Below are 115,343 nucleotides of genomic sequence, written 5' to 3'. Positions count from 1 at the left end.
GATCATTTTAGATAGGATTAACGCGCAAATTTAGCAAATACAATTTACCAAAATTATAGGCGGTAAAAGAAGTATTCAGAATTTTAGAAATAAAATAGGAAATATTACTTTTTTAAAAAGGGAAAATTACTAAATTTGGAGATGGAAATATTTGAAGAACCCATGCTAAATTATATCCCATCCAAAATTGACCCGGCTGTTACAATGGGCCTGATCCGAAACAACCAGGCTGATTACCGGCATTTTAAAGCGATAAAAGATATTACTTCTTTTACCGATGAAAAAATAGCAGACTGGCTGGATATCAGCGTAAAAACTTATCGCACTTATACAAAGCCCGATGCCCAGATTAAAGCCAGTATTAAGGAACATGCTTTGGTTGCATTGTCGCTTATCCGCCATGGAATTGAGGTTTTTGGCAAACCCGAAAGTTTTATCAAATGGCTGGAAACCGAGAACTTTTATTTTGATAAACAAGCACCGATTACTTTTTTACATACAAACAGTGGTATGAAATTTATTGACGATCAGCTTACAGGCATGGAATATGGCGATAATGTCTGAATAAATGGAGGTTTTTAGGATTGTAAAAGAAGCATTTGCCCAAGAATTAACCGCTTCGGGAGCAGCAAACCGATGGAACAAAGCTAATCAATTTGTTATTTATACCGGAAGTTCCCGTTCGCTTTCTACATTGGAATTGGTTGTACATCGAAATAATATTATGCCGGCTTTTGCTTATCGTATGCTGATTATTTCTATTGCTGATGAAGAAAGTTTGATTACCACTATTCGTCAAAATGATTTGCCTGAAACTTGGAGGAGCATTAGCGCTTATTCAAAATTGCAGCAAATTGGGAGTGATTGGTACAAAAGCAAGCGCTCGCTTATTCTAAAAGTTCCTTCAGCTATTATTTCTCAGGAATATAACTATTTGATCAACACTAAACATCCTGTTTTTGAAAGCAAAGTTAGTTTGGTTAGGACGGAGAATTACTTTTGGGACGAAAGGTTGGTTTGAAGGGTTTTTTCCAACTCAATCAATTCATAAACTTTAACAATCAATTTATTGCAACCAAAAACCCACTTTGGTATTATTGAATCTCAAGATCAATTAATCAAGTGTCGGAAAAGCAAATCTTAGATAAAATTAAAAGTAACCCTTTACATTTTTCAGGGATTTTTGATTTGTACTATAAACCTGTTTTTGGATATATTTTTCGGCGGATTGGAAGTTTTGATGATACTGCCGATATTGCTGCCGATACATTTCTTAAAGCGTTTATCCATATACATCAGTTTTCATATCGGGGCATTTCTATAAAAGTTTGGCTTTATCGCATTGCAACCAATGAAGTAAACTTGTACTACAGGAATCAGCAAAAGCATACTTCTCTTTTTGAACGAAATACATTTGAAAACCTATTGCAATTTAACAATTACTTTGAAGAAGATAAGAAGATATTAGATAATGAGTTGCTCCGCCACAACCAATTTTTGGCAATACTTGAACATTTAAAAAAGTTGCCAATAAAATATCAGGAAGTGATCGCCTTGCGCTATTTTGAAGGAAAAGACAATAAAGAAATAGCAGAAATCTTGGGGATAAAAGAAGGCACTTTAAAATCATTGTTATCAAGAGGTGTAGAAAAGTTACGAATAAAGTGCAACCAAATTTAACTTTTTGGATTATTAATTACAAGATGGACGATTTTGAGAAAACGCTAATGCAAATATCAAAGCCACAAATTACTGAACTTAAACATCAGGAATTATTGGCCGAAACAATCAGCAAGATAAAGCACAGAAATGTTTTAAATTTGTGGTGGCTAAGTATTCCTGTTTATATTGCTTGTATGTTGTTCATGAAAAGTTATTTCATGCCTCATTCAACTTTGAATTTTAATATTGAAGAATTTAAAACTGAAAATAAATACTTGTCTCCGCTTTTATTTATCGCAATACCGATTCTGCTATCGATAATTAATATATTAAGCATAAGAAAAATTTACTTAGTGTTTGGCAAATTAAGAACATTTCAATTTGCAAAAACGGTAATTGTAAATATTGTAACTCTTATTATATCCTTGATTATTTTAACAATTTATTTAATCTGAAAACTAATGTTGAATTTGAATTGGTTTAAACGAAAGGGGATTTTTTTCATTCCTACAACTTGGATCGGCTGGATGATCTTTGCAATTGCAATTGTTTATATGGTTTATGTTTTTATTCAGATTGATAGCATATCTCATTCGGTAAGTGATACAATGATCAATTTTGTATTTGCTGTTTTAGTTATTAGTGCGGTTTATACTTTGATTGCTTATCTTACTTCTTACAAAAATAAAACTTCAATTTAAAAACTTATTTAAGTTTTAGAACAAAACTTATAATGCTTCTTTTATGCCTATAAATTTTGCTTTTAATCTTTATCAATTTTTATCTGATAAAAGAAGTATGTAATAAAATTTGAACGGGTTTTTAAAATTAATGTTGAAAAAAAGTAAATCCTATTTTGTTATGAAGTCTTTAATTTTTCTTCTATCAATTTTGTCCTTACTGTTTTTACTAATTGCTTTAATTGTTAAAGCATTAAAAGGAAAACCAATCCGGCAAACGTTTAAAATACTTGTGTCTATTATTTTAGGTTATAGCTTGATATGGATCATTTTCTACTTTAAAAGTTCTTATACAACCATTCCATTTGGTACAGATGTTTGCTTTGACGATTGGTGTGCTACGGTTACAAGTATTGATAGAGAAAATGAACTTACAAAGAAAATAGCTGGAATGAGTGCTGATAGCGCACGGATAGTTTTACATATAAAAATGTCTAACCATGCAAGAGGTATAGCACAAAAGCCATCAGAACCTCGGGTTCATTTAATTGATGCCAAGGGAAATTTGTATCCTAATTCTGCCAAAGCACAACAAATACTTGAACAATTGCGGGGAACCCAAATTAAACTTGATCAAAGATTAGCATTGGGCGAATCATTGGAAACACAATTGGTTTATGTGGTCCCTAAAACTGCAAAAGGATTAAAAGCTTTAATAGAAGAAGGCCCGTTTATCACTAAGTTTTTATTCCCTGATGATCAGCCTGTATTTGTTGTAAAACAATAACACCAAAATATAACCGGTAAAAGAAGTATGCATTCTTGATGTTTTTCTGTTGGCTTTACATTTTATCGATTGTTTTTACCGAATCCACAGCCGGTCGATCAAAAAGAACACCGCAAAAACAACACTGGCAATGCCATTAGTCGTCATGAAAGCAAAGTTAACACGGCTTAGATCGTGTGGTTTTACTAAACTATGTTGATAAATCAACATCGAACAAAAAACAATTAAACCAACATAATAAGGCCAGCTTACATGCGTAAGAAACGCAGGGATAATTACAAAAACGGCTGATAAAACATGCAAAAAAGTAGAAAGGTTTAACGCATTTACTTTTCCTAAACGTGAAGGAATGGAATGTAATTTTTGTTCTCTATCAAAATCTTCATCCTGTAAAGCATAAATAATATCGAAACCGCTTACCCAGCATAGGACCGAAGCCGAAAATAAAATTGGCAGCGTAGCAAAAGCGCCGGTTACAACTAAATAAGCGCCAATAGGGGCGAGGCTCAGCCCTAAACCTAAAACCAAATGGCACAAAAAAGTAAAGCGTTTGGTAGCGCTGTAACCCAAAACTACAAGCAAAGCAACAGGCGATAAATAGAAACAAAGCGGATTGATAAACCAGGTTGTAATTATAAAAAGCAGGCAATTAATTAGGGTAAATGTTAAAGCTGCTTGTGCACTAATTCTTCCGGCTGGAATATCACGGACTTTGGTTCTTGGATTTTTAGCGTCAATATCTCGATCCAAATAACGGTTAAATGCCATAGCAGCGCTTCGGGCAAAAACCATACAGAACAGCATTAATATTAATTTAAAAGCTGAAAAAACATGATCTGTTGTAGTAACTGCCAGGAAAAAGCCGATAAAAGCAAACGGCATGGCAAAAATAGTATGCGAAAAAGTAACGAGGGAAAAATATTTTTTCATTTAAAATAGTAACTAATCCTGGTCCGGCTGATAAATTGAAACATCGTTCACATCAAACTTTTGGTTCACTTCATCAATAAAATTCAAAATCTCGTCCCGGCCTGTTTGTAATTCAGCGGAAGTGATAAAATGTTGCGGTACTTCTTCAAAAAAGGCTAACATCGCTTTACGAAATTTGGCAACGTTTTGATCTGTTTTTACTTTTCCTTGTTTATCAGCCTTGGTAAAAGTAATTACAAAAGGAATACCACGTTCGCCAAGTGAAGCACAAAACTCCAAATCGATTTTCTGCGGTTCCAACCGGCTGTCAATCAAAATAAAAACGCATTGCAGGTTTTCCCGTTTCTCTAAATAATTACGGATGTATTTGTTCCATTCTTCCTTTTTACTTTTAGAAATCCGCGCATAACCATAACCCGGCAAATCTACAATATACCAGCTTTCATTAATTAAAAAATGGTTAATTAACTGCGTTTTACCAGGCGTTTGTGATGTTTTGGCTAACCCTTTTTTACTGGTCAGCATATTAATTAAAGAAGATTTACCAACATTGGAACGGCCGATAAAAGCATATTCCGGCTTTGTAGCTGGCGGTAATTTGGAAATTTGTGTATTACTACAAACGAAATCAGCAGATTTGACAATCATTCTACAAAGTTAAAATTAGTTGCCTTTACTTTGTGCTATTCTAATGTCGAATTAAAATTACCCGAAATGGATTACAAAATTCCTGCTCAAACACGTATTGGACATGTGCATTTAAAAGTAAGCGATTTGCAGCGTTCGATGGATTTTTACTGCGGATTGCTGGGTTTTGAACTGATGCAAAAGTATGGCGACCAGGCAGCTTTTATTTCTGCCGGTGGTTATCATCATCATATTGGCTTAAATACCTGGGAAAGTAAAGGCTCGGCACCAGCATCGAAAAATGCACCTGGATTATATCATACAGCGATTTTATATCCGGAGAGAAAAGATCTTGCGATAATTTTAAAACGTTTGGTTGAAGCGAAATATCCGATTACAGGACTTGCTGATCACGGTGTTTCTGAAACAATTTATTTGGATGATCCTGATAAAAACGGCGTAGAATTGTATTGGGACAGGCCACGTAATTTGTGGCCGAAGGATGAAAACGGAAATATACAGATGTTTACCAATCAGTTGGATATTACTGATTTGTTCTCCACGCTTTCTGTTTGATGATGCTTCTTTTACCACCTATTTATTTGCATCTTTGAAACATCAGCATGAATAAAACGATCACGCCTTATCAAAACGAACAGGTTACCAAAAAAGAACAGGTGGCCGATATGTTCAACAATATTTCTAAAACTTATGATTTTCTTAACCATTTTTTGTCGGTTGGGATTGATATTATCTGGCGGAAAATAGCCATCAACGAACTGAAAAAAGACAAGCCGCAACTAATTTTAGACGTTGCAACCGGGACTGGGGATTTTGCTTTTGAGGCGATTAAAATTTTGCAACCAAAAAAAATAATCGGCGTAGATATTTCGCAGGGAATGTTAAACATCGCACAAAAAAAGATCGATAAAAGAAGCATGGGCAATCGTTTTGAAGTTCGTTTAGGCGATTCTGAAAAACTTCTTTTTGATGCCAACCGGTTTGATGCGGTTACGGTTGCTTACGGCGTTCGTAATTTTGAAAACCTGGAAGCAGGATTAGCCGATATGTGCCGCGTATTAAAACCAGGCGGAAAAGCGGTTATCCTGGAGTTTTCAAAACCTAAAGTGTTTCCAATCAAACATTTGTATAATTTTTACTTCAATTATATTACGCCATTTATCGGTAAATTATTTTCTAAAGATGCGCGTGCTTATTCTTATCTGCCAGAATCTGTAGCTGCTTTTCCTGACGGGGAACGTTTTACAGGATTAATGGCGAAAGTAGGATTCAAGAATACCAAAAACCGGCCATTGGCGTTTGGCATTTGTTCTGTTTATACCGGCGTTAAATGATTTGCAGATATATACTCTTTTTAGCACTGTTTTTTTTATCTCTAACAGTTTCTGCGCAACGGGTTGTCCAGGCTTGGGCTGGCGGCGCAGACCAAAATAATTTTTCTTTCGGATACACTTTTCAATATGTAAATTCATCTTACAAAATTTTAAAGAAACCCAACTGGCGTACACCTTATTACGATCAGGGAACAAACCATTATGTTACGGATTCTTTAAGTGGCATTAGTTCGCCGGGCACAGGCGGTTTTGCTTTGGGTTTTCTGGCGCGTTACAGTGTTACCGATAATCTGGAAATTCGTACTGTGCCAACTTTGGTTTTTGCCGACCGGGCAATTAACTATCAGTACCAGACACAAGACCTGGCTCCTGATAAACAAATGATCGTATCGACAACACAAGCAGAATTTCCGCTTGAACTTAAACTAAAATCTAATCGGATCGGAAATTTCAGAGCGTATATAATTGGTGGCGCCAAATATGCTTTTGGTATCGGCAACCAGGGCAAACAGAACGAAGCAGATTTAGCTCCTTTGGAAAGAAAACTTAAAAACGTCCGTAATTTTTCTTCTTATGTAGCTGGTTTTGGCTGCGATATTTATCTGGAATACTTTAAGCTTTCTCCCGAAATCAAGCTTTCCAATTCCTTCAGCAGTGTTTTATATCCTGAAAGCAACCCTTATGCCAGTCCGTTGGAAAAACTATATCTGCACAATATTGTGTTTAGTTTAATCTTTGAATAAATTTAGAAACACAATTTCGCATTAAAAGCATTTATTGTGCTTTGACCTAATACTTCTTTTATGAACAAAATTGCATTAATTACAGGGGCAAGTTCTGGCATTGGCGAAGCTTGTGCACATGTTTTTGCCCGGGAAGGTTATAGTTTGATTTTAACCGGCCGGCAGTCAGAAAAATTAGAAAAACTGGCAGAAGCATTAAACATTCAATACAATACCGAAATTGCGGTATCTGTTTTCGATATACGAGATAAAGCAGCAGTATCGCATAATTTAGAAGTTTTGCCCGAAGCCTGGAAAAAGGTAGATGTGCTGGTTAACAATGCTGGTTTAAGCAAAGGTTTAGAGCCAGTAAACCTTGGGAATTTTGATGATTGGGACCAGATGATTGATACCAATATTAAAGGCTTATTGTACGCAACTAAAATAGTTTCCAACTGGATGGTTGCTAACGGCCGCGGACATATTGTTAATTTAGGTTCTATTGCTGGGAAAGAAGTTTACCCAAACGGCAATGTTTATTGCGCAACCAAACATGCTGTTGATGCCTTAAACAAAGCCATGCGGATTGATTTGCTGCCTCATGGAATTAAAGTTACGGCAGTAAATCCGGGCGCTGTTGAAACCAATTTTTCTAACATCAGGTTTAAGGGCGATACCGAAAGGGCAAAAAAGGTTTATGAAGGTTTTGAACCGTTGGTTGCTGCCGATATTGCCGAAACGATTTGGTTTGTTGTTTCCCGCCCGGCCCATGTTAATATCAACGATTTAACAATTATGCCTGCGGCGCAGGCAAATGGTGTTACCTTTGTGCGCAAGTAATAAAGCGTATATTATTTGTAACACAAAAAAAACACCGATAAAAGAAGCATGTTAATCGAAACAATAGACCAGGATATAAAAAAAGCCATGCTGGCTAAAGATGATGCGCGTTTAAGAGGATTAAGGGCGATCAAATCTGCCTTGTTGCTGGCACGTACAGAAAAAGGCGCATCAGAAGTTATATCAGAAGAAACGGAACTGAAAGTTTTGCAAAAACTGGTAAAACAGCGAAAAGAATCGGCTGATATTTACAAGGCACAAAACCGCGAAGATTTGTACCAGATTGAAAAAGAAGAAATGGATGTGATCGAAACCTATTTGCCAAAACAAATGGGCAGAGATGAAATTACCGCTTATTTACAGGATTTGATTCAAAAAACAGGTGCATCATCCGTAAAAGATATGGGCAAAGTAATGGGGGCTGCAAATAAAGAACTGGCCGGCAAGGCCGACGGAAAAACAATTTCTGAAATTGTAAAGCGGCTATTGCAGTAATATATATTATTGCAATTAGTAGAAACCCATTCTAAAAAAGCTAATTTTATAGCCGTTGCAACATGATATATGGTGATAGCCTTTTGGGTTTTGATTATTCTTGCAGCAAAATTATTTTGAATATACGTTTATGAACTTTGTGGTTAAAGAAGAAAAAGGCTTTAGATATGTAGAAGAAGGGAAAGGTGAAGTATTATTATTGCTGCATGGTTTAATGGGTGCTTTAAGTAACTGGGAATATGTTATTGAAGAATTTAGTAAAGAATACCGGGTAATTATTCCGATGCTGCCGATTTATGAAATGCCTTTATTAACTATTGGTGTAAAAACGCTTTCTAAATTCATTAATAAGTTTGTAAAATATAAAGAGCTGGATAATTTTATTGTTCTGGGTAATTCTTTGGGAGGGCATGTAGCGCTCATATACGCCATGTCGTACCCGGAAAAGTTAAAAGCAATGGTGCTGGCAGGAAGTTCTGGTTTGTACGAAAATGCTTTTGGCGGTTCTTTTCCTAAAAGGGAAAGCTATGAATTTATTAAAGGAAAGGTAGAATACACTTTTTACGACCCAAAAACAGCAACCAAAGAATTGGTGGATGAGGTTTATGCAAGCGTTAACGACCGCCACAAAATTATCCGGCTTTTGGCAATGGCTAAATCTGCCATTCGCCATAATATGGCTAAAGATTTACATAAAATACATATACCTGTTGCCTTAATCTGGGGTAAAAATGATAAAATTACGCCACCGGAAGTTGCTGTAGAATTTAACCAGCTACTTCCTAACGCAGAACTAACCTGGTTGGATCATTGCGGCCATGCACCTATGATGGAACAACCCGAGGAGTTTAATCGTATATTAAAAGGTTTTCTGGAAAAATTTAAAGTTTAATATGGTTGCTGCCGAACTGATTTCTGATATCATCCCGACGGTTAAAATTACAGACACGGTCGAAAAAGTTTATCTGTTACTGGCCGAGTTTCGGGTAAACGAGCTTCCTGTAGTAGAAGAAGACCAGTTCCTGGGTTTGATTACCGAAGATGACCTGATCGAAATTACCGATGAGGGATTACGGGTAAGTTCATTATCAGTTTTAAAACCTCATATTTTTGTACGTGAAAATCAACACATTTATGATGTTATCCGTATGTTCCAGGGGCAGCACCTTAGCATTTTGCCTGTGCTGGATATGAAAAACAATTACCTTGGCCTAATCCATATCAATAACTTAACCGATGCTTTTGCAACTATAACTGCCGCAGTTGAACCGGGGGCCATTATTGTACTTGAAATTGATAACAGAGACAATTCTATGGCACAAATGGCACAAATTGTAGAATCAGACAAAGCACAGGTATTAAGTTCTTACATCCGCTCTTTCCCGGATTCTACCCGTTTAGAGGTAACACTAAAAATTAATAAAAAGGAAGTATCTGTTATATTGGCCAGTTTTAACCGTTACGATTATGTAGTAAAAGCTGTATATAACCAAGCCCAAGTTGATGATGACTCGATGAACCGATATGATTTACTGATGAATTACATCAACTTATAAACCTCCTTATGAAGATTGCAGTTTACGGCAAACCGTTCAACCAGTCGGTATTACCTTTTATCAGGCAGGTTTTTGATTGTTTGATACTGCATCAAACAGAAATTTTTGTTCATACAGAACTAAATTCTTTTATCTGCAATCAACCCGGTTTTTCTGATAACCATGTTCTTTTTAATAGTTACGAAGATATTAAAGGCCGTGTTGATGTAATGCTTACCCTGGGTGGCGATGGTACTATATTAGGCACAGTTGATATTATTCGTGATTCTGGCATACCGGTTATTGGTATTAATTTTGGCCGGTTAGGGTTTTTGGCAAGCGTTAACAAAAACGATATTACGGCCGCCATTCATGCCTTGATAAACAAACAATTCACGCTTGACAGCAGGATTTTACTGCAAATAGAATCAGCGCCTGTTGTGTTCAGGAACCAGAACATTGCTTTAAATGATATTACCATACATAAGCGCGATAATGCAGCCATGATTACTGTTCACGCTTTTTTAAATGATGAATTCCTGAATTCTTACTGGGGCGATGGCATCATCGTTTCAACACCAACCGGTTCTACTGCTTATTCTTTAAGTTGTGGCGGGCCAATTGTTTTTCCGCAGTCTGGCAATTTCGTTATCACACCTATTTCGCCACATAATTTAAATGTGCGGCCTATCATTGTTTCTGATGACCGAAAGCTCACTTTTAAAGTAGAAACCCGGAACACGAATTACCTTGTATCCTGCGATTCTAAAACCGAAACGATTGATTCTTCCAGCGTTTTTACCATTCAAAAAGCCGGATATCATTTAAATCTGATCAGGCTGAATAATGAAAGTTATTTATCCACGTTAAGGAACAAATTAATGTGGGGATTAGATGCGCGTAATTACTGATTTTTAATGCTGATGCGTAAACTTTTTGTCCTGCTTTTTTTACTGCTGGTTTCTTTCGGGTCTTTTGCCCAGAAGTGGGAACCGGGTTTATTTGCAGGCTCTTCCGGTTACATGGGCGATTTTAACCAGAACAATCCTTTAAAATTTACTGATTTTTCTGTCGGTGCTTTTGTTAAATACAACTTTAGCGGTTATTTTTCGGCTAAACTGGGATATACTTATGGTACAATCCGTGGTGCAGACAGCTTATCGTCTAACCAGCAGTTGCGTAACCGTAACCTTAGTTTTTTTTCTGCCTTAAACGAAGTATCGCTAACCGGCGAACTGAACTTTTTTAATTATCAACCAGGAATCAGTTTAAAAAGATGGTCGCCGTTTATGTTTGCGGGCGTAGCTGTTGTTAATTATAATCCTAAAACAGTATATCAGGGAGATACCTACGTACTGCGGCCTTTAAAAACGGAAGGGCAACAAAAAGAATATCCTTACACGGCTATAAGTATTCCTTATGGCGTTGGCGTTAAGGTTAATTTTTATAAAAGCTGGAACTTAGGTTTGGAACTTGGCTATCGCACGGCTTTTACAAATTACTTAGATGATGTAAGCGGATTTTATGCCAATAAAAACAGTATGGATAATTCCTATTCCAGGGCTTTATCAGACCGGTCTGGCGAAAAAACAGGTTATTACATCGGTTCGACAGGTTCACAGCGAGGGGATTTGCAAAAAAGGGACACTTATATGATTGCAGGTTTTACTATTTCTTACACATTCATCAGTCAGAAATGTCCGGTTGTGCAATATTAATTTTTTGCTGGTAAAAGAAGCATTAGCTGGGTGCTGTTTAACTCAGCATATTTTTCCACAATTAAATTGACACTCAGCAGGTACACGATAATTTGAAGATTAATTTTACCTTTGCTCCCTGAAATTTTTAGATTGAGAGAAGCGTAATGATAATATAAATTACATAATATCAATTTTAAAAACAGGGGCTTATCCTTAAAAAATGGCTATTAAAGGATAATCTTTTATGACAAACTGAGTTGAAAAACAATAAACAATCTGAAAGATAGCCATTACCTGCAAGGGTTAATGCACTAAACTGGTCAATGGATTTCAAAGCACAAATAGATAAAACAAAGCTGCCCAAACACGTAGCTATTATTATGGACGGGAATGGGCGCTGGGCAAAAGGAAAAGGAAAGCTCCGGGTGTTCGGGCACCATAACGGTGTTTTGGCAGTACGCGATGTAGTGGAAGGTGCCGGCGAGCTGGGTATAGCTTATTTAACTTTATATACTTTTTCTTCTGAAAACTGGAACCGGCCGAAATATGAAGTTACAGCAATAATGGAATTGCTGATCTCGACCATCAATAAAGAAATTAAAAAATTGATGGAAAACAATGTACGCCTGAATGCGATTGGCGACCTGGATATGCTTCCCGGAAAATGCTACCAGGAATTGCATGCTGCCATTAATAAAACATCGGCTAACACCGGCCTGGTGTTAACGCTGGCTTTGAGTTATAGTTCCAGGCGCGAAATTGTAAGCGCAGCAAAAAAACTGGCCGAAAAAGTAGAACGCGGCGAATTAAAAGCGGCTGATATTAATGAAGATTTATTTGTACAGCAACTGCATACTTCTGAAATGCCTGACCCTGAACTTTTAATCAGGACCAGTGGCGAATACCGGATCAGCAATTACCTACTTTGGCAAATTGCTTATGCCGAACTTTATTTTACAGCCAAATTATGGCCGGATTACCGCAAAGAAGATTTGTTTGAAGCCGTTTTAGATTACCAGCGAAGGGAACGACGTTTTGGGATGACGAGCGAGCAGGTGAACTAATTTTTAATGTTTAACACTTTTTAACAACTCTTTAAATTACTTTAGCCTCCAAATTCTACGAATGAACAGGTACTTTTTAGCACTAATTTTCTGTACAATATCTTCTGCTGTTCTGGCCCAGGTGGGCAGGCAGGCAACTGCAACACAGGTTTTGCCTGCAGATAGTTTAAGTTATCTTAATCCAAAAGAACTTACTATTGGGGCAGTTACCGTAACAGGTTCGCAATATCTGGATAAAGATGTTTTGATTAAAATATCACAATTAAACAAGGGCGATAAAATTACCGTTCCCAGCGATGCAACCTCAAATGTTATTAAAAACCTCTGGTTGCAGGGATTGTTTGACGATGTTAAATTATTATATACTTTACGCAATGACACAATTAACTTCGAAATTAATGTAAAAGAACGCCCGCGGCTTTCAAAAATGAACCTGAAAGGTATCCGTAAAGGCGAAGTTGAAGATGTGCAAAAAAAGCTAAAAGACAAAACAGGAAAAATTGTTAACGAAAACCTACTGAACACAACTACCGCTATTATTAAAAAGCATTTTGCAGAAAAAGGTTATCTAAACACAACAGTTGATATTAAACAACGCAAAGATGCGGGCGAAGCCAATAGCATGATCCTGGATGTTTATATTGATAAAAAAACCAAAGTAAAAGTAAACAGTATCGCTTTTACAGGCAATACTGCTTTTAAGGATGCAAAATTGAAGAAGTACCTGAAAAAAACAAGGGAAAAGAAATGGTATAATCTGTTTGGTTCTAAAAAGTTTTTGCGGGATAAATACGAGGAAGATAAGCAAACCCTGGTTTCTAAAATGCAGGGCAATGGTTACCGTGATGCAGAAGTTTTGAGTGATTCTGTATGGAAAAACAACGAAGAAACGGTTAACATTAAAATTAAAATTTACGAAGGGCCTAAATATTATTTCGGCAACATTACCTGGTCTGGCAATGCAAAATACCCGACTAAGATTTTAAATACACTTTTAAGGATTAAAAAAGGTGATGTTTTTAGTGAAGAAGAACTGAACAAACGTTTAAGCGGTTCTCCTAACGGTGATGATATTTCTTCTCTTTACCTCAATGATGGTTATTTAACTTATCAGACTGATCCGGTTCAAACCCGCATCCATAATGATACAATTGATGTGGACCTGCGGGTTTATGAAGGGCCGCAATACACCATTAATAATGTGATTATTAAAGGAAATGAGGTAACCAATGATAAAGTTATCCGCAGGGAAATCCGTACAAAACCAGGTCAGAAATTTTCTAAAGAAGCAATTGTAAGAAGTACACAGGCAATTACACAGCTTGGAAACTTTGACGAACAAAAAATTGATCCACGGCCAACCAATATTAACCCGAACGACGGAACGGTAGATATTCTGTACAATGTGGTTGAAAAACCATCTGACCAGATTGAGCTTTCCGGAGGTTTTGGAGGAGGAAGTATTGTTGGAACGTTAGGTTTAACTTTCAACAACTTCTCTTTAAGAAATATTTTTAACCTTAAAGCTTACAAGCCGCTTCCAAAAGGCGACGGAGAGAAGCTAAGTTTACGCGGACAGGCTAACGGAAAGAACTATCAAAACTTTTCTTTTACTTATTCCGAACCCTGGTTTGGTGGTAAAAAGCCTGTTAATTTTGGTATAACTGCTTATACACAATTGCAATCTAATGGTAACAACGGTTTAAATGGTTATGCTGCTGTTAGTAAAAACGACCCTGCTTATTATGGCGTTACCATCAATGGTGTTTCGGCAACTATTGGCAAGCAGTTAAAATGGCCGGATGATTACTTTAACTTAAGCCATACCTTAAGTTTTGACCATTACAATCTGGTTAATTATCCCGGTTATTTATTTTCTAATGGTAAGTCCATCAACATTAAATTAACTGAAACACTGAGCCGTTACTCACTTGATGCGCCCATATTTCCAACGTCTGGTTCTAACATCCGCATAACTGCACAATTTACACCTCCTTATTCTTTATTTAACAATGTAAATTATTCCATTGCAACCGCGCAGGAACGTTACCATTTTGTAGAATATTATAAAGCTAAGTTTGAAGGCCAATGGTTTCAGAAAATTTATGGCAAGCTTGTTTTAAAAGCACAATCGCAATTTGGCTTTTTAAGCTCTTATAATAGTGCAGTTGGGCAATCGCCGTTTGAACGTTTTAAGTTAGGTGGTGATGGTATGCAGAGTTACCAGTTTTTACAAGGTTCTGAAATTATCGGTTTAAGAGGTTACGAAAACTTTGATATTGTGCCTTTAGGGTCAAACATAAATACTGCCAGTACATCCGGTAGCCCGATTTTTGATAAGTTTCAGTTAGAGTTACGCCATCCGGTTATTGCAAGCCAGTCGGCAACTATCTTTTTATTGGCTTTTACCGAAGGTGGTAATACCTGGAATTCATTCAATGAATTTGCACCATTTAATATCAGGCGTTCTGCTGGTATCGGTGCACGTATATTCCTGCCGATATTTGGTTTGCTTGGTTTAGATTATGGTTATGGTTTTGATGCGATCCCTGGTTTGCCAACTGCTAACAAAGGCCATTTTCACTTCTCCATTGCACAAAGTTTAAGTGGCTCATTTAATTAATCCTGATTTGTTAACTGATTTAAATAGAAAATAAAGGCTTTCGTCAAATTTGTTTTTCTGAGATTTTCAAAAAAGTAATTTACGTAGGTTTGTAGTATGAAAAGATTATTTTTAACCCTGTTATTTCCGTTGCTGGCTGCAACAGCAACATTTGCACAGCGTTTTGCTTATGTTGATTCTGAATATATTTTAAAGCACGTACCGGAATATGCTTCTTCACAAAAGCAAATTGCAGCTATATCAGACCAGTGGCAAAAAGAAACTGATACACGTTTCCAGGAAATTGACCGCATGTACAAAGCCTACCAGGCAGATCAGGTTTTAATGACCGGCGACATGAAAAAGCGCCGTGAAAACGAAATCATTGAAAAGGAAAAAGCCGCAAAAGATTTTCAGCGTCAGAAGTTTGGGCCGGATGGCGAACTTGCACAACGCAGTACAACGTTGATTAAACCTATACAGGATAGAGTGGCCAAAGCTGTACAAGCCATTGCAGAAAGCGAAAACCTGGATATGATTTTTGATAAAAACAGCGAAGTGATAATGCTGTATGCAAATCCGCGTTACAATAAAAGCGATGCTGTTATTACCCGTTTGGGTTTAAAGCCAGGCGTATTTGCCAAATAAAATAAATTGTTTAAAATAGCACACATAAAAAATCACCATAATAAAAAAAATGAAAAAATTATTTAAAGTTGCTTTAGTTGCCGGATGTTTGTTCTTTGCAGGAAATATAGCTGAAGCACAATCTAAAATTGGCCATATTAATTTTAACCAGTTAATTGACCAGATGCCTGACACTAAAACTATTCAAAAACAAATTCAGGATTATTCGAAAACGTTTTCCGATCAGTTAACTGCCATGCAAACCGAGTTAACTACTAATGCACAAGCTTATGATGCTAAAAGAGCTTCTATGACTGATGCTGCCCGTACAGCTAAAGAAGCTGAACTGCAAGATCAAAACAAACGTTTGCAGGATTTTAACACCAAAGCGCAACAACAGGTTAACGATAAAACCAACCAGCTTTCAAAACCATTGTTGGATAAAGCCCGCAGTGCTGTACAGGCTGTAGCTAAAGAAAAAGGATATACTTATGTATTTGATACTGCCCAAACAGAATTATTGGTATCTCCTGAAGCAGATAACCTGATGGCTGCTGTTAAAGCTAAATTAGGTTTAAAATAAAATACTTCTTTTATCCACTAAAAAGCGATGTTCTTATACAAATGAACATCGCTTTTTTTATTTTAGCCCGATGCCTGCAAACCAGCCTATTGGTGTTTTTGATTCCGGCATTGGCGGATTAACAGTTGCCAGTGCGATAAATAAATTGATGCCAAAAGAAGCATTGGTTTATTTTGGTGATACCGCCCATTTGCCTTACGGTGATAAATCGGCGGAAGCCATTAAATATTACTCGCTCAAAATTGCCAAATTCTTAATTGACGAAGGTTGTAAAGCCATTGTAATTGCCTGTAATACAGCTTCTTCTTTAGCTTACCATGATTTAAAGCTGTTTCTGGGCAATCAAATTCCAATTTACAGTGTAATTGATCCCGTTGTTGAATACATGACCACTACCGATCATTATCAGAATATTGGTGTAATTGCAACCCGTGCAACTATCAAATCAGATATTTACGCTCAGAAAATTCGGCAGAAAAAAAGCGACATTCAAGTTCATTCTTTGGCAACACCTTTGTTAGTACCGATGATTGAAGAAGGTTTTTTTAACGATCAGATCAGCAGTACACTTATCCATACTTATCTTTCTGATCCTAAATTGCAGGATATTGATAGTTTAATTTTAGGTTGTACGCATTATCCGCTTATCCGGAATGAAATTGCTGCTTATTATCAACCTCAGATTGATATTATTGACAATACCGAAATTGTGGCCAGGCATCTGCAAAAAGAGTTAGAGCGAATGGATTTGTTAAATAAAGGTGAGGATACAACACATCGTTTTTATGTTTCCGATTATACCGATTCGTTTGAAAAAAGTACACAGTTGTTTTTTGGTCAGCAAATTCATTTGAACCTTCGTCAAATCTGGGATTAACCAATCGCTTTATTCCTTTTCTGCCTGTTAACAATCGTTCTTAATAAGTAAGTTTGCAGCTTAGTTAACTTATTTTGTTTTGAACCATTACGTCATTAGCATTTTTGTTGCCCTGGTACTTTTTGCTTTTGTAGCGCTGTTTACAACGTTTGGCGTTTATGCCGAACGTAAGGTTTCAGCGTTTATACAAGATCGTTTAGGGCCGATGGAAACCGGAAAATATGGTTCATTACAGGTTTTTGCAGATATGCTTAAAATGCTGCAAAAAGAACTGATTACACCGTTGGTAGCAGATAAAGCCTTATTTGCACTTGCTCCAATTATTATTTTTGTGGCTGTTTATTTAGGTTTTGCCGCTTTGCCCTGGGCGCCCGGTTTAATCCCGGCTAATATAAATGTAGGTATATTTTACATTCTGGCGGTTTTATCAATCGAAACGGTAGGCATTTTAATGGCTGGCTGGGGTTCTAACAATAAATATGCTTTGTTAGGCGCTGTGCGTTCTGTTGCGCAAATTGTATCTTATGAAATACCCGCTGGCTTTGCTATTATCGCCGTTGTAATGATTTCTCAAACGTTGGATTTGCAGGAGATTTCCAGGCAGCAGGGAATTTTATCAGCAGAAAATGTAAAGTTTTTAGGTTTTATGCCGGTAAAAGAAGTAGGCGGGATTTTGGCCTGGAACATCTTTCGTGCGCCACATCTGATTATTGCTTTTGTGATCTATTTTATCGCTTCGCTGGCAGAAAGTAACCGTGCACCATTCGATATCCCGGAAGCAGAATCAGAACTGGTTGCAGGTTTTCATACAGAATATAGTGGTATCCGCTTTGCACTGGTTTTTCTGGCAGAATATTCTATGATGTTTTTGGTATCGATGGTTGGCGTGATCTTGTTTTTAGGTTCATGGAATACACCTTTACCAAATATAGGTGCTGTAAAATTAGCGGACTGGACAACCGGAAATGTTTGGGGAATCGGCTGGATATTTTTTAAATCATTACTGTTAATTGCTTTGCAAATGTGGGTCCGATGGACTTTACCACGTTTTCGGGTAGATCAGTTAATGGATTTATGCTGGAAGGTTTTAACACCGCTGGCTTTTTTATGTATGCTTATTTCGGGGATTTGGCGGTTATGGTTAATGTAGAATTTAAGGCCGTGTTATTTAGACGGGTTTATGTCATTCCGACGATAGGGGGAATCTTCATCGAAGAAGAATCTTACTTTTCTAAGAAGATTTCTCCCGTTGGTCAAAATGACAAAAAAGAAAGAAGAAAGAAATGTTTAACGATATCATAAAAGGATTTGCAACAGCAGGAAAAGGTTTAGGCCTCACCCTGAAACATCTTTTTGCTGCTAAAAACAGCAGAGGACCTGTTTCTATACAATCAAACAATTATTTTAAGCAGCAGGAAGGAAATGTTACCATCCAATATCCGCATCAAACTTTACCGGTTCCGGAAGTTGGTCGTTACCAGTTGTTTGTGGAAATGGATGATTGTATTGTTTGCGATCTTTGTGCAAAAATTTGTCCGGTAAATTGTATTTCTATTGAATCAATCAAATCTACAGAAGCAATCGGACATACATCGGATGGTACGACCAAACGCCTATATGCAGCCAAGTTTGATATTGATATGGCCAAGTGTATGTACTGCGGTTTGTGTACAACGGTTTGTCCGACGGAATGCATCACGATGACGAACCAATATGATAAAAGTGTGGAAGAGTTAAGTTTGCTGAATTATAATTTTGCTACGATGACGGCAGCAGAAGCCGAAGAAAAACGCTTGGCATTAGAAAAACAGCAGGCAGAAAAACTGGCTGCAAAACAAGCTGCACTTAAGCAAAAAAAAGACTGATAAAAGAAGCATGGAACAAGGCATATTTATTTTTCTGGCATTGGTAACTATTGCATCTGCTTGTTTTGTAGCAGCAAGCAACAACTTAGTGCGTTCGGTTTTTATGTTCTTTGTTACCTTATTTGCTGTTGCCGGTTTGTATGTTTTTGCCCTGGCAGATTTTGTTGCGGTAACCCAAATTGTAATTTATGTTGGCGGCGTTTTAGTGCTGATGCTGTTTACCTTTATGTTATCGAGCAAAGAAACCCTGGAGAAATTAGAACGCAGCAAACAACCTTTTTTTACACTAAAACAATTTCCGGCATTGCTGGTGGCAGCAGGATTTTTAATAGTGCTGGTTAATGCCGTAACTAAATTGCATCCAAACCAGTTAACGTGGGTAATAAATGCGCAAAACAATACTTTTCATCCGCAGGATAATACGGTTACTAATATCGGCATCAATTTAATGACTGCTTATTTATTGCCTTTTGAAGCCATTTCTATTTTGCTGATGATGGCACTGATTGGCGCCGCACATTTAGCCAGAAAGGAGCAGGGCAATGATTAACCTGCAAACCTTTATGCTGATTAGTACGTGTTTATTTTGCATTGGTATTTATATGGTGCTTACTAAAAATAATGCCATTCAGGTTTTAATTGGGATTGAATTTATGATTAACGCTGCCGTTATCAATCTCGTTGCTTTTGGTAAATATGACCGTTACCATAACAGCGGACAAATATTTGCCTTGTTTGCCATTGTTTTGGCTGCTGCCGCAACCGCTGTTGCGTTAGCTATAATTTTAAATGTTTACCGGAGGTTTAAAACTATCGATCCGGCAAAAATTGATGCTTTAAAAGATTAGAATTATTTGGAACAGATCTATACTTTACAAACTCATTCTTCCGAAATACAACTGGCATTAGCTGCTGTATTGCTGCCTTTTGCTGCTTTTATCATCAATTTTTTGCTGCCAAAAACAGTATTGAATAAAGGGGAAGGCTTGTTTTCTACTGTTTGTATTTTATTTAGCTTGATCTGCTCTTGTTTATTATTTGCAAAAGTCTGGGCCCGGAAACCAATACACGAACAAGTATTATGGTTTCAAATAGGAACTATAAAAATTTACGCCGGTTTACTGCTTAATAATCTTTCGGTGCTGATGCTGCCTTTGGTTTCGGGCATTGCACTGGCAGTTCACATATATTCTGTTGCTTACATGCACGATGATCTGATGTTCCGCCGCTACTTTCGTTACCTCAGTTTCTTTTGCTTTGCCATGATGGCTTTGGTAGTTTCAGATAACCTGCTGCTAATGTACGCCTTTTGGGAACTGGTTGGTTTTGCTTCCTATTTACTGATTGGTTTTTGGTTTACCCGGGAAAAAGCAGTCCAAGCAAATAAAAAAGCTTTTATCATGAACAGGATAGGAGATATTGGTTTCCTGATTGGCATCATGATCCTGTTTGCACATTTCCATACGTTCGATCTAATTACTTTATTTAATTATCCAACTAATTTTTCTTCTTCCGGAAATCTATCCGGAACATGGCTCATCGTTGCCGGGATTTGTTTTTTCCTAGGCGCAACAGCCAAATCAGCACAGTTTCCTTTACATACCTGGTTGCCCGATGCCATGGAAGGCCCAACTTCTGTTTCCGCATTAATCCATGCCGCTACCATGGTTGCTGCCGGTGTTTTTTTGTTAGCGCGCGTTTATCCTGTTTTTAATCCGGATGTAAAGCTCATTATTACCATCGTTGGCACTTTTACCGCTTTTATGGCTGCTACTATTGCCCTCACCCAAAACGATCTGAAAAAAATATTGGCTTATTCTACCATTTCGCAATTAGGTTTTATGGTTGCTGCCATGGGCATCGGCGCTTACGCTTCTTCGTTGTTCCATCTGGCAACACATGCTTTTTTTAAGTGCCTTTTATTTCTTTCTGCAGGCGTAATTATTCACGAAATGCAGCACATCAAAGAAAAACTGCATTTGGATATTGATCCGCAGAATATTTTATATATGGGCGGCTTGCGTAAAGTATTGCCGATAACCTTTATCACTTGTATTATTGCTGCTTTGGCGTTAATCGGTTTTCCGCTTACTTCCGGTTATTTATCAAAAGACGGCATATTAATTCAGGCTTTTGAATGGGCTGAAGGCAGAAGTTTTCTATATCAGCTCATTCCAATCTTCATCTTAATTACCAGTTGGTTAACTGCTTTTTACATTTCCCGTTTGTTATTTAAAGTTTTTTGGGGAGAATCCAGGTTAAAAGAAATGATACCAACTTTTGAGTATCATCCTTCCAAAGAAAACAAGCTTTTTACCTGGCCGATGCTGTTTTTATCGGTGTTTTGTTTGTTCCCGTTTTTCTCACTTAATCCGCTCCTTTACGAGCATGCCTGGCTTTTCCGCGGTTTCCTGGCGGCTGATTATTTTGAACGGGAAAACATTTATCATACCATTATTCCCGCTGCCGTAAATCTGATTACTGTTCCGGTTGTTTACCTGGCTTATGCCCGGTACATCAATCAAAATATAAAGTGGTTTCCCGAAAGCGGTTTCCTGTTCCGCTTGTCGTACAACCATTGGTATATCGATCAGTTCTACCAGAATTATATTGCAAAAAGCGTGGTTTGGACCGGCAGAAAAATATATGCTTTTGATCTTTTTGTAATTGATGGTTTGGTTAATCTGATTGCAAAGGTTGGATTAATTATATCTCAAATAAGCAACTGGCTAGATAAATATATTATTGATGGTGCAGTTAATTTCATTGCCTTTCGTATCCGCGATATTGGTAGTTTTGCCCGTGGTTTCCAAACCGGAAAAGTGCAGCAATATTTGTTAACCATGCTGATTTTTATTTTAAGTATTTACATTTTCAAGATATTGATTTAGGTTGATGGACCATCTGCTTACACTGCTCATTTTTACGCCTTTACTGTTTGGTATAGTGCTTCTTTTACTGCCTGTTTCTTTGCGTAACAGCTTTAAATATTTAGCACTTGCTGCAACTATTGTCCAACTGGTTTTGAGTGGATGGCTGTATTTTCATTTTCAAACCGGTGCTTCTTTTAGCGGCATAAATCATGCAGAGCAATATCAGTTTGCCGAAAAATTAAGTTGGATCAGCCTTAGTCTTGGTTCGATGGGCAAAATGCAAATAGATTATTTTGTTGGTGTCGACGGGCTTTCTATTGGTTTGTTGTTCATGTCATCGCTGGTAATGGTTGTAGCCGTTCTGGCTTCCTGGGAAATCAAAACCAATTTAAAAGGCTTTTTCGCTTTGTTTTTACTGCTGGATATGGCCGTAATTGGTGTTTTTTGTGCGCTGGATTTCTTCCTGTTTTACATTTTTTACGAGCTGATGCTGCTGCCGCTTTACTTTTTAATTGGGATGTGGGGCGGCGTGCGACGGGAATATGCAGCTATCAAGTTTTTCCTTTATACATTATTTGGCTCTGTTTTTATGTTGCTGGTGATGATTGGTTTGTACTTCTCCGTAACTGATCCCGCAACCGGAAACCATACTTTTAACATTATCCACATGATGAATCCGGCTAATTATGTCCAGGGTTCTATATTTTCAACAGCTCATCAAACCTTGTTTGGTTTTCCGGCACGTTCTCTGGCTTTCGTGGTTTTGTTTATTGCTTTTGCCATTAAAGTTCCAGTTGTTCCTTTGCACACCTGGTTGCCGGATGCACATGTAGAAGCGCCAACAGCGGTTTCCATTATTCTGGCCGGTGTTTTATTAAAAGTTGGAGGATACGGAATTTTGCGTGTTTGTTTCAGCATTTTTCCGGAAGTGGCAACAGCAGGCGCTTTCTGGCTCGGTTTACTTGGTGTTATTTCTATTCTTTACGGCGCTTTAAATGCCCTTGCTCAAACTGATTTAAAGCGATTAATTGCTTATTCTTCCGTTTCGCACATGGGTTTTGTGTTGTTAGGAATTGCATCACAAACAACAGAAGGGATCAGCGGTGCGGTAATGCAAATGCTAAGTCACGGTTTTTTATCTGCCATGCTGTTCTTCCTTGTTGGTATAATTTATGTCCGCGTGCACGACCGTTACATTTACAACTTCCGTGGCCTGGCTAAACTGATGCCAGCGTTTACTGTTTTTGTAATGATTGCATTTTTTGCCTCACTTGGTTTACCCGGCTTTTCTGCTTTTATTGCCGAAGCTTTTTCTTTGATCGGCGCTTTTACATCTGCTTCTGTAAACGGATTGTTGCCGGCTTGGATGGCTGTTTGCGGTTCCATTGGAATTTTATTAAGTGCGGCTTATTTTTTGTGGACTTTACAACGAATGTTTTTTGGAGAAACCAGATTATCCGGCGGAGAAAACTGGCGGGCAGCATTAACAGACCTCAACTTTCGGGAAAAATCTGCCTTAATCCCGCTTGCCTTAATGGCTTTGATCATGGGTATTTTGCCTTCGTTGGTTTTCGATAAAATCAATGATTCTGTTCTCGCTTTAGTTCATTTATTCAGATAAAAAACAATGAACGAGCTGCCGCTTTCTATTACCGAACAATTAAACAACATCCTGCAAAGTATTCTATATGTTGTACCCGAAACGGCATTGGCCATACTGTTTTTACTGGTCATAATTACAGGATTACTGTTGAAAAAAGATGCCGACCGTTTCTGTCAGTTGCTCTCTTTGTTCGGTTTGGTTTTTGTTTTTCAGCGCGATGTGCAGCAGTTGTACCTCATATTATCCGGGCCGAAGTTTCTGTTTAACAACATGCTTCTTTTACACCATGTTTCTATTGTTTTTAAACTGATTTTTGAAGCGCTTGCTTTCCTGATTGTGGTTTATGTGCCATTGGACGAACAGTTAAAAGTGCATAAAAAAGGTTTAAGCGATTTGTACGCCATCATCATTGCCGTAGTTTTTGGTTTGCATTTGATGGCTATGTCCGTCAATTTATTGATGATCTATTTATCTGTCGAAATGGTTTCCATTGGTTCTTTTTTAATGGTTGCTTATCGTTCTGAAAACCGTTTTGCTGTCGAATCGGGCCTAAAATATGTATTGTTTGGTTTTGCTGCTTCGGCTACGATGTTGTATGGCATGTCGTTATTATATGCTTTTACAGGCCAACTGGATTTATTTAACGGACAATTTTTAGAGCAACTCATTCACCTCAATCCAGTTCCGGTTTCGTTGGCCATTCTGCTGGTTTTGACTGGCATCGGTTTTAAACTTTCTTTTGTGCCGATGCACTTTTGGGTGCCGGATGTTTACGAAGGCGCTGCTACGCCAATTGTGGCTTTTCTCTCAACCTTAACCAAAATTGTCGGCTTTGCTTTGCTGGCTAATTTTTTAACGCCATTTATTTTTTTCAGCCATTGGACTGCTTTTGATTTCAGGCTGTTCTTTTCCGCAGTAGCCATTCTCACCATGGTTACCGGAAACTTTGCAGCCATCCTTCAAAATAATCTTAAACGGATGCTGGCCTATTCTGCCATTGGCCATACTGGTTTTGGGTTGATGGCTTTAGTTACGTTTTCGCAGCAAGGTGTTTCTGCATTACTTTTTTACCTGCTTGTTTATGCTTTGGCAAACATTGGCGCCTTAATGCTTTGCAGTTTTTATGCCGGTAAAAACAGTATGCTTACCGTGCAGGATTTACGCGGATTAGGCAAAACTTATCCTTTCGCCGGTGTTTGTTTTGTTATCCTGCTAATTTCGCTTACCGGTTTGCCCGTTTCTGCCGGGTTTAACGGTAAAGTACTGGTTTTTTCTGCTGTGATTGAAGTTTACAGGCAAACGCACAACATCTGGCTGCTTGCTTTGCTGGTTACCGGAGCTGTAACTACTGTGGTTTCCCTTTTTTATTATTTTAAAATCCCCTTGTATCTTTTCCTCAAATCCGCAGAAAACGAAACAGAACTTCCGGCAGAAAAAAAGCAAACTTTCTTGCTCATAATCATTGGTTTGCTAAGCGCGCTGGTTTTGCTGATCGGAATTTATCCGGGTTTTTTATCAGATTTAGTTCGGTAAGCACTGTTGTTTTTATTCATCATTTAGAAGTCAGTATTGCTTATCCAAACCTAATCAAATTGAATTTGACAATACATTTTAGAATTTAAGTCCTACTTTTGCGGCTCAATAGGAATCATGAGCGATCAGATTAAACACGAATGCGGAGTAGCCTTTATCCGTTTGTTAAAGCCCCTTTCTTACTATCAGCAAAAATACGGAACATCACTTTATGGCTTAAACAAGCTGTATTTGCTGATGGAAAAACAGAACAACCGCGGTCAGGACGGGGCTGGCGTTGCAACGATTAAATTGGATGTTGCGCCCGGAAACCGCTATATCAGCCGTCATCGTTCTATGGCAAAAAATGCGGTTGCCGATATTTTTGAATACATCCAGAAAAAGTTTGCCGATGTGCAAAAAGAATATCCGGAAGAGTTTCATAATGCCGATTGGTTAAAAGAACACGTAAGTTTTACCGGAGAAGTTTTATTAGGCCATTTACGATATGGAACGCACGGTAAAAACAGTATTGAAAACTGTCATCCGTTTTTACGTCAGAATAACTGGATGACCAGGAATTTAATGATTGCCGGAAATTTTAATATGACGAATACGGATGAATTATTACAGCAATTATTTGAGCTTGGCCAGCATCCGAAAGAAAAATTAGATACTGTTACCGTTTTAGAAAAGATCGGGCATTTTTTAGACAGTGAAGTTCAGGGCTTATTCGATCAATATAAACGAGAAGGATTGGATGATAATGTTGAAATAACGAAGCTGATTGCAAACGATCTGGATGTAGCAAAGATCCTGAAAAAATCAGCTAAATCCTGGGATGGCGGTTATACCATTGCCGGAATTTTTGGTCATGGTGATGCTTTTGTAATGCGTGATCCGGCTGGAATTCGTCCGGCATTTTACTATGTAAATGATGAGATTGTAGTTGCTGCTTCCGAACGGCCTGCTATTCAAACAGCATTTAATATTCCAATTGGTGATATCAAAGAAATAAAACCCGGACATGCATTGATTATCAAGAAAGATGGTAATATCAGTCAAAAGCAGTTCAGGGAACCAACAGAAAAAAAATCATGTTCTTTTGAGCGGATTTATTTTTCGAGAGGAAGTGATGCTTCTATTTATCGCGAACGCAAGCAATTGGGCCGCTTACTGTGTAAACAGATTTTAGATACGGTAGATCATGACCTGGAAAACACGGTTTTTTCTTACATTCCGAATACGGCCGAAATAGCATTTTATGGAATGGTAGAAGGCGTGCACAAATACATCAAATGCTACCAGCGCGAACAGTTGCTGAACCGGGCAGACAAGATTACCGACGAAGAGCTAAACCGGGTATTGAACATTTATCCGCGGGTAGAAAAATTAGCGATAAAAGATGTAAAGTTGCGCACTTTTATTACACAGGATGCAGACCGGTCCGAAATGGTTGCACATGTTTATGATACTACTTACGGAATCATTAAAAATGATAAAGATACGCTCGTTGTTCTGGATGATTCTATTGTTCGGGGCACTACCTTAAAGCAAAGTATCCTTAAAATTATTGATCGTTTAGGACCGAAAAAAATCATTGTAGTTTCTTCTGCACCACAGATCCGCTACCCGGATTGTTATGGTATCGATATGTCCCGCATGGGAGAATTTGTTGCTTTTGAAGCAGCCATTAGCTTACTAAAAGATAAAGGGATGGAAAAAGTGGTCCATCAGGTTTACCAGCAATGCAAAGACAGCGCAGATATGCCAAAAGAGCAGGTCCAAAATTATGTAAAAGCTATTTATGAGCCTTTTACGGATGAGCAGATATCAAACAAGATCGCAGAAATTATTACCCCAACAAATATAAAAGCAGAAGTACAGGTAATTTACCAGACTTTGGATAACCTGCACAAAGCCTGCCCCGATCATTTAGGCGACTGGTATTTTTCTGGCAACTACCCAACACCCGGAGGAAATAAGGTGGTAAACAAAGCATTCCTGAATTGGATGGAAGGCAAGAACCAGCGGGCTTATATGTAGTTGTGTTTTGCTGATAAGGGTAATGCTGTTTTTATCAGGCAAAAAATCAACATATTTTTTTGAAATTTAATAGGCTGGAAATACAAAATGAGTTACCAGCCTGTCGAGAATAATAAAAGCTGCAATAATTAGGGCGATACCTGCAACATAATTAAGCCGGTGGACTAATTTTACTGAAATACGGTCACGCAGTTTATTGGCATAAAAAGCTTTTGTAGTATCCATCCCAAATTGCACAATCAGGATAGTTACAAACATAATAGAAATTTTAAGCTGCCGATGTGGAATACCTGCATGATATACGGTACTTGCTGTTCCGATAACAGTAATCCAATGAAACAACATGGTTGGATTAAAAATACACATGGCAAATCCTTTAAAAAAATAACCTGCACGGTTAACCCTTGCCGGTGTATGGGTATCATAATCTACATCTGCTTTTTTTAGCAGGTAATAAATACCAATACCAAGCAAAATAATACTGCCGGCAATACCCAGCCACACTTTAACACGCGGTGGTATTTCAAACAGTTGAGAGCCAAATATAATTGCCCCTACAAATACCACATCGCTTGAAACCACGCCCAGCGCTAAAGAAACGCCCGCATGAAAACCTTTTTCAATACTTGTTTTAATAAGCGCAAAAAAAACAGGCCCGGTAATAAAGGTTAATACAATACCTATTCCGATACCGGAAATGATAGCTTCAATCATTAATTCGGCTTAAATATTTATAATAGACAGATGCGAATATGCAATTTTATTGTTTTAACAGCCAATAAATACAGGTTGTAACAGCAATAAGTATAAATGGTGCTGATAAATTTATAAATTACTTTTATGTTCGCATGATAATATATTTTCTGCTAAATACAATCAATCAAACCAATGGCCCAATCAACAACAAAAAGCTATGCTTCTGCTTTATACTCCTTAATTACCGTTTTCTTTTTCTGGGGTTTTCTGGCTGCATCCAATGGTGTTTTTATCCCTTTTTGTAAAACTCATTTTCATCTCACACAATTTGAATCGCAATTGATTGATTTTACCTTTTACGGTGGTTATTTTATCGGTTCGCTTATTTTGTATTTCGTTTCGCAGCTAACAAAAGTCGATCTCCTTAATAAAATAGGTTATAAAAACGGCATTGTTTACGGTTTGCTCATTTCTACTGCGGGCGCGCTTGCTATGGTTCCCGCTGTTAATAATGGCCATTTTGCTTTTATTTTAAGTGCTTTTTTTATTGTTGCTGTTGGTTTTTCTTTACAGCAAACTGCCGCCAATCCGTTTGTGGTAGCTTTAGGTCCGCCGGAAAGTGGTTCGTCCCGTTTAAATTTTGCAGGAGGTGTTAATAACTTTGGTGGTTTATTAGGGCCAATTGTGGTGAGCATTGTGCTTTTTGGTTCTTCAAAAAGCAGCGATCAAAGTAATGTAAGCATTACATCCGTAAATAACCTGTATTTTATATTGGCAGCTTTGTTTTTGGCGGTAGCCCTTTTTTATAAATTTTCTAAGTTGCCCGAAATTAACAGCACAGAAAATGTAGAGGCCAGCACAAGTTCTAACCCACCGCTTGTATTTATTACTTTAGGTTTTCTGATGGTCCTGATTGCAAACCCCCTTGAAAAATTAACCGGTTTAAGCAATGCTTATTTTATTTATACAGCTTTGGCCATCATCCTTTTATCGCTGATTTATGTACTGATAACGCCTAAAAAAAATCCCGATAGCTGGGGCGCCATGCAATACCCACAATTGGTTTTAGGTATGCTTGCTATTTTTACTTATGTTGGGGTTGAAGTAACTACCCAAAGTAATATGGGCGCTTTGTTAAAACTACCTGCTTTTGGTGGTTATGCAGATTCCGGTATCAAACCTTACATTTCTTTATACTGGGGAAGCTTGATGATTGGGCGATGGACGGGCGCCATCAGTGCTTTTAGTTTGTCTAAATCAACAAAAAATATTCTAACTATTGTTGTTCCATTTATTGCTTTTGGGGTCATTTTGTTATTTAATCATTTTACAGGTACTGATGTTAGCAATCTTTACCTGTACTCAATTTGTGTAGTAGTGTTGATTGTTGCTTTTTTTATGGGTCAGGAAAAGCCAACCCGCATACTCATGATTTTTGGGTTATTAGGCATGTTTGCCATGATTGTTGGTTTATTGTCAACCGGACAAATAGCAATTTATGCTTTTTTAAGCGGAGGCTTATGCTGCTCCATTATGTGGCCAAGTATATTTTCGCTTGCGGTTGCTGGTTTAGGGAAATACACCAGTCAGGGTTCTGCATTTTTAATCATGATGATTTTAGGCGGATCGATTATTCCGCCGGTACAGGGAATACTGGCAGATACAGCAGGGATCCATATTTCTTATATCGTTCCGGTTATTTGTTTTGCTTACATCACTTTCTTTGCGGTGAGGGTAGGAACAGAACTGAAAAAACAGGGAATTGATATGAACCAGGTTGAAGCAGGAGGCGGATACTAATTTTTATGCCTAAAAAAAGCTTCGATACTATTTTTATGCACCTGGCTGCTGACCTCGCTTTTCGCTCGCATTGCGTAAAAGCACAGGTTGGAGCGGTACTTACAAAAGATACACGTATTATTTCAATTGGTTATAATGGGCCACCTGCCGGAACACATAATTGCGATGAAGAATGGCCGGAACAAGGCTGCGAACGCGATGCAAGGGGAAGCTGCTCCTTAGCTTTACATGCTGAGCAGAATGCTATTTTATATGCAGTAAAAAATGGTGCAAAATTGGAAGGCGCAACCTTGTATGTTACCCTTTCGCCTTGTTTGGCTTGTGCACGTTTGATATTTTCCGCAGGAATAACGGCAGTATTTTATTTAAAATCTTACGCAGCTTACAAAGGTTTAGCTGCAGATGAAGGCGTAAATTTTTTAAATAAATTTGGCGTGCCTACTTCACAATATAATCTGTTGGAATAGTTAGAAACTGTTTAAATTTCTATTTCCAAAAAACAGTCCTATTGTATCAGAATTGATTGATGCTTCTTTTATCACCCTAAAATTTTGACTGCTACAATTACTTTATTTTTAGATGATAAAAGAAGTATGCGCAATAGGTGATAGATCGTCTGAAGAAATTTAAAAAATTCTAAGCTTTTATGTTTATTAACGCATTTACTTTTTCCAAAGCAAAATTAAGCTGTTGTTCTGGCGATAAGTTCGTGTTATCTAAAATTACGGCATCCTCGGCACGCACTAACGGACTTTCTTCACGGGTAGTATCCTGGAAATCACGGTCTGCAATATTATCAAAAACCTCATGCAGTGTAATTTCTTCCCCTTTTTCTTTCAGTTCTTTGTAACGGCGTTCTGCACGAATTTTCGGATCGGCAGTCATAAATAATTTTAACTGGGCATTTTTAAAAACGGCTGTACCGATATCGCGGCCATCCATTACAATGTTTTTAGATTTTCCCATACGCTGCTGCTGTTTCACCATTTCATGCCTTACCTGGCGGATGGCCGAAACTGCACTCACATTTTTTGAAACCGGCATCTGCCTGATCTCGTCCGAAACTTCCTCATTATTTAAAATGATATGCGTTTCGTAATCGCGGGAATTAAAGTTAAGATGAATGTTTTTCAGTGCTTCTTCAACCTGCTTAGGATCATGAATATCAACATGGTTCCGAAGAAAATATAAAGTTACAGCGCGGTACATCGAACCACTGTCAACATAAATAAAATTAAGTTTCTTTGCTAAAGCCTTAGCTAATGTGCTTTTTCCGCATGAAGAATACCCATCAATGGCTATTACAAAGTTCTTGTTCATTTAGTCGGCAAAGATACAGGAATCGTTTAAAATGTAAACACCAAACTGTTCATGCTTCTTTTACAGCATGTTTTTTTAAAGTAGCAATGCCTTACTTTAGCTTGAAACTTGGGGCAATAAAATTTATGCCGGCAGGATAAGGACAAGTTTTCCTTTCAAACTAAATCAATAATTTCCAGTCCTAAAACAACAGCTTGGCATAGGTCTTGAACTATGAATATATTACACAGTTTTTTATTCAATAATTAATATTACTGCCAGTTTGGCGTTTAAATAAGGTTTTAAATGAGTTTTGACCCATTCGATTTTAATAATGCATTGCCGATCATAAATGAAGAATCAGAGTTTTTTCCTTTGATGTCATCAGAGGATGAGGAAGAAATGAATAATGAACTAATTCCAGAAGTGCTGCCAATATTACCGCTCCGTAATACCGTTTTGTTCCCCGGTGTAGTTATTCCGATTACTGTTGGCCGCGATAAATCTATTAAACTAATTAAAGACGCCAATAAAGGAAATAAAATTATTGGTGTAGTTGCGCAAAAAGATACTAGCATAGAAGACCCTAACTACGACCAGTTGAACCAGGTTGGTACGATGGCTTTAATTATTAAAGTGCTGCAAATGCCCGATGGTAACACTACGGTTATTATCCAGGGTAAAAAGCGTTTTACTTTAAAAGAACAGGTACAAACAGAACCGTACATTAAGGCTAGCATTGAGCCTTTTAAAGAGATAAAAGCAAAAGAGGATAAAGAGTTTAAAGCGATGGTTTCGTCTATCAAAGATATGGCGATGAACATTATCCATCTTTCTCCTAATATTCCTACAGAAGCCAGTATTGCTATCAAAAATATTGAAAGCACTTCTTTTTTAATCAATTTTATATCTTCTAACATGAATGCGCCGATGACGGCAAAGCAACACATGCTGGAGGTAGCAAATCTGAACGACCGGGCACGAATGGTGCTGGAACATTTAACAGTTGATTTGCAGATGCTGGAGTTGAAAAACCAGATCCAATCTAAAGTTCGCGTTGATTTGGATAAGCAACAGCGCGATTATTTTTTAAACCAGCAGTTAAAAACCATTCAGGAAGAATTGGGCGGCAACTCGCCAGACATGGAGGTAGATAACCTGCGTGCCAAAGGCAAGAATAAAAAGTGGTCAAAAGAAATAGCAGATCATTTCAATAAAGAATTAGAGAAATTAGTGCGCATTAACCCTGCAGCTGCCGATTATTCCGTTCAAATCAATTACCTGGAACTATTGACTGAGTTGCCATGGAACGAATTTACCAAAGATAACTTTGATTTAAAACGGGCACAAAAAGTGCTTGATAAAGACCATTTCGGGTTAGATAAAGTGAAGCAGCGTATTATCGAATATCTGGCTGTGCTTAAATTAAAGCACAACATGAAAGCGCCGATTTTATGTCTGGTTGGCCCTCCGGGAGTTGGTAAAACTTCACTTGGAAAATCTATTGCACGTGCTTTAGGCCGTAAGTATGTTCGGATGGCTTTAGGCGGGATTAGGGACGAAGCAGAAATTCGCGGCCACCGCAAAACTTATATTGGTGCCATGCCTGGCCGGATAATTCAATCGATAAAAAAAGCAGGTGCCTCTAATCCGGTTTTTATTTTAGATGAGATTGATAAGGTTGGAAATGATTTCCGCGGAGATCCTTCTTCAGCTTTACTGGAAGTGCTTGACCCGGAACAAAACAGTAACTTTTACGATCATTATGTTGAGATGGATTACGATCTTTCTAATGTGATGTTCATCGCTACCGCCAACTCTTTAAGTACCATTCAGCCAGCATTGTTAGACCGGATGGAAATTATCGAAGTAAATGGCTACACCATAGAAGAGAAAGTAGAAATTGCCCGTCAGCATTTACTACCTAAACAGCGCGAAGCCCATGGTTTAAAACCGAAAGATGTAAGCATCAAAAATAATGTGCTTGAAAAAGTAGTGGAAGATTATACGCGTGAATCCGGAGTCCGTAACCTCGAAAAGAAAATAGGTTCCCTGGTACGTGGCATAGCAAAAAGCATTGCGATGGAAGAAGAATATTCGGCAGCAATCAACAAAGAAGACGTTGAAAAAATTTTGGGAGCGCCATTGTTTGATAAAGACAGTTATGAAAATAATAATGTTGCAGGTGTTGTAACTGGTTTAGCTTGGACACAGGTTGGCGGCGATATATTATTTATAGAAGCCAGTTTAAGTCCGGGAAAAGGAAGGTTAACGTTAACCGGAAGTTTAGGCGATGTGATGAAAGAATCTGTTACCATTGCTTTGGCTTACTTGCGGGCACATGCTTCTTTATTTAATATTGATTACCGGTTGTTTGACCAATGGGATGTGCATGTCCACGTCCCGGCAGGTGCAACGCCAAAAGATGGGCCATCAGCAGGGATAACGATGCTGACCGCCTTAGTCTCAGCGTTTACACAACGTAAAGTGAAAGAGCATTTAGCGATGACAGGGGAAATTACGCTTCGTGGAAAAGTATTGCCGGTTGGCGGGATCAAAGAGAAAATATTAGCTGCAAAAAGGGCAAATATCAAGGAAATCATCCTTTCAAAGTCCAATCAAAAAGACATTCTGGAGATCAAGGAATCCTACATTACCGATATGAAATTTCATTATGTAGCAGAAATGAGGGAAGTTATCAACCTGGCTTTGACTCCTGAAAAGGTAGAAAACCCTTTAGATTTAACGGTTAAGGAAGAAGTAAAAGCTGTGTTGAATTAAAAAATGAATTAATCTTGTAACAGGGTGCTTATTTATTAAGCACCTTTTTTATTTGTAAAAATTCCGCTACTTTCACAATTAAAAACCTATGAAAAAAATTTACGTTGTTTTAATGCTACTGGCTGTACTTTTTATTTCTTCTCAGGTACGAGCCCAGCAAACTTTTGATTCTGGTACTGGCCGTGCCCAAAATGTTTTTGTTGAATTGTACGGACAAGGCCTTTTATTTAGCGCTAATTATGATACACGGTTTAGTAATAAAAGAGATGGGATTGGTGGCCGTGTAGGAATTGGGTACTTTGCAGTTGATGGAAATAACTTAACAACTATTCCTATAGGTTTAAATTACTTGTTAGGAAAAGGAAGGAATTTTTTTGAAGTTGGTTTAGGTGCAACTTATCTATCTGCAAAGCTTTCTGGTGATGATTTTTTCAAAAGCGATAATAGTGATGTCACTGGTAGTGAAATTATTGGTACAATGAGTTTTTCCTACCGCCTCCAACCTATCAATAGTGGTTTTGCTCTTCGTGCTGGTTTTTCACCAATTTTTGGTAATGGTTTTTTCATTCCTTATTTTCCTAATTTCAGTTTAGGTTATACATTCTCTGGAAAGCATAAATAATAATTTAAGAAGCCGGAGAAATTATCTCCGGCTTTTTTTAGTTTAGGGCTTTTTATATCTGATGAAACCTAAATTTCTAATTCTATTTTCAATACTTCTTTTATCGGTCTTTTTTTCGCAGGCGCAGCAAAAAAACTATCAGAATGAAGCTGGTTTTCAAACAGATAATGATTCTTACTTGGCGCAGGGTTCAGACCGTTATTATACAAATGGTTTGTTTCTATACTTTCGGCATGCATTGCAAACTGATACCGGCAAAGCCAAACTTTTTGGAAAAACGTTAGGTTTTGAGGCCGGACAAAAAATGTTTAATCCGCAGTCTGCTTTTATTCCTGCTGCCCGTTATGTCGATCGTCCTTTTGCCGGCTATTTGTATCTCGGTAGTTCCTTACAATATCTTTTTAAAAATGAGAGTGTACTAAAATTAGGTGTGCAAGTAGGTGTTACCGGACCGGCAGCGCTTGGAAGACAGGCACAGGAACTTGTACACAAATTATTAGGATTTTATGCACCGGAAGGCTGGCAGTACCAGATCAGGAATAATTTGGGGGTAAACCTTGCTGCTGATTATGGCCATTTGTTGTTTCGGTATAATTGGTTTGATCTTACCGGAAATACTTATGCAAACCTCGGCACAACTTTTACCGGTGCAGGGGCAGGGTTAATGCTACGTTTTGGAGAATTTAATCCGCTTTATCATTCCATAAGCACTTCTGGTTTAGTTGCAAAAAACAGGTTGGTAAAAGAAGTACATCGGCGAGAGCTTTTCTTCTACCTAAAACCAACTTTAAATTATGCAGCTTATGATGCAACGGTACAGGGAGGTTTGTTTGACACCCATTCAGACCCGGCAGAAATAACCGGAAAAGTGTTGCCTTTTGTTTTTAGCCAGGAAATTGGCGGTTCTTTAACTGCTGGCCGATGGGTATTTAATCTGGCCGCTATTTTTAGGACCAGGGAAGTAAAAACAATGGTACTGGTACATCAATGGGGAACGGCAACTTTTTTATACCGCTTTAATTAATGCTGTTTTTATCAGCATAAAATCATTTGTTAATAAATTTATTACAAACAGATACAATATTTTTAAAAAATAAGGGTTTGCTTATTATTAGATCTAATAGCGGTCGGTTAATGAAATACAGGTTCATTTTAGGTTTTCTGATTTTTTCTTCTTTTGAAACGATTCAGGCGCAAAATTCATACGTAAAGTTAGGCCAAAAAGCACTAATGGATGGGGATTTTAAAAATGCAGTTTCTATTTTAGAAAAAGCATGTATCATCGATTCTACCAATGCCAATGCTTTATGGATGCTGGGTTACTCTTACTATCATTGCGATAGCTACAAAAAATCGATAATTGCCTACACTAAAGTAATTACCGTAAAACCAGCCGATGCAACGGCTTATTATTATCGTGCCCGTGCAAAAGGGCATTTGGCCAATGATAATTTAGTTACTGCTGCCGATAAAGAAAAGTATTTTTTAGGGTCTATCCTTGACTTTACAAAAGCGGCATCTTTAAACCCTTCCGACTTAAAAAATTACCAGAACAGAGGCATTGCTTATAAAGATTACGGCATGTTTAAGCTGATAAAAAACACAGGCTTTTACGACAAAAACCGGGCAGCAAATGCTTTCCGTGCATCTATTGCTGATCTTCAGAAAGTGCTGGATTCTGATCCTTCGCGCCTTGATATAACTTCTTTGCTCGATCTTTCTAAAGAGCAGTTAGCGCATATGAACCGGAAATAGGAAATTTTTATTTTAATTTTCCTTTAATTAAATAATTGTTCGTTCCTAAAAAACGCACTTGTTGTTTTCGTTGAATAATATATAATGAATCAGGATAATAAGTAAGTTTTTCCCTGGTTTGAAACAACTTGTTTGTAACTACATTAAAAATCATCAGGTAAACTACTTTGTCGTTTTCCCTTTTCAGAATAATTTCACGTGTTTTTAAATCAGGTTCTAAAGCCGTATAAATAATGGTGTTGCCAGAAACAGTGGTTTTATAACTGTTTCTCCAAGAAGGTTTGTTGATGTCAGATTCGGCAAAAACAGAAAGTTCGCCTGCCCAATTCTCAATTTTGACTTTTTTTGTTTCTGCTTCCCCGTTCCTGGATACTGTTTTTAGCACACTTAAATTTGCATGGGCATATTTTTTTGCCTGCAGGGAAAAGTAAGGACTCAGGTTAAAATATGATGTTTTACTTTGCTGAATATCCGGTTTGCAGGAAGCCAGGCCAAACAGAAAAGCCAGGACTGCAAACCGGAAACGATAAAAAGCGGATTTATACCAATACATTTCCGGTCATTTCAGCAGGAATATCGACATCCAGAATTTTAAGGACAGTTGGTGCAATATCGCCCAGCTTACCGTTTTTTACCTGTTTATAATCCGGGTCAATTAAAATACACGGAACCAAGTTAGTAGTGTGCGCAGTATTGGGCGAACCATCGTTGTTGATCATGTAATCTGCATTGCCATGATCTGCAATGATGATGAAAGAATACCCATTACGGATACCGGTTTCTACAACTTCTTTTACGCAGGCATCAACGGTTTCTACCGCTTTTACAACTGCATTAAAAACACCTGTATGCCCAACCATATCCGGATTAGCAAAATTGAGGCAGACAAAATCTGGCCAGCCACTTTCCAGTTCTGGTATAATTTTATCTTTGATGCCTTCGGCACTCATTTCTGGTTGCAAATCGTAAGTAGCAACTTTTGGTGATGGGACTAATAAACGTTTCTCGTTGGCAAATTCTTTTTCCCTTCCTCCGGAGAAGAAGAAAGTAACGTGCGGATATTTTTCTGTTTCTGCAATCCGGATCTGGTTCTTGCCAGCGTATTGCAAAATCTCGCCCAAAGTATTAATCAAATCATCTTTGGTAAACACCACTTCTACGCCCTTAAAACTTTCATCATAAGAAGTCATGGTAATGTATTTCAGCTTTAACGGGTGCATATTCTGCTCCGGAAAAGCTTTTTGTGTTAATGCTGCTGTAATTTCCCGTCCTCGGTCTGTACGGAAATTAAAGCAAATTACCACATCATCTTGCTGGATTACAGCAATTGGTTTTCCTTGATTATCAACTTTTACAACCGGTTTTATAAATTCATCCGTAACGCCTTCAGCGTAAGAATCTTTAATTGCAGCAGCAATATCTTTTACCGGTGTCCCAACGCCATTCACCAATAAATCATAAGCTAATTTTACACGTTCCCAACGGTTATCGCGGTCCATTGCATAATAGCGGCCAATGGCTGATGCTGTTTTTACCGGTGTATTTTTGATATAATCTTCCAGCTTTTCAATGTACTCGATTCCAGAATTTGGATCAGTATCCCGGCCATCCAAAAAAGCATGTATAAAAACTTTTTGCAGGTTATATTGCTGGCTCAAATCGCACAAAGCCCTTAAATGATTGGTATGCGCATGAACGCCGCCATCAGAAACCAAACCCATCAAATGGACTTGTTTGTTGTTTTGCCGGGCGTATTCAAAAGCCTGGGTAAGAATTGGGTTTTTAAAAAAATCGCCATCAGTAATAGATTTATGGATACGGCCCAACTCCTGGTAAACCACCCTTCCGGCACCCAGGTTCATGTGGCCAACTTCTGAGTTGCCCATTTGCCCGGCAGGCAAACCAACGGCTTCTCCCGAAGCTTCTAAAGTAGAATTGGGATAAGTTTCTTTTAAATGATTAAAAAATGGTGTATTTGCAGCAAGAATTGCATTAGATGGATCGTTATTTCCATAACCCCAGCCATCTAAAATTAATAAGGCAACTTTTTTATTTTTTTCCACAGGGCAAATATACTTGATCGGGATAAGTAAAATGATGAATTATATTAAGAGCCGGTAAATTTGTTGTAAATTACTTTAGTTTTATGCGTAAAAAGTTTAATTATAACCAATGATGAAACCTATTGTTAGCACTTTATTGTTCTTTACTGTTTTTAGCAATGTTTTTTTTGCAGGCCCGATTGATAAAATTGCTGCTTTATTACAGCAAGGCCAGGCACATGAATTGGCTAAACAATTTGCTGCAAGTATGGAGTTTAGTATTTTAGATGATGAAAAAGATGTTTCCAAAGCTCAGGCCGAAACGCTGTTAACTAACTTTTTTACTCAAAACAAACCTGTATCTGTAAAAGTTATCCATCGTATTGAAACGAACCCAAGCCTTCAATATGCAGTTGTGCAGTTACGCACCAGCAACGGAAATTTTCGTGTTTCTTACTCGCTTAAAATTACAAACGGTAACCAGGAGATTACAGACTTGCATATTGAAGCAGAAAAAGGCCAGTAGATTAGCCAAAATAATTACTTTTGATCTCAAAATATTATTCAATTGGATTTAAAAATCATTCAAAATTTTATTGATCTTTCTCTGGCAGAAGATGTTGGCGATGGCGACCACACTTCTCTGGCAACTATTCCTGCCAATGCTAAAGGCAAAGCAAAATTGCTGGTAAAAGAAGCAGGCATACTGGCAGGAGTGGAAATTGCTTTGCAAATATTCCATACGGTTGATCCTGATTTACAAGTACAGGTTTTATTACAAGATGGTGCAATTATCCAACCTGGGGATATTGTTTTATATGTAGCAGGAAGCGCACAAAGCATTTTAAAAGCCGAACGACTGGTGCTAAATTGCATGCAAAGAATGTCTGGTATCGCAACAAAAACCAATCAAATTGTACAACTGGTAAAAGGTAGCGGTGTTAAAATATTAGATACCCGTAAAACAACGCCCGGAATGCGCTATTTAGAGAAATGGGCAGTACGTATTGGCGGCGGTGTTAACCATCGTTTTGGCTTGTACGATATGATTTTGATTAAAGATAACCATGTTGATTACGCAGGCGGCATAAAACAGGCGATAAAAGAAGCACGGCAGTATTTAATCGATCAACATAAAAATTTACAGATAGAGATTGAGGTCCGTAATATGGATGAGTTGCAGCAGGTGATAGAAGAAGGCGGTGCAGATCGGATTTTGCTGGATAACTTTTCGCCACATCAGTTAAAAGAAGCTGTTAAATTAATTAACAAGCAATACATAACCGAAGCTTCGGGCGGGATAACATTAGAAAATATTAAGGAATATGCTGCAACGGGAGTAGATTATATTTCTTCCGGTGCACTTACACATTCGGTTAAAAGCCTGGATTTAAGCCTTAAAGCAGTTTAATGATGTTTTTTCTCCAAATAAAAACAGTGTGCATAGCAATTTTACTAATATTGCATTGAGATGATTTCTATATACTCAGTCTGGGCACTTATTTTAGCGTATTTAATTGGATCGATCCCTACTGCAGTTTGGATAGGTAAATCTTTTTACGGCGTAGATGTTAGGGAATATGGAAGTGGTAATGCAGGGGCTACAAATACCTTCCGTGTTTTAGGTAAAAAAGCAGGTATTCCGGTTATGCTGATCGATATTCTGAAAGGTTATGCTGCTACAAGCCTTGCCTTTTTTATTGGTTTATCAGTTACCGGTCCGCACCATTCCGTCCAGTTTGTTAATTATCAGCTTGCTTTAGGGATCACTGCTGTTATGGGACATCTATTTCCAATTTTTGCAGGTTTTCGCGGTGGAAAAGGAATTGCAACATTAACCGGAATGATTCTCGCTGTACATCTTCAGGCATCTTTACTTTGCATATTGGTTTTTTTGTTAGTCTTGTTGATCACCAGATACGTTTCGCTTAGCTCTATTGCCGCTGGGTTTACTTTTCCGCTCAGTACCATTTTTGTTTTTCACGTTTCTGTACGGTCCATTATTGTTTACGGTATGTGTATTTGTGTATTAATTTTGGTTACGCATCAAAAAAATATAGAGCGTTTAATGAAAGGGAAAGAATCCAAAGTAAACTTTTTCAAAAAGAAAGTAGTCTAATAAACCATGAAAAAGATATATGCAGTTATCCTGCTTGCTTCGGCAATTATACTTAATTCCTGTTCGAGTGTTCCCATCACCGGCCGTAAACAATTTATTGCAGTGAGTGATGAGCAGGTAAACCAATCGGCTGCACAAAGTTACCGCCAGCTATTATCAGACCCTAAAACAAAAGTTATTAATAATACAGCAGATGCACAGCGGGTTAAACGGATTGGGGGAAGATTAGCTTCAGCTATCGAGCGTTATTTAAAGGATAACGGTTACGCCAATAATTATAATTTTAAGTGGGAATTTAACCTGATTGAAAGCAAAGAAGTAAATGCCTGGTGTATGCCAGGTGGAAAAGTAGCTGTTTATAGCGGCATTTTACCAATAACCAAAGACGATGCAGGTTTAGCAACTGTTATGGGACATGAAATTGGCCATGCCATTGCCAAACACTCAGCAGAAAGAATTTCACAACAATATATTGCACAGGGTTTAGGTTCTGCCATTGGTGTTGCTGCAAGCGGTTCTTCCTCTGCATTGGTTAATATTATCAATCAATCTTACGGAACCGTTGGTCAGTTAGCTTTGCTTAAATACAGCCGTGGACAGGAAACAGAAGCTGATCGTTTAGGGTTAACTTTTATGGCGATGGCGGGCTATGATCCTCATGAAGCTTTGACTTTTTGGAAACGAATGGCAGCGCAAGGCGGCGGACAACAACAATCAGAGTTTTTAAGTACACACCCGTCCGATGAAACCCGGATTGCTAATATTCAGAAACGGATCCCGGAAGCTATGAAGTATTATATAAAGCAATAATGGTAATTATAAAGCCAGTCTTACTAATTTTTTTAATATATAGGATAACGTAAACTCACTTGGCTTCAATGTTAAAACGATTACTCATTTTATAATAGAATACTTAGCTTTATAGAAAAGACACCAATATGGAAGCTACATTCAAAATAACCGCTGCAGAATTTGATATAGAACTTTTTAAAAAAATTGAAGGTTGGGTGAAAGATAATAAGCAGTCAGAAATAATAATAAGTATTAAAAAAGAAATGCCTTCTGATAATGTAACCTATTTTAATTCAGTGAAATCTGCTATAAAAGAATTATCCGAAGGTAAAAGCAAAACGTTTTCAATGGAAGAATTAAACGCTTATCTTACTGGTAATTTTTCATAATGCGAGCTGTACAATTTTCAGAAACAGCTTTAAAAGAACTTCAGCTTTATAAATTTGAAAATGCAAAATTGGTTTTTAAAATATTTGAACTGATTTCTGATATTCAAAAAACTCCTTTTGTTGGATTAGGAAAACCAGAACCACTAAAAGGTGACTTTTCGGGTTACTGGTCGAGAAGAATTAATGATGAACATCGTTTAATTTACGTTATAAAAGAATCTGTTATAGAGATTGTTAAATGTTACGGCCATTATTATGACTGACCAATAAGCTAAAAATTTTATCCACCCAAAACCTTAATAATCGCACTTGCTTTAAGCAAACATTCTTCATATTCTGCTTCTAAATCAGCTAAAAAAGTAATTGCACTGCCAACCTGGAAACTTAGATATTTATTTGCTGCATTATAAAGAATTGAACGGATAACTACATTAAAATCAAAATCACCATCAGGAGAAAAGTAACCGGCAGAACCTGCATAAATGCTTCTTTTACTGCCTTCAAATTCTTCCATCAATTGCATCGCTTTTATTTTGGGCGCACCAGTCATGGAACCAGCAGGAAAAGTGTTTTTTATGGCATCAACCACATCAACATCTTGATTTAATGCTGCAGTTATTGTCGAGATCATTTGATGCACTTGTGTAAAACTGTAAATACCAAAAAGTTCTTCTGCCTTTACCGTTCCTGCAATTGCGCTTTTTGTCAGGTCATTTCGCACCAAATCCACAATCATTACGTTTTCTGATTTTTCTTTGATGCTGTTTTTAAGGATGTTTTTTCGGTGTTCATCTTCTGCCGCAAAAGCTGATCTCGGCGCTGTTCCTTTTATTGGCTGACTAATTAGTTTACTTTCTCTTTTTGCCAAAAAACGTTCCGGACTGGCAGATAAAATATATTTATTTCCAGCTTTAAAATAACAGGCAAAAGGGGTTGGCGAAACTGTATTGAGCTGATCAAAAACGAAAGCAGGATCTATTTGAGCATTTTCAGCATAAAACTCCTGACAAAAATTAGTTACATAAATATCACCACGAATGATATGCCTACGGATTCGTTCTGCTTTTTGCAGATAGCTTTCTTTGCTGATCCTTGCCTGAATTTGAACTTTTGGTTTTTGTTTTGAGCTTGGAATTGTTGTTTGATCGATCTGGTTATAAACATCTTCTGCCTGATCAGAAAATATTTTAAGTTGATTTTCTTTCAACAAAAGAACATGCTTCGGAAGGAAAAAATACAAATCAGGAAATTGAAGCTGATCGGGATTTTTTGAGGAAAGATATTCAATTTCGTTATTCAGATCGTAACTTAAAAAACCCGGAAGCCATTTCTTTGGATGTTTTTTTTTGAAAGATTTTAGGTCGATAAAAGAAGTACCGATATTAGCTTCCAGTTCGTCTTCTGCACAGGCAGCAATCATCAAATCAAACTTAGAATAAGCATCTGCAAACCCATTAGAATCAAAAACGCAAGCTGTATTAAAAGAAGAAGCCCAATAAAGGGCTTTTCTTTTAAACATTTTTACATCAAGGATGAATGCTTCTTTTACCACCCCAAAATTTGATTATTGTAAAATAAGCGTTTGTTTCCTGTCCGGGCCAACAGATAAGTATTTTACCGGTACGCCAACTTCAGCTTCCAAAAAATCAATATAAGCTTTTAGCTTTTCCGGTATTTGGTTGATTTCTGTAATTCCTGTTAAGTCTTCGTGCCAGCCTTCAATTTCTTTTAAAACCGGTTCTGGTTTTACAGTACAAATATCATAAGGCATGTAATCGATAGTTTCTGTTGGATAAGCGTAATGCGTACAAGCATAAATTTTATCAAACCCACTTAAAACATCGGCTTTCGTCATCACTAACTGTGTTACACCATTTAACAAAATCGCATATTTTAAAGCAGGCAAATCAATCCAGCCTGTCCGCCGTGGCCGGCCAGTGGTAGCGCCAAATTCATGGCCAAGTTTGCGTAATTCTTCTCCGGTTTCGTTTTCCAGTTCTGTTGGAAAAGGCCCGCTTCCTACACGTGTGCAGTAAGCTTTAAAAATCCCGATTACCTCGCCAATATTTTTTGGCGCAATGCCTAAACCAGTGCAAGCGCCGGCAGCCGTAGTGTTGGAAGAAGTTACAAAAGGGTAGGAGCCAAAATCAACATCCAGCATGGTACCTTGCGCGCCTTCTGCCAACACTGTTTTTCCTTCTTTTAAATACTTGTTTACCAAATGCTCACTATCCGCATGCGGAATGCTTTTTAACAATTCTACGGCTTCAAAAAACGCTGTTTCTTTTTCAGAAAAATCAGGGATTTCTCCGTAATGAATCAAGATAGATTTATGCTTTTCTACTAACTTATTGTAGCGTTCCTTAAAATCCGGCAACATGGTATCACCCACACGTAAACCGTTACGGCCGGTTTTATCCATATAAGTTGGCCCGATTCCTTTTAGCGTTGAGCCAATTTTATCAGCACCCATTTTACTTTCGGAAGCAGCGTCCAGCAACTGATGTGTAGGTAAAATGAGGTGTGCTTTACGGGCAATAACTAATTTACCTTTTGCAACCGGATCAAAACCTGCTTTTTTGAGGTTGTCAAGTTCTCGCTTTAAAGTAATCGGATCGATAACAACACCGTTACCAATCAGGTTTAGGGTTTTTTCATTAAAAATACCGGAAGGGATCGTATTCAGCACATATTTTTGTCCGTCAAACTCCAACGTGTGCCCGGCATTTGGGCCGCCTTGAAAACGGGCGATTAAATCGTAATGCGGACAAAGTACGTCCACAATTTTTCCTTTGCCTTCATCTCCCCACTGAAGGCCTAATAATACATCAACAGCCATTTATTTGGTTTATCAGAATTTAATTTTTAGAATAGAACTCGCAGTAGCCTGCTTTTAAACGTGAACAATCTCCATACATATTCATCGCATGGTGTTTAATCTCAAACTTCAATAAATCGCCCATCATGTTTTGAATCTGTCCGATGCGCGGATCGCAAAATTCAACCACCCGGCCGCAGTTTAAACAGATGATATGATCATGCTGTTTATAACCGTAAGATTTTTCAAACTGGGCCATATTTTTTCCAAACTGGTGCTTGGTGACCAGATCGCATGAAAGCAGCAGTTCTAAAGTGTTATAAACTGTTGCCCGGCTAACCCGGTACTTTTTATTTTTCATGTGGATGTAAAGCGATTCTACATCAAAGTGGTCGCTCCGGGAATAAATCTCCTCAAGGATAGCAAAACGCTCTGGTGTTTTACGAAGACTTTTATTTTCAAGGTAAGCCTCGAAAATTTTTTTAACCATTTCTATGGTTTCCTGTTGGGCCATGCTGATTATTTATCAGATCAAAGTTATTAATAAATCAAGAAAATGCGAATCTTTCCTCAGGATACCTTTTCTAAGGTCGAGTCGAACCGGGCTACAGAAGTTACGCCGCGCACCAATTTCAATTTTTTGATCAAATTATCCAAATGCTCCTTATCGTGTACGTAAACCATAATAGTCCCTTCAAAAATACCGTCGTTACTATCAACGGTTAAAGAGCGCATGTTTACTTTAAAATCATTAGAAATAACGGTTGTTAACTTATTAATCAAGCCAACATCATCAATTCCTTTAATGCGTAAACCAGTTAAAAAAGCAAGTTCCTGCTGGTTTGTCCATTTAGCTTTTACAATACGGTAGCCATAATTAGACATCAGTTTGGTAGCATTAGGGCAACTGGTTTGATGGATCTTGATGCCTTCATTTACGGTGACAAAACCAAAAACATCATCACCCGGAATCGGATTACAGCAAGTTGCTAACCGGTAATCAATCTTTTGCATATCCTCGCCAATCAGTAAAATATCGCTGTCTTTCGTTTTTACATTACGGATAAGGTTTTGGATCTGGTCTGCTTCAATTTTTTCCGGCGAACGGTTTTCGACCACTTTTTCTGATGCAACAAATTCTTTCAGGTCTTTCAAATCGATCAAGCCCTGGGCCACATTGTAAAATAAGTCCTGCGTTGATTGGAGCTTGAAAAAGTAGGACAGCTTGTACAGGTTATCCGATGTGTAAGAAATTTTTAACGATTTCAGTTTTCTTTCCAGAATTTCTTTTCCGTTTTCGGCAACCTTACGTTTCTCTTCTTTTAACGCTGATTTAATTTTTGATTTCGCCTTTGCGGTAACTACAAAATTAAGCCAGTCTTCTTTGGGTTGTTGCTTGCTTGAAGTGATAATTTCAACCTGATCGCCATTTTGCAACTTGTAGCTTAGCGGAACTAATTTGTGGTTTACTTTAGCGCCAATACAGCGGGCACCCACATCAGAGTGAATCTCAAAAGCAAAATCCAATGCGGTAGCATTGGTTGGTAATTGTACCAATGCTCCTTTTGGCGTGAAAATAAATATCTCGTCAGAAAAAAGGTTCATCTTGAAATCGTCCAGAAAATCCAGGGCATTTGTTTCCGGGCTTTTTAACAATTCCCTAACCTTGTGTATCCACTGGTCTAAACCACTTTCAGCAGATGATTCCTTGTATTTCCAATGCGCAGCAAATCCTTTTTCGGCAATTTCATTCATCCGGGTTGTACGGATCTGAATTTCTACCCACTGTCCGCGCGGCCCCATAACCGTTGTATGTAAAGATTCGTAACCATTTGCTTTTGGTGATGAGATCCAGTCGCGTAAGCGGTCCGGGTTTGGACGGTAAATATCAGTTACATCAGAATAGGCTTTCCAGCAATCTGCCTTTTCATTTTCCGGCGCACTATCTAAAATAATCCGGATGGCAAAAAGATCATAAACCTCTTCAAAAGGAATATTTTTCTTTTTCATCTTGTTCCAGATAGAATGGATCGATTTTGGCCTGCCAAAAACATCTGCATTTAAGTGCTGTGTTTCTAATACTTTTTTAACCGGTTCTATAAAATCACGGATAAATTTTTCACGCTCAGCTTTCTTTTCATTGAGTTTCTTTTTAATGAACTGATAAGTTTCCGGCTCCATGTATTTCATGGACAAATCTTCCAGCTCAGATTTAATGGCATATAAACCCAAACGGTGTGCTAAAGGCGCATATAAGTAAATGGTTTCCGATGATAATTTGAGCTGTTTATCACGCGGCATAAACTCCATCGTACGCATGTTGTGCAAGCGGTCTGCCAGTTTGATCAAAATTACCCGCACATCATCAGCCATGGTAAGCAGCATCTTTCTAAAGTTTTCTGCCTGTAGAGAGCTGTTGGTATCAAATACGCCTGATATTTTGGTTAACCCATCTATAATTTTGGCTACTTTTTTTCCGAAATCGCGTTCAATATCATCTAAAGTAACATCGGTATCTTCTACCACATCGTGTAATAATGCACAAACGATAGAAGTGGGGCCGAGCCCAATTTCTTCAGCAGCAATATGTGCAACAGCAATGGGATGATATATATATGGCTCGCCGGATTTGCGCCTCATATCCTGATGGCTTTCTACGGCTACTTCAAAGGCTTTGCGTATCATCCGCTCATCACCCTTTTGCAAAGTAGCTTTACACGCCCTTAACAATGCCCGGTATCTTTTTAGTATTTCCTTCTTCTCCGCTTCCAGGTCAATCACAATTTCTTTCATACAGCTTTTTTTGCCTTATATATTATTTTTTGTAAACAACATCTTATTACTGTTTACGTACTTAGCTTTTACTATTGTTATTAAAATAAGCTTATTTTTGCTTAAGGTAAATTTATGAAATATCTATGGTTTTTTGGGCTTTTTTCCTGTCTGTCTTGTGTTATAAAAGCACAATCAACAGCAGAAACCGCTGCTTTTAAAATTAAACCAGGTAAAAACGACAGTATTAAAGTGGCTGTGACACAGCTTGACGGCGAGTTTATTCCCTGGGTACTCCTTCCTGACGCTAATATCAGGGATTTTAGAGTTTTTAAAACACCCGAAGACCGTGCTGCTTACAATCGTTTGCGCTACAACGTTTTAAAGGTTTTGCCTTATGCACAATTTGCAGGTGCACGTTACCGGCAACTGGAACGCGACCTGGCTACAACGGGCGATAAACGCAAGCAAAAAGAAATGGTTAAAGCATGCGAAAAAGAGATTAAAGACCTTTTTAACAAGCAAATTAAAAACCTGACAATTACACAGGGAGAAATCCTGATTAAGTTGGTACAACGTGAAACAGGAAACACCAGTTTTGAGTTATTGAAACAACTGAAAGGCGGATTTCAAGCGTTTATGTTTCAATCGGCGGCACGTGTTTTTGGCCATGATCTCAAAGAAACGTATAACCCTGAAGAAGACCGGGATATAGAAGCAATTTTGGTATCTGCAGGATATTCAGTTTATTATTAAATTAAATGACCGAAAAAAATATTTATCAGTTTAATGTAGAAACTATTGGCGGGCACGAAATAAGCCTGGAAGTTTTTAAAGGCAAAGTATTATTGATTGTAAATACAGCATCAGGTTGCGGTTTTACACCACAATTAACAGAGTTAGAAGGGTTGAGGCAGTTATATGCAGAGCAGGAATTTGAAATCCTGGCTTTTCCTTCTAATGATTTTGGCGGACAGGAACCATTGGATGGCGAGAAGATATTAGAATTTTGTACAGTAAACCACAGTGCAAATTATCCGGTATTCAATAAAATTAGGGTGAGAGGCTCGTACGCACATCCTTTATACCAATTTTTATCTGATAAAAACCTGAACGGGCACCTAAATTCTACTCCACGATGGAATTTTCATAAATATTTAGTGAACAAAGAAGGTGAAGTATGCGACTTTTTTTATCCTTTTACGAAACCGACTTCCTCAAAAATCAAGAAAAAAATAGAGCGGTTACTTGCCGTTAAGTAAGGGCATATTTAAAATTTGTTTAATTTATTTTTCTATACTTCTTTTATCGCCTAAAAATCATCAACTTTTAATGCTCATAATCTGAGCCGTTATAAAAACAGAATTTATAGTGATAAAAGAAGCATCATCATTTTTCTGATAAAAATTTAAGCAAGTTTTAAGAACCGACAAAATAGGTGCAGTAATTATATATGACTAAATTAGATATTCTGGTTTTACCATCACATCCAGACGACGCGGAATTATATTGTTCTGGTACAATAGCTAAACAAATTGCCTTAGGTAAAAAAGTAGGCATAGCAGATTTGACAAGGGGAGAATTAGGAACGCGCGGAACTGTAGAAATCAGGCGGGAAGAAGCCGCACGCGCAGCAGAAATACTCAATTTAACTGTTCGGGAAAATATAGGTTTACAAGACGGTTATTTTAAAAACGACGATCAGCACCAACTGGAAGTAATTAGTGTAATCCGTAAATATCAGCCAGAAATTGTAATTACCAATGCCACTCTCGATCGTCATCCGGACCATGCACGGGCAGCAGATCTGGTAGAACATGCTTGTTTCTATGCAGGTTTAAGGAAGATAAAAACAGTATTGGATGATGGGTTGGAACAGGAAGCCTGGCGGCCAAAAATGGTATTGAACTTTATTCAGGATACGTATATCAAACCTGATATTTTGGTTGATATTACACCTTACTGGCCACAAAAAGTAGCCAGTATAAAAGCATTTAAATCTCAGTTTTACAACCCTGACTGGATTGATGAACCGCAAACCTACATTTCCAGTCCGGAATTTATGGAAGTAGCAGAGGCAAGGGCACGCGAATTTGGCAGGGCAATACAGGTAAAATATGCAGAAGGGTTCACTTGCAAAAGGTTACTTGGCGTGAACGATCTGTTCAATCTCATCTAAACGATAAAAAAGTTTTTGAAGTTAATTAAGCCTTCACATATTCGTAACGTTTGTTGCCTTGGTTCTTTTCGCGCTTTAAAAGGTTTTCTTTTACTGATTTTAACAGGATGCCTGATATTTCTGAAGTTTTAAAATCTTCGTTAAATTCCTCTTTATAACGGTCGGCAATTGCTGAAATAGATTTTGGCTCGTCAAAAAAATCAGTATCTAACAAGCGGTACATTGCTTTGGTTGCACCGGTTGGTTTCCGTTCCCGCACGTGTCCGCTGTTTTTACGCTCTTTATTTGGGTTGATTCTTTTAGCCCGGCGCGGGTTATAGGATTGCTCCTGCCCATTTTCCGGGTTGTTAAAATTCTGCTCCTCGTTCACAAAAATGCTGTCCAGCAGTCTCTCGGCTATTATAACCTGAACAGTGTCTGATTTAAAGGCATTTAGCGTTTCAGCAAGGTCGAGAAGCTGATTTTTTAGATTGGTATCAAGTTTGGCCATAACGGATAGTATAAGAAGTAGGAAATTTATGTAAGTATTAACACCAATTTTTGTAAATAAGTATAAAAATATTAAGTATTTTTTAATAATATTAACAATATAAAAAAGTTTTTGTGATAAAAATCTGAAAGTAATCGATTTTACTGCTAAAAAGCTAAGTGATAAGCCTGAAAACCAACACTGAAACGTGGTTAACAATTTTTACCTGGTAAAAGAAGCATAGTTATTTTAAAACTGAAACTGCTTTTTCATGCCAAGCAAACCAAAAATACCGCCGGTATGTACAGCTAATATTTTAGAACCGGGCAAAAAGTAGTTTTTGTTAATGAGATCGTAAACGGCAAAGAGCATTTTGCCTGTATAAACCGGATCAATAAGAATGCCGGTGGCTGCAATAAATTTTTTAATAAAAAAAAGGAGATCGGGTGTTGTTTTTGCATATCCGCCAAAACCATATTGGCTATGCAAATTAAAGGATGCTTCTTTTAGCAGGTATTTTTCTATTTCCAGTCGCATCCATCCGGCATTTTTAAAAACCGGGACCGCATGAAATTGAGTTGAAAGATTTTTCGCCGTCAATCCGTTCAATATACCGGCTGCTGTAGTTCCTGTCCCACAAGCACAAAATAGATGATCAAAATCTTCAGGAAGTTCAGTTACCAATTCGCTGCACCCGAGTGCAGCTTGTGCAGAAGCGCCGCCTTCATCTATAAAAAAAGCTTCTGGCAGATTAGCAAAGTTAGATGAAAAAAGTTCCTGTTTATGCTGATAACTGTTTCTATCAGTAAAAATCAAATGCATCCCCAGCAAAGAACACATAAAAAGTGTATCGTTTGTTACTTTTTCGCCTCGTACAAAACCAGTTGTTTTAAAACCAAAAGTTGCGCCCGCAGCAGCCGTAGCCAGTAAATGGTTAGAAAAAGCGCCGCCAAAAGTAACCAAATGGGTTTTATGCTGAAGCCGGGCATCAGCAAGTAGAAATTTTAATTTTCGCCATTTGTTGCCCGAAATCAATGGGTGGATCAGATCGTCCCGCTTGAGGTAAAGCTCTATTTTTTTATCGGTAAAAGAAGCATCCTCAATTTTATGAACGGGACTGTTGAACTGAAAATCCATCCCGTAAAGAAAACCATTTTACAGACCGAATCCAATACCGGCATTAACAGATTGATATTGAGAAGTTGTATAAGCGGCATAAAAGCGAAAAAAAGCCAGGTTTAGCTCAAAACCTAAAGTAGCTTTTGCACTGCTGATACTTTGTTCTTTAATAGAAACCGGGTCGGTAAAAGTAGTATAAGTGGGTTGTTGCTGAACGATGTTATTGATGCCGGTTGTAATTGGGAAATTGCCTAACAAACCAACATTCGTATGAGAACTTAAATAACCAACAGAAGCAAATGGTGTAAAAAACAGGATCTTTTTAGAAACAATTACCTCGGCATTAAAACCGTTAAAAGTACCATCCACACGTTGGTTGCTAAAATCTGTATTTTGCTGGTTATCTTTTGGTTGTACGCCTTGGTCGGGTTGTACGCTTACCGGCAAATGGTATTTCAACTGCGTAAAACCAGCGCTAATGGCGAGATCAATTGGAATGATTTTATCTGCTGTTTTTCCTACAAAATCCTGTAAAATATTATGCTTCAATCCAAAACCAATCATGGAAATTGAACCCACATTACTGCCGAAATTGATGGAAGGCATGTAACGCAACGATGCTTCGGTATGGTAAACCAAGCCAGCGGTTAACTGGATCTGAGGTGCAGGAATAACAGAAAGAACACCTGAAGGAAGGGTAAAATTTCCAACTTTTCGGTTTTGATCGTCATAAACAGCAATTTGAGGAGCAGCACCAGAACCACCAATGGTTGGGGCAATGGTCCTGCTGGCATCGGTCGGGCGCACATTATTAGATAAGCCAATTTTGGTTATATCAAAAGTTTTATCCGAAGAAGGGGTAAATACAGCAGAAACGCTGGCACGCAAATCAAAACCAAGCAAACTTTTAGTTTTTGCTGTATTGTTCCAGCCGCTGTTGATGCCGGTTCCAAAACCTTTAAATAAGGGTTCGAGGTAAGCATTGGCTAATTTGGTAGCATCTGCCGGGCCTGATTTGATCAAAGCGGAAATGTAATCCTGCGCTTGTAATTGGGTGCCTAAAAGAAGCATTCCGGCAGTAATTAGAGTTTTGGAAAATTTGTTCATACTGATTTTACGTTTATTAATCAAAAATGGTTCATTAAAAAACTGTTACTTTTGTGCCCGATGAACCAGGAAACAGAACTATACGAACAGGAAGAGCAGGAACTTTACGAACACTTTAGGATAGTAGTAGATAAAGGCCAGGCTTTACTGCGTATTGATAAATTTCTGATGAACCGTTTAGAAAATGTTACCCGGAACCGTCTGCAAAACGGCATTGAATTAGGTAACGTCTTGGTAAACGATAAAATTATTAAGCCAAGTTATAAAGTTAAGCCACAGGATGTAATTTCTGTTGTGTTGCCGCATCCGCCACGGGATACAGAAGTTTATCCGGAAAATATTCCGCTTAATATTGTTCATGAAGATGATGACTTGTTAATTATTAACAAACCTGCAGGCATGGTGGTGCATCCTGGTTTTAATAATTATGATGGTACTTTGGTAAACGGTTTGGTTTATCATTTCAACCAACTTCCCGAACTGCCTGGCAATAGTGGTAGGCCAGGTTTGGTTCATCGTATAGATAAAGATACTTCCGGTCTGCTCGTTATCAGCAAAAACGAAAGGGCAATGGCCTGGCTGGCGCGGCAGTTTTTTGATCATACTATTACAAGAAAGTACCTGGCTTTGGTTTGGGGAGATTTGGAAAAAGACGGAACTATTACCGGTTATATTGGCAGAAGTTTAAAAGACCGCCGGGTGATGTCTATTTATGATGAGGAAGAAAAAGGAAAATGGGCGGTAACACATTATAAAGTTTTGCAACGGTTAAATTATGTTACGTTAATAGAATGCCAGTTAGAAACTGGCCGTACGCACCAAATCCGTGCACATTTAAAACATATCGGCCATCCTTTGTTTAACGATGCAGTTTATGGCGGAGACAAAATTTTAAAAGGAACTGTTTTTACCAAGTACAAACAGTTTGTAGAAAACTGTTTTGAACTATTGCCGCGCCAGGCGCTGCATGCACAAACATTAGGCTTTATCCATCCAACTACTAAAAAGTATGTTCATTTTGAAGCACCTTTACCTGATGATTTTAGGATGGCTTTAGAAAAATGGCAGAAATATGTTGCTACGGTAACTAATGAAATACCAGATACGCTGTCTTAGATTTTAATGGCTTTACTATTTTTTAATTATAACGGAGAAATTATTCCGGCTGAGCAGCAAGTTCTTCAATTGAATAACCGTGCTTTTCGATATGGCGATGGTATTTTCGAAAGCATGAGGATGATTAAAGGGCAATTACAGTTTGCCAGTTTGCATGCAAAGCGGTTGCAGTCGGGCATGAAAGCCTTAAAACTGGAGAATTATTCTGCCTTGGATATTGATTTTTTAAAGGAAAAAGCCAAAGAGTTAGCCACGCGAAACAAAGCAAAAAATGGCCGCATGCGGTTAACTGTTTTCCGTGATGCCGGCGGATTATATACACCTACGGATAATAAATTAGCTTATGCAATTGAATGGGAAACGTTACAAGATCAGCAATATACGTTAAACCAGCGTGGGTTAATTATGAATGTGTTTGAAGATATTTCCAAACCAATCAATAGTTTATCTAATTTAAAAACCTGTAATTCGCTTACTTATGTCCTTGCGGGCGTTCATAAGCAGCGTAACCGTTTGGATGATGCTTTTATCCTCAATCAAAATGGTTTTTTATGCGAATCCATCAGCTCCAATATCTTTATTAAATACAACGGAACTTTATATACACCAGCTTTAAGTGAAGGTTGCATTAAAGGTGTGATGCGACAGGTAGTGATAGAATTAGCCCTTAAAAACAGTATTCCCGTTACAGAAGCACAAATCAATCCACAGATTTTGAATGAAGCTGATGAAGTGTTCCTTACCAATGCTACCCGCGGCATCCAATGGGTTTTAGGCTTTAACCGGAAGCGTTATTTTTACGAAACCAGCAGGCTGTTAAGCGCTAAACTTAATGAACAAGTGAATGAAGTATAATAATGCTTCTTTTACCGTGCATTTTTTATAACCTGTTGCAATTGCGCAATGTTGGCAACGCCCGATTGCCGCCATTTAATTTGTCCGTTTTTAAACAAAATTAAAGTTGGTACGCCTTGCACCTGGTATGCTGCTGCTGCTTTCGGGTTTTTATCAACATCAATTTTTAAAATCGTTACTTCATCCTGCAACGTACTTTTCAGGTTATCTAAAATTGGTGCCTGAGATTTGCACGGGCCGCACCAGGTTGCAAAAAAATCAACCAATACCGGTTTGTCCCCTTTAATTATATCAGAAAATTTTTCTTTGGTTTCCATCTAATAATAACAGGCATTATTTGGAGTTTGTTTGCAAACCTGGATTTGTAAAATCGGTTTAAACTAAATCTGGAAACCTGTGTTCTCGTAATAAAAATAGAAAACATGATAATCAAAAAAATAACTTTGGCATTTGTTGGCCTGTTAATGGTTTGCGCATTTCAGGCTTGCAGCGGTTCCCACAGCAAAAGTGGTATGGATACAGAAACTGATCAGTCAGTATCTAATAATGCAGGAGGTAGCGATACTTCGCATACTACAGATAATCGGCGCAGTGAGGCTAATGGAGTTAACCCTCAGCCTCAATCTGCTACAAAAAGTGCAAACGGCTCAACTACTGCCCAAGGGCAAATGGGGGCTGATTCTGTTTACCAGAAGAACACGCAGAAATCTCAAAAATAATCAAGGCGCTGTTAAGTAAACCTCATCCTCTAAAATTTAAAGATATGTTAATTAAAAAACTAAGTTTATTTATTTTGATTTTAGCTGCTTCGGCAGTGATCGAATCCTGTAATAATGGTTCTAACGGCGACCGTGCCAAAGGTGGCGAAGCTGATACAGTTGGCAATAAGGGCAATATCCAAATGAAGGATAGCACCAATGGCATGAAAGACACGCTTAAGCATCCGTAAAAATTAGGGCATATAAAAAGAGCTTCCGGAAAAACAGGAAGCCCTTTTTATCGATATAATTATTATATTTCTTTTCAGGTCAGGCTTGTTTCGGGTTTAAAAGTTATCTTCTCCTTCATCAATTCTTCCTTCTCAATCTTTTTCTGCAATTCCAGGATTCCTCCAATCAAAGCTTCGGGCCGCGGAGGGCAACCTTGTACATAAATATCAACAGGAATAATCCGGTCAACACCTTTTACTACGTGATAACCATGTTCCCAATATGGGCCGCCACAATTGGAACAGGAACCCATGGAAATTACATATCGCGGTTCCGGCATTTGTTCGTATAAACGTTTAATCCGTTCGGCCATTTTAAAAGTTACCGTTCCGGCTATAATAATTACATCAGATTGCCTTGGCGAAGGCCGGGGAAAAACACCAAAACGGTCTAAATCATAGGTAGAAGCATAAGAGCCCATCATTTCTATCGCACAGCAGGCAATACCAAAACTCATTGGCCATAAAGAAGATAACCTCGACCAATTTAATAAATCATCCAATTTAGTAACAATTACGCCACCGCTTTCTTGTTTGTTTCCGGCACTCATTTCTTATTGGTTGGTTAATTTGGGTTTGAACATCGGTTTTCGCACAGCTGCTGTTGCCGGTGCTTCTTTTACCGGTATATTTTCTGTTTTTTCTTCTGCGGAGAAAGGTTTGACCGCATAACTCATTTCATTGATTTTGTTATAAACCGAAGCAGGAATATTTACCCGGACCCGTGGTTGTACAACTTTAGTTTTAATCCATTGCAGATCTCCTTTTATCCAGACATAAACCAGGCCAAGGATTAAAATTCCCATAAAAACAAACATTTCTATAAGGCTAAGCCATCCCCAACGCTCATCTTCTGCAATTAATTCATGGCTGCCAAAAACAGTTGCCCAGGGAAAAACAAACACCATTTCTACATCAAACAACAGGAAAATCAGTGCAATAACATAAAAGCGCGAATTGAGTTGTACCCAGGAAGAACCGGTTGGTTCTTCGCCGCATTCGTATGAACTGTTCTTTATGGCGTTTGGCTTGTTTGGCGCAATTAATCTGTTCAGCAGCAAAAGAGAGCCTGTCAGGACCAAACCTGTAATTAAAAAGATCAATATCTTTCCAAATTCTGATATTTGCGAAACTTCTTGCATGAGTACAAATTTAACAAAAGACATTGGTTTTGATGCGGTAATTATTGGTGCCGGCGCTTGCGGTTTAATGTGCGCTGCACAAGCCGGATTATTGGGAAAACGAACATTAGTTATCGAAAAAAACAGTCAACCAGGCGCAAAGATTTTGATCAGCGGCGGCGGAAGATGTAATTATACTAACCTGAATACGTCAGCTCAACAGTTTATTTCAGAGAACGAGCACTTTTGCAAATCAGCTTTTTCGCAATTTACTGTTCAGGATACGATTAGTTTTTTTGAAGTTTATGGAGGAATAAAAGGAAAAGAAAAAACATTAGGACAGCTTTTTCCGGAGAGCAACAAAGCAAAAGATATTGTAAAAGTTTTTACGGATTTGTGTACCGATATCAATCAGGAAATCTGGTGCAACACAGAAGTAAAAAGTATCGATAAAAACAGCATTGGCTTTGAAATTAAATTGGTTAGGAACGGAAGAGAGGAAACGATCAGATCGCCAAAAGTTGTGATTGCAACCGGCGGTTTGCCGATTTCCAAAATGGGCGCAACAGATTTTGGGTTGAAAATAGCACGGCAATTTGGACTGCAAATCACGCAAACAGCGCCGGCTTTGGTTCCGCTAACCATTACCGGAAAAGAGCAGCAATGGTACGAACAGCTTTCCGGTAATTCTATTTTTTGCCGTGTAAGTTGTGGCGAGATCAGTTTCGAAGAAAACATTTTGTTTACGCATTGGGGTTTAAGCGGACCAGCAATTCTACAGATTTCTTCTTACTGGAAACCTGGCAATGCTATTGAAATCGATTTACTTCCAAACCAACACATTTTGGAATTGATTGAGGAGGAGCGAAGTCTTAACGGAAAAAAACAGTTACTTACTTTGTTATCAAACTTATATACAAGAAAGTTTGCGGAAGCTTTAATGCTTCTTTTACCGGTAGAAAAAAATCTTGCTTCGTTAAGTAAAGCTGATTTGCAAAAAACTGAAGCATTAATCCATCATTTTAAAGTGAAGCCTGCCGGAGATAAAGGTTATGATAAAGCTGAGGTAATGCGTGGCGGCGTTTCAACACAAGAACTTTCCTCCAAAACATTAGAAGCTAAAAAAGTACCAGGACTATATTTTGGCGGAGAATGTGTAGATGTTACCGGTTGGTTGGGCGGTTATAATTTTCAATGGGCTTGGGCAAGCGGCTTTGTTATTGCGCAGGGTTTGTAAGTAAATATTAAAGGAGTGAAAAGTTAATCGATTAGCATTTTCTGGATAACATCTTTTAAAGCCGATATTTCATCAATTGACAGTTTGCCTATTTTTGAACCTACACGAACCCGGTCAACAACTTTTATTTGATCTGTAGCTATTGAACCTGCACGGTTAGCAACTATACAACTCACGCGCCATGGATAGTTTTTTATGGTAGATGTTATCGGAACGATAATTAAGGTACGCAGAAAAAAGTTCATTTCGTTAGGACTTATTACTACACATGGCCGGTTTTTAGCCATTTCGCTACCTTGGGTTGGGTCTAAAGAAATCCAGAAAATTTCATATTGCTGGATTTCCTTTACCATGTCCACTCTTCTCTGTCAAAACTATTTGAAAAATCGTCTGATAAAAGTTCATCGTCTTGTGCATCATGCATTTGCTTTGCAGCTTCTGCCCAACCTTGCCTGGGATCTGGTTTAATCGTGATGGCACCATTTTCAATTTCAATATTAACAGCCGATTTTAACGTTAAATTTAATTGTCGAAGAAGCGTTGAAGGAAGAATAATTCCCTCACTATTTCCAATATTAATGATGTTCGTTTTCATAACAGTTATAACCTAAACGTTTCATTTTATATCAAATATAGTAAAAACAAAAAGTTGTAATCGTAAGTACAACTTTAATTCAATAAAAGATATGCTTCTTTTATCGGGTAAAATTACTTGCTGCCCGAATTCAATAACCCTTCCGGAACTTTCAATTCGCCGGAAGCCGTAATTAAACCATTTACTTCATCTTCAATATCAGTAGCTTGTGTATAAACATCACCTGCAATCGGGCGTTTGCGCAATTCTTCTTTATACAAACGGATTTGCTGTGTACGTTCATCATTGCTTTGCGGGCCGCCATAATCAGAAAAACCAAATCCGCCCCACTCACTTACAATTAACGGTACTTGTTTTCTAAAAAAGAAAGGATCGCCAACTACTAATGGGTTTGCAGCTACTCCATTCAGTTTTCCATTAGATAAGTCATCCAGTAATTCCCTCCATCGGTTTAAATCTGGTGTGTATAAATGTGCGGTCAGCAAATCAGATTTTAATCTTCCCAAATAAGAAACATGCTGCCAGCCATCATTATCCACTACTAAAAATTGAGGCTCCGCAAGTTTCATAAAGTGATACATATCCATAATATATTGCCGGGTTTCCGGGTTGAAAGCAATATCTTGCGCACCCCAGTCTTCATTATATAAGCTCCAGATAATTACAGAAGGGTGAGTGCCGATTAAAGCTAACATCCGCAATAATTCTGCCTGATGGTTTGCCCTGCTTTTGGCATTAGAACTATGAGGACTCGGAACTTCTACCCATAAAAGAAGCCCTAATTTATCAGCCAAATTATAAATACGCGGATCAACACCAGCAATATGTATCCGAACCAAATTACAGCCCAAAGCCTTCATAGAATGCATGTGCTGTTTAATTTCTTCATACGTTGCGCCGCCTGGCTGATATAAAATACCATCAAGGTAAATAGGTTTATCATTCAGGTAAACACAGCAGCCACGTGCTTCAACTTTTCGAAGCCCGAAAGTGGTTTCAATCTCAGCAATATAACCATTTGGGTCAATCAGCTGGGCAACTAAACGATAGCGTGTTGGAGAATCTGGGGACCAAAGTTTAGCATCCGGAATCTCTATAACTACACGTTGTTCTTTTTGGCCGGCTTCCAACAATAATGGATATTTATCTGTTGCAATGGGTTCAGCCTGATCGGGATGTTTGTTAAAAACCTGTAATTTAATTGTGTAAGTGCCGGGGTCATGGATGCGTGTAGTTAAATTAAGGCGGACCATTTTTTCTTCCACCAAACTTACCACACCAACACGCGAGCGCAAACGGTTTCGTTCTACTGATTCCAACCAAACACTTCTTACAGCTCCTGTATAAGTTTGATACCAAATTCCGCCTCGTTTATACACAGAAGATTCCTGTTTGCCACGGGTAGTATCGGCATCTTTAGTATCTGCAATACGTACCGTTAATCGGTTTATTGGTTGCATTGCTGTATCATCCAGTTCATAAGAAAAAGAAGTATATTCTCCTACATGCACCAGTTCGCCTTCAATGGTTTGCAGCGGAAGCCCGTTTAGCCAAACCTGTGTTTCGTACCCACAAGCACCAAAAGTTAATTGCAAAATAGAAGGCGGCAAACCCGGGCCATTGCTTTGTACCGGCAGCGGAAATTCGCGCTCGTACCAAACCACTACTTTATCTCCCCAGGAATTTTCTGCTGATTTATCTTTGCCTTTTGCTATCTGCTGTTCTACACTTCCTGGCCAATGGGCTGTATCATCATATTGATGGTTTAAGTGCCAGCCTTCCAGCAAACCGCGGTCTTCCTGGTCGAGCGCAAACTTCCATTCGCCATCAAGTAAAGTAAAAGAATTAGGACGGATGACTGCCCTTGGCAACGGGTTAATATAATCCCCGTCTGTGCGTTCTTCTTTACTGGCAGAAAAGCCGTAATTGGGGCGGTTCAATTCAAAACTCATAATACTAGGGATACTGTTTTTATCGATAAAAAATTTACACGCATCTATATTATAGATTAAGCTTGGGCTAATAAGTTTAATAAGTTTGGTTTTACTAAACTTTATAATTCAAATACGGATATTTAGACAACCGTATTAATAATACGTTAATTTTAAACATCAGGTTTCAAAACTAATACATTGTTAAAAACAGTTTGTTTTTTTAACTTGTGCAATTGCAGGTCCTGTCATATAAATCTTTTGGGCCAAATATAAGGCCACACTGCAATTTTTATCAGCCATGCTTCTTTTACCGGCATAAAATCATCACGGCTATTAAAAATTTCTCTTTAAAACATAACATTTTCTATTCCTGTTTATTACAAACAAGATTTATAACTTTAACCCACAAACCAATATTATATTGCTATGCAAGAATTAGAACCTGCTGTTCAGGAGAAAATTAACCAATGGCTTCAGGGAAGCTATGATGGAAACACGAAGAAGCAGATCCAGCAATTACTGGACGATAAAGCTTACAACGATCTAACAGATGCTTTTTACCGCGATCTCGAATTTGGTACCGGCGGTTTGCGCGGCATCATGGGGCCAGGCTCTAACCGGGTTAATAAATATACCATCGGTACGGCCACGCAGGGGTTAAGTAATTACCTGAAAAAAGCCTACCCGAACGAACAGATTAAAGTTGCTATTGCACATGACAGCCGCAATAATTCCGACTTTTTTGCTAAAACTGCTGCCGATGTTTTTTCTGCAAACGGCATTCATGTTTACTTTTTTAAAGCTTTGCGGCCAACGCCCGAGCTTTCTTATGCCATTCGGCAGTTAGGCTGTAAAAGCGGCGTAATGCTTACTGCTTCCCATAATCCAAAAGAATATAACGGTTACAAGGCTTATGGCGACGATGGCGGCCAGTTTGTTTCTCCTGCGGATACGGAAGTGATGAATGAAGTATCAGCCATAAAAAATATTGATGAAGTAAAATTTACCCGTGTTGAAGAAAACGTGGAACTGATTGGCGAAGAAATAGACGAAAAATATTTGAAAGATATTTTGAGTTTATCGGTTTCTAAAGAAGCTATTCAGCATCAGAAAAACCTTAAAATAGTTTATTCTCCTATTCACGGAACTGGGATTACTTTAGTTCCAAAAGCGTTGGCCGAATTTGGTTTTGAAAACGTGATTTTGGTTGATGAACAAGCTACTCCGGATGGCAATTTTCCAACAGTAGTTTATCCAAATCCAGAAGAAAAAGAAGCGCTTACTTTAGCTTTGAAAAAAGCAAAAGAAACAGATGCTGATCTGGTTTTAGCGACAGACCCGGATGCCGACCGTGTTGGTATTGCTATAAAAAACGATCAGAACGAATGGATTTTAATGAATGGCAACCAAACCGGAAGCTTGTTGCTTAATTATTTGATGACAGCCTGGGAAGAAAGCGGAAAACTAACCGGCAAAGAATATGTGGTAAAAACAGTAGTAACTACTTACCTCATTGATAAAATTGCCGCTTCTAAAAACATCAATTGCTACAATACTTTAACCGGCTTTAAATACATCGGCCAATTAATTACAGAACTGCTTGGAAAAGAAACTTTTATTGGCGGAGGAGAAGAAAGTTATGGTTATTTGATTGGTGAGTTTTCTCGGGATAAAGATGCGGTAGTTTCTTCTGCATTTATTGCTGAAATGACTGCGTTTTACAAGGATAAAGGAAGTAGTTTGTATGAGGCGCTGGTAGAAATGTACTTGCAATATGGTTTGTACAAAGAAAAACTCATTTCCATCACCAAAAAAGGAAAAAGCGGTGCCGAGGAAATTAAGGCCATGATCGAGAAATTCCGTACAACCCCGCCAACAACATTAGGCGGATCTAAAGTGGTGGTTTTAAAGGATTATGAAAAAGGAATTGAAACTGATCTGAATTCCGGAAAAACTTCTAAACTTGATTTTCCAAAGTCGGATGTTTTACAATTTATAACTGAAGATGGCAGCATTATTTCTGCCCGGCCTTCCGGCACAGAACCTAAGATCAAATTTTATTGCAGTGTTAACGGCCCGTTGGAAAGTAAAGAAGCTTACCGGCAAGCCGACCAGCAGTTGGAAAATAAAATTGATACGATCATGAAAGATTTGAACGTATAAATTTTTTGCTTCTGTTAAAACTTCAACAGCATAAAAGGCGGTTGTGAAATTTTAAAAAGACCGGGATGATGAAATCATTTCCGGTCTTTTTATTTACTGTTACTGTCAATTTGTCAATAAAAATAGACTTATAACTGTTTTTATTACAATGAATTACTGTATTTAATATCAAAAAGATAATCCATGGCAAGCTATTTGTTAAAACCTGACCGGATTATTTAATAATCTGCTTACTAAATTTATAAAATATGATATTAAAAACAGCAACTAAATGTATCGCTGCAGCAGCAGCAATGATTATTCTGATTACAGGAAGTCAATCACAAGCACAAACAATCAATAAAAAGAAAGCAGCAAAAGATTCTAAAAATGTTTTTCGTTTAGGGTTAGGTTTAGAAGGTGGTTACGCAACCAAAAACTTCTCTAATTTTGAATTGGGCGGAACGGCACGTTTACAATACGATTTGGCCAGCAACATTTCCTTAACCTTAACGCCTGGTTATTATCACTTTTTTGCTAAAGATGGTCAGGTTCAGTACACAGATAAAGGTGTTTATGCAAATGATTTAAACATGATTCCGGTTAAAGCTGGTATTAAATCTTTCTTCGCACAAAACTTTTATTTAAGTGCAGAAGCTGGTGCCGGATTTGAATTGAACCATGCACAGGAAACTAAACTGATCTTATCACCAGGAATTGGTTATGCAGGTAACAAAGGTTTAGATTTAGGTTTACGTTACGAAAACTTTTCTGGAAACCATAGCAACTACGGTATTATTGGTTTGCGTTTAGCTTACGGCTTCAAATTATAGCCGATAAAAGAAGCATTATAAAAAAAAGCATGGCTACAATATTGTAGCCATGCTTTTTTTATGCGGGTAAAATTTGTTTTTAGAACGGATATCCAATGGCTAAGTTAAAAACAGGCTTGTTATTATTTAAATTATTTGCGGTAGAAGTATAAGGCTGTAATATCGGAAAACCTAAATCAGTTCGTAATACCAATACCGTTACATCAAACCGTAAACCAAAACCAACATCCGCTGCCATTTGATTTAAAAAGTCTTTTCCGAATGTTCCGCCTGCTTGATGTGGTTTTGCATTCCAAACGTTGCCCGCATCAGCAAACAAGGCACCGTAAACAATGCTGAATAATTTTGGACGATATTCTACGCTGCCCTCCAGTTTTATATCACCAGACTGATCTGCCAAAAAGCCACCCGTAGTTCCATATTGTGTAGGGTTAACCGATCCCGGACCAATAGATCTTGCCCTGAAACCACGTAAACTGTTTGGCCCTCCAATAAAGAACTGCTGGCTGTAAGGTAAAATTGTAGAGTTGCCATAAGGTAAACCTGCGCTGGCAATTATGCGTGCAGCAATTTGACTTGTGCTACTTACTTTATGAAAAAACCTGAATTCATTCTCCAATTTAATATACTGATTAAAAGGAGTATTAAATATCGTTTTTGATTTTCCGGCTAAAGTATCTGCACCGGTAAATAGTCCGACTAAAATCCCAGATTCACTAATACGGCTGCTGTAGTAAATTGTGTTAGTGCGGTAGGTTTCGGTTGTATTGGTGTAAGTATAGCTGTAAGATGGACCGAAGGTAAATTGAGGATCGATGACGTGTTTTAGAGCAGGATTACCTGTAACTATAATGCTGTTGGTATAAGCAGTATCAACTTTTGATGGTTTTACATAGGTAACGGCTAATAGGTTAAGCTCATGCGTTTTATGAATGTCCTGTTTCCATTGGTATCCAAAGGAGCCGTTGAAAGAATTAAGATTATATAGCCCTGTCCGGTTAACAATAGAATAGCCCAAAGAAAAATTGGTACGTGGTATAAAAGCATTGTCGCTTTTTATCTTAAATGGACTGATAAAACGAGGCCAGGACAGCGTGGTTTGTAAACCAAGCTGAGTTAGCGGATGCCCGCCACCAAACTGCCCGGAAACCTGAGCATCGGTACTTCCAAATACGGTAACCGTTAAAAGCTCCGCTCCTTTAAATGTATTGCGGTTACGAAAGTTTAAGTTGAGCTGTGCGCCATTATAATTGGCAGAAGTTGTTCGGCCTAAAACATCAAATGAAAGCGACTTTCGCGGATATTGCGTTAAGAAGTAAAAAACATTGAGTTTGGACGAATCAGTGGAAACATTTTCAAACCTGTTTTTTACATATTTAAAAGGACCGAGGTTGATAAACCGGTTGAGTGATTTATTATGATCGGTGCGGTTATACACATTACCTGGCTGTAATTGAACCGTATTCTTAAAAACAAATGGTTTAATTGTTTTTCTCTTTTGGATCACATAATAGTTATTGTACTTAACGGCACTATCCAACATCAAAGAAGTATCCCTTAAAGAATAATTAGGATAAACGTAAATGTTGTTCATCCTGTAGATATTTCTGGCTTTATTGGCAGTTTTATCTTTTACAACTATAGACATATCAACCTGATGATTGCCAATGTCAGTACTATCAACACGGGCAATTAAGTCATCGCCAGAAAAATAATAAAACCCTTTTTCTTTTAAGTTCGCGTCAATCCTGTCACGTTCCGATTTGATCACATCAAGATTATATTTGTCGCCAACTTTTAATAAACTTTGTTTTGCAGTGCCAGCAATTGCAGTATCTAAATTGTCTTTTCCGGTTGGAAACATTAATTTTCTAATCGTGTATCCCGGACCTGTGTTTGCGGTATATATCGCTGTGGTTTTTTTACTTTTTGTAACTGTATCACCGGTAACCTGAGCTTGGAAATAGCCTTCATTTTGCAGCCTGTTTTGTAAAATACTGCTGTTTTTGGTTAAATCAACTGCACTTGCCAAAACAGGCGGTTCTCCAAACTTTGTGTTCAGGTAGTGCTTTAATCCTTTCTTCTTGGTGGTTTTTGTGATATTGTAAATGTATAACTTGGGGCGCAAACCTAATATCGTACCATTTGGTTTTGGCCTCAATAACCCTACAAGCTCTTCGCTTAAAGCTTTTTTATCGTTTTTCTTGATGTCTTTATTAACAATATTTACTTTGCCACCTACATAAAGGGTTTGTCCGTTAGTCAGATATTTGGTATTGCTGCAGTTAGCTAAAAAAACGGTAAAAAACAGTAAATATCTTATAGTTTTAGTCATTGGTCTATTTTGAAGTTTGTTCTTTCGTATCCTTCTTTTCCTGGCGCAAACGACGGCGCATGTCTTTCAACTCTTTTGAGGATTTGAATATTTCTTTAAACTTATTGTAATCTACCGTAAAGGAGAAACCAATTCCTGTTTCTACAACCTGACCTTGTATTACAATATATTCGTCTCTCCTATATGCGCGTAAGGCAAAGCGTCCATCTTTTGTCAACTTATAACCAACAGTAACATTACCGGCAATAGTGCTCGCTTTTTGTCCGGGTTGATTTTGGCCTTCGAGATTAAAGTTATTTCCAACAGAAACAGTAAGCCTGTCGTTCAAAAACTTCTTAGAAAGCGCAACATTTAAGTCTGTTCTGTTTTGAGCCGTTCCGGTAGAATAATCTTCACCAGATTGAAGGTCAAAGTTGAGATCAACACCGGCAATAGAATTTCCGACCAGCTTATTCAATTGATCTGAGAGCAACCCACTTACACTGTTACGAACATAACCTTGAATCCCGGTACTTCCGCCCTGGCTTTGCAAAGGATTATCACCAATAAAGTGCCCTAAAACAAGCACACCAAGAACTTGCTTATTTAACTCGTTAGGATCCTGCCTGACTTGGGCTAATCTGGCATCAACAGTATTAATTACACCGGATTGCACACTATAGTTGCTGTCTGGTAAAATAATATCAAAGCTGATAGCAGGTTTTAACAATTCACCTTTCAACATCAGGTCTACGTTAAAAGGCAGCTTTTGCTTGTACATTGTTTGCTCTGTTTCAGAACCTAATTGATCTTCAACAAGATCAATAGGAGGCACATTGGCTACATATACAGCGGTAAGATCAATATTTGCACTTGTCGGGTCGCCAGTCCAGGTAATGGTACTGCCGCGTTTAAAAGTAAAATTACGTTGTACAGGACCGTAAGATAAGTTGTATGAACCATCGGTAACAGTATAAGTACCTGTTAAGTTTGTTTTTCCACTTGGGTCAACACCTGCGTTCAGTTGGGCTTCTCCTCTAATGTGCACAACATCGCCGTTCCGCTCGTCAATAACAATATTAAAATTAGCGTTTTTGTTAATGGTAATATTAGCAGTAACATCAAGTCCGGTAATATCAGAGTTGCGTATAGAATCGCGCTGTTTCGCCAATAATATAGAATCTAATTTAGGTGCGTTATTATTTACAAATTCTACCACGCCCTGACGGTCTTCTATTCCTGGGTCGCTCTGCGGCAAAACTATAGTTAAGTCAGTTTTGTCATTAATGGCCAAACTGCCATCAACAATCGGTTTGTCCATGTCGCCACGGATCCTTAAGCGTGTATTAAGGTACAATTTTCCATAATAAAGCTTGTTATTTTCCCTGGTTGAATTAATTGCCCGAAAATTGTTGGCATTAACATCCAACGCAAACTTAAAATCAGTAAAAGTCTTTGTGTAAACTGCTCCGTTTATAGTTGCTTTATTTCCGGCAGAATCAACTACAGAAAAATCGTTAAAGGCGATTCCATCATGGTTAAAACTAATTTTCTCATTATCTAAACGGAAGTAAGAGTTCAACATGGAAACATTAAAACCTACTTTATTAAAGTTGATATCGCCATTTATATTAGGTGCAGATGGCGATCCGGCAATCTTTATCTGTCCAGTTAAATCACCAGTTGTATTCCTTAAACTGCCTAAAGTAAAGCCTTCAATACTCTTCATGTTTAACTTTACGATATTTAAATTGAGGTCAAGGCTATTATCCGGCTGGTTGGTATGATATAAGCCATTCAGCTTTACTTCGTTTCCTTTTCCGGTAATATCTACATTAGCAGCAAAAGTATTGGCCTGCTGGTTATTTACTTTAATAGCAATGTCACCTAAAGTATCCGTTTGAAAGTTGAAATCTTTAACGGTAAGGTCAGAGGTGAAAACCGGACTTGCGGCGAAATTGCTCACCATTGCATTTCCGTTTATTGTTCCGCCAACTTTTAAAGAGTCCTTTTCGGCAATATGCGTTAGCGTTTCAATTTTAAAGTTTTGGAAAGTAACCGCTAATGGGCCGTTTACGTGTCCGCTTGTTGTATTGATCCCCAGCGTTTGGTTATTGCTGGAAATATTAAAATCTCTGGCAAGAATACCTTTCGATCCAAACTGCAGCGCATTATTGGCAGCGACTGTCCAGGGCGTATAATCAAGCACTAACCCGTTTTGAAGCAAGCTAAATTCGAACTGGTTCGTTAATGCCTTAAGCACTCCAGCAATGCGGTACTGCTCTTTCTTGTTTTTATCTTTTACACTAACGTTTAAATTTAGGTTGTTATTCTGGGCACTTCCGCTGATACTGGTATTGAGCAGTTGAATAGAAGATGTAGCAATTTTATCAACCGTAAAATTATAGTTTAAAGCATTGTTGCCGGTATTAACAGCAAGTTTAAGGTTGCTGATCTGATTGGTGCCATAAACAGTGTTAGGGACAGATCCGTTTACAACTAAATCTCCTGCATCACTATTAAAATGTCCGTTTAATACAATTGGGTCCAATCGTTTTAAATCCGGTGCAAATTGTGTTAGTAAAGGTGTTTTAACAATAGTTGCCTGGAAAGTAAAGTTTTGAGGAGAATACTTCATTTTGGTCCCTGCCGATCCTGTATTATAATATTTATTAATAGTAGCCTGTAGCGCGGTGCCAACTTCGGTTAGTTTATACTGCCCAGCCATGCTGGCAGTCAGAATGGACGACTTAATATTTAAGGTTGAGTTAGTTGCAGTTGCAGTAGAGGCAATGCTAATAGAATCCATCTGGATCCTTTGGGCTTTTTGTACAATTAATAAATCTGTGATCTGAACAGTTCCATTCAGGTAATCAGGATCAGCTGTAGGTATATTAGCCACAATTTTACCATGTAAACGAAGCTCGCTACTTGCAAAGTGCAGCCTTTCCAGGTTAATACTATCTAAATTGAGTGTAGCGTTGATGGCGGGATATTTATTTGCCATGTTTACTTTCGCATCCAAAGCAAAATTAATGTTCGGGTCCTTCATCCTTGCTGTTGTATTGATCACGCCATTTCGGGCAGTTCCTTTCAATACCAGGTTCCGGTAAACATAACCTTTAACATCGGCCCTGATCAAATCAGCCTGTATCTGTGCATTTGCATTTTTTACGCTCGTTCCGGAGCCGTTTACTTTTGCATTAAAGGTTAACCGCCCAACTGTTTTCTCCTGTTTAATTAAGCGCCCGACATTAAAATTATTCATTTTAATATCTGCAGAGTAAACTTCGCTGCCTTTTTTGCTGCCGCTCTTCATTCCTGCAATTGCCGTAATGCTGCCATAGCTGGAACGAAGCGCCATATTGGTGTTAAAGTTTTTGATGCTTCCTTTAAAAGTGCCTTTTAAACCCAATGATTCCGGAATACGGATGCTGGACGGGATTGAACCAGCCGGGGCCAGACGGGCAATATCACTTCCTGTAGTACTAAAATCTTTAATATTAAGATCGAAATAAGCTTTATTAACATCAGGCAGACCTTTTAGATGCGCGGAAGCACTTATTTTGGTTTGCCCTAACCCGGTAACGTTCAAATTTTGGATAGTTAGGTCGTTTACTTTTCCGGTAACTTTTCCATTTATGTTTAAAACGCCATTTGCATTTCCTTTAAATGGGGGTGTTGCAGATAGGGAGGGAACAAAATTTAATACATCTTTAAATGCAAGCTTACTATTAACTAAGTTTGCATTTAACTGTAATTCCCCCAGGTTTTTACTGATCGAGGCAATAGAAGAATATTTTACATCGATATAATTTCTAAGGATAGTATTTGGTGTTTCTAACAAAAGGTCTTTCATAAAAGACTCTTTTTGTCCATATAAAAATTGTGCATGGAACTGTTTTATTTGCACGCCGCTCCGCTCGCTAAAACTAAACTGGTTGATCTTGCCGGAGATCGTAGTTGGACTATAGTAAATATCATCAGCATCAACTGTTAAACCCTTAATGCCTAAGTGCATAAAATCAATGCCACGAGGGATCCGTTTACTGGCATTGTTATCAAACTGGATATCATTATTGGCAAAGGCAACTTTATTTAGTTTTACTGTCCAGCCTTTTTCCTCCACAGGAGATTTTTGTGTCGTATCTTTGTCAACCGCTTTTTTCGCTGCTTCTTTTACCGTAGTTTTTACGTCGGCTGCTGTGGCGGGCCTTCCGGTTGCTAAAGCAGCTATGGTGTTGTTTAACTCTATGTTCTTGATTACCACCCGCTGATTTTTTAGGTCGATGCTATCCAGTTCTACCAGAAACTTGCCCAGGTCCACCTTCGTTTTCAGGGCATTCACTTCATTCTGATAATCAACTTTAATTTTTGATAAATCGAGCGTCCCCAATTTCAAATCGTAGTTTAACGGTTTTGAAGATGCCGTATCTGTTGCCGCTGCGGTTGCTGCGGCCGCAACCTGGTGCTGGATAACTTTTGCATTCACATCCGAAAGGGTGATCTTCGGAACAGTGAACTTCATCTTATCCAGGTCAAAATCTTTGATATTGGTATCAAAATGCCCTAAATTAAAAGCAACATCGTTACCAGAAACGGCATCGTTGTATTTAATGTTGATACGATCGAGGATAATTTTACTGATCGAAAATTTCATCGAAGCCGTATCATTGGGCTTCGGCTCTTTTTTCTGCCCGCTGGCAAAAGCCTTAATAATATAAGTAAAGTTAAAAGCGCTGTCTGGCAAAGTACGATTGATGTGCGAAGTAATGCCCTGCAGGTTTATCTCGTTTATCTCCACCTGGTTATCCAGTAACTTCAGCAAACTGATATCAACCTTTAATTTTTCGCCTGCTAATAAAGTGTCTTTTTTCTGGTCTTCAAAGTAAACATCGTTCAGCACGAGCAGTTTGGGCAAGGCTAAAGAGATATGGCCAATCCTAACAGGTGTATGTATCTTTCCTTCTAAAAAGCTAACCGCTTTGTCCTTAGCAAAATTTTGTACTGCCGGTACCTGTATCAACACAACAACAAGCAGTACCAGAGCAATAACACCCACAATAAGCCAAAGTACAATCTTAAGAAATAAGCGTCCGTATTTTTTCAAAATCTTATCGTTGGTTAAACATTATTTCATCAAACATAAACAAATGCAATTTTACTTCAATTTCTTTATACCTTCATAGGTTAAAATTGTTTTTTTTTAATAGTATTGATGGCTTTTAGATTATACCAGTAAAAGTCATGATGCTTCTTTTATCGCAGTAAAATAAGCATTGGCCTCTTTCCGCCGCTGCACCAAAAGCAGATCGTTCCAAGGATTTTTAGGTGGTAAAAGAAGCATCAGATTTTATCCTTAACAAAATTTAAACCCGCCCTGAGTGTCATATTTCTGATGCTTTTCCACATTCTGTTATTGCGAATATTGTTTTTGATAAATTTGCAGCAGATACTTCTTTTATGCCCGATTTTTCTCATTTACACGTACACACCCAGTTTTCTTTACTGGATGGTGCTGCCGACATTTCTAAACTTTTTAAGAAAGCCGCTGCCGATGGTATGAAGGCCATGGCCATTACAGATCATGGAAACATGTTCGGTGCCTTCAAATTTGTGGCTGAAGCCGGAAAGCATAATGTGAAGCCAATTGTTGGCTGCGAGTTTTATGTGGTAGAAGATCGTCATAAAAAGCAATTTACCAAGGATAAAAAAGATGTGCGTTACCACCAGTTGCTGCTGGCCAAAAATGCAGAAGGCTACCGCAACCTCATCAAACTTTGTTCATTGGGTTATATGGAAGGCTTATACAGCAAATGGCCGCGTATTGATAAGGAATTGATTTTAAAATACCATAAAGGTTTAATTGCTACTTCATGTTGTATAGGTGCTTCTGTTCCGCAGGCTATTTTAAAAAACAGTGAGGCAGAAGCGGAAGCTGAATTTAAATGGTGGCTGGATTTGTTCGGAGAGGATTATTATATAGAACTGCAACGGCATGATATTCCAGAACAGTTGAAGATCAACCAGGTATTAACTTCATTTGCAAAAAAACATCAGGTAAAAGTAATATGCTCCAATGATTCTCATTACGTAGATCAGCAGGACGCCAATGCCCATGATATTCTTTTATGCGTAAATACAGGCGATATGCAAAGCACGCCGATCGCCATAGATGAAGAAGGCGGAAAGGGCTATCGGTTTGGTTTCCCTAACGATCAGTTTTATTTTAAAACTCAGGCCGAAATGGGGCAGCTTTTTCAGGATATTCCCGAGTCTTTGGATAATACCAATGAGATTGTCGACAAGATCGACCATCTTAAATTAAAGCGTGATATTATGTTGCCTAATTTTCCTGTTCCTCAGGAATTTAAGATACATCATGGAGCGGACGCAGACGTTTTGAATCAGTGGGAATACCTGAAAGATCTGACCTATAAAGGTGCTAAAGAGCGTTATCACGAAATAGGCCTGGAAGTGCAGGAACGGCTCGATTTTGAGTTGTTTACGATCAAAACAATGGGCTTCGCGGGTTACTTTTTAATTGTTGCTGATTTTATTAAAGCCGGCCGCGACTTAGGCGTTTTTGTTGGTCCTGGCCGTGGTTCGGCAGCAGGTTCTGCGGTTGCTTATTGTATCGGCATCACCAATATCGACCCGATTAAATATAACCTGCTGTTTGAGCGTTTTCTTAATCCGGACCGTAAATCAATGCCCGATATTGATACGGATTTTGATGATGAAGGCCGCCAGAAAGTAATAGATTATGTGGTAGATAAATACGGACAAAACCAGGTTGCCCAGATCATTACTTATGGTTCTATGGCTGCCCGTACCAGTATCCAGGATGTGGGCCGTGCGTTAAATATGCCTTTATCCGAAGTAAATTCAATTAAGAAATTAGTACCGGAAACGTTAGGTATCACGCTTAAAAAGGCAATAGAACAAGTTCCGGAATTACAAGAGATATTTAAGGGAAAAGACCTGAAATCTAAGGTTTTAAGAGAAGCGGAAAAGCTGGAAGGGTCCATCCGGAATACAGGTGTGCATGCTGCCGGAATTATCATCGCGCCGGATGATCTCACCAATATTGTTCCGGTTGCTACTTCCAAAGAATCTACCTTGCTGGTTACGCAATTTGACGGTAAGGTAATTGAAGATGCAGGTGTAATTAAAATGGACTTTTTGGGATTAAAAACCTTGACCATTATTAAAGATGCGCTCCGGATGATCAAGCTAAATCATCATATCGATATTTCTATTGACGAGATACCGTTGGACGATAAAGAAACCTACGATCTGTACCAGGCCGGAAATACCAACGGAACCTTTCAGTTTGAAAGCGACGGCATGCAAATGTACATGCGCGAATTAAAGCCTGATAAGTTCGAGGACCTGATTGCTATGAATGCGCTTTATCGTCCTGGACCGATAGAATACATTCCAAACTTTATCAAAAGGAAACACGGCCTGGAGGCAATTTCATATGATTTGCCGGATATGGAAGAATATCTTGCCGAAACCTACGGAATTACGGTTTACCAGGAGCAGGTGATGTTGTTATCGCAAAAACTGGCGGGCTTTAGCAAAGGCGATGCGGATGTTTTGCGTAAAGCGATGGGTAAAAAGCAGATTGAGGTCCTGAATAAAATGGAATCGCAATTTACCGAAGGCGCTATTGCAAAAGGGCATCCCAAAGATAAACTGACCAAGATCTGGAACGACTGGAAGGCGTTTGCCCAATACGCCTTTAACAAATCGCATTCTACCTGTTACGCTTTTGTAGCTTATCAAACCGCTTATTTAAAGGCGCATTACCCGGCAGAGTACATGTCAGCCGTATTAAATAACCAGAACAATATTGAAAAGATCACATTTTTTATGGACGAATGCCGGCAAATGAACATCCCGGTGCTTGGCCCCGATGTGAACGAATCTTTCAATACGTTCACCGTCAATCAAAAAGGGGAAATCCGTTTTGGCCTGGCCGGAATTAAAGGTGTAGGCGAAAAAGCGGTAGAAAGTATTATCGAAGAACGTGATGCAAACGGCCCTTACCAATCCATTTACGATTTTGCGCGCCGTTCTAATAACCGTTCGGTCAACAAAAAATCTTGTGAAAATTTAGTTTATAGCGGCGCTTTCGATAGTTTCGGGTTAAAGCGCTCGCAGTTCTTTGTGAAAACGGAGAACGGGATTTTAACAGGTTTAGAACGTTTGATCAAGTACGGAAACGATTTTCAAAATTCGCAGAACAGTTCCCAGGTTTCTTTATTCGGAGGTGCAAATGCTTCTTTTATCCCCGAACCACCTATGCCGGAAGCAGAAGAATATCCGCTGATCGAAAAGCTGAAATACGAAAAAGACCTGATCGGCATTTATTTAACCGGGCATCCGCTGGATAATTACAAGTTCGAATTGGATAAATTCTGCAACAGTTCGGTATTGGACCTGAAGCTGATCCAGAAAATGAAGAACAAGGAAGGCGGGGACGAGGTGGTTGCTTCTTTTAACGAGCTAAAACGCAGGAGCGAACTTTGTATCGGCGGCCTGATGTCTAACGTTCAGCATAAAATGACCAAAACCGGTAATCCTTTCGGCACTTTTGTTTTAGAGGATTACAATGATTCTTACGAATTCGCTTTATTTGGCGATGATTACATTAAGTTTAAAAACATGCTGTTCGATGGCTATTTTGTGCAGGTTAAAGGTTGTATCGAAGAAAAATACAGGCAAAAGGACAACTGGGATCTGCGCATCACGTCCATGAACCTCCTTTCCGAACTTCGCGATAAACTAACGAAATCAATAACCATCAGCTTAAACCTGAACGAGCTTTCAGACCGTTTATTAAACGATTTGCAGGAACTGGTGGAAGCCAATAACCAGAAATATGCGGTTAAAAACTGCGTGCTGCGTTTCCAGGTAAAGGATAAAGAGGAAGCAATTGCTGTTGAAATGCCATCAAGAAGTTTTAAAGTAAACCCGGCGGATGATTTTATTGATAGTGTTAAAATTTTAACTAATAACCCGGTTACTTTAAATTAATGGAATTTGAATAACAGGCTAACCTCAAAGTAAAACAAACTTTTTTTATCGGTTATTTTTGAAATAACAGCATCTGGCAATTTGTTTTGCGGAAAAGCATAGCTGGGCGTAAAAGCGAACACGTAATTAGATCTTTTAAACTTCACTGGTAAACTTATTTCATAATCCAGTAAAGTAAATTTTGTTAATGTTGATGCATCTGCAGCAGAAATCCGGTCGGTTGCAGCCTGGTTTATCCTTCTCCTGCGGTTAAAATAACCATTGTAAAAATTTTGGGTTCCGGTATTTACAGTTGCTTCCGGTTCAATATCGAGTGTATTTTTATCGGCAAAAACATGGTCAATGGTAAAAATATGCGTTAAGCCGGGCGTTATAAAAACATCGTTGTGTTCTTTTCGGGAAGAGATGCTATAACTTACACTTAATTCGGGTGTAATAATATCTCCCAGATCATAATTTAAATAAGCATTTGCAAAACTGCTGATAGCCGACGTAATACGCGTACTGCTGGAATTATAAAAATATTTGGAAAACGACAGTCCGCCATAAAAGTTATCGCCAATTTCATAGTTGTAGCCAAGTTCTAAACTGCTTCCATCTAAACTTTTTCTCTTTTCACCAAGGATAAAATTTGCAGATCCGGAGACGTAAATTCCTGATTTAGCATTATATGAAATTGAAGGAGTAATTGTTTTAGAAGTAATTAAGTCTGTTCTGCCCATAAAAACATTATTGTTCAGATAACTCAGGCCTCCTTTTAAACCGGTACTTTTATCATCATCGATGTTTACGGTTTGTGCTATCGTGTGCAAACCACAGATAAAAATAAGAACAACAACCAAATATAAATTCTTCATAATGCAGTTTTGAAACTTCTTAAGTTAGCAACATTTAAAATCTGCAGTAAAGAAACCAATAAATTGTAGCGGCTTTATTAAAAGCAGATTAAAATTGAGCAATGCTGTTTTTACCGGGTAATTATTGAAGTCTGCTAATTGTCAGATTGTCATATAACAACTGTGGCAAGCAAATTGATTATTCTATATTTGTTTAAACATTATAAAACATAAAAATCATGGCTTTAGAAATTACAGATGCCAACTTTGATGAAGTTGTGTTAAAATCAGATAAACCCGTACTGGTTGACTTTTGGGCAGAATGGTGCGGACCTTGCCGCATGGTTGGACCGGTAGTAGAAGAAATTGCAAAAGATTTTGGCGATAAAGCAGTTGTTGGAAAAGTGAACGTGGATAACAACCCGGGCATTTCCATGAAATTTGGTATCCGTAACATTCCGGCTTTATTGTTTTTTAAGAACGGTGAAATTGTGGACAAGCAAATTGGCGCCGTGCCAAAATCGGTTTTATCAGACAAATTGAATAAACAACTGGTATAATACTTCTTTTATCATATAAAAAAACCTGGCTTAATTAAAGCCGGGTTTTTTTATGCCAAGTTTTTTAAATGCTTCTTTTATCACATATTTTTGTGATACAAAGACTTGCGATAAACAATTCAGCAGAAAAATTAATTAAATTTGAGATTATGATAACGTTCACAATCAACACAGAAGATAAAAAAGCTGAAAAAGCGCTGAAAGCAATTTTGAAAGCGCTTAAATTGGATTATGAGATTCATGATAAAAAGGAAGCCAAGACTCAAACACGACCGTTAAATAAAAAGGAAAAGCAGATTTTTAAATCTTTAAAAGGTTCATTGATTGACATTAAAAGATGGGAAAAAGGTGAAATAGAATTTAAGAACGCCAAAGACTTTTTAAATGAGCTTTGAAATTTTTGTTTCAAAAGAAAATGTTTTTCTGGCCGAAATATTTATTAAGTCAGAATCAGAAACAATTGATGAAGATGCTATGATTAAAAGATTAACAGAGCAAGGTTATATTGAATGATGCTTCTTTTACCACCTAAAAATTAATTTTCCAATTTTAATCTCACAACCCACTTCATGTTTACTTCATGAGTATCAGCCTAAGCCAAAACCAGGAAATCCAGCAGTTTGCCAACTTAGAGTTGCTTGCCAAGCAAGTGGTAGAAGGCTTTATAACCGGTTTACACCAAAGTCCATTTCACGGTTTTTCGGTGGAGTTTGCCGAACATCGTGCTTATAATAATGGCGAATCAGTGCGAAATGTAGATTGGAAACTGATGGCCAGAACAGATAAACTGTTCGTTAAGCAGTTTGAAGAAGAAACCAACCTCCGTTGCTTTCTGGTTCTGGATACTTCCTCTTCCATGAACTTCCCGGAAAAAAATTTAAGTAAACTGGAATTTGCCGTTTATGCTGCAGCTTCTCTCATGTATTTGTTTAAGAAACAGCGCGATGCATTTGGCCTTTGTCTTTTTTCAGATCAGGTTAATTTCATCAGTCCGGCTAAATCTACTTCCGCTCATCTGTTTTACCTTTTTGCTCAGTTAGAAAAGATTTTGCATGATAAAAGAAGCATGCGGTCAACCGGAATTGCGGAGGTTTTACATCAGCTGGCCGGGCAAGTGCACAAACGTTCGCTTATCATTATTTTTAGCGATATGCTGGAAAACGCCATGGACGAACAGAAATCTGCCGATCTTTTTGCTTCCCTGCAACATTTAAAACACGCCAAACACGAAGTTGTGATTTTCAATATTACAGATCATCAGAAAGAGCTGGAGTTTAATTTTGAAAACAGGCCTTATCATTTTGTTGATTTGGAAAGCGGAGAGGAGATGAAGGTACATCCAAACGAAATCCGGGAAGGTTACCGTTCTGCCTTAAACAATTATCGGCACAGCCTGGAATTAAAATGCGTGCAATATCATATTGATCTGGTTGACGCGAATCTGCATCAAGGTTATGATCAGGTTCTAAAAGCTTATTTAATTAAAAGAAATAAAATGGCTTGATGCTGTTTAGTGGAAAAAAACAAAGACAGGCTTTATGAAGAACTCTTCACGATTGTTATATTCATTTGCTTACAATTATTAATAAAATTATCGATATTTTTAATACCCCATTGAGTACTTACAGCAATCGTTTCATCTGATAATGTTATTAGTTCATCAGGTTCCATAAAATTCCTTCTGTCTATTTTTGATTTTGCTTCTTTTTCAGTCGTAAACGTTTCTCGACTTTGTAATTTGTCAGGAAATTTCGCTTTTAGTTGACTAAAAGATATCATTGGATTTTGTTCTACATAATCTTTGATTACCGCTAATACTAATCTACTCTTGCCATATTTTTTACCGTTAAAAATATATTTGGTATAATCTTTATTTTTTATTCTTTCAGTAAAATAGGTATCTGTAATTACATAGATGTTTCCATCTTTTCCTTGATATCTATTTATTGTTAAAGCTGCAATTGGAATAATATCATTAAAATAATAACCTTTTCTGATTTTAAGCATTAAATCTGGATTGATTGTCTTACCTACCATTATGCCAATCCATTTAGGTTCGTTACTTACTGTTTTATCCCATTTATCCGAAAATTTTTGAAATATTTGTTCTTTTTCTTTTAAGTAACTTTCTAATTGCCAAAGATGCCGATCTGTTAATTCTCCTAATTTTAGTTCAACAATAGCAAGGTATTCCTGCCCATACTTAGCTAAAATATCAATTCTACCATCTGTGTCTTTATCAGTTCTGCCATTTATCAGTGATACTTCGCTCTCTAAAATATCTACTTCGTTAAATCCATCAGTTTCTAAAGATAATACTGTCGGATTCTCAAGAATATATGCTTCCATTGCAATTTCACGTTTAAACGGAAAGCTGTCAACAGAGATGTTATTAGCTGAAATATGTTTATGTAAGTACATTTAATGTTATTCTTATTTGTAAAATTCAATCGCTTCCAAAATCACCGCACAAGCTTTCCGGATTTCTTCTTCCGTGATAATTAACGGCGGCGCAATACGCAAAGCGGTTTCACAATGCAGAAACCAATCTACAATTACCCCGTTTTCCACACAGCGTTTACTCACGCTTTCTACCTGGTTAAAGCTGCTTAACTGGATGGCCAGCATCAATCCTTTTCCGCGCACTTCTTTAATTTCTTTATGCTGAAGCAATTCTCTAAACAGGCTTTCTTTTTCAGCAACATCTCGCATCAAATCTTCTTTCAGGATTACTTCCAGCGAAGCTAAACCTGCTGCACAACAAACCGGATGGCCGCCAAAAGTAGTGATATGGCCTAAAATCGGGTTTTCTTTTAACGCATCCATCAAATATTTTGGTGCGATAAAAGCGCCCAAAGGCATGCCGCCGCCAAAAGCTTTTGCGGTTAACAAAATATCAGGAACGATCCCGAAATGTTCAAAAGCATACAGTTTTCCGGTCCGGCCGAAACCCGTTTGTATTTCATCCAAAATCAGTAAAGTTCCGGTTTGCGAACATTTATGCCTTAAAAGAAGCATATATTCTACCTCAGGAACACGTATTCCTGCTTCTCCCTGAATGGTTTCTACAATTACAGCTGCGGTTTCGGTTGTAATCTGTTCTAAATCCTGTTGCTGATTAAAGTTGATAAATTTAATTCCCGGAAGCAATGGACGATAAGCTTGTTTAAATCCCTCATTTCCCATCAAACTTAAAGCGCCTTGTGAACTGCCATGATAGCTGTTTTTACAGGCAATAATTTCTGACCGGCCGGTAAAACGTTTGGCTAATTTCATGGCGCCTTCCGTTGCTTCTGTGCCCGAATTGGTGAAGTAAACCGAATTGAGCTGTTCTGGAAGGAGTGAGGTTATTTTTTCTGCCAGCTTAACTTGTGGCGTTTGCACATATTCGCCGTAAACGCTCAAGTGCATGTACAGATCTACCTGGTCTTTTATCGCCTGTACAATTTCAGGATGTTTATGTCCGGTGTTGCTTACCGCAAAACCTGAAACCAAATCCATATAAGTTTTGCCTTGAACGTCGTACAAATGTAGTCCTTCGGCACGTTCAATTTCTAATAATCTTGGTGAGTTGGATGTTTGGGCAACATTCAGCAAAAAAAGCTGGCGGTGAGTAAGCATGTACAAAATTAGGGAAATTTTGCTTTTTAATTTTTACAGCAGGAACTTGCAGATTTATTGACAACAAGATTATTTGCCTGCTTAATTTTTATCCGGTAAAAGAAGCATCAATAAAAAAGGCTGTCTGTAAAAAGACAGCCTTGCTTTATAAATTTTAGGTTGAGAAACTTACGCTAAAACTTCTTTAACACGATCAGCAGCTTCTTTTAACAAGATAGCCGAAAACACTTTTAAACCAGATTCGTCGATCAGTTTTTTAGCTTCAACTGCATTTGTTCCTTGTAAACGAACAATAATCGGAACCGGAATATCGCCCATTTCTTTATAAGCATCAATTACACCTTGCGCTACACGGTCGCAACGTACAATTCCGCCAAAAATATTAATCAGGATTGCTTTAACGTTTGGATCTTTTAAAATAATACCGAAAGCCGCTTTTACCGTTTGTGCGTTTGCGGTTCCGCCAACATCTAAAAAGTTAGCAGGCTCGCCACCGGCAATTTTAATAATATCCATGGTTGCCATTGCCAAACCAGCACCGTTAACCATGCAACCAACGTTTCCGTCAAGTTTAACATAGTTCAGGTTAGATTCGCTTGCTTCCACTTCCGTCGGATCTTCTTCTGCCGTATCACGCATTGCCGCGTAATCCGGGTGACGGTACAAAGCGTTATCATCGATATTTACTTTTGCATCAACAGCCAGAATTTTATTATCAGAAGTTTTTAAAACCGGGTTGATCTCAAACTGAGAAGAATCTGTTGCTTCGTAAGCTTTGTATAAAGCGGTGATAAATTTCACCATTTCTTTAAAAGCATCTCCGGATAAACCTAAATTGAAAGCAATTTTACGTGCCTGGAAACCTTGTAAACCAACTTTCGGGTCAATTTCTTCTTTATGGATCAGTTCCGGCGTAGAATGCGCAACTTCTTCAATATCCATTCCGCCTTCGGTAGAATACATCACCACGTTACGGCCTTTTGCACGGTCCATCAAAACGCTCACGTAAAATTCTTTGGTTTCTGATGGCCCCGGATAATAAACATCCTGTGCAATAAGCACTTTATTTACTTTTTTACCTTCTGGCCCGGTTTGCGGCGTAACCAGTTGCATCCCTAAAATGGCACCGGCTTTTTCTTTAACATCGTCCAGGTTTTTGGCAACTTTAACGCCGCCGCCTTTACCGCGACCGCCGGCGTGGATTTGTGCTTTCACCACAACCCAGTCAGAACCATATTCTTCCTTTAATTTTTTGGCTGCTTCCACCGCCTGTTCAACGTTCTCGGCAAGAATGCCTTCCTGAACCCTAACACCGTAGCTTTTTAGGATGGCTTTGCCCTGATATTCGTGAATGTTCATTTTGAAAAAGATTTTGTGGTAAAGCTACAATTTCAGGTTAAAAATAAAAATGGAAAAGTGATTTGCTGCGTTGTTTTAAGTTGTTTCGGTTTTGGGATGTTGGTTTGATTGATGAGGAAAAAATAACGTACAGGTTTTAATTTTAGAATAAATAGGGAGGTGGGTACAAGTATATGGAAAACCTATACTGAATTAGAAAATTTGACGGAACTGTTATTATTCGTAATCTTGGCGCTGTACTAACCCTAAGACAATGTTGTGTCATCAACTTTTAGCCTAATAAAATAGAATTAATGAACATAGAAAAACCCCGCCCGGAGCTACTAAGAACGAAACAGCATTTTGAAATTCTGGATGGATTAAGGGGAATAGCCGCTTTGGCAGTTGTACTTTTTCATTTTATGGAAATGGCTATTACGGATTACAACCAAAATTTTATTGCACATGGATTTTTAGCGGTAGATTTTTTTTTCTGTTTATCGGGATTTGTAATTGCCTATGCTTATGATGACCGTATTGGGAAAATGGGAATGACGGAGTTTTTTAAATCAAGGCTGATACGGCTGCACCCTTTGGTTATTTTAGGCTCGGTATTAGGCCTGCTGGCTTTTCTTTTTGACCCCTTCGGCGGTCACCCGGAACTCTATTCTGCCGGAAAAATACTCCTGATATTTATTTGCTCCATTTTTCTTGTCCCTTTTCCTGTTATTACAGAACGCTCTTTTAACCTGTTCGGTTTAAATGCCCCTTCGTGGTCGTTATTTTGGGAGTATGTTGCCAATATTTTTTATGCTTTTGTCCTTTACAAAATCAGCCGCCGCTCTTTGATATTATTAACCATCATTTCTGCGGCAGCCCTTTGCTTTGTTTGTTACCGCGCAGGATCATTAATGGGCGGATGGGGCGAAGAAAACTTCTGGGACGGCAGCGCCCGTATTTCCTACTCATTTTTAGCAGGCATGCTTGTTTATCGTTCTAACTGGATCATTAAAAACAAACTCGGTTTTATCGGTTTGTCTGTATTGCTGGTGTTATCGTTTTTAATGCCTTTTTCTAAATGGAACTGGCTCACCGAACCGCTGGTTGTACTGTTTTATTTTCCATTACTTATCGCGTTAGGGGCAGGGGCTACGTTGGCACAAGGGCTTAAAAAACTCTGCATATTTTCCGGAAAAATATCCTATCCGCTGTACATGACACATTATGCCGTGATCTGGATGTTTTTAAATTATTACACCCGTAACAAACCAAACACAACCCATCTGTTTTTGATCATAACCACAGGCGTAATCCTTTTGATCGGCATAGCCTATTTAGCAATGGTAATTTTTGATATTCCTGTCCGTAAATATCTTACTTATAAAAGGAAACAAGGGCAACAATTGCCGTAAGCCATTACTTAGTACTTTATTAATTTCCTTTGTGTGGATAGTTTTGAAAAGTTTAATCAAAAACTGTTTGAAATTAAAAAGCCGGAATAAAAGTTATACTTTGTAGTATCTTACATAACCATTTATAAACTCTATTTATGAGCAAGTACTTACTATTACTTATTCTTTTTAATTTGATTGGTTTATTCACTTATGCCGATATAATCCCTAATCCAATTAATGTAAAAGGTATTGTACCTGCACAGCCTGTCAATATTCAGATGGTATCAGAGTTGGTAACTGTGGACTTATATAAAGATAGTTCATTTGTAGAATGTGTATTTAATATGCACAATTTTGACAAGGCACAAGATTTGGAAATTGGGTTCCCTATTATGAACTTTTACTTATGGAGCAGTAATCTTTCAGAAAGCCTTACGAGCCAGAAAACCAAAAACCAATTTGAAGTTTTTGTAAGAGAGAATAAAATTAACAAGGTTGACATCTTTGTTCCACAAAATTTATTATCCATGCTTTCAGGACATGATGGTCAGGAAAGGTATAAGTTGCTACAGGATTACCAAAATCAAAATAAGCCCTGGTATTTATGGAAAGTGCATTTTGATCAGAATGAATCTCTAAAAATTATTGTAAAATATCGTTTGCCATCTGGTGCTGTTAAAAGCAATCGTTTTTTTAATTACTTGTTAAGTACAGGAGCAGCTTGGAAAGGCCCGATTGAAAATGCCAAAGTTGTGGTAAACCTTAAAAATATACCTACAGATCAGTTACTGAGTACTACACCTAAAGAACATTTTAAAATAAACGGACAACAACTTATTTGGAATTTTAAAAACCTGCAACCAACGATTAAAGATGATATTTTTATTAAATACGAAGCTGTTAAAGGTCAATATAAATCTTTTATGGATAAATTGCCGGTTTGGTATATAGACGGCAAAAAATATTTATCATCTAATATTCCTTCAATCCAACCAATAGATATAGCAAGTATTGAGGCAACCAGAAAAAATCCCGCTGATAAGAATGGAGCGGTTATCGTTTATACTAAAACCTACGCGCTTGAAAATTTAAAAAATAAAATAAAAACAATTGACAGATCAACATGGAATATTCTAAGAAAAGAAACTGTTAATAGCATAATGGATAATTACCAATTTGAAATAAATAAACAACCAGTAAGCCGCAGTGATATATTTAAAAAGATGTTATTTGTAGACACCTTAAAAATAACTCGGATTCGTATTGAACGTAATCTAACCAACAAGAAGATGCTTCTTTTAAATGTTGAACAATTTTAATAATTAAACTGATTAGAGCTTTTTTAAAACAAACACTTTAAAGATATTCTCATAAATCCGTTTCTCAAATTAATTCTCTCCAAGATTTATTAACCACTGCTTGCATATTTATTTCTCTTAAAACCCAACCTTCCCACATTGTTCCCTACAAACCTTATCCCTATTTTTGCCAAATGCTGAAAGCAAGGTCAATCAAAAAATCGTACGGAACATTACCCATATTAAAAGGTGTTGACCTGGATGTAAGTGCCGGAGAAATTGTAAGTATCGTTGGCGCTTCCGGTGCCGGGAAAAGTTCTTTGCTCAATATTATCGGTACGCTGGATAAACCGGATTCTGGCCGGATTTTGTTAAATAATGCCGATACCAGCGTAATGAACCAGAAACAATTAAGCGCTTTCCGCAATAAAGAAATCGGGTTTATCTTCCAGTTCCATCATTTGTTAGCTGAATTTAATGCGATCGAAAATATTTGCATCCCGGCTTACATCGCCGGAAAAACAAAAGTGGAAGCCGAAACACGTGCCAGTGAATTGTTGGAAATGTTGAATTTAGGTCACCGGAAAACACACAAGCCCAGCCAGCTTTCGGGCGGCGAGCAGCAGCGTGTGGCCGTTGCACGCGCTTTAATTAACAGTCCGGCTTTGATTTTGGCGGATGAACCTTCCGGAAACCTGGATTCTAAAAACGCAATGGAACTGCACCAGTTGTTTTTTTCGCTGCGCGACCAGTTTAAACAAACTTTTATCATCGTAACGCATAATGAAGAGTTAGCCGAAATGAGCGATCGGAAAGTGATGATGAAAGATGGGCTGATCGAAGCATGACGAAAGCGCTAATCACATGCGGACAAAATCCAAGTGTTTATTTTTTGGAGAAATGGTTGCCGCAATACGAGTTTATTTATGGCGATGCTTCTTTTATCGCACAAATTCCTTCAATCCAACAAATTATACTTCCGCAAGTTTCGCAGGCTGATTACATCCATCAGGTATTAAATATTTGTCTGGATAATCAAATAGATGCTGTTTTTCCAATGTCTTTTTCTGAGCAGGAATTGTTAGCTGAAGCAACAGAACTGTTTTCCGAGTTTAATATTCAGCTTCATCTTCCTGATTTAATTACCCGAAAACTGTTATCAAATCCTGCAGAAGTCCTTCAAAAACTAAATTTTAGTGGCATAAAAACAGTACCGTTTCGGGTAACTTCTTCCTTCGGAGAATTTTCTAAAGCTTGTTTGCAATTAGGTTATCCAACAGAGAATATCGCCGTTGCTGCTGTTGAAAACCCGGATTTGGTTTGGCTGATAAATGATCTGTATAAAACAGCTTCTTTAGGTGGAAAACCTGTAATTTCGTTTACCAAAGCTGCCAAATTATTTGCTGCCAATGAAATGCTGTTGCTGCGTACTTTTCGTCCTTCAACCCAAAAACTAATGTATGCTTCTTTTACCGGTGAAAAATTAACATCAGTTTGGAACCTGGGCGCAATCATCTCCAAAGAAACCATTAAACAAATTGGAACAGCATTGCAATTGAACGGTTTATTTGAAATTTGTTTTCAGGAACATCAGCTTTTTAATCTTAAACCGTTTGCTGTTGTATGATTTTTAGATATACCGATCTTGATCCGCGAAAAAAAGCTTTCGTTTTTGAACTGGACAATGTTTTGTACCCGGCGCAGGATTATTTTTTTCAGGTATATTATCTCTTTGCTGCTTTTGTTGGCCATACCGAGCAGTGGGACAGCAAAGCAATGATTACCACGATGGTGGATGCCTATCACGAGCAGGGCGAAGAGGCCGTGTTTGAAACCGTGCAGAAAAAGTATTCGCTCGAAACCAGGTACCAGGAAAACTTCAAGCGCTTGTTAAATACTGCCCACGTTCCGCTTAAATTACTGCTTTACCAGCAAATGCTGGATTTGCTGCAGCAAATTGTGGTTGACCGTAAACAGATTTTTATCCTTACAAATGGCAATCCGCAGCAGCAACTCAACAAGATCAAGCATATTGAATGGAACGGTTTGGAAAATTACCTGGTTTGTTATTTTGCAGATGAAATAAAGCCAAAGCCAGAACCAGATGCACTTCATCATATTTTATCTGTGCACAATTTGCAGCGCCGTGATTTGATGATGATTGGCAACCATACCAACGATGAGCTTTGTGCGCAGGCAGCAGGAGTAGATTACGCCAATTTGTATGATTTTATTCGGTAGCAGGAAAATTTATTCCGGAAGTATCCGTTTAACATTCGTCTGATTTTTACGTATATCAGCTTTTGTGAAATAGAAATGAAGAAATACGGTACTTACTTAACTATCAGCTTATTATTTGTTGTTTTTTTTACTGCATGTAAAAAAGATAACCCCACAACAACTTCTGCCGGAACAACAACCGGTACAGCATTAGACCATATAAAAGATTCTGTTTACCTGTTTACCCAGGAAGATTATTTATGGTATGATGCTTTGCCGACTTATGATGTTTTTAAACCGCGTGGTTTTACCGGAACAACTGATGTATTGGCGCTGCAAAGCGAAGTTGATGCGCTTTCTCAATATAAAATCAATCCGGCAACTTCCAATCCTCCCAGACCTTATGAATACGATCCTAATTATCCCGGTGAAGCTAAATATTCTTTTATTGATGGAGGCGAGGTTGCAACTTCTTTAGGCGGAACGAATAAAGATTTTGGGTTTAGTCCGGCTTATAATACCAGTTCAGATCTTCGGGTTGAATATGTTTATCCCGGTTCTCCGGCAGATCAGGCAGGTTTGGTTAGAGGTTACCAGATCATCAAAATCAACAAAAACTCGTCTTTAAGTTATGATGGTACAAACGGCACGAATTACAATTTTGTGATCAACGCTTACTATAATTCTTCCACCATCAGCCTGACTTTGCAAAAGCCCGATAATACAACTTTTGATGTTACGCTAAACGCAGCTAATTATACTGTAAACCCCGTACTAAAAAGCAAAGTAATAGATTTAGGCAACGGTAACAAAATGGGTTATGTTGTATTTAACAGCTTTACAGACCCAACCAACGCAAAGGCTTACTTAGATGCAGCTTTTACCAGTTTTACTGCGGCTGGTATTACCGATCTGGTGGTTGATTTGCGTTACAACGGCGGCGGTTCTGTATCAACAGCAGAATATCTTTCTGATTTAATAGTGCCATATGCAAAAACCAACACTTTAATGTACACTTCTTATTTTAACGATAAGCTACAGAATGACAACTATCCGTTATTAGCCGAAAAATACCAGATTAATAAAGGCGATTTTAAACCTTCGAACAATCAGGTTAATTTTACCAAAGCAGGCAGTTTAAACATTAACCGTGTGTTTTTTATTGTTACGGGCTCTACCGCTTCTGCAAGCGAGCTCACCATTAATAATTTAATTCCGGAACTGAATGTACAACTAATCGGCACAACTACTTATGGCAAACCGGTCGGTTTTTTTGCGATCCCGATTGGCAGTTACCAGTTATATACGCCAGAGTTTGAAACTAAAAATTCTGCAAGTCAGGGCGGTTATTATGCGGGAATGACACCAGGTTCAGCAACTTATCCAGGTGTGCAGGCTTCTGATGATGTTACCCATGATTTTGGCGATACAAACGAAGCATTGCTGGCCCGTGCTATCAGTTATGCTACAAAAGGAACTTATACTATTTCATCTGCCCTGACCACTTTAAGTACAGGCAAAAGTGGCAGCCAGTTATCCGAAGACCAGATCAACCGCATTTCGCATGATTTATCTAAACGTGATGTGAATGTTATGATCAGCAAAAAATTAAAAAATAAGTAACTTTTAGGGTGATAAAAGCAGCATTGGTTTTTATCACAACGCAAACTTTTACCCGGTAAAAGAAGCATGGCGCCTACTTGCATCATAACCTTTTTTGCTTTACCTTCGCGCTACAATTCACACAAATTATTAACGCTTTAATATTATTCAGGTAATGTATTTAAGTAAAGAAGCAAAAGCAGAGATTTTTGCAAAACACGGACAAAGTGCAACCGATACAGGTTCTGCCGAAGGCCAGGTTGCGTTGTTTACAACCCGTATCGCTCATTTAACCGGGCATTTAAAAACAAACAAAAAAGATTTTTCTACCCAGTTAGCTTTACAGAAACTGGTTGGTAAACGCCGTGCCTTGTTAGGCTATTTGTTTAAAAAGGACATTAACCGTTACCGTGCTATTATTAAAGCATTGGAACTAAGGGATATTATAAAATAACCCGGAGTAATTTCCTCCAAAAAGCCATCTCATTTGGAGGTGGCTTTTTTACTTTTACAAAATAAAATTTATATAAAAAGCAGGTGCGCTCAAAAGATGAAAAGCGTACCGATACAACAACAAAATGAATGTAATTAAAAAAACAATTGATCTGGGCGATGGCCGCATCGTTGAGATCGAAACCGGAAAACTGGCCAAACAGGCCGATGGCTCGGTCGTAGTGAAAATGGGAGACACGATGTTGCTTGCAACCGTAGTATCTTCCAAAGAAGCCAAAGAAGGCGTGGATTTCCTGCCGCTTTCGGTTGATTATCAGGAAAAATATGCAGCAACCGGACGGATTCCAGGCGGATTTTTACGCCGCGAAGCACGTTTATCAGATTATGAAGTGTTGATTTCCCGTTTGGTGGACCGTGCACTTCGTCCGTTATTTCCTTCGGATTATCATGCTGATACACAAGTGATGATCTCGTTAATTTCTGCGGATAAAAACGTAATGCCAGATTGCCTGGCCGGTTTGGCTGCTTCTGCTGCCATTGCCGTTTCGGATATTCCTTTTAACGGGCCGATTTCCGAAGTCCGCGTAGCAAAAATTGATGGAACTTTAGTAATCAACCCAACTTTAAGCGATCTGCAAAAAGCAACTTTAGAATTTATGGTTGCCGGTTCTGCTACCGATATTGTGATGGTGGAAGGTGAAGCAAACGAAATTGCCGAAGCCGAAATGGTAGAAGCGATCAGCTTTGCACATGAAGCCATTAAAAAACAAGTTGCTGTACAGGTTGAGCTGGGCGAAGAAGTTGGTAAAACGGATAAACGGATTTACAACCACGAACATTCTAATTTAGAATTAAGAGAAGTGGTTTTTGCTGCTACTTACGATAAAGCTTATGCCGTTGCCGCTGCTGCATCAGGAAAAGATGACCGCAGTGAAGATTTTAAACAAATCCGTGATGAGTTTATTGCTTCTATGGGCGAAAACCCTGATCCGGTACAAGTTGCTTTGGCTAAAAAATATTTCCATGACGTACAGTATGATGCTGTTCGTAATCTGGTTTTAAATGAAGGCAAACGTTTGGATGGACGCAGCACCACTCAAATCCGCCCGATCTGGAGCGAAGTAAGTTATTTGCCTGCTGCTCACGGTTCGGCTGTTTTTACCCGTGGAGAAACGCAGTCCTTAACTTCCGTTACGCTTGGTTCTAAAACCGATGAGCAAATGATTGATGGCGCGTTCATCAATGGTTACAGCAAATTCTTATTGCATTATAATTTCCCTGGTTTTTCAACCGGCGAAGTTCGTCCGAACCGTGGCGCTGGCCGCCGAGAAATTGGTCACGGTAATTTGGCTATGCGTTCTTTGAGAAAAGTATTGCCTGGCCTGGAGCAAAATCCTTACACCATCCGTGTGGTTTCTGATATTCTGGAATCAAACGGTTCGTCTTCCATGGCAACGGTTTGTGCCGGAACTTTGGCTTTGATGGATGCCGGTATTAAATTAACTGCGCCGGTTTCCGGGATTGCAATGGGTTTAATAACCGATGAAGCAACCGGAAAATACGCTATTCTTTCTGATATTCTGGGTGATGAAGACCATTTAGGCGATATGGATTTTAAAGTTACTGGTACCGAAAAAGGTATCGTTGCCTGCCAGATGGATTTAAAGATCAATGGTTTATCTAACGAAGTATTGATTAAAGCATTGGATCAGGCGAAAGAAGGCCGTTTACACATCTTGAACGAGATGAAGAAAACGCTTGCCCAGCCGCGTGAAGATTACAAACCACACGCACCACGCATTGTAAGCATGACCATTGATAAAGAATTTATCGGTGCGATTATCGGTCCCGGCGGTAAAATTATTCAGGAAATGCAGCGTGAAACCGGTGCAACTATTGCCATTGAAGAAGTGGACAATCAAGGGATCATCGAGATTTTTGCAGATAACAAAGCTGCCATTGATGCCGCTGTTTCCCGAATCCGTGCCATCGTTGCCAAGCCCGAAGTTGGCGAAACTTACGAAGGTAAAGTAAAAACGATCATGCCTTTTGGTGCTTTCGTTGAGATTATGCCGGGCAAAGATGGTTTGCTGCACATTTCAGAAATTGACTGGAAACGTTACGAAACGATGGATGGAATTTTTGAAGTAGGCGAAATTGTAAAGGTTAAATTGCTGGAAGTTGATAAACAAGGCAAATTGAAATTATCACGCAAGGCTTTATTGCCGCGCCCGCCAAAACCGGAAGCTGTACAGTAAAAGGTTTTGATATTTGATTAGGAAAAGCTCTTCGGTAACGAAGAGCTTTTTTTGTGGAAATAGTTTTTGTTTTTTAATAATAAGTTAAAGTTCTATCTTACAAAATATTAATTATACTTTATGAAAATACTGTTTACTTTTCTTCTATTAACTATCAGCATTTCATCTTTTGCACAAGATTCAATATCTTACAAATCTTATCGTTCAGTTTGGAGCATCATTCCACATTTCGGAGTTGGTGATAAGCAAACCAGAAGTAGTTTTACAACTTACGGTGGCATCGGTTTGCGGCGGGAATTTTCATTGTTTAAGTTGTTATCCTTAAATGCAATTGTAAGTTATAGTTCTGCGTACGGAAAATATGGCCAGCCTAACCTAAATACTTTATCAGCAGGTGGTGGTCTAACAGTATATCCAATTTATTTCTATGATTTAATTTTTGGTAAAACTTTTTTAAAAATGCGAGGTGATGAAAAATCTAAAGCAGATGTTTATTTTGATATTAGCGTAGAATATAATTTGAACAATACTAAATATGGTTCATCTAGTTCGGTGCCAAATCTAAGAGCCGAGTATAATTTCGGTAGGGGAAACTTAAATAAGATACTTTTTTTATCACCTAAATTTGGATTTCAGTTTCTTTCTTTAGAGCAACCAATAGGGTCAAATAATCATAAACATTATAGCTTTTATTACATTGGTGCAGCTATCGGTTTAAATCCAAAACTTAAAAATAGGTGATAAAAGAAGCATAAAGAAATTAGTCAATGCTTCTTTTACCACCTAAAAATCATCAACCTAAAATCCCGTTAATCAACTTCAATTCTTCCTCACTAAAAGAAGTATTATTCAAACATTGCAACGAATCTTTTAACTGTTCAGGTTTGCTGGCGCCAATCAAAACAGAAGTTACGCGCGGGTCTTTTAAAATCCAGGAAAGGGCCATGTGCGCCAGTTTTTGTCCGCGTTGTTGTGCAATATCGTTTAATTGTTTAATCTGGTTTAGCTTTTCTTCCGTCAGGTTATTTTCTGTTAAAAAGCCAACACCTTTTGCAATTCGCGAATCTTCGGGGATACCATGCAAATATTTGTCGGTAAGCAAACCTTGCGCCAATGGCGAAAACGGGATACAGCCTACGCCTTCCCGTTCTAATAAATCCAGCAAACCTTCCTTTTCAACCCAACGTTCAAACATGGAGTATTTAGGCTGATGGATGAGGCATGGCGTTCCTAATTCCCTCAGTAATTTAAAAGCTTTTGCAGCTTCCTCCGGGTGGTAATTGGAAATACCCACATACAATGCTTTTCCCTGGCGCACAATCAAATCCAAGGCAGCCATCGTTTCTTCCAAAGGTGTTTCCGGATCGGGGCGGTGATGGTAAAAAATATCCACGTAATCCAGCTTCATCCTTTTCAAACTCTGGTCTAAACTGGAAACTAAATATTTTTTAGAACCCCACTCGCCGTATGGGCCTTCCCACATATAATACCCGGCTTTGGTGGATATGATCAGTTCATCGCGGTAATTTTTGAAATCTTCGTGCAAAATGCGGCCGAAGTTTTCTTCAGCAGAACCAGCCGGAGGGCCGTAATTGTTAGCGAGGTCAAAATGTGTTACGCCATGGTCAAAAGCGGTTTTTAAAGTATTGCGGAAGTTCTCCAGCACATCCACATCGCCGAAGTTGTGCCATAAACCCAGCGAAACTGCTGGTAATTTGATGCCGCTTTTTCCGCAGCGGCGGTATTCCATATTCTGGTAGCGGGTTGAGTTAGCTGTATAAGACATATTTGTTGTATGATTTTATCTGATAAAAGTAGCATAAACAAAAGAAGCAACAAATAAATCTGAAAATTTATATGTACGGCTAATTAGAATAAAATTTATTTAAATATAAATAATATTAATTTTTTTATTAACATTATTTATATTTCTATTATTTTTATTTAAGTTTGTTTTATGGAAAAGAAACTTCCGCATATTTGTCCGAGTTGCTCTTCAGAATTAAATGTTCAGAGTTTGGTTTGCAGCAATTGCGCAACTCTTGTTTCCGGCGAATTTGGATTACCATTGCTTGCCAGGTTTACACCAGAAGAACAAGCTTTTATAATTGATTTTGTAAAAAGCAGCGGCAGCCTTAAAGTAATGGCGCAAAAACTTAATTTGAGCTATCCCTCGGTTCGTAATTTACTGGACGACCTCATTGTCAAAATCGAAAACAACGAAAAACCATCTAATCCATCCAAATGAAAAAGTGGCTGTTTAATCCTTTTATTTATGTTGCCGGCTGGCAGGCTTTAGGTTTGGGTTTATTGCTGATGGCCATTACTTGTGTTATTGCTTTTTTCAGTCAAACACATTTTGATGGTGGAATTGATGTGCATTTTGGCGCCGGTTTTCCTTTATTGGTTTGTGCTTTGGAACAATTAAATGCCTGGCTTAGTACGGTAATCGTTTTTTCTGCTGCAGGTTTCATTCTCTCCAAATCAGCTATCAGGATAATCGATATAGCCGGAACAATGGCTTTGGCACGTGTACCGATGATTCTTGCGGCTGTTATAGGTTTTGTTCCTGCATTGCATCAGGTAGATTTAAACCATATTAGTGCAAACTTTTTGATTTGGAGCTTAATTGCATTGCTTTTCTCTATTTGGATGATCGCTTTGATGTACAATGCGTTTACGGTATCCTGCAATGTAAAAGGCAACAAAGCCGTAGTAGGATTTATTGTTTCCATCATCCTGGCAGAAATCCTTTCCAAAATAATGATAGTGCAAGTTTATCATCACTTTTTACCTAAATAATCAACCTAAACCTCATGAGAAAATTAACACTACTGTTTTTATCCATGTTTTTTTCTTGTCTGCTTTTTGCACAAGTTGAACCTGCAGAATATAAAATCAAAGCAGAGAAGTTTAAAGAGTTTTATGAAAAAGATCAGCCGGACAGCTTATATCAACTATTTGGTAAAACCATAAAAGCTTCTATGCCTCCTGATAAAGCAGGCATTTTATTAGCCCAGCTTAAAGGACAGTTTGGAAAACTGAACAGTTTGCAGTTTGATAGTTTTAAATCGCCTGTTGCTTCTTATAACGCTGCTTTTGAGAAGGGGAACTTTACAATGAACCTTTCTTTAGATAACGAAAAAAAATTAAACGTTTTCTTTTTTAAGCCACAAACTTCAACCACAAAGCCCGTAGCTGCGGGTTTAAAAGAACTTCCTTTTAATGTAAATACAACTGATGCTTCGCTTTCCGGTTCTTTGGTTGTTCCTGAGAAAACAAATGGAAAAATTCCTGTTGTTTTGATTATTGCTGGTTCCGGGCCAACAGATCGAAATGGGAACAGTAGCTTAGGCGTTAGTGCAAACCCTTACTATTTATTGGCGAATGATTTGGGAAAGGCCGGCATTGCTTCTTTAAGGTATGATAAAAGGGCAATCGGAAAAAGTACCACAACAAAAAGTTTAACGGCTATTCGTTTTGATGATTTTGTAAACGATGCAGTTGCTTTGATAAAACAATTAAAAGCTGACCCGAGGTTTTCTAAAGTAATTGTTTTAGGCCATAGCGAAGGTTCTTTAATTGGAATGATTGCTGCTGAAAGAGAAAAAGTTGATGGCTATATTTCGTTGGCCGGTGCTGGCGACAAAGCAAGTAAAGTGATTACAGAGCAATATAAAGTACGTACGCCAGAAGTTTTTTCGGCTTCTAAAGCAAAGCTGGATAGTTTGGATAAAGGTTTAAAAGTTTCAGACAATCACGATCCAATGTTTGCATCAACTATGCAACCTTATGTCATTTCCTGGTTTAAATACAATCCGCAAACAGAAATTAAAAAATTAAATATGCCGGTTTTAATTGTGCAGGGAACTACAGATGTTCAGATTAGCGTTAGCGATGCACAAAACCTGAAAAAAGCAAAACCAGATGCAAAATTAGTTTTGATAGATGGAATGAACCATGTTTTAAAAGATGCACCAGCAGACCTAAAGCAAAATATAGCAACTTACAATAATCCAAATTTGCCACTCGATACAAAACTTGTTGATGCGGTAGCACAATTTGTAACCCAGTTGAAATAACTTCAAAATAGAGAATGATATTAACCGGCGTTGTCATCCCGACCACAGGAGGGACCTTCATCGAAGTGAAAGACAAACCTTTGTTTTTTGATGAAGATACCTCCCTGCGGCCGATATGACAAAATCTAAAAAAGATTGATAAAAGAAGCATTGCTTTGTAAATTAGAAATTACAGATAGCTATTGCACTTTCAGCAGGATTTGTGTTGATTTAAACAACCAATTTTATGCTGATGAAAATCTTTTTTTATACCTGTTTTTTAATGTCTTTATTTTCGTTCTCAATGCTAACCGTAAAGGCGCAAACGGTTATCCCCTTATATCCGGGCGCTGTTCCAAATTCCATTCCCGGCCCTGACCAGGAAGTTAAATCCGGCACACCTGATAATATTCATTACAGTAAAGTAACTAAGCCAACCTTAGAGATCTATCTTCCCGCCAAAGAAAAAGCAACCGGTGCGGCCATTGTAATTTGTCCGGGCGGAGGTTACGTCAACCTTTCCTACACGCACGAAGGCATTGAAGTAGCCAGAGCTTTTAATGAACTTGGCGTTGCAGCTTTTGTGCTGAAATACCGTTTGCCAAGCGATGCAACCATGAAAGATAAAAGTATCGGGCCATTGCAGGATGCACAAATGGCCATTAAAACCGTGCGCGGAGGGGCTTCAAAATGGCAGCTCGATCCGCATAAAGTTGGCATCATCGGTTTTTCTGCCGGCGGAAACCTGGCTGCTTTAACCGGTTCGCATTATAACGACCCTAAGATCAGCAATACCAATAACACCAGTTTAAGGCCGGATTTTATGGTTTTGATGTACGGCGTAATCAGTATGACGGACAGTTTAACGCATAAAGGTTCGCACGATAATTTGATTGGATTATCACCAAGTGCAGAACAAATCCGTTATTTCTCCAACGAACAAAACGTAACGAAAGATACGCCGCCAACGATGCTGGTCCATGCAGAAGACGACAGAACGGTTAACGTAAAAAACAGCTTGTATTTTTACCAGGCTTTGCTTAGAAACCAAGTTCCGGCGGATATGATAATTTATCCGAAAGGCGGACATGGTTTTGGTTTGAATAATAAAACCACGCCCGACAAATGGATGGACCATTGCAAAAACTGGATGATCAGCAACGGCTGGATTAAATAAGCGGATTGTTCTAAATATTAGGGTTTGTTATGCAGAACTTGTTTCGGCACCTTACAAGCAAGGCCATTAATATTTATCCTGAGAGATCCTGAAACAAGTCCAGGATGACAAATGAGTTGATTCTTTCAAGCAATCGTAATTAAATAAGCAATGCTTCTTTTATCACCTAAAAACTAAATTTTAAACAGAAATAAACATGGATAAGCCATTAATTGTAAAAAGTACAATCTTGATTAATGCATCGGCGGCAAAAGTTTGGGATGCGCTCACAAATCCTGCTAAAACCAAAATTTATATGTTTGGCTGCGAAACTGTTTCTGATTGGGAAGCTGGAAGTGAATTACTTTGGAAAGGTAATTACGAGGGTAAAGAAACGGTTTTTGTAAAAGGAAAGATCATCAGTATAGAACCTCAAAAACTGCTTAAATACACCGTTATTGATCCTTTTGCTTCTTATCCGGACATTCCTGAAAATTATTTAAACGTAACTTACGAATTGGCAGGACAAGGCGAAAATACAATTCTAACTGTTACGCAGGATGGGTTTGAAACCGCAGCAGAAGGAGAAAAAAGATACAAAGACACCTATAATAACGGGGAAGGCTGGAACCCGATTTTAGCCGAAATTAAAAAGCTGGCAGAGCAAGGCTAAATACCAAAACAGATGGAAGTTATCGAGGTAACAAAATATGTTTTCCAGTTAACACTTCCTATTGTTAATGTTTTTTTGGTTGATCATCCTGCCGGTTTAATTTTGATTGATACCGGCCCAAAAGGTAGCAAAGATTTAATTTTTGAAGGGATCAGGCAGACCGGAAAGCAGCCGGAAGATTTGAAATATATCATTCTTACTCATGCACATCATGACCATTCCGGAAGTTTGGCTGCGATTTTAGGATCGGTTAATGTTCCGGTTTATGCTTCTGCACTTTGTGCGGAAATGATTAAAAAAGGAATTGCTTTTGAACCGGGATCAAAAGTGTTATCTTTTTTACTGAAGCTAATTACTTTGTTTGGCTTAATCAGATTACAGTTTTTATATATCGAACCAATAAAATCTTCTGTAAGAACAGTTCAGGAAGGCGACCAGGTCCCGGCTGTAAACGGATTACAAATAATTAATGCACCAGGACATACTTCAGAACAGATCGCACTTTTTTACCCGGTAAAAGAAGCATTGCTTTTTGCCGCAGACAGCGCCGAAAATTTAAAAAGCTTAAAACCTGCTTATGCTTATCAATCTGCAAAAATCAATCTGCAAACTTTGAAAAAATTAGCTGCTTTCCCTTTTGATATTGCTGTTTTTGGACATGGAAACCGGGTAAGTAAAGAAAATTTTAAAAAAATGTCCGGCTAATTCTTTAAAAAGGTTTTTAAGTCCGAAGAAAACAATTGCCGCTTTTGTAAACATTAAGCTATTTATACAGTTAAAGATTGAAAAATAAAATCTATTTTAACTATAATCAATGGCTTTAAAATCTGTACCTCCTTTTTATACAAAACTTGCCATGGTTTTGGTAAGTATCCTGGCATTGGGCTACCTGGCAATTCATGGTAAAGAACTGCTTGCACCTTTAATATTTGCCATGTTGTTTTCAATTTTACTGTTGCCGCTGGCAAAGTTCTTCGAAAACAAGGTCCGGTTGCCCAGGGGCGCTGCCTGTGGGCTGTCGGTAATCCTGTTAATTGCAGCAGTTGGCGGAATTATTTATCTGGTAGGCTCCCAAATTAGCAATCTGGCAAGTGACTGGCCGCAACTGAGAGACCAGGTTACAACTTCTTTTGGCAACTTGCAGGACTGGATTGCAGAGCATTATGATATCAATGCTAAAAAGCAAATGAATTATGTGCATTCTGCTACGTCCAAAATTTTGGATAGTAGCACAGTAGCAATTAGTACAACCGTGCTTTCCCTGTCGTCTATCCTGTTGTTCCTGATCTTTATGATGATCGATACCTTTTTCCTGCTGTTATACCGCAGGTTATTAATGCGTTTTCTGGTTGCTGTTTTTAAGAAGGATAATTCTACCGTTGTTTATGACGTGGTAGAACGCATCCAATTTATTATCCGAAAATATATAATCGGTTTAATTTTAGAAATGACCATCGTGGCCACAGTGGTTTGTACGGTTTTCCTGATCGGCGGCATTAAATACGCGTTTTTATTAGGCCTGATTACCGGTTTGTTTAACATTATCCCTTACATCGGTATTTTTACGGCGCTTTTATTAAGCGTTCTCATCACTTTTAGTACAGCCGCTGTTGGTAAAGTGCTTCTGGTATTGATAACCATTGTAGCCATGCACCTGATAGACAGCAATATTTTGCTGCCGGTGATAGTAGGTTCCAAAGTAAAAATAAATGCGTTAATTACTATTTTAGGTGTAATCATCGGCGAAATGCTGTGGGGGATCCCGGGCATGTTTTTATCCATTCCGGTAATTGCCATGACTAAAATAATTTTTGACCGGATAGAATCACTGAAACCCTGGGGAGTTTTACTGGGTGATGAAGAAGAACCATCCAAGCATTCTATTTTGCACAGAAAAGGTGATGCGCCGGAAGCGGAAGTTGCAGGCAAGTAGCATAGAAAATCTTAAAATCCTAGTTAATCGTCAGGATTTTTTGTTGGATATAACTACTAATTCATCTTCGCCAACAGTAATACTGCTTTTCAATTCTCCGGTAATTTCCGGAGATTTTATACCTTTTCCCCAACGTGCTTTACTGGTAAAAATTCGTGCTTCATCCCATAAACCTGCTTCAATAAACAGTTTTAAAGTTTTAGCGCCGCCTTCTATAATTACTGATTGTATGTCCTGCAAATACAACTGAAACAGGACGTATTGCGGCAGGAACAGATCAAAATCTTCCAGGCTGATGCATTTGATCTTTCCTTCCAATGCTGTTTTTACCTCATTAAAAACTAAGGTTTCTACAGATTGATCGAATAGATGAAGCTGATGGCTAAGTTCTAATCTTCGGTCTAAAACAATTCTTTTCGGTTGTTTTGCTTCTGGCTGATAACGGTTATTTAACTGCGGGTTATCTGCCGCTGCTGTATTTTTTCCAACCAAAATTGCATCTTCTTCACTTCTCCAATGATGGACTAATTTTTTAGAAATCGCATCAGAAATCCATTGCTTGCTGCCATTTTCCGGCGCAAAAAACATATCCTGCGTTTGCGCCCATTTTAAAATTACATACGGTCGTTGTTTTTGTATCCTTGTAAAAAAACGTTTGTTTAACTCTAAACATTCTGCTTCAAGCACGCTCTCAATTACCTCGATCCCCGCACTTTTAAGTTTTTCAATCCCTTTTCCATCAACCTGAACAAAAGGATCGCGACAACCTACCACCACTTTCGGTATTTGATGGCGGATGATCAGATCAGAACAAGGCGGCGTTTTACCAAAATGTGCACAAGGTTCCAGCGAAACATAAATGGTTGCTTCTTTCAATAATTCTTCAGCATTAAGCTGACGGAGAAAAACAGAATTCACCGCATTTACTTCAGCATGAGGCTGTCCGTATTTTTGATGATAACCTTCGCCAATAATCTTGTTTTGATGAACAATCACTGCGCCAACCATCGGGTTCGGACTAACAAAACCGATGCCTAAAGCAGCCAGTTCCAAACAACGGTGCAGGTATTTTTCGTGATCTTTCATGCTGTAAAAGTAGCTTTTTCCGTTCTTTGCTGCATGAAAACTGTTGGCGAAGCCCGAATTTGGCTTAAAGAAAATTTAAAAGTAATTTATGCTGAGGAAGAGCTCCCGGGAATAATGTTTTTATCGATGAATTTTATAACCGGATTATCGCAAACACAATTACATGCTTTCCCCGAAAAAGAACTAACCGGCAATCAAATCCAAATGCTTCTTTTAACAGCAAAAAAACTGCAAACCGGAATGCCAGTGCAATATGCTTTAGGCGAAACAGATTTTTTTGGGTTGAAGTTTGAAGTCAATCCTTCCGTATTAATTCCCCGGCCGGAAACAGAAGAATTGGTTGCGTGGGTTTTGGAGGAGAGAAAAAGTTTGAGCGGCGATGAGAGGAGCGGAGAGCGGAAAGATGAACGGATATTGGATATTGGCACAGGTAGCGGTTGTATTTCGGTTGCGATCAAAAAAAAATGGGCAGAAGCAGAAGTTTATGGTTTGGATATTTCGGCAGAAGCTTTACAAACAGCGAAAAGAAATGCTTTGCTAAACGGAGTAGAAGTAAAGTTTTTAAAGCAAGATATTTTAAATTTTAAGCCGGTAAAAGAAGCATTGCAATATTCCATCATCGTTAGTAATCCGCCTTACATTACACCAGCAGAACAGGAAGAGATGCATAATAACGTATTGGGTTTTGAACCTCATACTGCTTTATTTGTCCCCGAAAAAGATCCGCTTATATTTTATCGTGCCATTGCAGCTTATGCTTCTTTTAGCCTCGAAAAAAATGGCTTGTTGTTTTTTGAGATCAACGAAAAATACGGACAGGAAACAACGGAACTTTTGCGGCAAAAAGGCTTTGTAAATATTGAATTAAGAAAGGATTTTAGGGGAAAAGACCGCATGATTAAAGCAGAGAAAATGAGTTGATGTTATTTTCACAAATACTTATTTAAGCAATTTGTACTTATTCTATTAGGCTCTTCGCTTCCGCTATGCTGTTTTTATCGGTATAAAAATAGCGCCATTGCAAATGCGAACATAAGCCTTCCAGCTCCGGAAAAATAGTGAAAGCGTTTACGCCTAAAGTATTCAGGTCTGTCCGGATTTCCTGGAACTTTTCAAACGGGATTTTAATTTTAAAAAGTTTATTTTTGAAAGATTCCGCGTCATTTAAAGCAATCTTTTTTTCAATTTCAGCAGCAGGCTGGATACAAAAAACGCCGGACTGATTATTGATCCGTTGTTTAATAATTCGTGGCCGAAAGATCTTTGTTTCCTGGATATCAAAAGGATGAACAGCGTCAGTATCTAAATTAAAATCATTTGCTTCAGGCATCAGTATCCAAACAATAGCATTTTTACAGGTTTTTCTTTCCGGGTTTTCTTCCCATATAGCAAACCACAAAGCTGTTAATGCATTGTTAGACCAATCTAAAAGTCGGGTTGGCAAACCAAAATGCTGGCCAATTGTCAGATAATCCCAATCATCCAATGGCCTTTGTGTATCAATTAATAAAAAGTTTGTTCTTTTAAACTCGTGTAAAAGCAAACGCTCTGTCGAAAATAAATCTTCTTTAGGTTTTAAACGCGCAATTTTAGGCACCAGCGGGAAATCATCTTTTTGTCCGCGGAACAAAAAATCTTCCATGTTTCCGGCATCTGTATTCCTTTTTTTGTTTGCTTTAATAACCTCCAGATATTCTTCCACGCTTTGGATCGTTTTTTCGCCTGCCATGTTTTTAATTCATTCTATTCAAATATAATATCAAACCGAAAGAAATGTTTAAGGAAATTAGCAGCACAAAAAGCTGCTTAAACAATATTCAGAATAGTTTTGGCGAGTTTAATAGTTTCTTCATCGCCTGTATATTTGCCATGTTCGTCAGATAGCTTAACTACTTTCGTCCATTCGCCGAGTGCTGGTTTTGCTTCTGTCATTTTAACCACAATGTTTAATGGTTCTAACCCGGCATCATTGGTTAAATTGGTGCCGATGCCGAAAGACATGCCAATTTTACCGCTGCAAAAATCAACAATGCGTTTTACTTTTTCATAATTAAGCGCATCCGAAAAGATAATGGTTTTTGATAAAGGGTCAATCCCCAGGTTTTGATAATGCCGGATGGTTTTTTCGGCAAATTCGATGGGGTCGCTGCTGTCGTGCCGCACGCCGTCAAACAATTTGGAAAACATTTTATCAAACTGTTTAAAAAATATTTCGGTGGTATAAGTATCAGAAAGTGCAATACCAAGATCGCCGCGGTAAACTTCGGCCCAATGTTGCAAACCCAAACTATTGGCCATTTTAAAACCGTATTTTGCCGCATGGAACATAAACCATTCGTGCGCATGTGTGCCAATTGGTTTAGTTTGATTAAGCATGGCAAGTTGTACGTTGCTTGTTCCGATAAAAGTTCCTGCTCCGTTTTCCTTTAAAGCTTTTACCACTAAACTTTGTACCTGGTAGGAATGCCGTCGGCGCGTACCAAAATCGGCAAGTGTAATATTCAGCTCTTTAAATTTTTCTATTTTTTGTGTAGCCCTGCTCATTACCTCTTCATCGGATATTCTTTCCAGATGGTTTAATTGGTAATACAGTTCGCAAATTAAAGCCATCAGCGGCACTTCCCATAAAATGGTACGGTACCAAAAACCTTCGATAAAAACAGTAAGCCGGCCGCCGTTTTGGCTGATGGTTACTTCCCGTGGATTGTAGCAATAGCCCTGCAAAAAATCAAGATAAGCATGATCGAGGTACGGACAGGTTTTTAACAGATATTTTTTCTCTTCTAAAGTTAATTTTAAACCCGCCATCGCATCAACCGATTGTCTTAAAGCTTCGGCAAAACCATCCGGAAAAATGTGTTTCCCACGGTTAATAAACTCATAGCGTGCTTTGGCATCCGGAAATAATTTAACAACGCCCTGCTGCATGGTAATTTTGTAAAAATCGTTATCGAGCAAAGATGGGATCGTAACAGTCATGTTTTTAATAATGTAAGCAGCTTTTAATTGTTTAAAAATGGGTGGTAAAAACAGTATCGGCCGGACTTTAATTAAAGTCCGGCCGATACAACAGTTAACATTGCTTTATTATTAAATTTGTTTTGTTGCTTCAAAAAGTAATGTCTGGTCTTCCTTGCTGATGGTTAGGTCACCTTCAAGAGAAAAAGTTTCGTTTTCGTTATCAATCGTTAAAATTCCAACCGGTAAACTTGCCGGTTCTTGTTTAATTGATTGCAGCTCATATTCGGTTTCTCCTTCCGGCGTTACATCCTGCCAGCGGTTATCATCAATTTCATAAATAAAATAACGTGTTAAATGATCGTCTACATACTGATCGTGGTTTTGTTCAATTGGTTTTAACTGGATTAAGCGGTCGTGTGAAATAGGTACAGGCGAAGTTCTCATTTTTAATTTTCTGGTTAATAAAAATCTGTCATGCTGTTTTTATGCTGATAAAAGAAGCATGGCTTTCATCAGCATGAACATCAAAAAAACAGGTTTAGTTTTCTGTTGATCCTGCGCGAATTTAATAATATTGATGCGTTTTGATAACTTTGGCGGCCTAACTATAAATGACTATACAAGAAATCCTTCAGCATTACTGGAAGCACGAAACGTTCCGGCCAATGCAGGAAGACATTATCCAATCCGTTTTATTAGGATACGATACCTTAGCGCTGTTGCCAACCGGCGGCGGAAAATCCGTCTGTTTCCAGGTTCCGGCAATGGCAAAAGATGGCATTTGCATCGTAGTTTCTCCATTGATCGCGTTGATGAAGGATCAGGTAGAAAACCTGAAAGCCAAAGGAATTGAAGCCATCAGCATTGTTTCCGGAATGGGCAGACGTGAAGTGGATATTGCGTTGGATAATTGTGTTTACGGCAATATCAAGTTTTTGTACCTGTCGCCAGAAAGGTTACTGTCAGAACTGGTCCGCGAACGCATCAGGTACATGGATGTAAACCTTTTTGCGGTTGACGAAGCACATTGCATTTCAGCTTGGGGTTATGATTTTCGTCCGTCTTATCTTCATTTGGCCGATCTTCGCCAGCTTCATCCAAACGTTCCGGTCCTGGCTTTAACGGCAACCGCAACGGCGCAAGTCCGGGAAGATATTCAACAAAAATTGTTGTTTAAAAGAAGCAATGTTTTTCAGCAAAGCTTCGAAAGGCAAAATTTAAGTTACGTAGTTCAGGGCGATGAAAACAAGCTGCGCAAAATGCTGGACGTGATTCACGGCGTAAAAGGAAGCGGGATTATTTATGTAAGAAGCAGGCGCGAAACTTTTGAAACGGCCAAATATTTAAATCAACACCAAATTCCTGCTGATTTTTATCACGCAGGATTAACAGCCGAAGAACGTTCCATTAAACAGGAAAACTGGAAAAATAACGATGTTCGGATTATTGTTGCTACGAACGCTTTCGGAATGGGAATTGATAAACCAGATGTCCGTTTTGTAATCCATAAAGATGTTCCCGAGAGTTTGGAAGCGTATTACCAGGAAGCCGGCCGGGCAGGGCGCGACGGACAAAAAGCTTATGCGGTGCTGCTTTATACCAAAAGCGACCGTTTGCAGCTGGAGAAAAAGTTTGAACTGAGTTTTCCTTCGGTAGAAGAAATTAAAAAAACCTATCATTACCTCGGCAATTACACGCAACTGGCTTATGGCGCAGGAGAAGGTTTAAGTTTTGATCTGGATATTGGCAATTTTTGTGCTCAGTTTAAGCTTGATCCAGTTAAAACCTTAAATGCTTTAAAGTTTTTAGAGCGGGATGAGTATGTAGCTTTTACAGAAAGTGTTTTTTTGCCTTCGCGTTTTCGTTTTGAAATTGGGAATGAAGATTTGTACCGTTTCCAGATTGAAAATTCCGGTTATGATTTTTTTATTAAAACTTTGCTTCGCACTTATGGCGGTTCTTTTGAAAATTATGTCCGCATTCGTGAATTGGAAATTGCACATCGTTTAAACCAAAGCGTACAGCAGGTAATTGCACAATTAAAATATCTGGAAGAGCAAGGTGTTTTAAGTTATCTGCCGCAAACCGATCAGCCGCAAGTTACTTTTACGCGTGCACGTCAGGATAATTTGCATGTTTTTATCGACCGCAAATTCCTGGAAGACCGAAAAAAGGTTTTCCACCAAAAAATGGAAGCTGTTTTTACTTATGCCGAAAGCAGGCAATGCCGGAGCAGAATGTTGTTAGCTTATTTAGATGAACCGGAGGCACCAATTTGCGGCCATTGTGATATTTGCCTGGAAAATAAAAGGCTGGAAAAAGCATCAGAAATATTTGACCGGATAACGCAGGAAGTGATCGATCAGCTTTCCATACAAAGCAGTTCTGTTGAAGAGTTGATGCAGTCGTTAAGAACGGGACGCGAAAAGGAAAAACTGGAAGTAATACGAAGACTGTTAGATGCCGGAAAAATAAAATCTGATGGAGAAAAATATTATCTTTAAAGCATCAATTTTGCCGGAACCAATGCTTCTTTTACCGGCAAAAAATTTGTATCAACCTAAAACACTTAAAACGTTATGAAAAAGCAACCGCTACTTATTTTATCGGCATTTGTACTTCTTTTTTCTTTGCTTGCGTCCTGCAATAACTCATGCGTAAAAGGTTCTGGTAAAGCAGTTTCGGAAAACCGTAAAGTTGCTGCTTTTACTAAACTTAATCTTATTGGGGCATATAAATTGGTGTTGAAACAAGGAAGCCCGTCCGTTAAAATTACTGCCGATGATAATTTGCTGAAACTTATTCAAACTGATATAAGCGGAGATGAACTCAAAATCAGTACAAAAGGAAGCATTTGTAATGCCGGAACGATGGAAATTGATATTACAAATCCTGATTTTCAAGCTGTAAAATCTTCCGGTTCACTGGATTTAAGTTCTGATGGCAAGTTGTCTGTTAAAGATTTTGATATGGAACTGGCCGGTGTATCTAAAGTAAACCTGAATTTAAGTGCAGCAAATGTAAAAACGCTGGCAAGCGGAACATCAGAAATTAATTTAACAGGACAAGCAACCGAAAACTTAGTAACGCTAAATGGGACCGGAAATTTAAATGCTTTAGATTTTATAGTAGCCAATTACCGGATAGAAACCAGAGGCGCAGCGCACTGTAAAATTAACGTTTTGAACGAGTTAAGCGTTGATATAAGCGGTGCCGGCGATGTACAGTATAAAGGTAATCCGTCTAAAATTAATAATGCAAATTCTGGTGCAGCAAGTATAAAAAAGATACAGTAAAAGAAGCATGCTTCTTTTATGGGTAGAAAGTAGTTGAATTTAACTTGGAACAGAAATATTTTTAGAGTAGTTATTTAAATAACTTTTAGCTAATAAAAGTAAAGCTGTTCTATTATTCTATCAAATTAAACTTTCCTGCCTGTTAATAATACCACCAGCAATTTTGCCATAAACCAATAACGGCGAAGCCAGAACAGAAACCTTCTTTTTCAAAGCACGGTAATTATCAGCAATAAACAGATCCCAATTAGCTGCATTTAACTGCGACCGGCCAAAAGAAATACAAGGTTCGTGGATTTGGGTAGAATGCCACCAGCCGGTTGGAAACAAAAGTGTTTCACCTTCATTTAAAGTAAATTTTAAAGGTTTTGCTTCCTTAAATAAAGGATGTTTTTTGTAATCCGGATTGAAAATATCAACCCAGGAAAACTTTGCATTATTAGCATTCGGATACAAGTAAGGCGTTTGTTCAGGCGGGTACAAAATGAAATCTTTAGAACCATAAACCTGCGTAATTTGCGTGTGCAAGTTTAAAGCATCAATATGCAGGAAAGGGAAAAAGGAACCTTTTCCGCCTAAAAATATTTCGTAAGGTGTTGTGCCATGCAAAAGAAACTGCGGTAATAATGGATGATTGATCCGGTCGCTTTTACTGTATAATATTTCCGGGGTAAAATCTGTCAGCAGTTCGGGAAAGTATTGTTTAAGGTTGAAATTGTAAGGATAAGGAGCCTGGTTTTCTGGTGTGGCTTTCATAATCATATCCACTACATCAGCCATTTTGTACGCAACCCCTTTTATCTCTTTAGTTAAATTTCCATAATTTTCTTTAAAAAATTGTGGTGTTAATTTGCCCATTGCTTTCCAGTTTCGGGCAGCATCGGTAAGCACAACAGGAACAGAAGGTTCAATATATTCTTTAATTAAATCTGCCTGAGAAAGGTTGCTGCGTTTATCGATGGTAAAAACAGCATCAGCTTTTGGTTGGGTTTGATTTGAAACCATTGTATCAGAAATAATGATTTTGCTGTTAGTGCAATTTTTAACAGCGAATGCAAATCATACGTAAAACGGATGATTTTAGATACATTATTTTAGTAAATGGTTGTCAAAAGTAAAGGGCTTTACTTTTATTATTTTTTTACTTGTCTTTATAAAAATAAATTAAAGCTATTCTTCAAATTTAGGAATTCCAACAGTTTTAAGTATATGGTTAGCCTTTTCAATTTTATCTTTAAACAGTCCTTTTTCAAGATATTTGTCTAAACTTTTATCAACCTTATTGATAACAGGTTTTTTACCGGAATTTTTTGTTTGTTTCATATTATAAAGTTACTTCTTTTTTCTTTTTACTAAAAACGCTTCAAATTCTGTTTGTTTTTCAAATGGTTGCCAATTTTTATCTACAAGCCCAAATACCTCAAAATCTTCTTCAATTTCTTCCACATTATTACTTATCCCTAACCTGTAAAGCCGTGTACGTGCTTTTGTACTGCCTATTGCAAAAACCATTGCTTGCGGAAATTTATCTGTAAAGGTGTATAAAGTAGAGGCAACAGTCGCTAATACTTTTTCACTGTCGCCATTGTTGGTAACAACTTCATCGTCAATTTCCCCTGTAGTTTCGTCTTTATCGCCAAAGCCTAAGTTGTAGAAGTTATGCAAATGTGTTTCGCAATAAATAACCAGTTTAGAGATTTTGCCGTTTATACCTTCACTTACAAATTCAAAGACCATAGAAGTCTCACCAATGTTAACCGGATATTTTTCAATTTTCATTTTTCAAAAAAGGTTTTACATTGGAGATAGAGAAATTAAGGCGCTAAAAGAAGCATCTCTTAGCTTCTTTTAGCGCTTATCAATTGTACAATGGTTTTGGCTTGCAAGCTTAATAGTTGCTAATTTTTTGATCTGATTTTCTTCATCAAAATCCAATTTCTGTATGGAAGAACGTAACGCTCAGTTCCGCATATTGCTGTATTGCAAAGGTTGGCCGAAATCTTCGCCCCGGCACAAAGAAATTACCGCTTGCAAATCATCAATTTTTTTGCCTGTTACCCGAACCTGGTCGTCCATAATGGCAGCTTGTACTTTTAAACCGCTGTCTTTAATCTTCTTCACGATTTTTTTGGCCACTTCTTTATCAATCCCTTCCACAATTTTAATTTCCTTGCGGATCATATTGCCCGAAGCATATTCCTGCTTGCCAAAATCCAATGCGTTCGGGTCTAAATGCTGTTTCACCATCCGGCTGATGATAGAATCCTGGATCGCTTTTAAGCGCATATCGTTTTCGGTAACAATCGTAACTTCATTGGTTTTTTTATCCAGCTCGATACTGCTTTTAGAATCATTAAAATCGTAGCGGTTTAAAATTTCCTTTTTTGCATTGTTGATGGCATTATCTAACGTTTGTGCATCAATCTTGCTAATAATATCAAAAGATGGCATATTATGTTAATTTAATTTATAGAATTAAAAATTATCTGATAGCTTTATCAGGATAATAACCCCCAACAAAGTTAACATGAAAAAGAAAGGTAAATCAAAAGTAAAAAACAAAGATTTAGAAAAAGATATTACCAGCAAATTTATGGATGTAGTGCATGGTTTAGGCCATGATGCAGAAAAGCTGAAAAAGGAAATTGCCAAAGCTGGCAAAGCTGTTTCTAAAAAAATAACCAGTTCATTGCAGGCAGCAAAAACAAAAGCGGAACAAACCACAGATAAACCGGAGAAAAAAGCCGGTAAAAAAGTTAAGCCAGCAAAAACAGAAGTAGCCAAGGCAGATTCTAAAGCAGAGAAAGTATTATCTAAAGCCAGTAAAGCTGCCGGTGATAAAACAAAACAGGTTTCAGGTTTATCTGTAGCAAAGCCTGCACTTCCGGCTATTGATAAAACAGAAACGCCTGTAGTAAAAAAAGAGGTGGTAAAAGAAGCACCGGCACCGGTTGCGCCAGCTAAAAAACGGGCACCAAGACGGTCGAAAGAAGAAATGGAAGCCTCTAAACCCACAGAAAAAACACCGGTAAAAGAAGCATCGACAACATCAGCAAAACGCAAGCGCGCATCCAGAAAACCAGCACCAGCAGTTACCGCAGCACAACCAGCAACAGAGGCCGCAGACAGGGAAACAGCGGCATCAACCCTAACAGATTAAGCAAAGCAGTTTTATTGTTTTGTTTATGAAGGTTAACATCAACTTAATAATAAATGTTGTTTTTTGCTTTCCCGGTACAACCTTCCGGGATTTTTTTGTTTTTAATGAGTTATGAGTTTAAAACGTATTCCTTTAACTAACCGCGAAATCAGTTGGCTGTATTTTAACGAAAGGGTTTTGCAGGAAGCCGCGGACGAAGGTGTGCCACTAATTGAAAGGATACGTTTTCTGGCTATCTTTTCTTCTAACCTCGACGAGTTTTACCGCGTTCGCGTAGCTACGTTGAGCCGTTTGGCAAACCTGAACGAAAGATCAAAAGAAATTTTTGGTTACAATCCGCGTAAAATTCTTAGTCAAATTAAAAACCTGGTGATTAAGCAGGAAAAAAAGTTTAATAACCTGTACGAAAACATTATTGTAAAAAAACTGGCCGAAGAAAAGATTTTTATACTGGACGAAAAGCAACTGAATGTTGCACGCGGCACTTTTGTAAAAACTTATTTCCGGGAAAAACTTCTTTCCAACGTGGTTCCTATTATGCTTAATAAGCATCTGGTAATGCCAGAATTAAGGGACCAAGCGATTTACTTTTTTGTCAGGTTGAGTAAAGAAGGCCAGACAAGCGAAGCAAAACTGGCATTAATTGAAGTTCCGGAAAATATGCAACGTTTTTTAGTGCTGCCGGAAACCAACCAACTCAAGTTTATCATTTTGCTGGATGATATTATCCGTTATTGCCTGGACGATATTTTTTTCATTTTTGATTATGATGTGATCGAAGCGTATTCTATTCAGCTTACCCGCGATGCAGAACTGGACCTGGATAAAGAAGTAAGCGAGAAGTTTATCGAATCTCTTTCTAAAAGCTTGCAGAAACGCAAAAAAGGCAAACCCATGCGGTTACTGTATGATACAGATATGCCAATGGATATGCTTTCGTACCTTGTGCGTAAAATGCAGTTAACCGCTTCCAGCCTTATTCCCGGAAGCCGTTACCATAATTTTAAAGATTTTATCAACTTCCCGAATGTTGGTCGGCCAGAACTGGAATACCCGAAAGTAGCGCCCTTATGGGTCCCAAATTTATCGTTTGGTAAAAGTTTGTTAAGCATGATAAGCAAGCGTGATTTTCTGATCAGCACACCTTACCAATCCTTCGATTATATTATTCATTTTTTGAGGGAAGCAGCCATCGATCCCGGTGTCCGCGAAATCAGCATTACGCTTTATCGGCTTGCTGCAAATTCCCGGATTATTAACGCATTGATCAATGCTGCCAAAAATGGAAAAACAGTTCATTGCCTGGTAGAATTAAAAGCCAGGTTTGATGAACAAGCTAATATATACTGGAGCAGAAGGCTGGAAGAAGAAGGCGTAAATGTAATTTATGGCGTTTCCGGATATAAAGTACATTCCAAGATATGTTTAGTTAAACGATTGGAAAATAGGAAAGTATGTTATTACGCTTGCTTATCTACCGGAAATTACAATGAAAAAACTGCCCGTATTTATGCTGACCATACCTTGCTCACAGCGAATAAAAAAATTACTTCCGGTTTGGTAGAAGTTTTTGCCGCACTGCAAAAAAACATCGTTCCGCAAGGAATTAAAACCTTAATGGTTTCTCCTGTTGATTCCCGGAAAATGCTGTACAAGTATATCGACCAGGAAATTTCTAATGCTAAAAAAAGTATTCCCGCTTATATTATTTTAAAAATGAACAGTCTGGCCGATGAACAAATGATAGCACATTTGTATAAAGCCAGCAATGCAGGTGTTAAAATAAAACTGATTATCCGCGGCATGTGCTGCCTGGTGCCGGGTGTAAAAGGCAATAGCGAAAACATTGAAGTGATTAGTATTGTAGATAAATACCTGGAACATGCACGCATTTACATTTTTGGAAATGCTGGAAAAGAACTGATGTTCCTTACTTCATCTGATTTAATGACCCGCAACCTTGATAATCGCGTCGAAGTTGGTTTCCCAATCTTTGACAAAGAACTTAAACAGGAAATTAGGGATATTATCAACATCCAGCTTCAGGACAATACCAAAGCCAGGGAAATCAACAGTTTAAACAATAACCGGTACCATAAAACTGATGACAAGTTAAAAGTAAGGTCGCAGTTTGATATTTATACTTACCTTAAACAAAAGAAATAAAATTTTGAGATACGCCGCCATAGATATTGGTTCTAACGCTGTTCGTTTGTTGATTGCAGATATTGCTGATGCTGCTCAACCCGTAACCTTTAAAAAAAATACCTTAATCCGCGTGCCTTTGCGTTTAGGTGATGATGCTTTTATCGATAAAAAAATCTCAGAAAAAAAGATTGATGATTTAGTAAAAACGATGCACGCCTTCCGTAACCTGATGGACGTGTACGGTGTAACGGAATATGCAGCTTGTGCTACTTCAGCCATGCGCGAAGCCGTTAACGGACCGGAAATTGTAAAACAAGTTAAGAAGAAAGCAGGTGTAGAGCTGGAAATTGTAGGAGGCCAAAGGGAAGCAAATATTATTTACGCAAGCCGTACCGAGGATAAATTAGATAAAAAAAAGAACTATTTATACATTGATGTTGGCGGCGGAAGTACCGAACTTTCTTTTTTTGCCGATGGCGCTTTGGTGGCTTCCCAGTCTTTTAATATCGGTACAATCAGGATTTTGGATAACCAGGACAAAGATGAGACCTGGAAAGATATGGAGCGATTTATTTCTTCCAATACTAAATCATACAAAAATATAATTGCGATTGGTACGGGCGGAAATATCAATAAACTGTTTCGTTTGTCTGAGGAAAAGGAAGGAAAACCAATGTCGTTTTCCAAATTAAAAAACCTGCACCATTATCTCAGTTCGTATTCTTTAAAAGATCGTATCCAGGTTTTGGGTTTGAACCAGGACCGTGCAGATGTTATTATTCCGGCTGCACAAATTTTTATAACCGTAATGAAATGGGCAAGTATCAAAGATGTTTACGTACCTAAAGTGGGAATGGTAGATGGAATTATACAATTGCTGATCGAGGAAAACTTGAAGTAACCAATGCTTCTTTTATGCCATAAAAATTGATGAAAAAGAAAATAGTAGTTGCCATAACCGGTGCAAGCGGTTCTATTTATGCCAAGCTTCTGCTGGAAAAATTGCAGGCTTTGCACCAGCAAATCCAGGAAGTTGGCGTAGTAATGTCTGACAATGCCCGTGATGTGTGGAAATTTGAACTGGGCAACGAAAGCTACCAGGATTTTCCTTTTAAATTTTACAGCAAAACTGACTTTTGGGCGCCTTTTGCTTCCGGTTCTGCACGTTTTGATACCATGATTATCGTTCCTTGTTCAATGGGGACTTTAGGGCGGATTGCAGGCGGAATTTCCAATGACTTAACTACCCGTTCTGCTGATGTAATTTTAAAAGAACGCCGAAAGCTTATTTTGGTTGCCAGAGATACACCACTTAACCTGATTCATCTGCGCAACATGCAAACCGTAACAGAAGCTGGTGGAATTATTTGTCCGGCAGTTCCTTCGTTTTACAGTCGCCCAAAAACGATTGAAGAAGTTGCGATGACGGTTGTAAACCGCATTATCGATCTGACTGGATTGGAACACGAAACTTATCGCTGGAGCGGACCTGAAGGTTAATAGATGCTTAGTTGTTGTCATTCCAATTGAAATGACAATGCTTCTTTTAGCATAGATTTTTTATCTTTGCAAACTCGAAAATGAATAGGAAAGTTGCCTTTTACACGCTGGGTTGCAAACTCAATTACTCCGAAACTTCTGCTATAGGTAGGCAGTTTAAAAAAGCTGATTATGAAATAGTTAATTTTACAGATCAGGCTGATGTTTATGTAATCAACACCTGCTCGGTTACAGAAAATGCCGACCGAAAATGTAAAAAGGTAGTAAAAGAAGCATTAAAAATTTCGCCTTTGGCTTATATTGCAATTGTAGGTTGTTATGCTCAACTGAAACCAAAAGAGATTTCAGAAATTGAAGGCGTAGATATTGTGCTCGGCGCATCAGAGAAATTTCAATTAGTTGAGCATATTACCGATCTCACTAAAAATCCAAAAGCACTTGTCTATAATTCACCGGTAAAAGAAGCAAACCAGTTTATTCCTTCTTATTCTTTTGGCGACCGTACGCGTACGTTTTTAAAAGTTCAGGATGGCTGCGATTATTCCTGTTCCTTCTGCACTATTCCAATGGCAAGAGGAGCAAGCAGAAGCGACACAATCAGCAATGTAATTAAGCAAGCACGTGAAATCGCATTATCTGGTGTAAAAGAAATTGTTTTAACCGGCGTAAATCTTGGTGATTTTGGTTTGATTGATGGTGTCCGTCAGTACCGTTTTGTTGATTTGGTTAAAGCTTTAGATGAAGTAGAAGGAATTGACCGGATCCGTATTTCTTCCATCGAACCAAATTTGTTAACTGATGAAATTATTGCTTTTGTAGCTGCTTCCAAACGCTTTGTGCCGCATTTCCATATTCCGTTACAGTCGGGTTCAAATAAGATTTTAAGTTTGATGCGCCGGCGTTACAAACGTGAATTATACACAGAACGCATCAGCAAAATAAAAGAACTTATGCCCGATTGTTGTATTGGTGTAGATGTAATTGTAGGTTTTCCGGGAGAAACACGGGAAGATTTTATTGATACTTACAATTTTTTAAACGAATTACCGATTTCTTATTTGCATGTTTTTACTTATTCTGAACGGGAAAATACACCCGCAAAAGAATTAGCAGGCGTAGTGCCAGGTTCAACACGAGCAGAACGAAGCAAAATGCTGCATATTTTATCCGATAAAAAACGTCGTGCTTTTTACGGATCACAAGTTGGCAAATTTGAAGACGTTTTGTTTGAAAGAGAAACCAACGATGGCTTGATGCATGGCTTCACCAGAAATTATGTTAAAATCGAAACTGTTTACGATCCTTTGCTGGTAAATGAGATCAAACCAGTACGTTTAACAGCAATTGCCGCATCAGGCGATATGGAAATTGAGGAAACAGCAGAAATTCTGGTTCATTAGTTTTATCTTCGCCCGAAACTGCCTCATAGATGTTTCCAACTATAACCGAACTGATCCGGTATTTAACCGGCATTACCATTCCGCTCCCAATTCAAACTTTTGGTTTTTGCGTGGCTTTGGCCTTTATTGCTTCTTACTGGGCTTTTGAGCAAGAGTTTATCAGGAAGGAAAAGCTTGGTTATATTCATCCTTTTAAAAAAACAATTACTACCGGCGAACCTGCTTCCGTAGCAGAACTGATTGGTAACGGCCTGTTTGGTTTTTTAATTGGTTATAAGTTTTTAGATGCCGTTTTTCATTACCGTGCCTTGGTTGATAATCCACAGGAATTTTTGCTTTCTGCACGTGGAAATTGGATCGGCGGAATTATCGTGGCTGCTGTTTTTGCTTTTTGGGCTTATTCCGAAAAGAAAAAAGCAGCTTTGCCACAACCAAAAATACAGGAAGTAACGGTTCACCCTTATGAATTGATGGGCACGATGTTGGTTTGGGCAGCTTTCTGGGGATTTGCAGGGGCTAAGCTTTTTAACGGACTGGAAAACTGGAACGAGTTTGTAAAAGACCCAATTGGCATGATGGTTGGTTTCAGCGGATTAACTTTTTACGGTGGCCTGGTTTGCGGCGGTGCAGCAGTTATGTATATCGCTCATAAAAATCATATCAAGCTCATTCACATGGCTGATATTGGTTCGCCGGGAATGATGATTGCTTATGGCGTTGGCCGCATCGGTTGCCAGCTTTCGGGAGATGGAGATTGGGGAATAGCTAACCTGGCACCAAAACCAAGCTGGTTAAGCTGGGCGCCAGATTGGGTTTGGGCTTTCCGTTTTCCGCATAATGTGGGTGATGAAGGCATACAAATTCCAAATTGCATTGGTAAATATTGCCATGTATTGCCCGAGCCGGTTTTCCCAACTTCGTTTTACGAATCGGTTATTTGCATTTTACTGTTCCTGTTTTTATGGAGTATACGGAAATATATTAAAACACCAGGATTGATGTTTGGCATTTATCTCATTCTAAACGGAACGGAAAGGTTTCTGATCGAGCTGATCCGTGTAAATACCAAATATCATATTGCCGGCATTGCTTTTACGCAGGCAGAATTTATATCATCTGTTTTGATAATCTTCGGAACAATTATGATTATTAGTGCTTTATTAAGGCATAAAAGAAGTATCCCAACTATTTAATGCCTGTAAAAATTACCAATCCGGCTTTTAAAAAACTACTCAAAAACGAGATAGTCCGTTTTTTTCTCTCTACTGGAGTTGGCTTTATTGTAGATGCAATTGTTTATTACCTGGTATATCATTATGCTTTTAATGATGAAGGAGTAAAAGTTTTCAATTATCTTATTTCAAGAGATGTTATTTCCCTGATTATTTCTTATTCCTGTTGTATCATCTGCAATTTCCTGCTTACCAAATATTTTGTTTTTGCGCATTCAAAGCTTTCTTCGAGGAGCCAGTTTTTACGGTTTTTTTTAGTTGCGTTTGTGGGTTTCTTTGCAAACCTGCTGATGCTGCGGCTTTTCGTTTATGTATTTAAAGTCTATCCGCCGTTAGCCAGAATTATAGCTGCTTTAAGTTTAGGTATTGCCAGCTATTTTGTCCATAAGTTTTTCTCATTTAATATCAAAAGAGGTTCAAAATGAATTTAGAAATATTGTGTCAGGATGTAGTTGCATTGGCAAAACAAGCCGGAAAGTTTATCAAAACAGAAGCCGGAAAGTTCAATGCCGACCGGATTGAGTTTAAAGGGTTAAACGACATGGTTTCTTACGTTGATAAAACTTCGGAAGAAATAATTGTAGCCAAATTACAGCAATTATTACCCGAGGCCGGTTTTATCACCGAAGAAAAAACCATTGCCAAAGTTGGCGAGCGTTATAATTGGGTGATTGACCCTTTAGATGGCACAACTAATTTTATTCATGGTTTACCTGTTTATTCAGTTAGCATTGCTTTAAAAGAACAGGAAGAACTGGTTTTAGGCGTGGTTTACGAAATTAACCAGGATGAGTGTTTTTATGCCTGGAAAGGTGCGCCTGCTTATTTAAACGGTAAAAAAATCTATGTTTCTGATAAACCGACTTTGGCCGACAGTTTAATTGCAACCGGTTTCCCGTATTACAATTTTGAAAAAGCCGATGCCTATATGGATTTGTTTAAAGATCTGATGAAAAGCTGCCACGGTCTGCGCCGTTTAGGTTCTGCAGCCGTTGACCTGGCTTATACCGCTTGCGGCCGTTTTGATGCCTATTACGAATATAATCTGAACGATTACGATATGGCCGCCGGAATTATCATTGTAAAACAAGCAGGCGGACAGGTTTTTGATTTTTCCGGAGGAAATGAAATGCTTAAAAAACGTGATGTTATTGCAACAAATGGAAAGGTTAGTCAGGAGTTGCTGAATAAAATTTTGTTTGCGTTTAGAAAGTAACTGCAAAAAAGGTG

117 protein-coding genes (1 of these 117 running past the window's edge) are annotated in these 115,343 nt (G+C 38.2%); 82 read left to right on the top strand and 35 right to left on the bottom strand.

The genetic code is table 11. From position 1 onward, the window contains the following. Positions 1-6 carry the start of a M3 family oligoendopeptidase gene (locus tag GO621_RS05235; protein WP_157564871.1) on the bottom strand. 1,695 nt of this gene lie to the left of the window's left edge, so the window shows 6 of its 1,701 coding nt (coding positions 1-6); it begins with the start codon at positions 4-6; its stop codon lies beyond the left edge, outside the window. Between the two features lie 135 nt (positions 7-141). Here GO621_RS05235 and GO621_RS05230 point away from each other — a divergent pair, with 135 nt between their 5' ends. The 6 genes from GO621_RS05230 to GO621_RS05205 all read left to right on the top strand — a co-directional run bounded on the left by GO621_RS05230 (position 142) and on the right by GO621_RS05205 (position 3,129). Beyond that, a complete protein-coding gene (locus tag GO621_RS05230) occupies positions 142-564 on the top strand; it encodes an MbcA/ParS/Xre antitoxin family protein (protein WP_157564869.1) in 423 nt (140 codons plus the stop codon). 4 nt (positions 565-568) lie between these two features. Continuing rightward, positions 569-1,021, top strand: a complete 453-nt coding sequence (locus tag GO621_RS05225) for an RES family NAD+ phosphorylase (RefSeq protein WP_157564868.1) — start codon at positions 569-571, stop codon at positions 1,019-1,021. 101 nt (positions 1,022-1,122) lie between these two features. After that, on the top strand, positions 1,123-1,680 hold the full coding sequence (locus GO621_RS05220) for an RNA polymerase sigma factor (RefSeq protein WP_157564866.1): 558 nt from the start codon (positions 1,123-1,125) through the stop codon (positions 1,678-1,680). 23 nt (positions 1,681-1,703) lie between these two features. After that, positions 1,704-2,117 (top strand): hypothetical protein, encoded by a 414-nt coding sequence (locus GO621_RS05215; protein WP_157564865.1) that lies wholly within the window; start codon positions 1,704-1,706, stop codon positions 2,115-2,117. Positions 2,118-2,189: 72 nt separating this feature from the next. Next, on the top strand, positions 2,190-2,363 hold the full coding sequence (locus GO621_RS05210) for a hypothetical protein (protein ID WP_198170141.1): 174 nt from the start codon (positions 2,190-2,192) through the stop codon (positions 2,361-2,363). Between the two features lie 130 nt (positions 2,364-2,493). Then, positions 2,494-3,129, top strand: coding sequence for a hypothetical protein (locus GO621_RS05205; protein WP_157564861.1), 636 nt, complete (start codon positions 2,494-2,496; stop codon positions 3,127-3,129). A 75-nt stretch (positions 3,130-3,204) separates the two neighbouring features. Here the strand turns inward: GO621_RS05205 and GO621_RS05200 are convergent, their stop codons facing one another. Further along, a complete protein-coding gene (locus tag GO621_RS05200) occupies positions 3,205-4,059 on the bottom strand; it encodes a UbiA-like polyprenyltransferase (protein WP_157564860.1) in 855 nt (284 codons plus the stop codon). A 12-nt stretch (positions 4,060-4,071) separates the two neighbouring features. Further along, positions 4,072-4,707, bottom strand: a complete 636-nt coding sequence (gene yihA, locus GO621_RS05195; RefSeq protein ID WP_157564858.1) for a ribosome biogenesis GTP-binding protein YihA/YsxC — start codon at positions 4,705-4,707, stop codon at positions 4,072-4,074. A gap of 66 nt (positions 4,708-4,773) precedes the next feature. Here yihA and GO621_RS05190 point away from each other — a divergent pair, with 66 nt between their 5' ends. The 22 genes from GO621_RS05190 (at position 4,774) to GO621_RS05085 (ending at position 26,985) form a co-directional block, all read left to right on the top strand. Next, positions 4,774-5,262, top strand: coding sequence for a VOC family protein (locus tag GO621_RS05190; protein WP_157564857.1), 489 nt, complete (start codon positions 4,774-4,776; stop codon positions 5,260-5,262). A 47-nt stretch (positions 5,263-5,309) separates the two neighbouring features. Continuing rightward, positions 5,310-6,041 (top strand): bifunctional demethylmenaquinone methyltransferase/2-methoxy-6-polyprenyl-1,4-benzoquinol methylase UbiE, encoded by a 732-nt coding sequence (ubiE, locus tag GO621_RS05185; RefSeq protein WP_157564855.1) that lies wholly within the window; start codon positions 5,310-5,312, stop codon positions 6,039-6,041. Then, on the top strand, positions 6,038-6,784 hold the full coding sequence (gene porT / locus GO621_RS05180) for a type IX secretion/gliding motility protein PorT/SprT (RefSeq protein ID WP_157564853.1): 747 nt from the start codon (positions 6,038-6,040) through the stop codon (positions 6,782-6,784). The genes ubiE and porT overlap by 4 nt, the downstream gene beginning before the upstream one ends. Before the next feature lie 60 nt (positions 6,785-6,844). Further along, on the top strand, positions 6,845-7,603 hold the full coding sequence (locus GO621_RS05175; RefSeq protein ID WP_157564851.1) for an SDR family NAD(P)-dependent oxidoreductase: 759 nt from the start codon (positions 6,845-6,847) through the stop codon (positions 7,601-7,603). 48 nt (positions 7,604-7,651) lie between these two features. Then, the gene (locus GO621_RS05170) at positions 7,652-8,098 is read left to right on the top strand and encodes a GatB/YqeY domain-containing protein (RefSeq protein WP_157564849.1); all 447 of its coding nucleotides are present in this window, start codon (positions 7,652-7,654) and stop codon (positions 8,096-8,098) included. A gap of 130 nt (positions 8,099-8,228) precedes the next feature. Next, positions 8,229-8,990, top strand: a complete 762-nt coding sequence (locus GO621_RS05165; protein ID WP_157564847.1) for an alpha/beta fold hydrolase — start codon at positions 8,229-8,231, stop codon at positions 8,988-8,990. Position 8,991: 1 nt separating this feature from the next. Further along, the gene (locus GO621_RS05160; protein ID WP_157564845.1) at positions 8,992-9,654 is read left to right on the top strand and encodes a CBS domain-containing protein; all 663 of its coding nucleotides are present in this window, start codon (positions 8,992-8,994) and stop codon (positions 9,652-9,654) included. An 8-nt stretch (positions 9,655-9,662) separates the two neighbouring features. Next, positions 9,663-10,544 (top strand): NAD kinase, encoded by an 882-nt coding sequence (locus GO621_RS05155; protein WP_157564843.1) that lies wholly within the window; start codon positions 9,663-9,665, stop codon positions 10,542-10,544. A 6-nt stretch (positions 10,545-10,550) separates the two neighbouring features. Next, on the top strand, positions 10,551-11,351 hold the full coding sequence (gene porG, locus GO621_RS05150; protein WP_157564842.1) for a type IX secretion system protein PorG: 801 nt from the start codon (positions 10,551-10,553) through the stop codon (positions 11,349-11,351). 305 nt (positions 11,352-11,656) lie between these two features. Next, positions 11,657-12,397 carry an isoprenyl transferase gene (locus tag GO621_RS05145; protein WP_157564840.1) on the top strand — a complete coding sequence of 247 codons (741 nt, stop codon included), beginning with the start codon at positions 11,657-11,659 and terminating at the stop codon, positions 12,395-12,397. A gap of 61 nt (positions 12,398-12,458) precedes the next feature. Beyond that, complete coding sequence (bamA, locus tag GO621_RS05140; protein WP_157564838.1) at positions 12,459-15,020, top strand: outer membrane protein assembly factor BamA; 2,562 nt, start codon at positions 12,459-12,461, stop codon at positions 15,018-15,020. 96 nt (positions 15,021-15,116) lie between these two features. Continuing rightward, complete coding sequence (locus GO621_RS05135) at positions 15,117-15,647, top strand: OmpH family outer membrane protein (RefSeq protein ID WP_157564836.1); 531 nt, start codon at positions 15,117-15,119, stop codon at positions 15,645-15,647. Between the two features lie 49 nt (positions 15,648-15,696). Further along, complete coding sequence (locus GO621_RS05130; RefSeq protein ID WP_157564834.1) at positions 15,697-16,209, top strand: OmpH family outer membrane protein; 513 nt, start codon at positions 15,697-15,699, stop codon at positions 16,207-16,209. A gap of 70 nt (positions 16,210-16,279) precedes the next feature. Next, positions 16,280-17,086: a glutamate racemase gene (gene murI / locus GO621_RS05125; RefSeq protein ID WP_157564832.1), complete on the top strand. Its 807-nt coding sequence runs from the start codon at positions 16,280-16,282 to the stop codon at positions 17,084-17,086. Between the two features lie 79 nt (positions 17,087-17,165). Beyond that, a complete protein-coding gene (nuoH, locus tag GO621_RS05120) occupies positions 17,166-18,236 on the top strand; it encodes an NADH-quinone oxidoreductase subunit NuoH (RefSeq protein ID WP_157564830.1) in 1,071 nt (356 codons plus the stop codon). Between the two features lie 133 nt (positions 18,237-18,369). After that, positions 18,370-18,951, top strand: a complete 582-nt coding sequence (locus tag GO621_RS05115; RefSeq protein WP_157564828.1) for a 4Fe-4S binding protein — start codon at positions 18,370-18,372, stop codon at positions 18,949-18,951. 10 nt (positions 18,952-18,961) lie between these two features. Beyond that, entirely contained in the window at positions 18,962-19,501 is a 540-nt protein-coding gene (locus GO621_RS05110; protein WP_157564827.1) for an NADH-quinone oxidoreductase subunit J family protein, read from the top strand. Next, positions 19,494-19,799 (top strand): NADH-quinone oxidoreductase subunit NuoK, encoded by a 306-nt coding sequence (gene nuoK / locus GO621_RS05105; protein ID WP_157564825.1) that lies wholly within the window; start codon positions 19,494-19,496, stop codon positions 19,797-19,799. The genes GO621_RS05110 and nuoK overlap by 8 nt, the downstream gene beginning before the upstream one ends. 6 nt (positions 19,800-19,805) lie before the next feature. Beyond that, complete coding sequence (gene nuoL / locus GO621_RS05100; protein WP_157564823.1) at positions 19,806-21,842, top strand: NADH-quinone oxidoreductase subunit L; 2,037 nt, start codon at positions 19,806-19,808, stop codon at positions 21,840-21,842. Between the two features lie 4 nt (positions 21,843-21,846). Next, positions 21,847-23,445: a complex I subunit 4 family protein gene (locus GO621_RS05095; RefSeq protein WP_157564821.1), complete on the top strand. Its 1,599-nt coding sequence runs from the start codon at positions 21,847-21,849 to the stop codon at positions 23,443-23,445. A gap of 6 nt (positions 23,446-23,451) precedes the next feature. Continuing rightward, a complete protein-coding gene (locus GO621_RS05090; protein WP_157564819.1) occupies positions 23,452-24,960 on the top strand; it encodes an NADH-quinone oxidoreductase subunit N in 1,509 nt (502 codons plus the stop codon). A gap of 117 nt (positions 24,961-25,077) precedes the next feature. Beyond that, positions 25,078-26,985 (top strand): amidophosphoribosyltransferase, encoded by a 1,908-nt coding sequence (locus GO621_RS05085; RefSeq protein WP_157564817.1) that lies wholly within the window; start codon positions 25,078-25,080, stop codon positions 26,983-26,985. 66 nt (positions 26,986-27,051) lie between these two features. Here the strand turns inward: GO621_RS05085 and GO621_RS05080 are convergent, their stop codons facing one another. After that, positions 27,052-27,699, bottom strand: coding sequence for a LysE family translocator (locus tag GO621_RS05080; protein ID WP_157564815.1), 648 nt, complete (start codon positions 27,697-27,699; stop codon positions 27,052-27,054). A 174-nt stretch (positions 27,700-27,873) separates the two neighbouring features. Here GO621_RS05080 and GO621_RS05075 point away from each other — a divergent pair, with 174 nt between their 5' ends. Further along, positions 27,874-29,481 (top strand): MFS transporter, encoded by a 1,608-nt coding sequence (locus tag GO621_RS05075; protein ID WP_157564813.1) that lies wholly within the window; start codon positions 27,874-27,876, stop codon positions 29,479-29,481. Between the two features lie 5 nt (positions 29,482-29,486). Further along, positions 29,487-29,948: a deoxycytidylate deaminase gene (locus GO621_RS05070; RefSeq protein ID WP_157564812.1), complete on the top strand. Its 462-nt coding sequence runs from the start codon at positions 29,487-29,489 to the stop codon at positions 29,946-29,948. A gap of 169 nt (positions 29,949-30,117) precedes the next feature. Here GO621_RS05070 and cmk read toward each other — a convergent pair whose 3' ends face one another. After that, on the bottom strand, positions 30,118-30,801 hold the full coding sequence (gene cmk / locus GO621_RS05065) for a (d)CMP kinase (RefSeq protein ID WP_157564810.1): 684 nt from the start codon (positions 30,799-30,801) through the stop codon (positions 30,118-30,120). Between the two features lie 285 nt (positions 30,802-31,086). Here cmk and lon point away from each other — a divergent pair, with 285 nt between their 5' ends. The 4 genes from lon (at position 31,087) to GO621_RS05045 (ending at position 35,938) form a co-directional block, all read left to right on the top strand. Next, positions 31,087-33,561, top strand: coding sequence for an endopeptidase La (lon, locus tag GO621_RS05060; RefSeq protein ID WP_157564808.1), 2,475 nt, complete (start codon positions 31,087-31,089; stop codon positions 33,559-33,561). Between the two features lie 88 nt (positions 33,562-33,649). Beyond that, the gene (locus tag GO621_RS05055; RefSeq protein ID WP_157564806.1) at positions 33,650-34,183 is read left to right on the top strand and encodes a hypothetical protein; all 534 of its coding nucleotides are present in this window, start codon (positions 33,650-33,652) and stop codon (positions 34,181-34,183) included. A gap of 61 nt (positions 34,184-34,244) precedes the next feature. Further along, complete coding sequence (locus tag GO621_RS05050) at positions 34,245-35,207, top strand: lipid A deacylase LpxR family protein (RefSeq protein WP_157564804.1); 963 nt, start codon at positions 34,245-34,247, stop codon at positions 35,205-35,207. Positions 35,208-35,317: 110 nt separating this feature from the next. Beyond that, positions 35,318-35,938: a tetratricopeptide repeat protein gene (locus GO621_RS05045; RefSeq protein WP_157564803.1), complete on the top strand. Its 621-nt coding sequence runs from the start codon at positions 35,318-35,320 to the stop codon at positions 35,936-35,938. Positions 35,939-35,945: 7 nt separating this feature from the next. On the opposite strand, the gene GO621_RS05040 is transcribed toward GO621_RS05045, so the two are convergent. Both GO621_RS05040 and gpmI read right to left on the bottom strand, forming a co-directional pair. After that, entirely contained in the window at positions 35,946-36,491 is a 546-nt protein-coding gene (locus GO621_RS05040; RefSeq protein ID WP_157564801.1) for a hypothetical protein, read from the bottom strand. Continuing rightward, positions 36,478-38,001 carry a 2,3-bisphosphoglycerate-independent phosphoglycerate mutase gene (gpmI, locus tag GO621_RS05035; protein WP_317163390.1) on the bottom strand — a complete coding sequence of 508 codons (1,524 nt, stop codon included), beginning with the start codon at positions 37,999-38,001 and terminating at the stop codon, positions 36,478-36,480. Before gpmI ends, GO621_RS05040 begins: the two co-directional genes overlap by 14 nt. 109 nt (positions 38,002-38,110) lie before the next feature. Between gpmI and GO621_RS05030 the strand changes: the two genes are divergently transcribed. The 6 genes from GO621_RS05030 (at position 38,111) to GO621_RS05005 (ending at position 41,543) form a co-directional block, all read left to right on the top strand. Beyond that, positions 38,111-38,506 carry a DUF4783 domain-containing protein gene (locus GO621_RS05030; RefSeq protein ID WP_157564799.1) on the top strand — a complete coding sequence of 132 codons (396 nt, stop codon included), beginning with the start codon at positions 38,111-38,113 and terminating at the stop codon, positions 38,504-38,506. A gap of 42 nt (positions 38,507-38,548) precedes the next feature. Further along, positions 38,549-39,391 (top strand): carboxylating nicotinate-nucleotide diphosphorylase, encoded by an 843-nt coding sequence (gene nadC, locus GO621_RS05025; protein ID WP_157564797.1) that lies wholly within the window; start codon positions 38,549-38,551, stop codon positions 39,389-39,391. Between the two features lie 60 nt (positions 39,392-39,451). Beyond that, positions 39,452-40,099 carry a glycerol-3-phosphate 1-O-acyltransferase PlsY gene (plsY, locus tag GO621_RS05020; RefSeq protein WP_157564795.1) on the top strand — a complete coding sequence of 216 codons (648 nt, stop codon included), beginning with the start codon at positions 39,452-39,454 and terminating at the stop codon, positions 40,097-40,099. 6 nt (positions 40,100-40,105) lie between these two features. Next, entirely contained in the window at positions 40,106-40,909 is an 804-nt protein-coding gene (locus tag GO621_RS05015) for a M48 family metallopeptidase (protein ID WP_157564793.1), read from the top strand. Positions 40,910-41,037: 128 nt separating this feature from the next. After that, the gene (locus tag GO621_RS05010) at positions 41,038-41,280 is read left to right on the top strand and encodes a hypothetical protein (RefSeq protein ID WP_157564792.1); all 243 of its coding nucleotides are present in this window, start codon (positions 41,038-41,040) and stop codon (positions 41,278-41,280) included. Next, positions 41,280-41,543: a Txe/YoeB family addiction module toxin gene (locus GO621_RS05005; RefSeq protein WP_157564790.1), complete on the top strand. Its 264-nt coding sequence runs from the start codon at positions 41,280-41,282 to the stop codon at positions 41,541-41,543. The genes GO621_RS05010 and GO621_RS05005 overlap by 1 nt, the downstream gene beginning before the upstream one ends. A gap of 17 nt (positions 41,544-41,560) precedes the next feature. Here the strand turns inward: GO621_RS05005 and GO621_RS05000 are convergent, their stop codons facing one another. The 4 genes from GO621_RS05000 to GO621_RS04985 are packed head-to-tail and all read right to left on the bottom strand — an operon-like array spanning position 41,561 to position 46,891. Further along, on the bottom strand, positions 41,561-42,799 hold the full coding sequence (locus tag GO621_RS05000) for an anthranilate synthase component I family protein (protein WP_157564789.1): 1,239 nt from the start codon (positions 42,797-42,799) through the stop codon (positions 41,561-41,563). A 45-nt stretch (positions 42,800-42,844) separates the two neighbouring features. Next, positions 42,845-44,119 carry an adenylosuccinate synthase gene (locus GO621_RS04995; protein WP_157564787.1) on the bottom strand — a complete coding sequence of 425 codons (1,275 nt, stop codon included), beginning with the start codon at positions 44,117-44,119 and terminating at the stop codon, positions 42,845-42,847. A 19-nt stretch (positions 44,120-44,138) separates the two neighbouring features. Continuing rightward, positions 44,139-44,612 (bottom strand): Fur family transcriptional regulator, encoded by a 474-nt coding sequence (locus tag GO621_RS04990; RefSeq protein ID WP_157564786.1) that lies wholly within the window; start codon positions 44,610-44,612, stop codon positions 44,139-44,141. 56 nt (positions 44,613-44,668) lie between these two features. After that, positions 44,669-46,891: a RelA/SpoT family protein gene (locus GO621_RS04985; RefSeq protein WP_157564784.1), complete on the bottom strand. Its 2,223-nt coding sequence runs from the start codon at positions 46,889-46,891 to the stop codon at positions 44,669-44,671. Between the two features lie 114 nt (positions 46,892-47,005). Between GO621_RS04985 and GO621_RS04980 the strand changes: the two genes are divergently transcribed. The 3 genes from GO621_RS04980 (at position 47,006) to bshB1 (ending at position 49,049) form a co-directional block, all read left to right on the top strand. Next, positions 47,006-47,626, top strand: coding sequence for a DUF4294 domain-containing protein (locus GO621_RS04980; protein ID WP_157564783.1), 621 nt, complete (start codon positions 47,006-47,008; stop codon positions 47,624-47,626). A 5-nt stretch (positions 47,627-47,631) separates the two neighbouring features. Then, a complete protein-coding gene (locus GO621_RS04975) occupies positions 47,632-48,132 on the top strand; it encodes a glutathione peroxidase (protein ID WP_157564781.1) in 501 nt (166 codons plus the stop codon). A 191-nt stretch (positions 48,133-48,323) separates the two neighbouring features. Further along, positions 48,324-49,049 (top strand): bacillithiol biosynthesis deacetylase BshB1, encoded by a 726-nt coding sequence (bshB1, locus tag GO621_RS04970; protein ID WP_157564779.1) that lies wholly within the window; start codon positions 48,324-48,326, stop codon positions 49,047-49,049. Positions 49,050-49,074: 25 nt separating this feature from the next. Here bshB1 and GO621_RS04965 read toward each other — a convergent pair whose 3' ends face one another. The 3 genes from GO621_RS04965 to GO621_RS04955 all read right to left on the bottom strand — a co-directional run bounded on the left by GO621_RS04965 (position 49,075) and on the right by GO621_RS04955 (position 51,744). Continuing rightward, positions 49,075-49,539 (bottom strand): hypothetical protein, encoded by a 465-nt coding sequence (locus GO621_RS04965; protein WP_157564777.1) that lies wholly within the window; start codon positions 49,537-49,539, stop codon positions 49,075-49,077. Positions 49,540-49,767: 228 nt separating this feature from the next. Further along, entirely contained in the window at positions 49,768-50,655 is an 888-nt protein-coding gene (locus GO621_RS04960) for a 1-aminocyclopropane-1-carboxylate deaminase/D-cysteine desulfhydrase (RefSeq protein ID WP_157564775.1), read from the bottom strand. 18 nt (positions 50,656-50,673) lie between these two features. Beyond that, entirely contained in the window at positions 50,674-51,744 is a 1,071-nt protein-coding gene (locus GO621_RS04955) for a DUF6588 family protein (RefSeq protein WP_157564773.1), read from the bottom strand. Between the two features lie 60 nt (positions 51,745-51,804). Between GO621_RS04955 and GO621_RS04950 the strand changes: the two genes are divergently transcribed. Both GO621_RS04950 and GO621_RS04945 read left to right on the top strand, forming a co-directional pair. After that, positions 51,805-52,860 (top strand): RluA family pseudouridine synthase, encoded by a 1,056-nt coding sequence (locus GO621_RS04950; protein ID WP_157564771.1) that lies wholly within the window; start codon positions 51,805-51,807, stop codon positions 52,858-52,860. 6 nt (positions 52,861-52,866) lie between these two features. Beyond that, positions 52,867-53,715 carry an aminotransferase class IV gene (locus GO621_RS04945; RefSeq protein WP_157564769.1) on the top strand — a complete coding sequence of 283 codons (849 nt, stop codon included), beginning with the start codon at positions 52,867-52,869 and terminating at the stop codon, positions 53,713-53,715. A gap of 11 nt (positions 53,716-53,726) precedes the next feature. On the opposite strand, the gene trxA (GO621_RS04940) is transcribed toward GO621_RS04945, so the two are convergent. Continuing rightward, positions 53,727-54,032, bottom strand: coding sequence for a thioredoxin (gene trxA / locus GO621_RS04940; RefSeq protein WP_157564768.1), 306 nt, complete (start codon positions 54,030-54,032; stop codon positions 53,727-53,729). Positions 54,033-54,137: 105 nt separating this feature from the next. Between trxA (GO621_RS04940) and GO621_RS04935 the strand changes: the two genes are divergently transcribed. Together GO621_RS04935 and GO621_RS04930 are read left to right on the top strand one after the other, a co-directional pair. Next, positions 54,138-54,434 (top strand): hypothetical protein, encoded by a 297-nt coding sequence (locus GO621_RS04935; protein WP_157564766.1) that lies wholly within the window; start codon positions 54,138-54,140, stop codon positions 54,432-54,434. 44 nt (positions 54,435-54,478) lie between these two features. Then, positions 54,479-54,664: a hypothetical protein gene (locus GO621_RS04930; protein WP_157564764.1), complete on the top strand. Its 186-nt coding sequence runs from the start codon at positions 54,479-54,481 to the stop codon at positions 54,662-54,664. A gap of 74 nt (positions 54,665-54,738) precedes the next feature. Here the strand turns inward: GO621_RS04930 and GO621_RS04925 are convergent, their stop codons facing one another. Together GO621_RS04925 and GO621_RS04920 are read right to left on the bottom strand one after the other, a co-directional pair. Next, on the bottom strand, positions 54,739-55,254 hold the full coding sequence (locus GO621_RS04925) for an NADH-quinone oxidoreductase subunit B (RefSeq protein WP_157564762.1): 516 nt from the start codon (positions 55,252-55,254) through the stop codon (positions 54,739-54,741). Positions 55,255-55,257: 3 nt separating this feature from the next. Then, positions 55,258-55,845 carry an NADH-quinone oxidoreductase subunit A gene (locus tag GO621_RS04920; RefSeq protein WP_157564761.1) on the bottom strand — a complete coding sequence of 196 codons (588 nt, stop codon included), beginning with the start codon at positions 55,843-55,845 and terminating at the stop codon, positions 55,258-55,260. Here GO621_RS04920 and GO621_RS04915 point away from each other — a divergent pair. Further along, complete coding sequence (locus GO621_RS04915) at positions 55,844-57,061, top strand: BaiN/RdsA family NAD(P)/FAD-dependent oxidoreductase (RefSeq protein WP_157564759.1); 1,218 nt, start codon at positions 55,844-55,846, stop codon at positions 57,059-57,061. The two genes, GO621_RS04920 and GO621_RS04915, sit on opposite strands and share 2 nt — an antisense overlap. 23 nt (positions 57,062-57,084) lie before the next feature. Here the strand turns inward: GO621_RS04915 and GO621_RS04910 are convergent, their stop codons facing one another. The 3 genes from GO621_RS04910 to GO621_RS04900 all read right to left on the bottom strand — a co-directional run bounded on the left by GO621_RS04910 (position 57,085) and on the right by GO621_RS04900 (position 59,608). Beyond that, entirely contained in the window at positions 57,085-57,414 is a 330-nt protein-coding gene (locus GO621_RS04910) for a type II toxin-antitoxin system PemK/MazF family toxin (RefSeq protein ID WP_157564757.1), read from the bottom strand. Beyond that, positions 57,408-57,656 (bottom strand): AbrB/MazE/SpoVT family DNA-binding domain-containing protein, encoded by a 249-nt coding sequence (locus tag GO621_RS04905; RefSeq protein ID WP_157564755.1) that lies wholly within the window; start codon positions 57,654-57,656, stop codon positions 57,408-57,410. The genes GO621_RS04910 and GO621_RS04905 overlap by 7 nt, the downstream gene beginning before the upstream one ends. Before the next feature lie 113 nt (positions 57,657-57,769). Continuing rightward, on the bottom strand, positions 57,770-59,608 hold the full coding sequence (locus GO621_RS04900) for a glycoside hydrolase family 2 TIM barrel-domain containing protein (protein ID WP_157564753.1): 1,839 nt from the start codon (positions 59,606-59,608) through the stop codon (positions 57,770-57,772). Between the two features lie 408 nt (positions 59,609-60,016). Between GO621_RS04900 and GO621_RS04895 the strand changes: the two genes are divergently transcribed. Beyond that, positions 60,017-61,753, top strand: a complete 1,737-nt coding sequence (locus GO621_RS04895) for a phospho-sugar mutase (protein ID WP_157564751.1) — start codon at positions 60,017-60,019, stop codon at positions 61,751-61,753. 248 nt (positions 61,754-62,001) lie between these two features. Then, on the top strand, positions 62,002-62,565 hold the full coding sequence (locus GO621_RS04890; protein ID WP_157564749.1) for a hypothetical protein: 564 nt from the start codon (positions 62,002-62,004) through the stop codon (positions 62,563-62,565). Positions 62,566-62,644: 79 nt separating this feature from the next. Here the strand turns inward: GO621_RS04890 and tamL are convergent, their stop codons facing one another. Beyond that, positions 62,645-64,900 (bottom strand): translocation and assembly module lipoprotein TamL, encoded by a 2,256-nt coding sequence (tamL, locus tag GO621_RS04885; protein ID WP_157564747.1) that lies wholly within the window; start codon positions 64,898-64,900, stop codon positions 62,645-62,647. Positions 64,901-64,904: 4 nt separating this feature from the next. Continuing rightward, complete coding sequence (locus tag GO621_RS04880) at positions 64,905-69,989, bottom strand: translocation/assembly module TamB domain-containing protein (protein ID WP_157564745.1); 5,085 nt, start codon at positions 69,987-69,989, stop codon at positions 64,905-64,907. A gap of 353 nt (positions 69,990-70,342) precedes the next feature. Here GO621_RS04880 and dnaE point away from each other — a divergent pair, with 353 nt between their 5' ends. Continuing rightward, positions 70,343-73,927 (top strand): DNA polymerase III subunit alpha, encoded by a 3,585-nt coding sequence (dnaE, locus tag GO621_RS04875; RefSeq protein ID WP_157564743.1) that lies wholly within the window; start codon positions 70,343-70,345, stop codon positions 73,925-73,927. On the opposite strand, the gene GO621_RS04870 is transcribed toward dnaE, so the two are convergent. Then, a complete protein-coding gene (locus tag GO621_RS04870; protein ID WP_157564741.1) occupies positions 73,924-74,784 on the bottom strand; it encodes a hypothetical protein in 861 nt (286 codons plus the stop codon). The genes dnaE and GO621_RS04870 overlap by 4 nt on opposite strands. A 218-nt stretch (positions 74,785-75,002) precedes the next feature. Between GO621_RS04870 and trxA (GO621_RS04865) the strand changes: the two genes are divergently transcribed. The 4 genes from trxA (GO621_RS04865) to GO621_RS04855 all read left to right on the top strand — a co-directional run bounded on the left by trxA (GO621_RS04865) (position 75,003) and on the right by GO621_RS04855 (position 76,827). Next, positions 75,003-75,323 carry a thioredoxin gene (gene trxA, locus GO621_RS04865; RefSeq protein ID WP_157564739.1) on the top strand — a complete coding sequence of 107 codons (321 nt, stop codon included), beginning with the start codon at positions 75,003-75,005 and terminating at the stop codon, positions 75,321-75,323. A gap of 68 nt (positions 75,324-75,391) precedes the next feature. Then, positions 75,392-75,718, top strand: a complete 327-nt coding sequence (locus GO621_RS04860) for a hypothetical protein (RefSeq protein ID WP_157564737.1) — start codon at positions 75,392-75,394, stop codon at positions 75,716-75,718. Continuing rightward, complete coding sequence (locus GO621_RS19185; RefSeq protein WP_262884980.1) at positions 75,708-75,836, top strand: hypothetical protein; 129 nt, start codon at positions 75,708-75,710, stop codon at positions 75,834-75,836. Before GO621_RS04860 ends, GO621_RS19185 begins: the two co-directional genes overlap by 11 nt. A 67-nt stretch (positions 75,837-75,903) precedes the next feature. Then, the gene (locus GO621_RS04855; protein WP_157564735.1) at positions 75,904-76,827 is read left to right on the top strand and encodes a DUF58 domain-containing protein; all 924 of its coding nucleotides are present in this window, start codon (positions 75,904-75,906) and stop codon (positions 76,825-76,827) included. Positions 76,828-76,859: 32 nt separating this feature from the next. Here the strand turns inward: GO621_RS04855 and GO621_RS04850 are convergent, their stop codons facing one another. The 3 genes from GO621_RS04850 to sucC all read right to left on the bottom strand — a co-directional run bounded on the left by GO621_RS04850 (position 76,860) and on the right by sucC (position 80,303). Further along, entirely contained in the window at positions 76,860-77,672 is an 813-nt protein-coding gene (locus GO621_RS04850; protein WP_157564733.1) for a PDDEXK family nuclease, read from the bottom strand. 84 nt (positions 77,673-77,756) lie between these two features. Beyond that, positions 77,757-78,944, bottom strand: coding sequence for an aspartate aminotransferase family protein (locus tag GO621_RS04845; RefSeq protein ID WP_157564731.1), 1,188 nt, complete (start codon positions 78,942-78,944; stop codon positions 77,757-77,759). Positions 78,945-79,112: 168 nt separating this feature from the next. After that, the gene (gene sucC, locus GO621_RS04840; RefSeq protein ID WP_157564729.1) at positions 79,113-80,303 is read right to left on the bottom strand and encodes an ADP-forming succinate--CoA ligase subunit beta; all 1,191 of its coding nucleotides are present in this window, start codon (positions 80,301-80,303) and stop codon (positions 79,113-79,115) included. Between the two features lie 293 nt (positions 80,304-80,596). Here sucC and GO621_RS04835 point away from each other — a divergent pair, with 293 nt between their 5' ends. The 9 genes from GO621_RS04835 (at position 80,597) to GO621_RS04795 (ending at position 90,248) form a co-directional block, all read left to right on the top strand. Further along, a complete protein-coding gene (locus GO621_RS04835) occupies positions 80,597-81,694 on the top strand; it encodes an acyltransferase family protein (protein WP_157564727.1) in 1,098 nt (365 codons plus the stop codon). 137 nt (positions 81,695-81,831) lie between these two features. Then, entirely contained in the window at positions 81,832-82,995 is a 1,164-nt protein-coding gene (locus GO621_RS04830; protein ID WP_157564726.1) for a hypothetical protein, read from the top strand. A 173-nt stretch (positions 82,996-83,168) separates the two neighbouring features. After that, entirely contained in the window at positions 83,169-83,822 is a 654-nt protein-coding gene (locus GO621_RS04825; RefSeq protein ID WP_157564724.1) for an ABC transporter ATP-binding protein, read from the top strand. After that, entirely contained in the window at positions 83,819-84,601 is a 783-nt protein-coding gene (locus GO621_RS04820) for an ATP-grasp domain-containing protein (protein WP_157564722.1), read from the top strand. The genes GO621_RS04825 and GO621_RS04820 overlap by 4 nt, the downstream gene beginning before the upstream one ends. Continuing rightward, positions 84,598-85,215, top strand: coding sequence for an HAD family hydrolase (locus tag GO621_RS04815; protein WP_157564719.1), 618 nt, complete (start codon positions 84,598-84,600; stop codon positions 85,213-85,215). The genes GO621_RS04820 and GO621_RS04815 overlap by 4 nt, the downstream gene beginning before the upstream one ends. Positions 85,216-85,290: 75 nt before the next feature. Continuing rightward, positions 85,291-86,817 carry a S41 family peptidase gene (locus tag GO621_RS04810; RefSeq protein ID WP_157564717.1) on the top strand — a complete coding sequence of 509 codons (1,527 nt, stop codon included), beginning with the start codon at positions 85,291-85,293 and terminating at the stop codon, positions 86,815-86,817. 154 nt (positions 86,818-86,971) lie between these two features. Further along, positions 86,972-87,250: a 30S ribosomal protein S15 gene (gene rpsO / locus GO621_RS04805; RefSeq protein ID WP_157564715.1), complete on the top strand. Its 279-nt coding sequence runs from the start codon at positions 86,972-86,974 to the stop codon at positions 87,248-87,250. Positions 87,251-87,374: 124 nt separating this feature from the next. Beyond that, complete coding sequence (gene pnp / locus GO621_RS04800) at positions 87,375-89,507, top strand: polyribonucleotide nucleotidyltransferase (RefSeq protein ID WP_157564714.1); 2,133 nt, start codon at positions 87,375-87,377, stop codon at positions 89,505-89,507. A 120-nt stretch (positions 89,508-89,627) separates the two neighbouring features. Further along, entirely contained in the window at positions 89,628-90,248 is a 621-nt protein-coding gene (locus GO621_RS04795; protein ID WP_157564712.1) for a hypothetical protein, read from the top strand. A 52-nt stretch (positions 90,249-90,300) separates the two neighbouring features. Here the strand turns inward: GO621_RS04795 and mgrA are convergent, their stop codons facing one another. Next, entirely contained in the window at positions 90,301-91,293 is a 993-nt protein-coding gene (gene mgrA, locus GO621_RS04790) for an L-glyceraldehyde 3-phosphate reductase (RefSeq protein WP_157564710.1), read from the bottom strand. 171 nt (positions 91,294-91,464) lie between these two features. On the opposite strand from mgrA, the gene GO621_RS04785 reads away from it, so the two are divergent. The 7 genes from GO621_RS04785 (at position 91,465) to GO621_RS04755 (ending at position 97,330) form a co-directional block, all read left to right on the top strand. Beyond that, positions 91,465-91,755: a DUF2089 family protein gene (locus tag GO621_RS04785; RefSeq protein ID WP_157564708.1), complete on the top strand. Its 291-nt coding sequence runs from the start codon at positions 91,465-91,467 to the stop codon at positions 91,753-91,755. Then, on the top strand, positions 91,752-92,309 hold the full coding sequence (locus GO621_RS04780; protein WP_157564706.1) for a hypothetical protein: 558 nt from the start codon (positions 91,752-91,754) through the stop codon (positions 92,307-92,309). The genes GO621_RS04785 and GO621_RS04780 overlap by 4 nt, the downstream gene beginning before the upstream one ends. Positions 92,310-92,323: 14 nt before the next feature. Beyond that, a complete protein-coding gene (locus GO621_RS04775) occupies positions 92,324-93,589 on the top strand; it encodes an alpha/beta fold hydrolase (RefSeq protein WP_157564704.1) in 1,266 nt (421 codons plus the stop codon). 262 nt (positions 93,590-93,851) lie between these two features. Next, entirely contained in the window at positions 93,852-94,745 is an 894-nt protein-coding gene (locus tag GO621_RS04770; RefSeq protein ID WP_198170140.1) for an alpha/beta hydrolase, read from the top strand. A gap of 196 nt (positions 94,746-94,941) precedes the next feature. Continuing rightward, positions 94,942-95,397, top strand: a complete 456-nt coding sequence (locus tag GO621_RS04765) for an SRPBCC domain-containing protein (RefSeq protein WP_157564700.1) — start codon at positions 94,942-94,944, stop codon at positions 95,395-95,397. A gap of 12 nt (positions 95,398-95,409) precedes the next feature. After that, the gene (locus tag GO621_RS04760) at positions 95,410-96,102 is read left to right on the top strand and encodes an MBL fold metallo-hydrolase (RefSeq protein WP_157564698.1); all 693 of its coding nucleotides are present in this window, start codon (positions 95,410-95,412) and stop codon (positions 96,100-96,102) included. Positions 96,103-96,211: 109 nt separating this feature from the next. Next, a complete protein-coding gene (locus GO621_RS04755; protein WP_157564696.1) occupies positions 96,212-97,330 on the top strand; it encodes an AI-2E family transporter in 1,119 nt (372 codons plus the stop codon). A gap of 30 nt (positions 97,331-97,360) precedes the next feature. On the opposite strand, the gene ribD is transcribed toward GO621_RS04755, so the two are convergent. Next, positions 97,361-98,416: a bifunctional diaminohydroxyphosphoribosylaminopyrimidine deaminase/5-amino-6-(5-phosphoribosylamino)uracil reductase RibD gene (ribD, locus tag GO621_RS04750; protein WP_157564694.1), complete on the bottom strand. Its 1,056-nt coding sequence runs from the start codon at positions 98,414-98,416 to the stop codon at positions 97,361-97,363. A gap of 33 nt (positions 98,417-98,449) precedes the next feature. Between ribD and prmC the strand changes: the two genes are divergently transcribed. Further along, positions 98,450-99,337, top strand: a complete 888-nt coding sequence (gene prmC / locus GO621_RS04745) for a peptide chain release factor N(5)-glutamine methyltransferase (RefSeq protein ID WP_157564692.1) — start codon at positions 98,450-98,452, stop codon at positions 99,335-99,337. A gap of 37 nt (positions 99,338-99,374) precedes the next feature. On the opposite strand, the gene GO621_RS04740 is transcribed toward prmC, so the two are convergent. From GO621_RS04740 to GO621_RS04730, 3 genes are all read right to left on the bottom strand, one after another. Continuing rightward, positions 99,375-100,145 carry an FRG domain-containing protein gene (locus GO621_RS04740; protein WP_157564690.1) on the bottom strand — a complete coding sequence of 257 codons (771 nt, stop codon included), beginning with the start codon at positions 100,143-100,145 and terminating at the stop codon, positions 99,375-99,377. A gap of 77 nt (positions 100,146-100,222) precedes the next feature. After that, the gene (pncB, locus tag GO621_RS04735; RefSeq protein WP_157564688.1) at positions 100,223-101,395 is read right to left on the bottom strand and encodes a nicotinate phosphoribosyltransferase; all 1,173 of its coding nucleotides are present in this window, start codon (positions 101,393-101,395) and stop codon (positions 100,223-100,225) included. Positions 101,396-101,506: 111 nt separating this feature from the next. Further along, positions 101,507-101,821, bottom strand: coding sequence for a hypothetical protein (locus GO621_RS04730; protein WP_157564686.1), 315 nt, complete (start codon positions 101,819-101,821; stop codon positions 101,507-101,509). A 167-nt stretch (positions 101,822-101,988) separates the two neighbouring features. On the opposite strand from GO621_RS04730, the gene GO621_RS04725 reads away from it, so the two are divergent. Both GO621_RS04725 and GO621_RS04720 read left to right on the top strand, forming a co-directional pair. Beyond that, complete coding sequence (locus GO621_RS04725) at positions 101,989-103,881, top strand: RecQ family ATP-dependent DNA helicase (protein WP_157564684.1); 1,893 nt, start codon at positions 101,989-101,991, stop codon at positions 103,879-103,881. A gap of 75 nt (positions 103,882-103,956) precedes the next feature. Then, positions 103,957-104,673 (top strand): head GIN domain-containing protein, encoded by a 717-nt coding sequence (locus GO621_RS04720; RefSeq protein WP_157564682.1) that lies wholly within the window; start codon positions 103,957-103,959, stop codon positions 104,671-104,673. Between the two features lie 120 nt (positions 104,674-104,793). Here the strand turns inward: GO621_RS04720 and GO621_RS04715 are convergent, their stop codons facing one another. The 4 genes from GO621_RS04715 to GO621_RS04705 form a co-directional block, all read right to left on the bottom strand. Further along, positions 104,794-105,678 (bottom strand): cupin-like domain-containing protein, encoded by an 885-nt coding sequence (locus GO621_RS04715; protein WP_157564680.1) that lies wholly within the window; start codon positions 105,676-105,678, stop codon positions 104,794-104,796. Between the two features lie 165 nt (positions 105,679-105,843). Beyond that, positions 105,844-105,996, bottom strand: coding sequence for a hypothetical protein (locus GO621_RS18755; RefSeq protein WP_198170139.1), 153 nt, complete (start codon positions 105,994-105,996; stop codon positions 105,844-105,846). A 9-nt stretch (positions 105,997-106,005) separates the two neighbouring features. Further along, positions 106,006-106,452, bottom strand: a complete 447-nt coding sequence (locus GO621_RS04710) for a DUF6934 family protein (protein WP_232335596.1) — start codon at positions 106,450-106,452, stop codon at positions 106,006-106,008. 180 nt (positions 106,453-106,632) lie between these two features. Then, the gene (locus GO621_RS04705) at positions 106,633-107,124 is read right to left on the bottom strand and encodes a YajQ family cyclic di-GMP-binding protein (protein ID WP_157564678.1); all 492 of its coding nucleotides are present in this window, start codon (positions 107,122-107,124) and stop codon (positions 106,633-106,635) included. 76 nt (positions 107,125-107,200) lie between these two features. On the opposite strand from GO621_RS04705, the gene GO621_RS04700 reads away from it, so the two are divergent. The 8 genes from GO621_RS04700 to GO621_RS04665 all read left to right on the top strand — a co-directional run bounded on the left by GO621_RS04700 (position 107,201) and on the right by GO621_RS04665 (position 115,329). Continuing rightward, positions 107,201-107,833, top strand: coding sequence for a hypothetical protein (locus GO621_RS04700; protein ID WP_157564676.1), 633 nt, complete (start codon positions 107,201-107,203; stop codon positions 107,831-107,833). Between the two features lie 111 nt (positions 107,834-107,944). Beyond that, positions 107,945-109,999: a polyphosphate kinase 1 gene (ppk1, locus tag GO621_RS04695; RefSeq protein WP_157564674.1), complete on the top strand. Its 2,055-nt coding sequence runs from the start codon at positions 107,945-107,947 to the stop codon at positions 109,997-109,999. Positions 110,000-110,003: 4 nt separating this feature from the next. Continuing rightward, the gene (locus tag GO621_RS04690) at positions 110,004-110,882 is read left to right on the top strand and encodes a Ppx/GppA phosphatase family protein (RefSeq protein ID WP_157564672.1); all 879 of its coding nucleotides are present in this window, start codon (positions 110,004-110,006) and stop codon (positions 110,880-110,882) included. Between the two features lie 29 nt (positions 110,883-110,911). Then, the gene (locus tag GO621_RS04685) at positions 110,912-111,481 is read left to right on the top strand and encodes a UbiX family flavin prenyltransferase (RefSeq protein WP_198170138.1); all 570 of its coding nucleotides are present in this window, start codon (positions 110,912-110,914) and stop codon (positions 111,479-111,481) included. 80 nt (positions 111,482-111,561) lie between these two features. Then, entirely contained in the window at positions 111,562-112,881 is a 1,320-nt protein-coding gene (gene mtaB / locus GO621_RS04680) for a tRNA (N(6)-L-threonylcarbamoyladenosine(37)-C(2))-methylthiotransferase MtaB (RefSeq protein WP_157564669.1), read from the top strand. A 29-nt stretch (positions 112,882-112,910) separates the two neighbouring features. Then, positions 112,911-114,074: a prolipoprotein diacylglyceryl transferase gene (locus tag GO621_RS04675; protein WP_157564667.1), complete on the top strand. Its 1,164-nt coding sequence runs from the start codon at positions 112,911-112,913 to the stop codon at positions 114,072-114,074. After that, a complete protein-coding gene (locus GO621_RS04670; RefSeq protein WP_157564665.1) occupies positions 114,074-114,538 on the top strand; it encodes a GtrA family protein in 465 nt (154 codons plus the stop codon). Before GO621_RS04675 ends, GO621_RS04670 begins: the two co-directional genes overlap by 1 nt. Further along, entirely contained in the window at positions 114,535-115,329 is a 795-nt protein-coding gene (locus tag GO621_RS04665; RefSeq protein WP_157564664.1) for an inositol monophosphatase family protein, read from the top strand. Before GO621_RS04670 ends, GO621_RS04665 begins: the two co-directional genes overlap by 4 nt. The last annotated feature ends 14 nt before the right edge of the window (positions 115,330-115,343 follow it).

Origin of the sequence: Mucilaginibacter arboris (genome assembly GCF_009754915.1) — a bacterium.
In the GTDB taxonomy this organism is placed as follows: domain Bacteria; phylum Bacteroidota; class Bacteroidia; order Sphingobacteriales; family Sphingobacteriaceae; genus Mucilaginibacter_A; species Mucilaginibacter_A arboris.
The sequence above is the reverse complement of the archived record's forward strand: the minus strand, read 5'-3'. Positions and strand labels throughout refer to the sequence as shown.

Coding starts and splice junctions, on each gene's coding strand:
- GO621_RS05080 (WP_157564815.1), bottom strand. CDS start 27,699: ATGATTGAAGCTATCATTTCCGGTATCGGAATAGGTATTGTATTAACC.
- GO621_RS04795 (WP_157564712.1), top strand. CDS start 89,628: ATGAAAATACTGTTTACTTTTCTTCTATTAACTATCAGCATTTCATCT.
- porT (WP_157564853.1), top strand. CDS start 6,038: ATGATTTGCAGATATATACTCTTTTTAGCACTGTTTTTTTTATCTCTA.
- GO621_RS04920 (WP_157564761.1), bottom strand. CDS start 55,845: ATGCAAGAAGTTTCGCAAATATCAGAATTTGGAAAGATATTGATCTTT.
- trxA (WP_157564739.1), top strand. CDS start 75,003: ATGGCTTTAGAAATTACAGATGCCAACTTTGATGAAGTTGTGTTAAAA.
- GO621_RS05165 (WP_157564847.1), top strand. CDS start 8,229: ATGAACTTTGTGGTTAAAGAAGAAAAAGGCTTTAGATATGTAGAAGAA.
- GO621_RS04710 (WP_232335596.1), bottom strand. CDS start 106,452: ATGAAAATTGAAAAATATCCGGTTAACATTGGTGAGACTTCTATGGTC.
- GO621_RS04850 (WP_157564733.1), bottom strand. CDS start 77,672: ATGGAAGCATATATTCTTGAGAATCCGACAGTATTATCTTTAGAAACT.
- GO621_RS04910 (WP_157564757.1), bottom strand. CDS start 57,414: ATGGTAAAGGAAATCCAGCAATATGAAATTTTCTGGATTTCTTTAGAC.
- GO621_RS05155 (WP_157564843.1), top strand. CDS start 9,663: ATGAAGATTGCAGTTTACGGCAAACCGTTCAACCAGTCGGTATTACCT.
- cmk (WP_157564810.1), bottom strand. CDS start 30,801: ATGAACAAGAACTTTGTAATAGCCATTGATGGGTATTCTTCATGCGGA.
- GO621_RS04665 (WP_157564664.1), top strand. CDS start 114,535: ATGAATTTAGAAATATTGTGTCAGGATGTAGTTGCATTGGCAAAACAA.
- ubiE (WP_157564855.1), top strand. CDS start 5,310: ATGAATAAAACGATCACGCCTTATCAAAACGAACAGGTTACCAAAAAA.
- GO621_RS04905 (WP_157564755.1), bottom strand. CDS start 57,656: ATGAAAACGAACATCATTAATATTGGAAATAGTGAGGGAATTATTCTT.
- trxA (WP_157564768.1), bottom strand. CDS start 54,032: ATGGAAACCAAAGAAAAATTTTCTGATATAATTAAAGGGGACAAACCG.
- pnp (WP_157564714.1), top strand. CDS start 87,375: ATGAATGTAATTAAAAAAACAATTGATCTGGGCGATGGCCGCATCGTT.
- GO621_RS04915 (WP_157564759.1), top strand. CDS start 55,844: ATGAGTACAAATTTAACAAAAGACATTGGTTTTGATGCGGTAATTATT.
- GO621_RS04995 (WP_157564787.1), bottom strand. CDS start 44,119: ATGGCTGTTGATGTATTATTAGGCCTTCAGTGGGGAGATGAAGGCAAA.
- prmC (WP_157564692.1), top strand. CDS start 98,450: ATGAAAACTGTTGGCGAAGCCCGAATTTGGCTTAAAGAAAATTTAAAA.
- GO621_RS05070 (WP_157564812.1), top strand. CDS start 29,487: ATGCCTAAAAAAAGCTTCGATACTATTTTTATGCACCTGGCTGCTGAC.
- GO621_RS04785 (WP_157564708.1), top strand. CDS start 91,465: ATGGAAAAGAAACTTCCGCATATTTGTCCGAGTTGCTCTTCAGAATTA.
- ppk1 (WP_157564674.1), top strand. CDS start 107,945: ATGAGTTTAAAACGTATTCCTTTAACTAACCGCGAAATCAGTTGGCTG.
- GO621_RS04965 (WP_157564777.1), bottom strand. CDS start 49,539: ATGGCCAAACTTGATACCAATCTAAAAAATCAGCTTCTCGACCTTGCT.
- GO621_RS05005 (WP_157564790.1), top strand. CDS start 41,280: ATGCGAGCTGTACAATTTTCAGAAACAGCTTTAAAAGAACTTCAGCTT.
- GO621_RS04860 (WP_157564737.1), top strand. CDS start 75,392: ATGCTTCTTTTATCACATATTTTTGTGATACAAAGACTTGCGATAAAC.
- GO621_RS04945 (WP_157564769.1), top strand. CDS start 52,867: ATGGCTTTACTATTTTTTAATTATAACGGAGAAATTATTCCGGCTGAG.
- GO621_RS05145 (WP_157564840.1), top strand. CDS start 11,657: ATGGATTTCAAAGCACAAATAGATAAAACAAAGCTGCCCAAACACGTA.
- tamL (WP_157564747.1), bottom strand. CDS start 64,900: ATGACTAAAACTATAAGATATTTACTGTTTTTTACCGTTTTTTTAGCT.
- GO621_RS04950 (WP_157564771.1), top strand. CDS start 51,805: ATGAACCAGGAAACAGAACTATACGAACAGGAAGAGCAGGAACTTTAC.
- rpsO (WP_157564715.1), top strand. CDS start 86,972: ATGTATTTAAGTAAAGAAGCAAAAGCAGAGATTTTTGCAAAACACGGA.
- GO621_RS04900 (WP_157564753.1), bottom strand. CDS start 59,608: ATGAGTTTTGAATTGAACCGCCCCAATTACGGCTTTTCTGCCAGTAAA.
- GO621_RS05045 (WP_157564803.1), top strand. CDS start 35,318: ATGAAATACAGGTTCATTTTAGGTTTTCTGATTTTTTCTTCTTTTGAA.
- GO621_RS04725 (WP_157564684.1), top strand. CDS start 101,989: ATGACTATACAAGAAATCCTTCAGCATTACTGGAAGCACGAAACGTTC.
- GO621_RS05215 (WP_157564865.1), top strand. CDS start 1,704: ATGGACGATTTTGAGAAAACGCTAATGCAAATATCAAAGCCACAAATT.
- sucC (WP_157564729.1), bottom strand. CDS start 80,303: ATGAACATTCACGAATATCAGGGCAAAGCCATCCTAAAAAGCTACGGT.
- GO621_RS05200 (WP_157564860.1), bottom strand. CDS start 4,059: ATGAAAAAATATTTTTCCCTCGTTACTTTTTCGCATACTATTTTTGCC.
- GO621_RS05230 (WP_157564869.1), top strand. CDS start 142: ATGGAAATATTTGAAGAACCCATGCTAAATTATATCCCATCCAAAATT.
- GO621_RS05110 (WP_157564827.1), top strand. CDS start 18,962: ATGGAACAAGGCATATTTATTTTTCTGGCATTGGTAACTATTGCATCT.
- GO621_RS05075 (WP_157564813.1), top strand. CDS start 27,874: ATGGCCCAATCAACAACAAAAAGCTATGCTTCTGCTTTATACTCCTTA.
- GO621_RS04985 (WP_157564784.1), bottom strand. CDS start 46,891: ATGAAAGAAATTGTGATTGACCTGGAAGCGGAGAAGAAGGAAATACTA.
- GO621_RS04925 (WP_157564762.1), bottom strand. CDS start 55,254: ATGAGTGCCGGAAACAAACAAGAAAGCGGTGGCGTAATTGTTACTAAA.
- GO621_RS04670 (WP_157564665.1), top strand. CDS start 114,074: ATGCCTGTAAAAATTACCAATCCGGCTTTTAAAAAACTACTCAAAAAC.
- GO621_RS04960 (WP_157564775.1), bottom strand. CDS start 50,655: ATGGATTTTCAGTTCAACAGTCCCGTTCATAAAATTGAGGATGCTTCT.
- bamA (WP_157564838.1), top strand. CDS start 12,459: ATGAACAGGTACTTTTTAGCACTAATTTTCTGTACAATATCTTCTGCT.
- GO621_RS05115 (WP_157564828.1), top strand. CDS start 18,370: ATGTTTAACGATATCATAAAAGGATTTGCAACAGCAGGAAAAGGTTTA.
- GO621_RS05210 (WP_198170141.1), top strand. CDS start 2,190: ATGATCTTTGCAATTGCAATTGTTTATATGGTTTATGTTTTTATTCAG.
- GO621_RS04810 (WP_157564717.1), top strand. CDS start 85,291: ATGAAGAAATACGGTACTTACTTAACTATCAGCTTATTATTTGTTGTT.
- GO621_RS05040 (WP_157564801.1), bottom strand. CDS start 36,491: ATGTATTGGTATAAATCCGCTTTTTATCGTTTCCGGTTTGCAGTCCTG.
- GO621_RS04775 (WP_157564704.1), top strand. CDS start 92,324: ATGAGAAAATTAACACTACTGTTTTTATCCATGTTTTTTTCTTGTCTG.
- GO621_RS04835 (WP_157564727.1), top strand. CDS start 80,597: ATGAACATAGAAAAACCCCGCCCGGAGCTACTAAGAACGAAACAGCAT.
- bshB1 (WP_157564779.1), top strand. CDS start 48,324: ATGACTAAATTAGATATTCTGGTTTTACCATCACATCCAGACGACGCG.
- GO621_RS05050 (WP_157564804.1), top strand. CDS start 34,245: ATGAAACCTAAATTTCTAATTCTATTTTCAATACTTCTTTTATCGGTC.
- GO621_RS04890 (WP_157564749.1), top strand. CDS start 62,002: ATGATATTAAAAACAGCAACTAAATGTATCGCTGCAGCAGCAGCAATG.
- GO621_RS05095 (WP_157564821.1), top strand. CDS start 21,847: ATGGACCATCTGCTTACACTGCTCATTTTTACGCCTTTACTGTTTGGT.
- mgrA (WP_157564710.1), bottom strand. CDS start 91,293: ATGTCTTATACAGCTAACTCAACCCGCTACCAGAATATGGAATACCGC.
- ribD (WP_157564694.1), bottom strand. CDS start 98,416: ATGAAAGATCACGAAAAATACCTGCACCGTTGTTTGGAACTGGCTGCT.
- GO621_RS04975 (WP_157564781.1), top strand. CDS start 47,632: ATGACCGAAAAAAATATTTATCAGTTTAATGTAGAAACTATTGGCGGG.
- lon (WP_157564808.1), top strand. CDS start 31,087: ATGAGTTTTGACCCATTCGATTTTAATAATGCATTGCCGATCATAAAT.
- dnaE (WP_157564743.1), top strand. CDS start 70,343: ATGCCCGATTTTTCTCATTTACACGTACACACCCAGTTTTCTTTACTG.
- GO621_RS05090 (WP_157564819.1), top strand. CDS start 23,452: ATGAACGAGCTGCCGCTTTCTATTACCGAACAATTAAACAACATCCTG.
- GO621_RS04990 (WP_157564786.1), bottom strand. CDS start 44,612: ATGGCCCAACAGGAAACCATAGAAATGGTTAAAAAAATTTTCGAGGCT.
- GO621_RS04715 (WP_157564680.1), bottom strand. CDS start 105,678: ATGGTTTCAAATCAAACCCAACCAAAAGCTGATGCTGTTTTTACCATC.
- GO621_RS04720 (WP_157564682.1), top strand. CDS start 103,957: ATGAAAAAGCAACCGCTACTTATTTTATCGGCATTTGTACTTCTTTTT.
- GO621_RS05175 (WP_157564851.1), top strand. CDS start 6,845: ATGAACAAAATTGCATTAATTACAGGGGCAAGTTCTGGCATTGGCGAA.
- GO621_RS04700 (WP_157564676.1), top strand. CDS start 107,201: ATGAAAAAGAAAGGTAAATCAAAAGTAAAAAACAAAGATTTAGAAAAA.
- GO621_RS04675 (WP_157564667.1), top strand. CDS start 112,911: ATGTTTCCAACTATAACCGAACTGATCCGGTATTTAACCGGCATTACC.
- GO621_RS05225 (WP_157564868.1), top strand. CDS start 569: ATGGAGGTTTTTAGGATTGTAAAAGAAGCATTTGCCCAAGAATTAACC.
- GO621_RS04980 (WP_157564783.1), top strand. CDS start 47,006: ATGAAATATCTATGGTTTTTTGGGCTTTTTTCCTGTCTGTCTTGTGTT.
- GO621_RS04770 (WP_198170140.1), top strand. CDS start 93,852: ATGTCTTTATTTTCGTTCTCAATGCTAACCGTAAAGGCGCAAACGGTT.
- GO621_RS04765 (WP_157564700.1), top strand. CDS start 94,942: ATGGATAAGCCATTAATTGTAAAAAGTACAATCTTGATTAATGCATCG.
- GO621_RS04820 (WP_157564722.1), top strand. CDS start 83,819: ATGACGAAAGCGCTAATCACATGCGGACAAAATCCAAGTGTTTATTTT.
- GO621_RS04825 (WP_157564724.1), top strand. CDS start 83,169: ATGCTGAAAGCAAGGTCAATCAAAAAATCGTACGGAACATTACCCATA.
- GO621_RS04935 (WP_157564766.1), top strand. CDS start 54,138: ATGATAATCAAAAAAATAACTTTGGCATTTGTTGGCCTGTTAATGGTT.
- GO621_RS05015 (WP_157564793.1), top strand. CDS start 40,106: ATGAAAAAGATATATGCAGTTATCCTGCTTGCTTCGGCAATTATACTT.
- GO621_RS04730 (WP_157564686.1), bottom strand. CDS start 101,821: ATGAGAACTTCGCCTGTACCTATTTCACACGACCGCTTAATCCAGTTA.
- GO621_RS04895 (WP_157564751.1), top strand. CDS start 60,017: ATGCAAGAATTAGAACCTGCTGTTCAGGAGAAAATTAACCAATGGCTT.
- GO621_RS05030 (WP_157564799.1), top strand. CDS start 38,111: ATGATGAAACCTATTGTTAGCACTTTATTGTTCTTTACTGTTTTTAGC.
- yihA (WP_157564858.1), bottom strand. CDS start 4,707: ATGATTGTCAAATCTGCTGATTTCGTTTGTAGTAATACACAAATTTCC.
- GO621_RS05130 (WP_157564834.1), top strand. CDS start 15,697: ATGAAAAAATTATTTAAAGTTGCTTTAGTTGCCGGATGTTTGTTCTTT.
- GO621_RS04740 (WP_157564690.1), bottom strand. CDS start 100,145: ATGGCAGGCGAAAAAACGATCCAAAGCGTGGAAGAATATCTGGAGGTT.
- GO621_RS04870 (WP_157564741.1), bottom strand. CDS start 74,784: ATGAAGAATTTATATTTGGTTGTTGTTCTTATTTTTATCTGTGGTTTG.
- GO621_RS04705 (WP_157564678.1), bottom strand. CDS start 107,124: ATGCCATCTTTTGATATTATTAGCAAGATTGATGCACAAACGTTAGAT.
- mtaB (WP_157564669.1), top strand. CDS start 111,562: ATGAATAGGAAAGTTGCCTTTTACACGCTGGGTTGCAAACTCAATTAC.
- GO621_RS04830 (WP_157564726.1), top strand. CDS start 81,832: ATGAGCAAGTACTTACTATTACTTATTCTTTTTAATTTGATTGGTTTA.
- GO621_RS05160 (WP_157564845.1), top strand. CDS start 8,992: ATGGTTGCTGCCGAACTGATTTCTGATATCATCCCGACGGTTAAAATT.
- GO621_RS04855 (WP_157564735.1), top strand. CDS start 75,904: ATGAGTATCAGCCTAAGCCAAAACCAGGAAATCCAGCAGTTTGCCAAC.
- GO621_RS04760 (WP_157564698.1), top strand. CDS start 95,410: ATGGAAGTTATCGAGGTAACAAAATATGTTTTCCAGTTAACACTTCCT.
- GO621_RS04780 (WP_157564706.1), top strand. CDS start 91,752: ATGAAAAAGTGGCTGTTTAATCCTTTTATTTATGTTGCCGGCTGGCAG.
- GO621_RS04845 (WP_157564731.1), bottom strand. CDS start 78,944: ATGCTTACTCACCGCCAGCTTTTTTTGCTGAATGTTGCCCAAACATCC.
- GO621_RS19185 (WP_262884980.1), top strand. CDS start 75,708: ATGAGCTTTGAAATTTTTGTTTCAAAAGAAAATGTTTTTCTGGCCGAA.
- GO621_RS04930 (WP_157564764.1), top strand. CDS start 54,479: ATGTTAATTAAAAAACTAAGTTTATTTATTTTGATTTTAGCTGCTTCG.
- pncB (WP_157564688.1), bottom strand. CDS start 101,395: ATGACTGTTACGATCCCATCTTTGCTCGATAACGATTTTTACAAAATT.
- GO621_RS18755 (WP_198170139.1), bottom strand. CDS start 105,996: ATGAAACAAACAAAAAATTCCGGTAAAAAACCTGTTATCAATAAGGTT.
- nuoK (WP_157564825.1), top strand. CDS start 19,494: ATGATTAACCTGCAAACCTTTATGCTGATTAGTACGTGTTTATTTTGC.
- GO621_RS05055 (WP_157564806.1), top strand. CDS start 33,650: ATGAAAAAAATTTACGTTGTTTTAATGCTACTGGCTGTACTTTTTATT.
- GO621_RS04685 (WP_198170138.1), top strand. CDS start 110,912: ATGAAAAAGAAAATAGTAGTTGCCATAACCGGTGCAAGCGGTTCTATT.
- porG (WP_157564842.1), top strand. CDS start 10,551: ATGCTGATGCGTAAACTTTTTGTCCTGCTTTTTTTACTGCTGGTTTCT.
- GO621_RS05135 (WP_157564836.1), top strand. CDS start 15,117: ATGAAAAGATTATTTTTAACCCTGTTATTTCCGTTGCTGGCTGCAACA.
- GO621_RS05085 (WP_157564817.1), top strand. CDS start 25,078: ATGAGCGATCAGATTAAACACGAATGCGGAGTAGCCTTTATCCGTTTG.
- GO621_RS05190 (WP_157564857.1), top strand. CDS start 4,774: ATGGATTACAAAATTCCTGCTCAAACACGTATTGGACATGTGCATTTA.
- GO621_RS04755 (WP_157564696.1), top strand. CDS start 96,212: ATGGCTTTAAAATCTGTACCTCCTTTTTATACAAAACTTGCCATGGTT.
- GO621_RS05170 (WP_157564849.1), top strand. CDS start 7,652: ATGTTAATCGAAACAATAGACCAGGATATAAAAAAAGCCATGCTGGCT.
- GO621_RS05205 (WP_157564861.1), top strand. CDS start 2,494: ATGTTGAAAAAAAGTAAATCCTATTTTGTTATGAAGTCTTTAATTTTT.
- murI (WP_157564832.1), top strand. CDS start 16,280: ATGCCTGCAAACCAGCCTATTGGTGTTTTTGATTCCGGCATTGGCGGA.
- plsY (WP_157564795.1), top strand. CDS start 39,452: ATGATTTCTATATACTCAGTCTGGGCACTTATTTTAGCGTATTTAATT.
- GO621_RS05010 (WP_157564792.1), top strand. CDS start 41,038: ATGGAAGCTACATTCAAAATAACCGCTGCAGAATTTGATATAGAACTT.
- GO621_RS05000 (WP_157564789.1), bottom strand. CDS start 42,799: ATGTTTAAAAGAAAAGCCCTTTATTGGGCTTCTTCTTTTAATACAGCT.
- GO621_RS04815 (WP_157564719.1), top strand. CDS start 84,598: ATGATTTTTAGATATACCGATCTTGATCCGCGAAAAAAAGCTTTCGTT.
- GO621_RS04955 (WP_157564773.1), bottom strand. CDS start 51,744: ATGAACAAATTTTCCAAAACTCTAATTACTGCCGGAATGCTTCTTTTA.